The sequence below is a fragment of the Dyella caseinilytica genome, from assembly GCF_016865235.1.
Lineage (GTDB): Bacteria > Pseudomonadota > Gammaproteobacteria > Xanthomonadales > Rhodanobacteraceae > Dyella_B > Dyella_B caseinilytica.
In genome coordinates, this window is the sequence record NZ_CP064030.1 from 1,317,197 (window position 1) to 1,432,539 (window position 115,343).

Genomic DNA, 115,343 nt, shown 5'->3' on the forward strand with positions numbered 1-115,343 from the left:
TGACAAAGACGATCACTCATCTCCACAAGGAGTCATGGCGAACAGTGGGAATCACGCCGCCGCTGACATGGGTGAGGTAGATCGTAGGAAAGGACAGACAACGCCTTGCGCTTATGAAAGCAGCAGACCGTTTGTCCTGGCGTCAGGCGATGCGCGGTGGACCGCGAGGACGGGCACTCAGAATCGGCGATACATAGGCATCGTCGACCGGGGGAAGTGCCGGAGCGGCCTGACCGGGCGGTGCCGGTGGCAGATGGGATTGCGCTCCGGTGGGCAGTACCGGCAAATGGTGGAGCAGAACGCAGTAACCGCATTTGGCGGTGGGATCGGCCGGGCTATCGGGTGCACCCGGATGTTTGGCCCCCGCCATATGCTGCGTGCAGGCGGCATCCATGTCCGGCATCGCGCCAGCCATGGGCATCACTCTGGAGATAGCCGGCATCACGACAATAAGTGCCATGGCCAGCATCGCCAGCCAGGCAACATAGTGACGAGATATCTTTCGCCGAAGCACTGCTATCCCCATGCGTGAGCACATACTCGCCCCGATCAGTTCAGCATCATACCCGTTGAAACAAGCAAATGTTGCGACGTGACGGCCACGCCGCGATGTGTTTACCGCGCCGTAACAGAACCGCATGCAGCAGGCTGACGATGATGCGATGACGCGTACGGAGAGGCCGCACCGGCATTCAGGTTGAGTTTGCAGGGCGGCAACTTGCGCGTGTCATGACATGCCGATGGTCTTACTGTCCAGGTCGTTGGGTTATCACATCGAAGTAAACCGTTGGCGGCAATGTCGCATCTCATCCCTTGCGAACTGCCCATGTTGCCTGTGGGCGGATGGGTAGTTTTGTGCTTTTTTTGGGAGTGCATCATGCGAAAGATATGGATTGTTCTCGGGGTTTTGTTGGTATCGCATCTGGTGATCGCGGCGTCCATACGCCACGTCGATTTCATCAACAGCGCAGGGGATAGCGTGGTGGAGATCTCGCTGGCAACGCCAGGCAGTGGCGATTGGAAGCCGGTCAAGCTGAGTGGCGTGACGGATGGCGGCTATGTGAGTCTGGATGGTGGTTACATGGGCAAGGCGACCGCCGTCATTGATATCAACCACGGTTGCGTCTATGACATTTTGATCGAGTTCTCGAAACGAAAGGCGCTGTTGCTGAGTAACGCCGATGTCTGTCACACACATCGCTTCGATATCGACAAAATATGGTGGCAGGCGCAATCCGCATCGTGATCGGAAGTCTGTGTGGCGCAGGAGGCGCAGCTGCAACAGGTTGGCAAGGGACTATTTGGCGGATCACGAGTGCATTACTTGCGCTGCTGCTTGTATGGTTGGTCCAATAGGGGAAGGGGCGGCTGATGGCAAGTGCCGCGACGGCTCGATAAACAGCACCGGTTTGTGTCCATGGACAAAGAGCGAGGGGATATGAGGCATTTCGCAAGAAGGATCATGGTATGCGCGCCACTCCTGCTTTCCTGCACGTCATTGCTGGCCCGGGGAATACAGGCATCAAACACACCATCTGCTGATACCGCAAAACACATGGCGAGCATCGAATCCTGTTTGCCGTATGCGATCGCCGTCAAAAACAATCCCCAACCGTGCCGTACGCTCCAGCAGTGGATGCAGGACTTGCATGTGCCGGGCGTGAGCATTGCCGTTATCCATAACGGCACCATTGCATGGGCAAAGGGATATGGGGTGGCCAGGATCGGTGGCGAACCGGTGACGGCCGATACCATGTTCCAGGCGGGCTCCATCAGCAAGGCCGTGTCGGCCATGGGGACGCTTCATTTGGTGCAGCAAGGAAAACTTTCGCTGGACGAAGATATCAACCAGAAGCTGGTCAGCTGGAAGCTGCCCGCCAGTCCCATTGCGCCTGGCGCAGTCGTGACCTTGCGTGAATTGCTCACCCATACGTCCGGATTGAGCGTACACGGTTTTCCCGGCTATGCGGCTGGCGAGCCCGTGCCGACACTGGTTCAAGTATTGAATGGCGAGAAGCCCGCCAATACAAAAGCCGTGCGGCTGGAAAGCAAGCCCGACAGCCAGTGGAAGTACTCCGGTGGCGGGATAACGGTGATGCAGTTGCTGTTGCAGGACGTGACGCAGCAACCCTTCGCAAGCTTCATGCAAGATACGGTGCTCTCGCCGCTAGGCATGAGTCACAGTACCTTCGAGCAGCCGCTGCCAGCAGATCGTCGCTCGGTTGCTGCAACGCCTTATGACGAGGCAGGCCAAGCCGTTCCAGGCGGCGCACATACCTATCCCGAGCAAGCGGCAGCCGGACTTTGGACCACACCTTCGGACCTTGCGCGCTTCGTGCTGGAAATACAGCAATCTCTGCAAGGTAACGCCAATCACGCGCTAGACCAAGCCATGACCCGGGAGATGCTGACGCCGGGCAAAGGAAGCTGGGGGTTAGGGATCGAGATCGGTGGCAGCCGCACCGCCCCGTTTTTCGATCACGATGGCGATGACGCGGGTTTCGAGGCCGTCATGATCGGCTACGAGAAAGGGGGCGACGGCGTGGCGATCATGACGAATGGGCAGAATGGTGGCGTGCTCAACATGCAGATTCTCAGAAGCATCGCCGTGGCCTATGGGTGGCCCGATTTTCAACCGATCGTACACACGGCCGTGACGCTGGACCGCCGCGTGCTGTCGCGATATGCCGGCACTTATCAAATCGGGCCAAGCGAGAAGATGGTGATTACGCTGGAAGGGGATCAGCTCATGAGCCGGGTCGGGCATCAAACCAAGCTGGCCTTGTTTGCCCAGTCACCCACCCACTTCTTCACGTTGATGGGAGGGGAGTTTGATTTTCCGGTGCAGGCCGATGGCATCGTGGTGCATAACGACGATGGTGACTATCACGGCAAGCGGCTTTGATCCGGTTGTCGGTGCATGAGCGTGCCTCGTTGCGCCGCAGCTTGAGGCAGATGAGGGTGTGCGGGTAGGTCATTGCAAGCAAGACGAAAGCATGCCGATCATGCGATGTATCGGGAACACCGATTTTCCATGATGCGAAACGCAACATCGCGTATTCCACCTTGCCGATTCTTCACGGATCCGTCACAGTTGACGTTTACGGACACGACACAACGTGTCCGTTACAAATCAAATAACCAGCATCGACTACAGGGGGGCCTAATGATCGAGCTGGAAGTACAGGCCCTCTCGGCAACGAGAGATGGGCTGCTCATCGACGTCGGCAAGGCTGTCGTCGCAAGTGGATTTACCCTGCAACGGCAGCGGCTGGTGCAGGATCCGCATGGCGTGCTGATGACGCTTGTCGTGCGCGGCCCTGCACGTAAGCAGCGTGCGCTTGAGGTTGCGCTGGAAGCCAACGAGCGGATCATCAGTTTCGAAGTCACGCCGTTCGAAGACGGTCCGCCGAAGCCTCATTTCGCAGCGTCGCGGACTTTTGCGCGTGAACCAGCGCCGCTGATCAAGCCGGCGGCCGAACCTGTGGCAGCGCCGACTGTCGTCGAGCCACCCAAGGCGGTTGAGCCATCGGTGATTCCTGCGGTTCCAGCTCAGCCAGAACGCCAAGCTCCGACACCGCCGCCTCCGTTGCAACAGGTGCCGGAACCCGAGCCAGATCCTGATTTCATGTTCTTGCTTGAACCGAAATCGTCGCCCGCACCGGCACCCGCGTCGGTACCGGTCGAGCCATTTGTGGAAATGATGCCGCTGGAACCGGATGTCGAGGCTGTCGACAAAGCGCTGCCGCGTTTGCAGTTCGACTATCCGAGGGTCTTTCCGGCATTGCAGAAGCTGGAGGAGTCCGTCGTTGCGGCTGCGCGCGAGCCGTCGCTTTTACTTGCGGGTCAGCGCACTGGATCCTGGGTGTTCGCACGTGATCACGGCGCCGCCACGAAACTCGATCTGGAGGAAGCGATCAAGCGCATTGGCGTACCGGCGCTAAGTGCGGTGGTCGAAGTGGAGTACAAGGGCGAAGGGTTGCACATCCGCAACAGTCCGTTGTGCGCGCCGAATGGCCATTCCGGCTGCAAGTTTTTCAGCGGCTATCTGGAAGGGCTGCTGGGTCCTGCGCTTGCGTCAGGATCGTTGTCGATCTTCGAGGTTTGCTGCCGCAGCTACGGTGCGGATACCTGCATCCTGGCGATTTCGGAGTGATTGCCAGTCCTGCAGATGCCTGCTGTGAGACTCACATCAGGCGCTGCAAGCAAAGTTTGGGATGTTTCAGGCCGTCAAGTCAGGAAAGCGATGCATCATTCACCGTCGTGGCGATGAACTGCTCGCAAGATGAGCCAATGCTGTTGATCGCATCGAGCCGTGCTTGATCGAAGAATTCGCCCAAGGATGTCAGAAAGCGCGTTGCCAAGTCCCGTCCCATGGTTGTCAACGCCAGCAGGACTTGCCGCCGGTCGGAGGAGGAACGATGACGGCGCACAAGACCTCGCTCCGTAAGCTCATCCAGCAGCCGCGTCATGTAAGCCGGAGCGATTCCTGTGTCGTACTTCAGGTCGACTTGCTTGCACGTCGTTGTCTGCGAGAGATGCACCAGGATCAGGTAGTGTGCAATCGTCAGATCGGTAGTTCCCGCGGCCAGATGGACAAGTCTCTCTATTGCAGCCGCTGCGTTCTTGAGTGAGCGGCTGACTTCAGCAACATTGCGGATGGTCGTCTTGGCAGCTTGCAACGCCGGGCGCGTCCCTGCGCGCGGTGTCCGGGTGGAATGGGGCTGCTGCTTGCTCGACGGGTGCGAGAGATGCTGTCTCATGATCGCCACTCCTGCTCGTGGATTAGGCTTGCGATTCCTTGCCGCTTGTTACCGATGGACGTTGGGCGCGACTGGACGCTGTTGCCTTATCGTTGGTGTTTTCCGGATAGGTTGATTCCCAGCCGCCGCCCAACGCCTTGTAGAGCGACACCAGCGTGGTGGAGATTCCGGTGATGTTGTCGGTGAGATTCTGCTGTGCCGATAACAGTTGACGCTCTGCGTCGAGCACTTGCAGGAACGATCCCGTGCCGGCGGTGTACTGAGCTTGCGCCAATCGCAGCGCTTTCTGGTCATACATCACGGTGGCCTGAAGTTGATCGTGGCGGGCCTGTTGTGAGTTGTATTCAGTCAGCGCGTTGTCGATATCGTGCCAGGCAGACAGCACGGTTCGTTGGTAATTGATGGCTGCTTCCTGTTGTTGTTCCTTGCGCAGTTCGAGCGTTGCTTTCAGACGGCCTCCTTCGAAGATAGGCAGGCTGATCGATGGGCCGATCCCAAACTGACGCGATCCCCAGTTACCCAACTGACTGAATTGCAGCGACTGGAGACTGCCGCTGCCGGAAAGCGTAATGCTTGGGTAGAAATCCGCCTTTGCTACGCCGATTTCAGCGGTTGCCTGATGCAGCGTGGCTTCCGCTTGACGAATGTCCGGGCGACGGCGCGCCAGATCCGAAGGAATGCCCAATGGCACCACCGGCGGCGTCGGCGGTATGGGTTGGCTTTGTTCAAGCTCGGACTGCAGTGCACCGGGAGCTTCGCCCAGCAGGAAGCTGAGGCGGTTGATGGTTTCGTCTTCCTGCTGCGAGAGCTGGGGCAGTAGCGCACTTTCGGCCGTTACTTGCGAAGCGGCTTGTGCAACATCCAGTTCCGTCGCCAGGCCATGGGCATACCGTTCGCGCGTAACGCGCTCGGCACCCTTGGCGGCGTTGAGATTGTCGAGCGTAATGGCATAGTCGGTTTGTGTGCCGCGAAGCTGGATGTAGTCGCGTGCGACTTCGGCCATGGTGGACATCAGCAGGTCGCGACGCGCGTCGGCCTGAGCCTCCACCGACGCATCAGAAGCTTCCACTTCCCGGCGGACACGTCCCCACAGATCGAGTTCCCATGATGCGTCGAAGCCAGCCTGGAACACGTTGAAGGGCGCATCGCTCTTGCCCTTCGCCGGGATGTTGGCGACGCCGCTGCCCGTTCCATTGGCGGCAGTCGCCGCATTGGTTGCCGGATCCACCTCACCCGTCTCGCTCAAGACACCGTTTGCACTGGCGCGTTCGCGTACGGCACTCGCGTTGCCATCGATGGTTGGATATTGATCCGCTGCCGTGATCGAGCGTTCCGCGCGACTTTCAGCAAGCCTGAGCGATGCAACCTTCAGATCCAGATTGGCGCTGGCCACGCGATCTTCCAGCTTGACCAGTTCCGGATCGTGGAAAGATGTCCACCACGCCGTGTTCATGGTATCGGCCGTGGGGCGGCTTGGGCCCGTGCTGGCGGTCTGGCATGCCGCGGAACACCATGTTGTTGGCAGCTTCGCATTGGGCTTGGTGAAGTTCGGGCCTACCGTGCATCCAGCCAGCAGCAGGGTGGCCGCAACAATGTGATATTTGGATGTGTTCATGACCTGGATCCTCAATCAATCAAAAGGGTGTCAGTGCATTGGCGCGGACGCGTGGCCGCTGTCTTTCACTGGGGAAAGCAGCAAGGCCGTCGGAATCATCAGTGCCGCGAGTACCGCGAAATAGATGAAGGTGTCGGCGTAGGCGAGTACGGATGACTGATACGTGAGGGTTTGAAAGGCATAGGCGACGGCCTGGTCGTGCAAAGTGCTGGCAGCGCGGCCGAGTGAGCGGAGCGCGGCTTCGTTCTGTGCCACCAGCGCATTGAAGGGCTGATTGAACGGCGTCAGCCACGTGGAAAGATGTGCTTGGCTAGCCTGTGTACGTTCCGTCACGATGGCGGTGGCCGCTGAAATGCCGATTGAGCCGGACACGTTGCGGAACATCACGAATAACGCGGCCGCATCCCCGCCCAGCGACTTGGGTAGGCTGTAGTACGCCATGATGCTGATCGGTACGAACAGGAAGCCAAGCCCTGCGGTTTGCAGACTGCGCATCGTTGCAAGCGTGTGGAAGTCGACGTTAGGTACCAGTTTGTTCGAGTACCAGAGCGCGAACACCATGACGCTGAAGCCGATCGCGATGACGTAGCGCAACTGCATGACCTTGATCAGCCTACCCACTGGCGGGATGAGCAGGATGATCGCGACACCGCCCGGTGCCAGCACCAGGCCCGCCCATGTCGCGGTGTAGCCAATGGTCGTTTGCGCGAACTGCGGGATGAGCACTGCTGTCCCGTACAGGATGATGCTCATGCCGACGATCAGTATGGAACTGACCGCGAAATTGCGATCTTTGAACACGCGCAGGTCGACGATCGGCTTTTTGGCCAGCAGCAACCAGATCACTGCGCCCACCAGCCCGATCACGGTAAGGATGGCCAAGTGAACGATAAAGGGGGATGAAAGCCATCCATCGTCTTCGCCGCGGTCCATCATGACCTGCAAGCAACCCAGGCCGAGCGTAATCAAGGCTAGACCGATGTAATCGACCGAGCGCTTCTGCTTCTTGGCCCACGGCGGATCATCCACCAGCGCGGCGACGGCGAGACAGGCAAACACGCCAACCGGAATGTTGATGAAGAAGATCCAGCGCCAGGACGCGTGATCGGTGATGTAGCCGCCAAGTACGGGGCCGACAACCGGCGCGACGATCGTTGCAATGGCGGTGATGGCAAACGCCGCGGCGCGTTTTTGCGGTTCAAACGAGTCCAGCACGATCGCTTGCTGATTGGGCTGCAAGCCGCCACCGAAGAAACCTTGCAGCAAGCGGAACACGATCAGTTGCGGCAGGCTTTGCGCAAACCCACACAGCAGCGAGCACACCGTGAACATCGCAATGCAGATCAGGAAGTAGCGTTTGCGGCCGATCACCGTGCCCAGCCATCCGGAGATGGTAAGCACGATGCCGTTGGCGACCAGATAAGAGGTAAGCGTCCATGTCGCGTCGTCAGGACTGCTGGACAGGCTGCCCGCAATATGCGGAAGCGCGACATTGACGATGGTGGTGTCCAAAATTTCCATGAAAGCGGCCAGCGTCACCACCACCGCAATCAGCCACGGATTGCCACGGGGCTTCCAGGCCACGTCATGGGGTTCGGATGCGGCGCTCATTGGAGTTCGACCGTGGGTTCGACCGAGAGATTGAGCGGAAGCGGACGCTTGGGGTCGAGACCGGAGTCGATCAGGATCTTCACCGGCACGCGTTGAACGATCTTCACGAAGTTGCCGGTTGCGTTTTCCGCCGGGAATGCCGTGAACTTGCCGCCCGAACCGAGCTGGATGCTGTCCACGTGTCCTTTCAGCTTGAGGTCCGGATACGCATCCACCGCAATGGACACGTGCTGTCCTGCACGCATGCGGGTGAGTTCGGTTTCCTTGAAGTTGGCCGTTACCCACACTTCCGGACTGACGATCGAGAACAGTTGCTGGCCGACCTGAAGGTAATCGCCTTTTTCCACACCGCGCTTGGTGACCCATCCGTCCTGTGGTGCCGTCACATCACACCAGCCGACGTTGAGCTTGGCCTGATCCAAATCGGCTTGCGCGAGTTTGAGCTCGCCTTGCAACTGTTCGACGTTGGCTTTTGCCTGATCGATATTGAGTTCGATTGGCTCGGCGATACGCGCTTGGGCTTGGGCTTGGGCCAGATCGCCTTTTGCCGCGTTTCGGTCGGCGGTGGCGTAGTCGATATCGTGGGAAGTGGTGGCTTCCTTGGGAATATCGTGCTGGCGCAGGAATTCTGATTGCGCCTTGAACAGGTCGGCGCGTTCCGTGGCGAGTGTGGCCTGAGCCGCGGCGTACTTGGCGGGGTAGGTGATCTTGGCCAGTGCCAGATTGGATTGCGCTGCGGCCAGCTGCCCTTGCGTCGAGTCCAGTTCACCCTGTGCGTGATCACGCGCAGCCAGATAGTCCATGCATTGAATGCGTACGAGCACTTGTCCCTGGTGCACGAACTGGTTGTCTGTCACGTCAAGTGCCGAGACGTAACCCGCCACGTGTGGGGCAACAACGATCGCTCGGCCATCGGTGTAGGCATCGTCGGTGGACACGCTGCGACCGCTGACCACCGCATAGGCAATGCTGCTGGTAACCAGAAGCGCGCCGGCGGCGATGCCTACCGCGACACGGGTCTTGCGGGGCCATGGCTGCCGCGAGGGAAGGGGTTGGGCACCCCCCTGAACTTCTTCATTGGACATGTCTGACTCCTTACTGGGCCGGCGGGCTTGCGGCTATCGCAAGCCAACGTCTATTTGTATGGCGGCAGACAATAATGTTAGCCAACAAACAAGTCAATAGGTATATTGTAAGTTGGCGTACAAATTTCTATGTAATTGTTTTTGATGAACTAGTTGCTTTAGTGAAACTGTCAATTACCATACAATCCAGCGATGGAATCGTTCCGGCCAGAGAAAATTCTTTGAAAAACACCGACACCACCGACCATCCTGTCTTCCCCCCGCAATACCTGCGGGACGCTTATCTGAGCCGTTTTCCGCCGGCCGCGATGCAGCGGCTGGAGATGGTTTTTGCCCTCAAGTCGGCCAACCAGCAGATCGCCAATGTCTTGAACGAATGGCTGGCAGATACAGCCGGTTCGCCCGCGCGATTCCAGGCGCTCGCGTTGCTGTGGGCTGCAGGCGATCGTCCGTTGCCGCATCAGGAAATCATTGCGTTGTTGCAGGTCAAGCGCGCGACCGTGTCCGCGCTGATGTATTCGCTGGAGCAAGATGGCCTGGTGCAATCCGTGGGCGATCAGAAAGACCGGCGCCGATTGCTTGCCACGATTACGGAAAAGGGCAGGGAAGCAGTCACGAGTGCGATGGGGCGTAATGCGATCAGACTCCAGAACGCACTCGCTGATCTGTCACCGGAAGAACTGGCGCTGTTTCAGAGCCTGTTGAATCGCATCAAGGATGGTTTTTTGCAGGTCGCCAGCGAACGGGCGGATTCCTGATACGGTAAGTCGGAGATGACGCTGACTGCATCGCTCACCGGTTGTATGGATCAGTCGAGAATCAGGAAAAGATCCGCATCGCGTTCCCGTGCGGCAGCCAACATGGCACGTGCGTCGGCAAGACTTTCTGAAAACAGTGTGCGAGCGTCCCGTCCTTCGTATGCGATGGTGCCGGACAACGCATCCTGCACCTGAGCGGGAACGTCAGGCACACGATCCGGCACGGCGGCGAGCCGTGATTGCAATAGTGCCACGTGCGCTTTTGGAATCCAGCCTGCGTAGTAGGGGGCGGCTTCATATGGCAACTTTGTTGACTTGAGAAGCGCTTCTATCGGCTGTCCGTGCAGCAGCTCTTTCATGGAAGCTCTATCCCAACCGAATAATGGCAAGATGGCTTCAAGGACTGCAAATCCAGACCGTACACTGCGGCTCAGCGACGGAACCGGTTGCAGAAAATCGGTCAGCACGATCAACACGCGATAAGACGGATCCGGCGTTTCCACCTCATCGAGCCATTCCGGATCGAAGCGCAGCGATGCGAGCAAGGCCTTCTGCGTATGTCCCGCCTGCGCTACGGTGTTTCTCGCCAATGCTGAAAGAAGCGCCGGCTCAAACTCTCCGGCGCTGTGGCAACGCGTCGCAATCTCACCAAGATCAGCCGCAGCATGAAAGACAAAGGCGGAATGCAAGACTGTCATGTCCGAATTTCCTGTTTCTCAATGCTGCGGATATCGTTAGTCAGAATTGCATCATTTGCAATTATCCTGCGTGCCGTTAACGATATTGCCCTTGTTGGCCTTCGCATACTCAGCGACCGCCTTCGCTGCATCTTCTGTCGATACGCCTTCGGGAGCCTTGATGCTCCAGTGACCCTTCGGATCATCGTCGAAGGACGCACGATATCCGGCAAGGCCCTCTACGTCGCCTTCATCTTCCTTTTCGATTGGATCAGGCAGATTCGTCACCGTGAAGCGATAGTTGCATTTGGCGCCGGCAATCGGTTGATCGAACGTGGAAAGATCATCGTTGAATTTGAACGTGCCGGGATTCAATTTTGCGTTGCCCTTGCTATCTGCGCTCAGACCTCGATAAATGTATACGTCCGCCCACGCTGAGCCGGCAACCAATCCAATGGCCAGCGCGACGGCAAACAGACCCGCGAACCGGAACGCGTTGCTTTTCTGGTTTCTCATCCTGTCCTCTCCTGCAAGTTGATGTGCTGGATAGGACGAGCGCAATGAACATCTGTGAACAATGAGCGGCAAAAACGATTTGCTCCGGATGGAACTGCGTAGCCCGAACATCAATACGGAGTGTTTCCGCTTCGCCGCACTTCAGGCTTCTACAAGATCGTCATCTTCAGTATGGGCAATCACCCGGTTTCGCCCATGGCGCTTGGCCCGATACAACGCGGCATCGGCTTCTTTGCACAAGCGCTGCAGCGCATGGCCGCATGTTTCGGTGGAGGCGAGGCCGATACTGGCGGAGAACGATACGGCGCGTTCCTCGACATCGATCGACGTGGTTTCAATCGCCGTCCGGATGCGATCCGCGATCGCCATGCCCTGGCTGAGGGAACACTCTTGCAACAGGATGCCGAACTCTTCTCCTCCAAGCCGACCGAACAGATCGCCAGCGCGCAATTGCTGTTTGCATAAGGTGACGGTCCGCCTGAGCACGGCATCTCCCAGCGCGTGGCCGTGGTTGTCGTTGACTTGCTTGAAGTGGTCCAGATCAATGAAAACCAGGCAAGCGGAAGCAGGCTTTTTCTCCAGCAAGCGCAAGGTACGGTCGACGCCGCTCATGAAATGCTGGTGATTGAAAATGCCGGTAAGTCCGTCGAGGCTGGACAGTTGCTTGAAACGGAGTTGTGAGCGCTTGAGTCGGAACAACCAGAAGATGATGAATGCCAGGGTGACGAGCAGCAGGGCGATATAAAGCCGGCTGGTTTCGACTGCCTTGATGGACAGCGCCTGCTGCAACTGCAGGATATTATTTTGCTTGCTGAGTTTTTCTGTTTCGAGCTTTTGCGCGAGCACGTCCTGTTGAGCCATATCGTAGGCCAGTGTGCGGGCGCTGACGTCGTTGAGATAACCGATGTCCTGAGTCACGTAGTGCTCGTGATAGGCCAGAGCGGCGATGGCGTGACCGTGCTTTTTCTCAATGCGGTAGAGCACCTCGTACGCGTCTCTCAATGTTCCGCTGATGTCGGACGGATCACTGGCCGCCAGTGCGGCAAGCGCCGCTTTGCGCGCGTTGTCGTCATCGCCCAGTTTCCAGTACGCCTGGGCGAGTTCGACCTGTGATGCCAGGGTATTGGAATAGTACTGGGCTGCTTGAATGCTCGGCGTGATTTGCTGAAGTAGCGCGAGGGCCTTTTCCGGCTTGTTTTCGTCCAGGTACAAGCTGCCCTTTACGAGCCAGATCGTGTCGGCAAAAATCGGCTCCTTGGCGGCTTCGCAGGTATCGATTCCTCGCTGAAGCTCGGTGCTGGAGCTGGTCAGGCTGTGGCTTTCGTAAAGCACAGTCAGAAGCTTGGCCATGGGCTGGCAAGGTGCTTCCCCTGGCGGGAGTACTTGCGCCATTTCGCCAATGTAATGGGCCGCCAGATCGTATTGTCCGGCCGACCTGAGCATTTGCGACAGATACGCCAGGACCATGAAGCGTGCCAACTTGTCCTGGGTTTGCGGGAGATTGGCCGCTAATCGGTTGGCTAATTCAAAGGCTTCCTTGTAGTGCTTATTGCTGCGCAAATCGTCCATCAATACGGCGGATGCCTTGGCTGTCAGGGCAGCATTGGCAGAGTGATCGATAACGTCATGCAGTAGGGGATCGGCTTTGGCATAGTCGCCCTGGAAGGATGCTTGCCACGCATCGAGGTAGCGCAGATGCCAGCGCTCGTGAGGAGACATGCTAGGCGTCTGGTGGTGAAGTTTTTCAAGCAGAACCAAAAATTGCGAATGATCGATGGTACGCAGGCTTTCGGTCTGTTCAAGCAGCGACTCGATGCTAGATTCTTGCGCAAGCGTAAGCTGAGGTTGAATCAGGGCGCAGAAAGTCATGGCCACAAGTGCGGGCCATGACCAGGGGCGGCACTCCGTCCGCAACATACGAGTTCTACTTATCGGCCGTGTGATGGTTTGCCTTGATCGAGTTTATCGGGATGGATCAGATCGTCTTTGCCACCGTCATGATCCGGCTCTTCTTCTTCGTCATGTCCGGGGGAGTGGGTATCGTGGTCAACCCTCATGCGTTTGTCGCCGAGCTCGGCGGACAGCAGCGAACTGTCTCCGTTGATGACCGCGGCTTTCAGGGTATCTGAAGCATCGGTCAGGACCTGCGCAAGTTCTTCAGCAGGTGCGTGACGCAGGGATGCGTTCTTGCCAATGGTTTCCAACCACTCAATGGTGTCTGACATGTGTTCCCCTTAATGGTGATAATGCTCAGGCATCGAATCGATGCGATTTAATGACGAGTGTTGCTGTTCACCATGTGCGGTGTGTGGCGCATTCCCCGCACTGACTTTGCAACATGGCGTGTGAAAATTCTCTCGCAGCGGCCCTTGCTTCATGCCAAAGCGCTTGCGTTGTCCAGGGCATTCAGCCGATCACGCAGAGCGAGGTTCGGTCTCAAGGGCCCGGCGGGTGGCAGGACGACCGTCTCTTCGGTAGTCAAGGCTATATCGGGTAAATCACGCAATGCGATACGCCGGACGCGTGGCTTCTCGATCGGCAATGTTGCCCCTCGGTAGATGATGACCTCATGATCGAGCGGATAGTCCCGGCTCAACAGCTCCACCAACACTTGACGGTACATGGGACCCTTTTGAAAAGCTCCCACCGACCAGTTTCCGAGCGTTCCGACTTGCCAAAGCACTAGATAGCCCGCGGGGTCGATACGCCGTTCGCAAAGAAGCAGCTGGCTGGCTTCGAAATGCTGGCAGCCGAAGCGGCCGGGGTCGATGCCTAGATCAGCGTAGAGACAGTCTTCGGCGGAAATACCCGGCTCCATATATGCCTCGAAGCCTTCTGCACGGGCTGTCTGGATGGCCTTGTGTGGCGACCATGCAAAAATGCCGGGATGGCCATAGAACACGGCGCAGACACGTTCGCCGGCCCGCACCTCGGTCAGCATCAGATCGACCCATTCCCGGTACGTTTCTATCCGCGGCTTGCCTTCTTGATAGTAGGGCTGAAGGCTGCGCACATCCGGGTGCATGCGTTCCAACCACATTTCCACGGCGTGATGGGAGAGGGCTGCAAATACCACATCCGCCTGTTCAATATGGCTACGCGCCAACGGCGTCAGATGGGAACCCAGGGTCATGCCCATGCCGACGCAGGCCAGGCTGCCGCGGCGGGCATTATTCGGTGGAGATAAGGAGGAGGCTGTCATTAGGGCTGCTTAGGGCTCTTGGGCATGGACAGGTATCACGCGTGTTGTTCCTCAGGCGCATACGAATTTCGTGCCAACCGAGAGGGTCGCGATTTACATCCTTGCCGGGCGTAGCCTTCGCCGTGAACACCGTCAAATAAAACAGTTGCTTAGGTAAGCAGGTAGGACTGCTAGTGACGCTAAAATGGAGGGCGGCACATCATCGTCATGGCGTCGGTGGTTCAAAAAAACGGCACTACGCATTTCAGAAGAGGACTTGTTTTGTCGCACTATTCCGGCCCCCTGCTTACCCGCCCCATGGCAGAAACACTGTTGGCTGCACACGCTGCCAGTTCGGGCGAATGGAGTGGCTCGCTGGATCTGGGGCGTTCAAACGGTAGCGTGGCGCTGCAGGCAAATGGCTGGGACTGGAAAGGGCAGCACTACCCGTATCCCCATAAGCTCAAAGACCGCACCATCTATTACTGGGATGGCGATGAGTTCGCGCCCGTGTCGCGGTTCTCCGGTTCGCTGATCAAGCTGGTACCGACAGAGTGGGGCGCACCGACCTTTGAGATCGATGGCATCAAGATGCTGCCCACATCGAAGGAATCACCGTTTGAAGATGCGCGCCGCAAGGTGGCGTTGGTCGAACCGCGCGGCAAGGTGCTGCTCGACACCTGCGGCGGACTGGGCTACTTCGCCGCCTGTTGCCTGGAAGCTGGCGTGGGACGCATCCATTCGTTCGAAAAGAACGAGGATGTGCTGTGGTTGCGCACACTCAATCCCTGGTCGCCAGATCCGGATGAACCAAGCTATGGTGGTCGCCTGCAGCTTGCCCATGCCGACATATCGCAGGCGATCGTGCAGATCACAGATGCCTCCGTCGATGCATTGCTACACGACCCGCCGCGCTTCGGCATTGCCGGCGAACTTTACTCGCAGGCGTTCTACGACCAACTGGCGCGCGTGCTTCGGCGTGGGGGCCGTCTGTTCCATTACACCGGCAGCCCCAACAAACTCACCAGCGATCGCGACGTGCCGCGTGAAGTGGCAAAGCGTCTGGAGAAGGCGGGTTTTAAGGCACAGCTGGCGCTGGATGGTGTGTTGGCAATCCGGCGCTAACGGAACGCTCTGGTTGTGACGAGCGCGTGAAGAGTTTGAAGGGGCTTTCAGCACTGTTTGGGCATGTGTGATTGTGAGACTGTGCTGCCTCCATGGACGCAGAGGGTGTCACCGGTGGAGGCTAAGGCATGTGGTGCTGTCGTACGTGCGCAACGCTTTCTTGTAGCTTGCAGCGGCTTGATGAGCGCAGCAGTCTGTACCCTGATGCTCGGCACGCTGCCGGTTCTTGCAGCGGAGGCTGACGGGCCACCGCCGGCGCGCGCGGTCGATGTCACCGACCATCTATTCGGCACCACCGTGCATGATCCTTACCGCTGGATGGAAGGCGAACACAACGCGGAGTTCCAGCAGTGGCTTGCGGCCCAGGGCGACGACACACGTGCGAAGCTCGATGCACTGCCTACGCTGAAATCCTGGCAGCAAGCCCTGCAAAAAGTGAGCACCACCGCTGTGGTTCATCGCGCGCAGCGCTACGTCGATGGAAGGTTATTCTTCATTCGCGAGGCGGCGCAGGGGAATGGCACGCTGATGGTGCGCGAGGCGGATGGTTCCGAGCGTGTGCTGCTCGATCCGGCCACACTAAAGGATGATGGCGGTCATGCTTCGATCACCCTGTTCACGCCGTCTCCGGACGGCAGCAAGGTGGCGGTGAATATCGATCACGGCGGCAACGAGATCACCCGCATGGAAGTGCTCGACGTGAAGACCGGCAAACCCACCGGCGACGCAGTCGAGCCGGTGTGGGGCGAATTCGGCGCCGATTGGCTGCCCGATGGCAGCGGTTTTGCCTATACCCAGATGGCGCCACCCGATCAGCGTACCGGCGGCGATCCGTTGCAGGATATGCGCCTGCGCATGCATTGGCTTGGCAAGCCGTCGACGCAAGATCCGATCTTGCTTCGAGCAGGCACGGGAGAGGGTACGAACGCGTCGTTTGCGATTCCGTCCAACTACTTTCCCGACATCGAATTTCCCACTGGCTCGCGCTGGGCATTGGGCGTGGAGCAAGGCGCAGCGGTCGAACAGCGCTATTGCGTGACCACGCAGGCGGAGGCGGTAAAGCCTGATGCGAAGTGGCGCTGCATTGTCGACCTGAGTGACGAGGTCGTCGATGCCGCCATCCACGGCGATACGCTCTATCTGGTCTCCGCTCACGCACGTTCAAACGGCGAGTTACTCGCGTTGGACCTGTCGCGTCCGGACGCGTCGATCAAGGATGAGCGCCCCATTCTGCCGTTGCAGGGCGATGACATGATCGTCAACGTCAGTATCAGCGACACGCAGATGGTCGCGTCAGCTCGCGATGCTTTGTACGTGAAAGTGTCACGCAATGGTATCGACGGAATCCGTCGCATCGACTACCGTACCAACAAAGTCGAAACGGTGCCGATGCCGTTGGCTGGCGCAGCATCTTTGTTCCATGCCAACGATAACCAGGACGGATTCCTGCTTGAACTGCGTGGTTGGACCACCCCGCCGAAATCATGGCGTTATGATCCTACAGCGCGAACCATGCGCAGCCTCGGCCAGGACGAAGCGAGCCCTGCTGACTACAGCATGATCGAAGCGACCGAGACCGAACTGATCAGTCAGGATGGCACGCATGTGCCGCTTACGATTCTGCATCGCAAAGACGTCAAGTTAGATGGCAGCCATCGGGCCATCGTGTACGGTTATGGCGGTTATGGGATGTCGATCGTGCCTTCGTTCAAGCCGGTGCGGCTGGAATGGGTCAAGCAGGGCAACATTTTTGCCTATGCGCATGTTCGTGGTGGCGGTGAGAAGGGCGAGGCGTGGCATGAGGCCGGCAAGGGACCGAACAAACATAAAGGCGTGGAAGATTTCGTTGCCAGCGTGGCACGGCTAAGCGAACGGGGTTACAGCCGCCCGGAACGCACCGCGCTGATTTCTGGTAGCGCTGGCGGTCTGCTGATCGGCGGTGCAGTCGTGCACTATCCCGACAAGTTCGGTGCTGCCGTGTTCATGGTCGCCTTGCTCAATCCGATACGTCTGGCTGAGGAGCCCAACGGCGCCAATCAGTTCGGCGAAATGGGCGACCCACGCAAAGCTTCCGACTTTCCTTGGATGCTGGCGATGGATCCGTATCAGCAGATCCGTCCACACACCGCCTATCCGGCGATCATGCTGGACATAGGTCTCAACGATAGCCGTGTCGCGCCCTGGGAAACCGGCAAATTTGCCGCGCGCTTGCGTGCCGCCGACACCAGCGGGCGGCCAGTCTGGATCCGCACCGATGCCAATGGAGGACATGGCATCCAGCGCTCGCTCGGGGCCGAAGCTGCCGAATACGCCGATGTCTACGCTTTCCTGGATGCGCAGCTGCCGGTGCCTTGAATGCGCTTTTTTTTGCTCGCCGCTCACGCCTGATTTTTCGGAAAACATTTTGACATCTTTTATATTTAAATTTGTTGGATGCAAGCCAAGTAAAAGGAAAGGCTATGAGAAATCTATGGATGATCCTTGCCTTATTTATGATCGATCCGTGTGCGGCAAATGCATCGACACATTATTGGGTGCATTTGCAAGGTAGCAAGCAGCCCTACATTTGCGTGCAATGTGATCTAAGAACGCCTTATCCAGATCCCAAAACGCTCGCAACAGTGACTGCGTGGCAACAAGGGAAGCCACCCTTCGAAGGCGGTACGGGTCATAGCCAAGCCGCACATTCGCTAGAGGCTGGCGATGTCGTCAATATTTGCAATGGCTGCGGTTGCGCAACCTATACGCTTGATAACGATGGGATTTGGGGTATGGGAGATTTCCAGGCGAAGCAAGAACATCCTGCAAATATGTCCCCGGCAACCTCGAAAAAAGAGGCAGTCACTTCCAGCGTCAGTGGTTAAAAAAAGAACCGCCACTGCTTTGACGCATCCTTATCCCATCAACGTGCCATCAGCCGTGGATGGTGTCATTGGAATTCTGAAAACAGCTGGCGGATCGAGTCAATCAAGCATGATTTTCTCGATGCAGGCGATCGCGCTAGTCAAACCGTCTTCGGCCATCATTTTCTTGCCGAGCACCTGTGCGCATATACGCGTCTCATTCGTTCCGGCAAATGCGAGGCGGTCAGCAAGTAGGCCTGCGTCCAGATGCTTCACGCTGAGCCCCTCCGCGGCTACGCCAGCCTGCCGTAGCCGGTCAGCCCAGAAAAACTGATCACCGGCGAACGGCACAACGACGGAGGGAACGCCTGCGCGTGCTGCGGTATGCGTCGTGCCAGCGCCGCCGTGGTGAATCACTATCGATGTTCTGGGGAATAGCCAGCTATGCGGTGTTTCGCTAGTGACGAGAAAATTGGCGGGAAGCATGGTGGCATCGACGCCGCTCCACCCCGGGTAGAACAATGCCCGGCGGCCTGCAACGGCTTTGATGATTTCCTTTAGAAGCTTTGGTCGATCGAATCCCATCATGCTTCCGAATCCGATATAGATAGGTGGTTCGCCCGCGGCCAAGAAAGCATCGAGTGCGGGCGGCGGCGTCCAGTCTTGCTCTGGCTGCATCCATTGGCCGCACAGGTATGCATTCTCTGGCCAGTCACTTGGCGTGGGTAACAGGCTGGGCGACACACCGTAGAGCATGGGATGCTGCGTCCATACGCGCTTGCGAGTAGGCAATCCGCAGACGTTTGATCGCGCAGCGTTGGTTGCCTTTCGGAACGCGCGCCACAGCATCGCATTTACAAATCGATGGCTGGCATGATTCAGCCATCGCGGGACGATCCCAGGAGGCAGGAACGGGGAGGGATATGCGGCGGTGGGTGTGATGGGAATCATGCCGCAGCCGATAGCTTTTACACCCAAGTATTCCGCTGCCGAAAAGCCTGCAAATGCTGCCAATCCTCCCGTGATGACGGCATCACAGCCTTGTGCAACGCTCACAATCTGTCTCAGCCATGATTCCGTATTGGCGTTCGCAATGCGTGCCAGTGCGCTCACCGTGCTATCGACGCGGCCACCCTTTGCAACGACGCCGGAAATGGATCCACCCGGTTGCAGAGCTCCCCTGATATCTCCGGGCAATGCAGCCGATGGAACGCCAAGTGCTTCGGCGCTGCCAAGTGTGGATGTGTCGGCCAGCAAGCGCGTTTCGTGCCCGGCGTCCATAAGTGCGCGGCACAACGCTGCAAGCGGACGCGTATCGCCTTCCGTGCCGTAAGTGACGACAGCAAACTTCATGTTTTCTTCCCTGGCTTTTTTACTTTCACCGTGGACGAAGTAGCGCCTTCCATAAACAGTCGAACTACTTGGGCGAACGCCTCGCGTAATTTCAGCTTCGGTATGTCCAGCCAGCGCAGCAATGCACTGAGATAAAGGTGATGGAACATCATCGCCAGATGTTCGGCGCTTATATCGGTGCGCATCTGTCCAACTGCCTGGCTGTTGAGAATCAGCCCACTGAAAGCGCTGATCATGTCTTGCGAGCCTGCGCTTTCCGGCGCGGAGTCCGACGCTCCCATTTCGAGAAACCGAAAGCGCAAGTAAGGCGGTAGATAGGCGCGATGGCGTTCGCACCAGTCCGCGGAGGCTGTCAGGATCAGCGTGATTCCATCAACAAATGTCGTATGCGGCCCGATATCGCTAGCCAGATGCTTGAGGTCATTGGCCAGTTCGGTGTGAATCCAGTGCGCAAGCACGGCTTCCTTGGTGGAGAAGTGGTTGTAGAGCGTGCCCTTGGCGACATCGGCTTCGGTTGCAATCTGCTCCATGGTGACCGCATCAAATCCATAAGCGTCGAACAGGCGCTCGGCCGTTTTGGCCAGATGATCCTGTGTCTGCGAACGCTTTCTATCGCGGCGACCAGCGGGTGGGGTAGGGGCCATGGCTGACTAATATTGAACGACGTTCAATATTAGTCATAGTTCAATATTTGATGCAAGCGCGCCTGGGCGCCTTACAAAGAAAGCCGCCTATGGCCTGATGAGGTGACGTTCGCCTTACCGTCGATCTGAGGTGGCGTCATTTCGTCCATTCAATCGCCGCACCCATGCAAGCAGGTGGTTTCGAGATGAACGATGCTGTGGCTTGTCGCGCCGAGACGTATGGTTAGGCGCAGATCGGCGTTCGATGCCTATGGCGCGGGTCGCAATGCTTTTGTACAACGTGCGCAGACTTTAATGTCCTGCCTAGCATCTTAGGCAGGACACTGAAGCTGCCCCTTTTATAGGGAAGATCATCCCGGTTTGGATATCCCGGTCTTCACCAAGGGAGTGATGTGCATCATCGGTAATAGAGAAGCGGTTCTGTAGATATGCGGACACGAGGAGTTCCTATATCTCCTATGACGACGTCCAATAAAACTAGCGCCGGCCTTTCTTACCTTTGGATTCCGGGAGCGGAGGCGGATGTCCTGGATGCCCAGGCTCGCGTCCTGCAAACGAGGTCTTTGCATACGAAGCGGCGTCCGTTTCATTGGGCGCCTTCTCCGGTTTTTTGGGCGCGGGTGCGTAAACACTATGTATCTGCGCCAACGACAAGCGCGCAATGCGATGAGACATGATGGGTCAGCCTTTATGGATGAATGGCTATGCCATTCGGTAGTCGTCAAAGGGCCCTGCGTGAAGCAAGGTAAAAGTGGCTCAGTAGCGATGGTATGTCGTCGCGGGCCGAATATCAGATTTCGTGTCGTCAATCACCCAGGCCATCATGCACGTGAACATGTTAGATAAGGGTGAGTTGGGTTGGAATTGTTAATCTGAACGGAAAACGATATTTCGTTTGCCTTTTAGAACAATGCCCTATACGCTGCCAAGGCTGAGTTTCAAGGGTCACTGTGAATTGTGGCCCGATGCTGTAGATAAAAGTTCCACTACACCGTTGTACCCGCTTCCTCCTTGTTACCAGCTTTTTTGCCGCGATGCGGCTCACTCGTTCCAAGGAGAAATAGCAATGTCCCAGACTGAAACCGGTACTGTGAAGTGGTTCAACGATGCCAAAGGTTTTGGCTTCATCAATCGCGATAAGAGTGGTGACGACGTGTTCGTTCACTTCCGCGCGATTCAATCGTCGGGCTTCAAGAGTCTGCAAGAAGGTCAAAAGGTGTCTTTCACCGTGACCCAAGGTCCCAAGGGCCTGCAAGCTGACCAAGTACAGATTGTCTAAGCAGGCTTTGTCGTTCAAAAGAGCCCGGCCTTGAGCCGGGCTTTTTTATTTGCGCTTGAAACATGCTGTCAGCGATTCACCGATTTGATGGGTGGCGCGCACATGATCAGGACGCTCAGGGCCGGCTAGCAGGTGTGGCGTCTTCGGTGCCAGTGGGTTTGGTGTTTTCTCGCACCACTCTTTTTTTGGCTTGCTTTTCGTCCTGCTGTTTCTTCTTCGCGAGTTCGCGTTGGCGCTTTTCGTACGTGAATTTGGTCTTTGCCAAAGGGGTTACCTCGCAAGTAGTTATCCGTGACAGGGAATTTTGGAGATGGAAATATCGGTTGCTACGCTAATGTGGCATGTCCGCGTACTGATGTCTTCGCATCGTCTCGCCGCTTCTGATCAACGAGATAGAGTCTTGGCGGCCGGCGTCAGATTGCCTGCGCCTTGCTCGGCATACTCAGCGCGAATGGCCTTGCAGTATGGGCCATTCATGACGAATCGGCGGCATACGGCAGGGCGGTTTTCATAAATGCCGCAGTTCATGCGGCTTCCATCCACGGCCACACACCAGCCTTGTTCGTCTCGTGCCATGACGTGAAGTCCATTGGCAAGATGCGTGGTGAGATGAGGTGGAATTTTATCCTCGGGTTGCAGGACAACCGTCAGGCGGCAACAGACAGCATCACACTTATCGCAATGCGCAGCCCCCGTTGATCGGATGTTGACCGGTTTCATGTCAGTGCGTTTCCCCGGTACGAGTGTAGTGCAATAGGCGGCCACGGAAGGGTGGCGAGTCACTGTCATCCATCGGACAGCGTTTTTCTTCCAACGTGAAGCCCTGCATCTCCAGTAGCCGGCTAAAACGATTGCTATGACCGCGACCAGGATCAGTCACCAGCACTTCGGCTTTTGGATATGCATGCTGTTTGACGACTCCGGCCAGTAGTTCGGCGTGGTCGATTTCATAGAGCACGTCACTGGCAATGATGAGGTCGAAGTGCCCAAGCGTCGGCAATGGAACATTCCAACGCAGTTGACGGTAATGGAGTGCCGGCAATTCATTCAGCGCTGCGTTGTATGCCAAAAATGCTTCGGCCAATGGATGTACGTCCGAGGCGACGACGTCAGCACCTCGATGTTGCAGGACAAGGCTGGCCAATCCGATGCCGCATCCAAGCTCCAGCACACGCTTTTGGGAGATATCGAACCGATGCATGGCTTGTGCGAGCAGGCGCCCGGATGGCCATACTTGCCCGAACAAACTCCATTGAGCAGAAGAAATGCCAAGTCGATCGGCATGACCGTCAGGGTCGGAAAATTGCTGCTTATCCGTAAGGACCCGTAGACGATAAATGTGTCCACCAATGGACACTCGCTCATTGCGTGTGGAATAACCTGGCATCGGCACTCCCAAGAGGCCATCCCGCGAAGGAAATGGTAATCAAACATGAAGGGGAGCGAGGCAAGCGGCCGCTGGAAGACCGTGTGGAACGCGCGAATTGAGCGTGACGCCTAGTCGCGATGTTACACCATCAGGTTAGTGCAGGTGGTGGTACCAGAGCGCCTCCATGCCTGAACATGTCGTGCATACGCTCGTGCTCTTCACAGTCACGAAACCTTTCTCGACAAGGCGACGTAGATCGACGATGCGCTTTATGTGGCTAAGCGATAAGGGGCAGGTCCCTGCAACCTCTCGCAACAATGCCCATTGTCCACACGTTAAATGACTGGCTTGATGGGTATTCATAAGCACGAATAAGCCAAGGGCATCCATGCGATATGAACGGAGCGGGGACCAGATACACCAGCCACCATACGCCGTTTCGCGATATGAAATGTTATTTTGACGGGGTTACGCCAAAGATTTATTCATCGCTCCCAGTGAGGAGGCTAGCGTTAGCGAATGGTGTATCCGCCGTCCACGGCAAGCGCATGACCGACGACCAGGCTCGCAGCTGGGCTACAAAGCCAGAGAACTGCATCGGCGATCTCTTCGGCGCGTCCAAGCCGTCCAATAGGTACATCTTTCAGCATCGCGCTGAGGGCTTCCGTCTGACCGCCGGCTATCATCTGATCCATCATCGGTGTATGGATGATTCCTGGGCAGACGGCATTGATACGAATGCCTCGGGCGGCATATTCCAGAGCCGAGCTTTTGGTGAGGCCAAGCACGCCATGCTTGGCAGCGTGATAGGTTCCGCGACCGGGCGCGCCGACCAGCCCTCCGATGGATGAGCAATTGACGATCGCGCCGCCATGTTGTTTGAGCATTTGGCGCAGTTCGAACTTCATACAGCTCCATACGCCCCGAAGATTGATGGCCATGACGCGATCAAAGTCTTCACGCTCCGCTTCAGCGGTATCAGCGATAACATTCTGAATGCCTGCGTTGTTGTAGGCGGCGTCCAGCCGGCCAAAGGCTGCGACCGTCTGCGCGACCATGGCTTCAACTTGTGCATCATCCGAGACGTCGCAGTGGATAGCGATGACTCTGTGGCCTTGAGCCTTCAATTCATCCGCTGCTGAACGAGCAGCATCTTCGTTCCAATCGGCCAGCGCGACGGCTGCGCCTGATTCAGCAAAAGCCTTCGCCGCTGCAAGCCCCAATCCAGATGCCGCGCCTGTAATCAGCGCGACCTTCCCTCCGAACGAAATATTCATGGCAATGTATCCTGCAAAACGATGGTTGTTTATGACTTGAGGAAGTTGGTGGCTTTGGCGACGCCGCTCGCCTTTTACGTGATGACAGAGATCACGGCTCTAGGGCAAATGGCCAGGTCTTCTAGTGGCGCGCGAGATTTGCTTCCATCTTCGGGTATCGATCACCTTGCACCGTTATGCGCAAAGCAGCTTCATCGATGGTTCGCAATTCGTCCTGAGTAAGTGGGACGGTCGCTGCGGCGAGATTCTCTTCGAGTCGGTCGAGTTTGGTGGTGCCGGGAATGGGGACGATCCACGGCTTCTGCGACAGCAACCAGGCGAGTGCGACTTGTGCTGGCGTTGCATACTTCTGGACGCCAATCTTTTCCAGCAGATCGACCACGGGGCGGTTCGCCTTTCGTGCTCCCGGTGTAAAGCGTGGCAAGTCACTGCGATTATCGTTGCTACCGAAGGCGGTGGTTTCGCTGATCTTTCCGGTAAGGAAACCTCTGCCCAATGGGCTATAGGGAACGAAGCCGATACCTAGCTCCTCACAGGTGGGCAATACTTCCTCTTCAGGCTCACGCCACCAAAGGGAGTACTCGCTTTGGATGGCTGTCACCGGTTGCACCGCATGCGCGCGTCGAATGGTTTGTGCGCTAGCTTCGGATAAACCGAAATGTTTGACTTTCCCCTCGGTGATGAGATCTTTGACAGTGATGGCGACTTCCTCGATCGGAACATCCGGATCCACACGGTGTTGATAGAAAAGGTCGATGGCATCAACTCGCAAACGCTTGAGCGAGCTCTCGGCAGCTTGCCGAATGCGTTCGGGGTGGCTGTTGAGGCCGCCGGATCCGGCCGGGCCAAGATCGAAGCCGAATTTTGTGGCGACGACGATATCTTTCCGGAATGGCTCCAGCGCTCCACCCACAAGTTCTTCGTTGGTGAAAGGGCCGTAGACTTCGGCGGTGTCAAAGAAGGTGACGCCACGCTCTACCGCCGCGCGGATCAGCTTGATCATTTCTTTCCGGTCTGGAGCAGGGCCGCGATGATGGTTCATGCCCATGCAGCCCAAGCCGAGAGCGGAGACCATGAGGCCACTCTGTCCAAGTTTGCGGGTTTGCACTTTCAATCTCCTCGTATCGGCCTCAGCAACGACGCCATTAGCTGACCGAAGGGTTAGGTGTGATCTTGATAGTGGCGGAGCGTGCCTCGGCACTCGTCATCGGAGCCAGATAGGAACTGCTTCGGTATTTTGCGCGGTAAGCGTCGTCGATCCGATCGTTAATCGGACCTTCTACTTGCTCGAAAATAACTTCTATGGTCAGCTCGGCAGCAGTAATGCGACCGGCCTTTTGCTGACACGCAGCTTGATACCAGCGAGAACGCTTTCCATGGTAGGCGCGGACATAGAGTGCGTCGTCCACAGCGACGCACCAGATCCATGTCGGTGTGCCATAGGTCGTTCCGTCCTCGCGAAACGGGGCAATGTGGAGGTCATCTGCATCAATGATGTTGCGTAGCTTGTTCTTTAGCCAATGCATCATCGCTATGCCTCGGTAAGGATGTGTCAGTGTGCAAATGCAGATCGGTTACATCTGATAACCGGGTTTCTTATAAAGCTTGCCGGAAGAATGCTGGATATCGGCTGCATAGACCTTCGCGGCCCAATCGTTCGGATTGATTTCTTCGAAAGCCACCGATACCGACGCTTCGTCGTAGCCAAAAACGTCTACTACATCCTGGGTGATGTGATCGGCCAGGCGATGTTTCTGCGATTCACTCTTTCCTGGCCAGAGCTTCACGATGATGTGGGGCATGGTGATGCAACCTCTCGCTAAGGCGATTCGGCAAAAACGTTCCGTGCAATCGCGATGGCAGTGTTGGCTGTTGGCCATCCTGCATAGAACGCAAGGTGAGTGATGAGCTCCGTGAGCTCTTCTTTGGTCACACCGTTCTGAAGCGCGTACTTCATGTGAAAAGGCAGTTCGTTGATGCGGTAGAGCGATACGAGGGCAGCCACGGTAATCAGGCTGCGATCGCGCTTGGGAAGCTCGGTGCGCTCCCACACCTGTCCGAATAGAATTTGCCGGGTGTAATCGTTGAGGGCAGGGGCGATGTCGGCATAAGGGCCGGCGTTGGGTTTGGCTTCGTTGCTCATCGGATCAGCCTCTCCCTGCCAGGTATTGTTCGTCGGTAACGTGCTCCATCCATTCGACCGCCTTGCCATCCAGATACTCCTGGACGGCGATGTGCGTCAGCGAGGTGGTCGGCGTTGCGCCATGCCAATGGCGATGCCCCGGCGGACACCAGATCACATCGCCTGCGTGGATGACCTCGATCGGTTCGCCTTCACACTGCGTCCAGCCGCAACCGGCCGTCACGATGAGAATCTGGCCCAACGGGTGGGTATGCCAGGCGCTGCGTGCACCTGGCTCGAAGGTCACGCTGGCACATCCCACGCGCGCCGGCTCGGGTGCATTAAAGAACGGGTCGATGCGTACCGTGCCCGTGAAGTAGTCGGCAGGGCCTTTGGCCGAAGCCTGGGAGCCGTTGCGAATGATGTGCATGGAGGCTTTCCTCGCTTGTTGTCCTTGAACAACAAGTTTGGGTCGACAAGGGTCTATTGATAAGTCATAAATATATGATTGAACATATGAGCAAAATTTATAAATAGTTCGAGGTATGAACATGGCTCGGCCAAACCTCAACGATCTGCTCGCTTTTGTCGCGGTGGCTCGCACACGCAGCTTCACCAAGGCCGCTGCGCAACTCGGTGTCACGCAGCCGGCGTTAAGCCACACCATCCGTAGCCTTGAGAGCCGGATGGGGATCCGATTGCTGACCCGCACAACCCGGAGTGTGGCGGTGACGGATGCGGGCGAACGCCTGCTTCAATCCGTAGGAAGCCGCCTTGATGAGATCGAGGATGAATTGGACGCGCTGACCGCGCTTCGGGACAAACCCGCCGGTACGGTACGCATCACCACCGGTGAGCATGCACTGACATCCATCTTGTGGCCCAAGCTTCGACCTTTTCTACGCAACTATCCGGACATCCAGGTGGAGTTCGATGTCAGTTACGCATTGAAGGATATCGTCGCCGAACGATTTGACGCTGGCGTGCGCATGGGCGAGCAGATCGAAAAGGACATGATTGCAGTTCGGATCGGCTCACCCATGCGCATGGCAGCCGTGGGTGCTCCATCCTATTTCGCCGGAACGACCAAGCCCAAGAAACCTCAAGATCTCACCAAGCATCGCTGCATCAACCTGCGTTTGCCCACGTATGGCGGCATGTACGCTTGGGAGTTTGAGCGCAATCGACGCGACATCCATGTCCGAGTTCAAGGCCAACTTGCATTTGGCACAGCACCTCACGTTGTCGCTGCGGCGATCGATGGCTTCGGACTAGCCTACGTGCCGGAGGACATGGTGCTTTCTCACATCAAAGCAGGCCGCCTTATTCGTGTCCTTGAGGATTGGTGTCCAGCGTTTCCCGGCTATCATCTTTATTATCCGAGCCGACGGCAGCATTCGCCGGCATTCGCGCTGCTGGTGGAGGCGCTGCGTTATCGATAACGTAAAACGATCACCAGCAGGTGGCAGCGCCATTGCCTATTTTTCATTGACGTCGACGTTATCCTTCCTGGCGGGTCGGCCGGAACAGTATTTCGTTGACATCAACTTCCGGCGGCTGACTGATTGCGAAGGCAACTGCCCGCGCGAATGACTCGGCAGGAATCGCGTAGTGCTCGTAGAACTTCTGGATGTGGCTGGCGACATCCGGCTCGGTGACGCTGTTTGGCAGATCCGTGGCCACAGCACCGGGCGAGATCACCGTTGTGCGGATGTCATAAGGTTTCACTTCCTGACGCAGTCCTTCGGACAGCATCAGCACGGCGCTTTTGGTGGCAGCGTAGACAGCGCTTCCGGGTCGGACGGTGCGGCCGGCAACGGACGATACGTTGATGATGTGACCACTCTTCTGCTGTGTCATATAGGGCAGTGCGGCGGCGATGCCGTACAACACGCCCTTGATATTGACGTCGATCGTTTGGTTCCAGTCGTCGATTTTGAGTCGCTCAAGTGGCGAGTGTGGCATCAGGCCGGCATTGTTGATCATGACGTCAATGCGTCCGAAGGTTTGGACTGCAGCGTCGACCAGTGCCTTGACCTCTTCGTGACGCGTGACATCGGTCGCGACGGCGATGGCCTTGCCACCGCCACGAACCAGTTCATCGGCCAGCGACTGAATGCGATCGATGCGTCGTGCGCCTAGCGCGACGATGGCGCCCCGTGCGCTCAGATAGCGGGCGGTGGCTTCGCCCAAGCCACTGCTCGCGCCTGTGATGACGACGACTTTTCCTTCGATATGGGTATTCATGACTTTGTTGATCGTTCCTTAGTAGGAGACATTCGTAACCGCTGGTTATCGCCACAGGACAATCAGCGGTCGACACGCTGCTGAATGTGTGCCGGGTAGCGATCGCCCACGACTTTGATCTGCTGCAGCGCTGTTTCGATGCTCGATAGATCGTTGGCCGACAGGGCGACAGTTGCCGCGTTGATGTTTTCTTCCAATCGTTGCAGCTTGGTCGTTCCAGGAATCGGCGCGATCCATGGTTTCTGTGCGAGCAGCCACGCAAGTGCGATCTGCGCACGTGTGGCACCTTTGCCATTGGCGATCTGTCCAAGCACGTCGACGAGGTGTGCGTTGGCCTTGCGGTTCTCCTCGGAAAAACGCGGCACGATGCTGCGAAAGTCGCTCTCGTCGAAGGTGGTGTTCTCGTTGATGGCGCCGGTCAGAAAGCCCTTGCCCAGCGGGCTGAATGGCACGAAGCCAATGCCCAGTTCTTCGAGCGTCGGCAGCACCGATTCTTCTGGTTCACGCCACCACAGCGAATACTCGCTCTGTAGCGCAGTCACCGGCTGCACGGCGTGTGCGCGGCGGATCGACTTTGCGCCCGCTTCGGACAAGCCAAAGTGTTTGACCTTGCCCTCCTGGATCAAATCCCGAACGGTACCGGCCACATCCTCCATGGGCACGGCAGGATCGACACGATGTTGGTAGAACAGGTCGATACGATCGGTTTTCAGTCGCTTCAATGACGCCTCGGCGACGGCACGTATGCGTTCAGGCCGGCTGTCGAGCGGCTTTCTTGCGTCGCCATCCTGGAAGCCGAATTTCGTGGCGATCACCACGTGGTCGCGAATGGGAGCAAGCGCTTCGCCGACCAGTTCCTCGTTGATGAAAGGGCCGTAGCACTCGGCGGTATCAAAGAAGGTGGCGCCGCGCTCAAACGCCGTCCGAATCAGGGCGATGCCCACGGATTTTTCGGTCGCCGGGCCATAACCGAAACTCAGTCCCATGCAGCCAAGACCGATCATCGATACCTCGAGACCACTGTTTCCAAGTTTGCGCTTTTGCATGCTTATTCTCTCTTCGTCATGCCGCGGGCGCAGGGCCAGCGGCGTTTCATTGAGGCATGTTAGGCTGTTGTATTAAACTCAACAATATGGCTTTTATTGCACAGGCTATTGAGGAAATTTCATCTATGCTGCGTGCAGGCTTATCTGAACTGACGGCTTTCATCACCATTGCCGAGCAGCGAAGCTTTCGCGCCGCTGCAAGTCAGTTGGGCGTTTCGCCGTCAGCACTTAGCCATGCGATACGGAATCTCGAAGCGAGACTGGATGCGCGATTGTTCAACCGTACGACCCGATCGGTCGCGCTGACGGAAGTGGGCGAGCAACTCCTGCGGCGTGTACAGCCAGCCATTGCTGATCTTGATGACGCCGTCAATGAAGTGGGCTCGGCACGCGATCGTCCCTCCGGCTCGATACGAATCAGCGCTGCGGAATCAGGGGCCAGGCCGCTTATCCAGCACGTTCTTCCTGATTTCCTGGCCACGTATCCCGACATACATGTCGAAATAGTTGTGGATACGCGACTGGTGGATATCGTGGCTGATGGCTTCGATGCAGGCATACGACTCTTCGATGACGTGCCACGCGACATGATCGCCATTCGGTTTGGACCAGACATGCGGTTTGCTGCTGTGGCATCACCCGCCTATCTCTCACGTCACGAGCTGCCGAAGACACCGCAGGATCTAAAGAAGCATCGATGCATCCGCTTTCGATTCCTCAGTGGTGCGCTCTATCGCTGGAATCTTGAGCGTCGCGGCACAAGTGTGGATATCGATGTGGACGGACCGATGACGCTTGGCAATACCAATCTGATGGTGGATGCGGCACTGGCTGACATCGGCGTTGCCTGGCTCCCGGAGTACCACGTAGCAGAGCACCTCGCATCGGGTCGATTGGTTCGTCTGCTTCCGGAGTGGAGTCCCTCCTTGCCGGGTTTGTGTCTTTATTACCCGTCCAACCGACACCCGCCGGCTGCACTCAAATTGTTTACGCTGGCAGTACGTGAGTGGGCAAAGAGCCAGTCGGCGTAGGGCTGATCAGGCCACAAAATTCTGTATAACCCCATCACGGGATGACGTTGTTTGATGCCGCGCCAAACGTGCACATGTTTTGATGTCATGTACACGTTTGGAAGCCATTGTCTGCTTGGAACAGGCTTGTTATGTACGTACTTTGCCTGCCATGGGAAAGCAAAGTGCGTACACGGCTAGCCATGCTTTCCATCAGAAGGTGTATGTGGCGCCGACCTGGGCATAACGGCCGATGTACTCATACAACGACGAATCGTAATAGCCGCGATAGGTGTACATCCACACCGCATCCCACGGCGGCACGCGATTGAAGATATTGTCGATGCTTGCGTAAAGCTTCCAATGCTTGAAGCCGGTATAGGCGACCGACACATTGAACTGGCTGTAAGAAGCAGCATCCGAGCCGGGATCGATCCTTTGTTTATACGGACCGGTGTATTGCCAGGTCACTGTGCTGGTCCAGTTGCTATTGGCCCAGCTCAGGTTGGTGTTACCTTTCCAGCGCGGAATGGCGCCGCCGAATACCGTATCGTTCGCACCGTTGTTGCCCGCGAAATCCGCGACGACACTATCGGGTATCTCGAATTTCCACACGTAGGCCCAATCACCCGACAGGGTGAAGTTGCCGATGCTAGTCGGGAACGCTTGCTTGAATGTGGATTCAAAGCCCTGCGTTCTCAGGTATGAAATGTTCGCGTAGGGCAGTACGTAGAAGGGTTGCCCTGGATCGGCATTGACCTCGGTCACGATATTGAGCTGGCTGATCACATCGCTGACGTCGATCTTGTACCAGTCGAAGCCGATGTCTGTGTTGTTGGTCGGCGACCATTGAAACCCGATGTTGTAGTTCCGGGTCTTCTCTGGCTGCAGATTTGGATTACCTTCAAAATATTCGTTGACGTTTTGGGTGCCAACCGCCTGGTAGGTCACGCTCCCCGTCTCATAAAGCTCGATCAGTGTGGGTGCGCGGAAACCCACGTTATACGAGGCGTACGCAGTCAGAGATTCCACTGGCTGAAAGCGTAGTGCATAGCGTGGTGAAAATACGTCACCGAAGTCGCCGTAATGGTCATAACGGCCCGACTGGCTGAACGACAACGTGCTCAGGAGTGGGATGTCCACCTGGTAATACGCGGCGGCCACATTGCGCTGGCCATTCACCGCCTGGGTGTACGGGCTCACAAATTCAGTCGAGCCTGCACCGATATATTCGCTCTGATGCTGGAATTGGGTGCCGAATCCCAGGCCGACGTCCCCGGCGGGTAATGCGAACAGGTTCGATGTCGAGATCGTTGCATCGAACGTATCGAGCTTCGATGTGGCGTGGGTGGTGGATGTGCCAAACAGATTGGGAAGACTATTAAACGTCGTTGGGCTAAACGTGTTCATCGTGACGCCATCGAGATAATTTTGTATCACCGATGCGTTCATCTGATTGGTATAGCTGTTAGATACGTCGCTTTGCGAATGTCCGACGGATGCCTCCCAGTCCCAATCGCCGAGCTTGTCTGTGCCGAACGAACCTTTCACGCCGGCAGAAAGACGATAGAAGTTGGAGTCTGTGTTGACGGCCTGTCCTTTCGGGAAGTAATACGTCAACGCATTTCCGTCGACGCTAGGCGCAAAGGGCGCGTAACCAGCGCCTGGAACGTAGTAAAGCGACGGTACCAGCGCGCCGGCGCCAAAGCCGGCCAACCCGGACATAAGCGAGGTGGTATTGTGGCTGCCCCATACATCCACGAACGCTTGATCGTAATCGCTGAGTTTGAATTCGGCGTGCACTTTTAAATTGCTGCGTTTGACCTGCGCCGCGATCGATTGTGCGCTGGCACCGTTCTGGGAACAGACCGTGCCGGGACTCTTCGTCTGTAGATTATCTATCGCCGACGTGACCTGTGCCCCGGGCCCGCAGGGAGTCAGCGCCTGCGGACCATTCGGCGTCATCCAGAATGAACTGGGCTGAGAGAAGAAGCCGCCATTCAGTCCGGAATAGTTTTCAGTGCTGGTGATATCGCGTTCAGCGAGCGAAGCACCGCTTTGGCGAAGAAAGCTGAGTGCCGTCGTCACGTTGTAGCGATCCGAATTCAGATCCCCGAAACCGCCCAGCACACTGACGTTCGAGGTGCCTTGTCCGCCTTGCTGCGATCCACCTACATTTCCATCAACTTGAAGGCCCTGATAATCTTTCTTGGTGATGATGTTGACTACGCCCGCGATGGCATCCGAACCGTACTGCGATACCGCGCCGGTCTTTACGATCTCGATGTGGTCGATCATGTTCAGCGGCAGCGTATTGAGATCGACCAACGTATCGGTGCCGCCCGACGCAAAGCCATAGGGAGCGACACGCTGGCCGTCCACCAGCACAAGGCTGTATTTCACGCTCAAGCCGCGCAGCGCAATGCCCGCGGCGCCTGCTGACTGGTTGAGGACCGTACTCTCGTTATAGCTGCTTCCCGAGTTCGCGCTCGACTGGCGCAGGTAGTCCGCTACCGTGGCCGAACCGCTGTCCTTGATATCCTGCGCGGTCACGGTTTGAACCTGGGTGTAGCCGGTCTTGTCCGAGCTTCTAATCAAGGAGCCCGTCACTTCGACGCCCTTCAACTGGACGACTTTGTTGTCGGATGAGGGGGTCACGTCAGTGCCGGAAGCGGGCCCCGACACACCACTGGTGCTCGCTGCAGCAGGAGAGTTTTCGGAGGTGACTGGTTGGTTTTGCGCAAACGCCGACATGGCAAATGCGGCCGACAATGCCAGTTCCGCCCAGATGATTCTTTTGACGACTAGCGCCAATGCCCTTTGTTTCATTTTCCACCTGTGTATTGCTTGTTTTTTGAGATGTTGGGCGTAGTGCTCCCCGCAGCAGGCGCAAAGGCGCTTGCTGATCGGAGCGATACACGACCGCGGTAAACATGAGTTGGCGTGCAATATCCCGATGAAATCCTGCTTCGGGATTGCGCGATCAGCTGTTGCTGATCAGATGAGTACGGTGACTAAGATCGGGTGACGATTCACTCCATGGGTTTGAGGATCGCCAGCATCAACGTTGCCGCGAATCTGCATGTCTGCTGGCGGACGGCCTCGATGAATCCGGCTGTGGCTGGTGCTGAGGTTGGTCGTTGCGATCAGACGATTCGTCTAATCGGTTTCGACAAGAAAACAATCGGCTGTTGTCCTGCACGCGAGATGTGCGCCGAGCAGCCGATCTGGCACTTGGGCCGGATGGCGAAGGTGTTGCAGGAAAGATAAAAGTTGCATGGCTCGGTCCTTGGGGTTCGCCGCACGGGCGACACGGACGCGAGCCGGCATCAAGTCATGATGACTTGCGCAAGGCGCATCGCGTGCGCGTCCAGGCGGTCGGCGAGTTATGCCGATTGGGGTACGGGACGTTACGTGTAGATGGGGGAGGCCGCATATCGCTATCCGTTGGCGCATTTACGCGAAGGAGGACGCAAGCCAGCACGATGAACGTGTCGGTGCATGCGAGCCAGGAAGGGAGCGCGTATGACGCTCATGCGTGGATGCGATTCCGTCGGCGCCTCGGAAATCCAGCGACATTCCAGCTTGCCGGAAAGCGCGTTGCGGAACCATTGGGCGCGCAATGACAACGCCGTGTTGTTGAATGGAGCGCCGACGGGCAGGGCGCTGCCAGAGTGGCCCGATGCGCGGGGTGATGTTTTACGTTGATGGAATGTGTTGGCCGCACGGCGGCGAACTGCATGCAGATGCAGGTTGTTCATGACTCACCTCGTCAAGCACCAAGGGTGGCGCGGGAGGTGAGCCGGACTTTCCTAGTCGTGGAAAGCGCCGGCCAACCGCACGCGGTCGCCGCTGGGGCTTACGTTGGATATATGGCGCGCCAACACCGAATAACGACATTCGAAGTTGGCGCATCGACTAGGAGGGTTACTGTCCATTTCTCGCTGCTGGGTTATTTGACAAGTGCCCCGTGGGGCTGCAAGCCCGCGCAAGATATCCATGGGGGTATCGGCTTGTCAACCAAAAGGGTCGAAAAAAGCCGTAAAAATTAGTGGTGCTCATATTGTCAGGTCAGTGTCAGGTGAATGAGTGTTGCGTCTCTCGATTTTCCTGAAGGCAGTGAACAAACAAAGGGCGCGAATGACTCGCGCCCTTTGTTGTTTGTTTCGCTGCGGCAATGCGTTGCCGACATCGAGTAGCGAGTGAGACTAGAAGAACTTCTGCTCGTATTTGAGATAAATGACGCGCCCAATGTCGTATTGCGGATTGTAAGGATAGTCGCTGTAGCCGTCTGTGCCGGTTGGGCCAAGTGGGCCTGCCACGCTGTAAACGCCGGTGTATGAAAGCGGCGCTTTGCGATTGAAGACGTCAGTGGCGCCAATCGCGATGCGGCCTTTCCAGGGTGTCTGCCAATTGAGTTGCAAATCATTGAAGGCGAGACCACCTTGACGATTGATACCTGTCGGGGAAACGGACAGGTCCTTGTCCGGATTATTGCAAGGAAAGACCTCGCTCAAAGACGGGTTGGGTGCGATGCATGGCTCCGATAGCGATGAGTAGTAACGGATGGTCCAAGTCGCGCCGAATTGTTTGTAGCTCCAATTCAAGTTGACCGTTGAGCGGAAGCGCCACAATGGTCCGAGTACCGTGTCGTAAGCGCCCAGCGTGTTGGAGATGATCGGGCCACCGGGGGTGATCTGTTCCCTCACAGAATCGATATAGGTGCTCGTCGAATCAAACTTGAACTGGCCGACGGGTGTCTGCGGGAACAGGTAGGTGAGGTTCAGATCTTCGCCGCGCTCTTCCACAAAGCCCTGGTTGACCAGCGCTTGCAACATGTTGATCACTTGCCCGTTGAAGGGGCCGCCTGCCGTCGAACGCTGGAATTGCGCGCATTGCTCTGCAACGCCAAGCTCGTAGCAGTTGTCGAGAATGCTGGTGGCGGTCGGCAACGTGATGACGTTGTCGATGTGGATGCGGTACCAGTCCACGGTGGCATTGAAGCCGGTGAGGTAATGCGGGCTATACACGAAACCGGCGGTATAGCTCTTGGAGGTTTCCGGCTTCAGGTTGGGATTGGCGCCTGTGAAAAACGGCGTCGTACTCGTTGAGTTAGGTTGGGAAATCGGCTGAGCATTGACGTTCAGCTGCGTGAAGCCAGGGCCGACCGCAGGCAATCCGGCGAACCCATCCAGGCAGCGCTGTTTGACGGTTGGGATGCCGGTCAAGCCGAAGTTGACGTCGCAAGGGTCGGTGTAGGTCGTGAAACTCTGCAACGTACCGCCATACAGATTGGCGATGGCTGGCGCACGAAAACCTGTGCCATAGCTGGCACGAACCAACAAGTCGTTGATCGGCTGCCACGACACTTTGAACTGGTTGTTATTGGTGTTGCCGAAGTTGGTGTAGTGCGAAAAACGATGGGCCAGATCGAAATCCAGCAATTGCGCACCTGGCATATCCTTCAGAACCGGAAGGTTCACCTCGGCATAAGCTTCGTTGAGGCCATAGGAGCCAGCGCCGACGTTTTGCTGCAGATTGGTGTTGAGTCCAAGCTGTGTGTATTCATCCGGTGTGGCGCCCCCGGAGATGTCGCGGTGATCGGCACCCACGGCAAATGTTACGTCACCTTGTCCCATCGATTGAGGGAGCGTGAAGACGTCACCGCTCAAGTTGGCGGATACCGTTCTCATTTCGCTGTAAGACTGCGTGCCCGCGATGATGTTCAGATAGTTGATTTCAGCGGGCGTGATGCCACCTGCGCCGGAGAACGGATTGAGCGGTACGCAGCCGGCGATCACATTGCCCGGCGTGCCGCATTCCACGACACCGTTGGGTCCCATGAAAGAAGGACCGACGGCCTGCGCCACATGAACCATGTTGAGATTGCCTGGGCCAAACGTGGACTGATCGTAGCGAAAATCGCTATAGCCGGCGTCCCAGTTGAACTCGTTTTCGCCGAGCGTGAAATCGCCTTCCAATCCCGCGCGCCAACCGTATTGCTTGATCTTGTTGTAATTGATGCGATTGGGATATTGCAGCGGCAATTCGAACTCCAGATTGTTGCCCGGCAGCGGGTTGTAATAGCTCTGCGAGGACAACGTCGGGAAATAGACGGCCGGGAAGGTCCCCGCAGGGAGACCGAGCGCTTGCGCCAGGTGCGCACCGTTGGCGGGTGTCAGCGAACTAAGCTCGTAACCGCTGGTGCTCACATCGGAGTTGGTCGTGTTGTACGTGCCGGTGAATGTCGCCGTGATGTGATCGGTCAGCTTGTAATCGCCCTTCAACGTGTAAGAACGCAGCCGATCGTCCGGGATCAGCGTTTCGAGAAACGATGAGTTTTGGTAATCGTTGTTGAAATAAGGCGACGGATATTGAGAGCTGAACGTGTCGACGTGATAGTTGGCGATATCAAGTCCGTTCTGCCCCATGTTGACGGTAATCGGGCCATTGGCCAGTTGCGGCACGCTGACTGGCAAGCCTGTCGCCGGATTGAGCGCACCCGTGATCGTGCCGTAAGGGGAGGGCACTTGCTGGCTTTGCGGGTAATTCGGCCCAAGGCTGAAAAAGCCGTATTTGCTGTAATCGCGTTCGTTCGCCGTCAGCCCGTCGGTATTTTGTGCTGTGATGTTGAACAGGATGGAGCCACGGGAAAACTTCTTGCCGCCGGTGAGGCTGAATTGACCGGTCTTGCCGTCGTTTTCCGGGGAATACATGCTGTTGTAGGTGTCGACTTGCAGGCCGTCAAAATCCTTTTTGGTGATGATGTTGACCACGCCGGCAATGGCATCGGAACCATAAATCGCCGACGCGCCGTCCTGCAGGATCTCGACGTGGTCGATGATCGAGCTTGGGATCGTGCTCAGGTCAGTTTCGCCAAAGATATCCGTGGTCCAACGTTGACCGTCGACAAGCACCAGGGTGCGTGGCGCACCTAGGCCGCGCAGGCTTACGTACTGGCCTACGATATTGCCCAGCGCGCTTTGGCTGCTGGTGCCCGAAGAGCCCACAGACGAGACGTTCTGCAGAATCTGGCCGACACTGATAAAGCCCTGTTGTTGAAGCGCTTCATGCGACAACTCGGTCACAGGTTGTGCCGTTTCCACATCGACACTGCGAATCAGCGAACCGGTAACCGTTATGCCCTGCAATGTCACGGTTTTCTGTGGGGGTGATGGATTGGTGGTCGTTTGCGCTTGGGCGGGTGGCGACTGCGTGCCTGAGGGCGAAGATGCGTTCGCTGGAGGCGTCGTCTGGGTGGTTGCCGCGGGGGATTGTTGTCCGGGAGTTGCGGCTTGTGCCACCGCGACCGTCGTCAGTACACAACTGCCAAGAGCTAATGCCATGCGTATGGCATTTGCCATCTTCTGATGTGTGTTCATGGTAGATACTCCCTTTTCACTTTGAATGTGATGACTTGTCTGCTAACTCCCTTGGTTGTTGTTTTTCACATCGTTGTGGCGGCATTTTTTTGTGTTTTGAGCGCTGCTTGGATGTCCCTTTTGATGTCCTCTCTGGATGGCTCGGGTACCGCCAAGGTTTTTCCCTGGCATGCTCGGCATCAGATAGTGGGAATGTGGCGCTCTGTTTGGATGGCCAGGCACGGTCGTTTCGCCGAAGCAGCTACGCTGATAATCAGCGACGTTGGCGCGGGATGCCTGGCTAGGCATTTGAAAATATCGACTTTTTTCTTCACTTTCCGCTCCCTTGTCTCATGCCTGGGTAAGGCGCTTGAGGCGCGCAAGGGCTGTCGGGCGAGACTCAACGTCTGGCCCAACAAAAGGGCTTGCATCTAAACGACGAACGGGAGGTTGGCAAATCGACATCAATGCCATTTGTCGAATTAGTTTCATGCCAAGAGCGACTGCGTGATGGCATCGATGCACAGCAATCACAGGCAAACCATAATCCTTCACAAGGGGACATCAACCGGTGAGTACGTCACAGTCGTCATCTGGAGTGGAACGGATCGACGGAGCATCCGTCCGGATCGGCGCGCTCGTTCCATTGAGCCGGCCCGGCTGGGTCGAAGCGGGCCAGCACTTGCTTGCCGGCCTCGAGCTGGCCGTTCGCGACGTGAACGGCGCCGGCGGAATTTTGGGGAGACCACTCGAACTCATGGTCCGAGACACCGCGGCTGATCCACAGAAAGCCATAGCGGTGGTGGATGAATGGGCTCGCCAGGGTGTGGTGGCGTTGGCGGGGGAGTATCACAGCGTTGTCGCTCGCGCTGCCGCTGCCCGGGCCGATGCCCTTGGTTTGCCATTCCTTTGCTCGTCAGCGGTTCTCGACGCACTCACCGAACAACCAACGGACTGGGTTGCGCGCCTTGCGCCGGCGCAGTCCCACGGTTGGCAGGTCTATGCAGATTTCCTTCTCAGCGAGGGGCACCGTCGAATTGCGGTGGCCATCGAGCCGAGTGTCTATTGGGCATCGGGGACCCGCATTTTGCAGGACTACCTCGCACCACGCGGCGGCACCGTGATCGAACTCGACATGCGCACGCTTGCACCCGATGCCGTGTGCGATGCACTGGTCGACCATCGCGCGACAGCCCTCCTTCTTCTGGTCGGCTATCCAGAGCCGGCGGTGTCGATCGTCAGTTCTGTCCGCCGCGACCCGCGTCTGGCGGAAATACTGATTGGCGCTCCGGCAGGGCAGCCGGAGTTTGCCGAGTGGGCGAGGTTGTTGGGGCATGAAGGCACCTCGATCCCGTTCTTGCGCTACCTGCCGGAGCACTTCAGCCCACTCGGTGTACGAGTCGAAGCGGCGCTCCGCGAGCGACTGGCCGAGGCGCCGTCGTTCGTTGCCTTCGAGGGCTACGACACGATCACTGTCCTCGCTGATGTGCTGCGGTCTGGCCGTGTGGACTGGTCGCGCGTTGTCGTCGAAGGGACCCGGGGGAAGATCCGGTTCTCTCGTGTTGCAGGCATCAGCGTGTGGCAATGGGCTTGGCCGCTGGTTCAGGTCGTTGATCGCGATCCGAATGAACCCGATCGCTTTCGGATCCTTCACGCCGGCTGATAGCGCAAAGGTCCCGTCACACCGGATCCCACATTTGTTTGTACGTGCCTCTAACACTAGGCGTCGCCCGGCCTTACGTGCATGTAACCATTCGCGCTCCTGGGCGAACTTAAGGAAGAGTAAGTCCCCCGCCAGGCTGTAGTACGATCCGCCCCATGACGCACCTGTCCATCCCGAAGCTGGGTCCAACCCGTTGGCGCTTGCGCGATATCCGTCGCGCGCGCTTGACGCGCTGGCTGCTGCTCGGGGGGCTGCTGTTCATGATCGGATTGCAGTCGGCACTTGCCGCTTATGTCTGCACCATGCCGGACGACGCGATGGGTCCGACGATGGCCATGGGCATATTGGCGGCTGACGGGGCCATGGCCTCAACGTGCCCACAGATGAAACATGTAGCCTCGGACCGGGCGTTATGCGCCAGGCACTGTGCGTCCGATGCATCTGCCCCGACTGCGGTTCATCCTCTGTCCGTGCCGCCCAGTGCGCTGGTGGCCTTACCTCCCTTGTTGCCCGCTGCTGTCGCGCTGTCATCGCCGATGACAGCCAACCAAAGACAACGCGATCGTCTTCGAGCGCCACCACCACCGGCAAGCCTCCTGTTCTGCTCCCTGCTGATTTAGCGAGCTGCGCTTCTCATTGAAGCGTCGTCGTGCCCGCCTGGGCGCGATACCTGTCAGCTCCTGGGAGTACCCATCATGTTGTTCTCTCTGTTCACCCGACGCGCGGTGGCGTCGGCATGGGCTGTCGTCCTGGTTTGGGCGACGGTCCCCACTACCTATGCGGCAGATCCGCCGTTGACCCTGCAGGCAGCCGTTCAAGAAGGCATGGACGAAGCGCCCGCACTCATGGCGCATCACGCACACGTTGCGTCGATGCACGAGGAAGCGGTTCGCGCCGGTCGTTTGCCCGATCCCACGCTGAATTTTGGCGTCCAGAATTTTCCCGTCACTGCGCCGGGTGCCTTCAGCGTTCGCTCCGACCCTATGACGATGCGCATGATCGGCGTCACGCAGGCGCTTCCCTCGCGTGCGGCGCGTTCTGCCGATCGCGAAGTGGCGGATGCCGAGATCAAAGCGGCCGATGCGGAAGGCGCCGACACGATTCAGTCGATCCAGCAACATATCGCGGATGCCTGGATTGACCTGTGGGCCGCCCAGCAAAAGCGCGCGCTACTTTCCGAGCTTCATGCCGAAAATGTGTTGGCCGTGCAAATGGCGCAGGCACGATTGAAAGGTGGTGACGGCAGCGCGACCGATGCACTGGCAGCTCGCGCCGAGGCGGCAGGGCTCGACAATCGCCTGGAAGCCGCCGATGCGGATATAGCTGTGGCTCAGGCAGGTTTACAGCGATGGCTGGGACACACCGCTACGGATGTTGGCGACGCACCCGACTTCGGACAGTTGCCGGTCACACCTGAGCATCTGGAGCAAGCCGTCGACCAGCAAGCCCCCATGCAAGTCTGGGAGGCGCGCGAGCAGGTTGCGCAGGCCGCATTGGATCGGGCGCGTGCGACCAAACATCCCGACTGGAGCGTGAGCTTTCTTTACGGTCAACGCGCGGGCCCTCTCTCGGACATGGTGATGGTGGAATTTGGCGTGACATTGCCACTGTTCACGCGCAATCGACAGGATCGGGCCATCAGTGCGAAAGAAGAGCAATGGGAAGCAGCGCAAGACAACCATGAAGACGCGCGTCGCGAACAACGCGCCGTCGTAGCGAGCACTGTCGCGAGTTGGCAGGGCTGGGCCGGTCAGATCCAGCGATATCAGGACACCATGCTCCCCCTTGATCGTGATCGCACGAAAACGGCACTGGCTGCCTACCGCGGTGGTGGTGCATTGCAACCCTGGCTGGATGCCCGTCGTGACGAAATCCAGCTGCGCCTGACCTACGTCGATGCGCTTACGGCACGCGCACGGTTGTGGGCATCGCTGGCCTATCTGTTACCTACGTCGGAGGCCATGCCATGAAGCGTGTGCTGATTACTTCTGCTGCTGCCTTCCTGGCGGCGCTATTGCTTGTTATCGGCTATCTCAGTGGTCGACACACGTCATCGTCTTCCATGCCATCGGTTGCCGCGACATCCAAAATGCAGGACAAAAAAGTTCTGTATTGGTACGACACCATGGTGCCGGATCAGCATTTCAATCATCCTGGGCTGTCGCCCATGGGCATGAAAATGGTGCCCAGGTACGCCGATGAAGGCGCTGACCCGAATGTTATCCGGATTGATCCGGCTACGGTGCAAAACCTTGGCATACGAACGGCTCCTGTGGAGCATCGGGTTTTGGCGTCGGTAAGCCAGGTTCCCGGCACGGTGACCTGGGATCTGCGGCAAGCCTCGACGGTAAGTGCGCGTGTCGATGGCGTTATAAGCCAGCTCTATGTACGCGCTCCGTACACCACCATTACGGCGGGTGAGCCGTTAGCGACCATGTTGGCGCCCGAATGGAATAGCGCGCTCGCTGAGTACAGCGCACTTCAACAAGCACAATCTTCCGATGCCAAAGCATTGCGTGCGGCTGCGCGTCAACGGCTTGATGTCTTGGGGCTGGCCGACGCCGATATCCGAAGTGCTCACGGTGGGTCGAACGGCGGCATAACGCTGCATGCGCTCGCGAGCGGTGTGGTGACCACTTTGGATGTGCGAGAAGGGCAGCGTGTTACTGCAGGTCAGACCTTGATGACCGTCAATGGGCTGTCCACCGTGTGGGTCGAAGCCGCACTTCCCCAAGCCATTGCCGGAACAGTGTGGCACGGCACACCCGTGACCGTGACGGTGGATGCGCTGCCAGGGCATGAATTTCACGGCACCGTGGAAACGTTGCTGCCCGATATCGACGCCATGACACGGACGCAGCGCGCGCGCATTGTGCTGAGCAATGAAGATGGCGCTCTGAGTCCAGGCATGTTTGCTTCGGTGCGCGTTGCACCGGCAAACGGCGAGGCTGTGCCGGTCGTGCCGAGCGATGCGCTCATCACCTCAGGTTCTGAGGCACGCGTGATCGTTGTCGAGGGCAATGGACATTTTCACCCTGTCTCCGTACGAACGGGTCGTTCCTCTGAGGGATACACCGAAATTCTTGCCGGTCTGCAGGGCAACGAAAAGGTCGTGGTGTCCGGTCAATTCCTGATTGATTCGGAAGCAAGTTTGTCCGGTGCGCTCGATCGGCTTGATACGCATCCATCTCGGCCCGCCTCGGCAGCGAGCACATCGATGCCAGCTATGCGCATGGGAGATCAACCATGATTGCCGCGCTGATTCGCGCGGCCATCGCGCACCGTGTGTTTGTGTTGTTGGCCGCTATAGCACTGGCTGCCGTTGGGGTGTATGCCACCACTCACACGCCGATTGATGCGTTACCCGACCTTTCCGATACGCAGGTGATCATCCGTACAACTTGGCCAGGCCAGTCGCCGCAAGTCGTGGAGGATCAAGTCACCTATTCCCTCGCGACGACCATGCTCTCCGTACCCGGCGCCAAGGTGGTGCGCGGTTATTCGTTCTTCGGAGATTCCTATGTCTACGTATTGTTTGACGACAACACGGACCTTTATTGGGCGCGATCACGTGTATTGGAATACCTGAGCCAAGTCCGCAGCAGCCTTCCCAATGGTGTAAATCCCGCCTTGGGTCCCGATGCAACGGGGCTGGGCTGGATCTATGAGTACGCCCTGGTTGATCGCACGGGTAAACACGACCTCGGTCAGTTGCGAGCAATCCAGGACTGGTTTCTCCGCTACCCGTTGAAGACGGTGCCTGACGTTGCCGAAGTGGCCAGTATCGGCGGCATGGAACGCGCCTGGCAGATCGTGCCTGATCCTCAGGCACTGGCCGCGCGCGGCATCACCGTCACCCAACTGGTTGACGCGGTCCGCGCTGCCAACGGCGCGAATGGCGGCTCGGTGATTGAGCAAGGCGAGGCCGAATTGATGGTGCGCAGCGAGGGCTATTTGAAAACGCGCGCCGATTTCGAAAGTGTTCCTATTGTGACCAACAGTGCCGGTACACCCGTGCTGTTACGTGACGTCGCAACGGTACGGCGTGGCCCTACGTTTCGCCGTGGTATTGCGGAGCTGGATGGTCAGGGCGAAGTGGCTGGCGGTGTGATCGTGCTGCGCTCGGGGAAGAATGCGCGAGCCGCCATTGCTGCCGTGAAGGCAAAGCTGGCCGAACTTCAGCGTAGTCTGCCCGCGGGTGTAGAGATTGTGCCGACTTACGACCGGTCGCAGCTGATCGATGCAGCGGTAGAGAATGTGTGGGGCAAGTTGCTCGAAGAGTTTCTAGTCGTCGCGCTGGTTTGCGCATTGTTCCTGGGCCACCTGCGATCGGCTTTCGTTGCCGTTATCACGCTCCCGTTAGGCGTGCTGGCCGCGTTCATCGTGATGAACCTGCAAGGTGTATCGGCCAACTTGATGTCGCTGGGCGGCATTGCGATCGCCATCGGTGCGATGGTGGATGCGGCCATCGTGATGATCGAGAACACACACAAGCATCTGGAACATTGGCGTGACGTGCACGAAGGGCAGGAGCCGCAAGGGGCAACACGCTGGGAACTTGTAGCGGAATCGGCGGCTGAAGTGGGGCCGGCACTGTTCATCAGCCTTCTGATCATTGCGCTGTCGTTTGTGCCGGTGTTTGCGCTGCAGGGACAGGAAGGCAAGCTATTCAAACCGCTCGCGTTCACAAAGACCTACGCGATGGCGGCGGCAGCGGGATTAGCCATTACCTTGGTACCGGTATTGATGGGCTATCTCGTGCGAGGCCGTATTCGCCATGAGAACGAAAACCCGCTTAACCGCGCACTGATGGCACTGTATCGGCCAATTCTAGATACGGTGCTGCGCTATCCAAAGACCACGCTTGCGCTGGCCGGTGTGCTACTGCTCAGTGCAGCGATACCCATGAGCCAGTTAGGCAGCGAGTTCATGCCTCCCATGGATGAAGGTACCTTGTTGTACATGCCGACGGCACTGACGGGGCTGTCTGCGGACAAGGCCTCGCAGCTGTTGCAGCTCACCGACCGCATGATCAAGACAGTTCCGGAAGTCGATCATGTTTTCGGCAAGGCCGGACGCGCGGAAAGCGCAACCGATCCGGCACCCCTGGAGATGTTCGAAACCACGATCACCTTCAAGCCCAAGGATCAATGGCGTCCGGGGATGACCATGGCCAAGATCGAGGCCGAGTTGGATAAGGCAGTGCGCGTCCCCGGCCTGACCAATCTCTTCGTGCCGCCGATTCGCAACCGCATCGACATGCTATCCACAGGCATCAAAAGCCCGATCGGCATCAAGGTGCTAGGTACGGATTTGATGACCCTTCAAACCGTGGCAGATCGCATCGAAACCGTGGCCAAGACCGTGCCGGGTGTGAGTTCTGCGATTGCGGAGCGTCCAACCAGTGGCCGTTACATCGATGTGCATATCCGGCGGGATGCCGCTGCACGCTATGGGTTGACGCAGGACCAGATACAGCAGCTCATCGCCACGGTGGTTGGTGGTGATCCCATTGGGCAAACGGTCGAAGGTCGGGAACGTTATCCCATCGTCGTCCGCTACCCGCGCCTTGAGCGTGATTCGGTCGAAGCGTTGCGAGAGTTGCTCATTCTCGCCAACGGAACACAGCTCACTCTGGCTCAGGTTGCCGATGTCACTCTGGATGCGGGGCCGTCTATGCTGAAAAGCGAGAATGGTCAGCTGGCGACGTACGTCTATGTGGATACATCTGGCAGCGACCTAGGGACGGTGGTGAGCCGGCTGGAACACACTGTGGCTCAACAAGTTTCGTTGCCGCCCGGTGTGACCATCGCCTGGTCGGGACAGTTCGAGTATTTGGCCAGCGCGATGGAGCGTTTAAAGCTGGTTGTGCCTGCGGCTCTGGCGATCATCTTCGTGCTGATCTATGTGGTGTTTCGTCGCGCCAGCGAAGCGGCCATGATCATGGCCAGTGTGCCGCTTGCGCTGGTAGGCGGCCTTTGGCTGATCTGGTGGCTGGGTCACGCGGTATCGGTAGCGACAATGATCGGCTTTATCGCACTCAGCGGTGTGGCTGCCGAATTCGGCGTGGTGATGTTGCTGTATCTTCGCCAAGCTTGGGATCGACAGCTTGAACACAATCCTCAGGCGGGATTCGCCGAGCTCGACGCGGCGATCCGCGAAGGTGCGGTGCAGCGCGTACGACCTAAGGCGATGACGGTGGCGGTAATCCTGGCAGGCTTGTTTCCAATTCTGTTTGGTCATGGCGCCGGATCGGAGGTGATGCAACGCATTGCAGCGCCCATGATCGGCGGCATGCTTACTGCGCCCTTGCTATCCATGGTGGTACTGCCGGCGGCGTTCCGCCTTTTGATTCTCTATCGAATGAAGAAGATACATCGAGCGAACGCTTTGCTCCAGCCTCACCGACAGGAAAGATGACACCCACTTAATCGCAGCAGGGCCGTTCCTGCTGCTTTGGTGGACATGGCACGGTGCCATAGGAGCAGAACACACAACAGTCCCCAGGCTTTGGTCGGATGACTTCGCCGCATCCTCGACAGTCATACAGAAACCAGCATGCATCGGTGGGCATCGTTTCCGTCGATCGATGCCCACAGAGCGGGCATGTCACGCTGCTTTGCAGGATAGGTTCGAACACGGGTGTTTTCTCCTCGCCGCTAACGGAAAACCGGGACAAAATAGCAGGTCAGCGCCTTGGAATGGCAAAGCAACTGCATCAACCATCCGTCGAACGCGTGACTGTTTCCCAAGCGTTGATGTCTTTCGCGAGCGCTGACAGCTTGGTGCGTACCAGGTGTAGCGCATCGCTGCCCAGCAGCAGATGTGCAGGAGGCGTTTCGCTCGTCATCAAGGCGAGCATGGCGCGTGCAGCCTTTGTTGGATCGCCAAGTTGCTTGCCGCTGTTCTCTTCACGAGCCTTCCGGATGGGATCGAACAGTGCATCGTAATCAGGTATGGAGCGGGGCGTACGAACCATCGAGCGGCCCGCCCAATCGGTGCGAAATGAGCCCGGTGCCACCGCCGTCACTGCAATACCAAACGGTTTAACCTCCTTGCTAAGCACCTCAGATATCCCTTCCAGTGCGAACTTGCTACCGCAGTAGTAGGCGATGCCAGGCATGGTGATAAACCCGCCCATCGAAGTGATATTGAGGATGTGCCCCCGTCGACGCTTGCGCATGTAAGGCAATACGGCTTTCATCATCGCGACGGCGCCGAACACGTTCACGTCGAACTGTTTGCGCATCTCGGCCAGTGGGGATTCTTCCAACACGCCTTCGTGGCCGTATCCGGCATTGTTAACGAGCACGTCCACCGGCCCGACATTTGCTTCGATTTCGGCGACAACGCCATCAATGGCTTCGAAGTCGGTGACATCCAATACACGACCTACGGACCTGGCCGGGGCAAGTGCTTCGAAATCTCGTCTTGTCTGTTCGCTTCGCACCGTTCCGACCACGCAATGACCGGCCGCGAGTGCTTCATGCGCCAGTGTGCGGCCGAAACCGCTGCTGACGCCGGTAATGAGCAGAATCTTGGTGGATGACACGGGAGCACCCCACTGGAGAAGTAAGAGAAGGTTGCACAGTACTCTTTTACACTTGGATCATTACGACCATATATTCTATTTTTATTGCCTATTCCTATGACCTAGATGAAGCCTCATGAAAACGTCTGGCCGCGACCGGAGTCTCCCAGGGGACGATCAGCAACAGATGGTGGCGTTGCTTCGGGCCCTGGCTCCCGAGCAGGGATACAACCTGACCGTGTTGCCGGATGTGCGCATCCTGCGTTCGGATCGCGCCTTGTCCCGCACCCCCGTTCTCTACGATCCAGGCATCGTGATCGTCTGCCAGGGACGCAAGCGGGGTTACTTCGGCGATCAGGTTTATCTGTATGACGAGCAGCACTACTTGGCCGTCGCCGTGCCGGTGCCTTTCACCATGGAAACCGACGCGACGCCGGAACACCCGTTGCTGGCCATTTACATGCACCTGGATTTTCGGGTCGCCGCAGAACTGATGATTCAGATCGATCGCGAACGCATGCCGGCGCAAAGCGGTGCACCACAAAGCATGATGTCCAGCCTAATGGATACCGCGCTGCGGACCTCAGTGCTGCGTTTTCTGGAGGCGATGAACAAGCCGCTTGATGCTGCAATCCTCGGTCCTTCGCTAGTGCGCGAATTGTATTTTCGCGTGCTCACCGGTGCGCAGGGCAATGCAATGCGCGCGGCTTTAGCTATGCAAGGGCAATTTGGCAAGATCGGAAAGGCGCTGCGTCGCATCCATGCCACCTATGCGCAACCACTCGACCTCTCGCAGCTAGCCAACGAGGCCGGTATGAGTGTGCCCACGTTTCACAGTCACTTTAAGGCCATTACACGCACCTCGCCCATGCAGTACGTGAAATCCACGCGCTTGCATCAGGCGAGGTTGCTGATGGTGCGCCAAGGCATGACAGCGGAAGCGGCCAGTCATGCCGTGGGTTATGCAAGCCCGTCGCAGTTCAATCGTGAATTCAAGCGACTTTTCGGGCTGACGCCTGCAGCAGAAACAAAACGCATGCTGGAAAGCTTTGCCATGCCGCCTGCGCATGCAGCATCGGATTACGTCTCATCGCACTGAAGAAGCCATGCCAATTAGGGTTTCCTAAGTCAGCTCATTGATAAGCTTAGGGGTGAGTGATGGGCCGTATATGGGCGTCGTTCTCAAACTGTGCGCTGCAAAAACTTTTTGCTAAGCCAGCGTCGTACTGGCTCGTCGTAAAGTTTTAAGCTGGCATAAGCCATGGCGATGGCGGCTACTGCAACGAGAAGCGCGGGGACAACACCTTGGGCGCCAGTAGGGTTGCTTCGTGCGATCCATCCGGTATAGATGTAGATCAAGGGATAGTGGGTGATATAGAGCGGAAAGGAGAGGTCGCCGAAGAACCGAGCGACACGTATTGAGAAACCGTCGACCCGCTTTTCGCCTGCTCCCACCGCCACAATGATGGGAAACACAAAGATGACGCACAGTGATTCATAGACGCCATTCATCCAGTGGTGCTCAGTGCCACCAAATCGTGGCAGTGAAAGCGCAATAATCAATAGCAGGCTCGCGACGCCGAACGCGTTCTTCACCTGAATGCGTGCTCCCAATCGACAGAGGAGGATGCCGGCGAAGAACGGAAAAAGAAGCCGGGCGAAGCCGATGTGCAATTGGGTTGTATCAAGGGACCATCCGCCGATGAGGTCTCCGCGATCGCCAAATACCGCTAACTGCACGAGCAGTAGTGCAGCGAGGAAGACGAAAACGCTCAAAGCGGTCTTCGAGAGCTTGCGCAAGCCCACCGCATACAGAATGTTAGCGATGTATTCGAAAAACAACGACCATGCCGGGCCATCCAGCGGATGCATTTCCTGCCAGCCGCGAATGTCCATGGAGATAGGAAGGGGAAGCAGCGTGCATCCCACCACCATGACCAACAGCATCTTCCAGACTGGGGTTTCAGCGATCAGGGGAAATGCTGGGCCCGCTTGAAAGTAGAACAGCGCCGCGCCAATGAGACTTCCCATGATGACCATCGGCTGCAATCGGATGAGTCGTCGCTTGTAGAAGTCCCACTGCGTTATGCGGGTCCAACGTTCGTCGTATGCATAAGCGATGACGAACCCCGAGAGCATGAAGAAAAAGTCGACGGCGAGATACCCGTGATTGATGATTTGCTTCGTAGCATCATCGTGCGAGAACGGCTCGAAAAGGTGGAAAGCCAACACCATAAGCGAAGCGATGCCGCGTAAGCCATCCAGGACGACATAGTGATTCTTTGCGGGCGTGATGATCGTGGTTGGCGTGGCAATTGAGGCAGTATCCATTGTTTCCGTTCATCGCTCGTTGAATTCAAAGGTTCGCTGGGCAAAGTATGCGCAATACAGGTGTCATATATACGTACTTTGTTGACTAATGAATAGCAGCGTATGTGCGCGTCCAATTAAAACAGATGCTTAGTGAGTTGTGCTTACTGGGTGCGCCTTGTGATGGGGTTTTAGGGACGATTTTAAGTGGCCCTAGTGAGCAGACCTTCGTCTGAAAAAAGCGAAAGCCACTGCGGCGTCTTATTCGATCGACAAAAGCAGGCCCGTACAGGACGTTGAGCAGTGACAAGTGCAGTGTTTATGCGGTCGTTAACTTTACATTTGGGCCAGTCGCTGCGGGCATGCAGGATTGTCTAGGCGACATCCTTCTGTGTGGGCAAGTTGCCAATCCGCTTCATGTGTTTTGCTCCCCATTCGCACAGAGGCTGCAGTACTTCCCGAAGCTCCGTACCGAAGGGCGTTAAGGAATATTCGACGCGCGGCGGGACCTCATGGAAATCCTTCCGCTTCACGATACCGTCCAGTTCCATTTCCTTAAGTTCCTGTATCAGCATTTTTTCGCTGATACCGACGACGACTCTCTTCAATTCACCAAAACGCCGGGCATCTTGGCCAATCCCCCACAGGATAAGGCACTTCCACTTGCCGCCGATGATGGCGAGGGAAGCCTCTAAACCACAACTATAAATTTTCTTTTTCATGGCGTTTTGTCTCTCTCACTTACCAAAAAGTAGGTATCACTTACTAAAAGGTAGGTACTTGTCAATACTATACCTTTGGTCTGAAATGTGCCGGCACAAACCAAACGTCTAGTACTAGACATTAATGCGGCGAGAACAATCATGTCACAAGAACTTGCAGGAAAAGTAGCTGTTATCAGCGGCGGGACGACCGGCATCGGCCTGGCGACTGCCCGGCGATTCGCTGCCGAGGGCGCGCACGTCTTTATCTTTGGCCGTCGGAAAGCGCAGCTCGATGAAGCTGCCCAACTGATTGCACACAACGTTACCGCTATTCAGGCTGATGCGGCGGATCTCAATGACCTCGACCACGTCGCTGCAACGGTGAAGGCAGAAAAGGGTGTCGTGGACATCATCGTGTCGAACGCGGGATATACGGAACAGGCTTCCATCGACACCATCACACCCGAGCATTTCGACAAGGCATTCAACCTGATGGCTCGCGGTCCCGTCTTCCTGGTGCAGAAGTTGTTACCGATGATGACGGGTGCTGGCTCGATCATCCTGATCTCGTCGGCCATGCACCTCATGGGCATTCCTGGTCATACCGCCTACGCCGCGACGAAGGCAGCGTTGCGTTCTTATGCCCGCACATGGGCTGCAGAATTCAAGGATCGCGGCATTCGCGTCAACATGCTTAGCCCTGGCGTCACCGACACGCCGATTCTCGATGCTCAGTCGGCGTCTCGTGAGGATCTGGTGACGATGTATCAAAGCATGGTTCCCATGGGACGACTCGCTCGGGCCGAGGAAATTGCCAACGCGGCACTCTTCCTGGCGTCGGACCAGAGTTCGTATGTGACGGGGGCAGATCTGATGGCTGATGGTGGTGTCGGCCAAGTCTGAGTTTCTTCACTCAACCGAAGAGAGAAGGCCGTTTGTGACCGGCATGGTGGTTGACGGAGGCCACGCGCAGGTCTGAGACCGGCGGTGGCCCACCTGAATCGACGCGCCCTAATCAACGACCTCTCGCAACGCGGAGATATCCTATGTCCCATCTCAACGCTCTGTTCAAACCCTACCGGTTGAACGCTCTCAACCTACCGAACCGCGTCGTCATGGCGCCGATGACTCGCTCCATGTCTCCGGGTGGCGTGCCGACCGTCGAGGTTGCCAGCTACTATCGTCGCCGCGCGGAACATGGCGTCGGTCTCATCATCACGGAGGGAACCGGGATCGGCCGCGCGGCCGCACTCAACGAACCTGACATGCCTCACTTCCATGGTGAGGTGGCGCTCGCTGGATGGAAGAGAGTGGTTGACGAAGTTCATGCGGTGGGTGGACGCATCGTGCCTCAGTTGGTTCATGTGGGGCATAAGCGATCGGCCTCGGTACCGGACTGGACACCACCGGCGCCCTATGAAAGTCCCTCGGGGCTCTCAGTGACAGGCGATCCTGTGGGTCGGTCAATGAGCGAAGCGGATGTGGCCGACACTATCGATGCCTTCGCGCGTGCAGCGTCGGATGCCGAGCGGCTCGGGTTCGACGGAATAGAGCTGATGGGTGCGCACGGCTATCTCCTCAATCAGTTCTTCTATGACCATCTCAACTTGCGCAATGATCGCTACGGTGGCGCGACGCTCGTCGAGCGCTCACGCTTCGTGGTCGAGATTCTGAAGGCAGTTCGGTCGGTGGTTAGTTCCGGTTTCCCGGTGATTCTCCGCCTGTCGCAGTGGAAACCAAAAGACTTCAGTGCGCGGCTCGCAGAGACGCCGAAAGCGCTGGAAAAGTGGCTTGGCTTACTCGTCGAAGCGGGTGTGGACGCTTTCCATCTCTCGCAGCAAAAATTCTGGTTGCCTGCCTTCCCTGAGATCGATGGGGAGCTGAACTTTGCCGGTTGGGCGAAGAAGCTCACAGGTGTGACTGCGATTACCGTCGGCGCCGTCGGCCTGTCCGGCGACGTCTATGAATCCCTCGGGGGCAAGAGCGCCCAATCCACGCCGCTGGATGGACTGCTCGCGCGGCTGGAGCGCGGCGAGTTCGATCTGGTAGCAGTCGGACGCGCGTTGCTCCAGGACCCTGCCTGGCTTGAGAAGGTGCGCAACGGTCGTGTCGACGAGATTGCCGACTTCACGCCAGCCGCTTTTGCCACCCTGAGCTAATCATAGTGGGCGCTCGGTCTGGTGTTGAAGCTGAAGCACCGTACGCCCGAAGATCCTCCACCCGGAATCGTATCGATTGGCCTCAATCGGATTTGCGCGTTTCTCCGTCAGCCACGGGCTCGCTGTTCGGCACCACCGTAATGGTGATCTTGGACGGATGCTGGCTGTCGTGATAGATGGCGTTGTGGGCGATCACACCTCTGTCTTCGTCGTAGTTGTTGCCACCGGTGTTGAGGTTGCGGTCGAAGCGCGGGAAGTTGCTGCTGGAGACATCGACCCGCAGCTTGTGGCCGGGACGGAAGTAGTAGCTGGTATCAATCGGCTGGAAAGTGACCTTGTAGACCTGCCCCGGCGACATCCACGCCAGTGGCTTGTCATAGCCATTGCGGTAGCGCATGCGCTGGATGTTCTCGGTGATGTTGAAGGCGCGGCCGTCGGGATACACGTCGCTCACCTTAAAGGTGAAATCGGTGTCCTTTGCGCTGGAGGAAACATATAAGGTCACGGTGATCGGTCCGCTCACCTCGGTGTCCTGCTTGAAGGGTTCGGAATCGTAGACCAGGATGTCGTTGCGCGTTTCCTGCGGGCGTTGGTCGTAGGAGCCGAATTTTACCGCGGTGCCCTGGCAGCAACCGCCGCCGCCGAAGGTGGGGACGGGGTTGGCGGGATCATAGACGAACTGGTCGGGATGATCCGTGTCAGGCGCGGTGGCAACAAGCTTGCCGTTACCGTAAAGCGTGTTGGCCTGCCCGCCGCTGGTGAAGTAGAGATCTTGCGTGATGGCGCCCGCCGGCGGCCAGGTGTCGGTTTTCTCCCAGCGATTCGCACCCATCACGTAGTACATGACTTTGGGCTGCTTATCGAGCACGGGGCTGTCTTCGCCCTTGAGAAAATGATCGAACCAGCCGTAGACGAGATCGTTGTAGTCGAAGCGTGCATCGCCCACATCGAGGTCGCCGATCATGGTGTTCTCGGTGGCGCGCGTGTACGCGCAATGCAGTACCGGTGCAATCACTGCGTATTGCTGATCCGCGATGGCTTTTGGCGCTGTATGGCGGACTTCGTTATAAGCGGCTAGGTTGGGTGATACCGATACGTCAAACCAGCTCATGAACCACAGCCCGGGCTTGCTGATCTTCATGTTCTCGTGCCAGAGACCGCCCTTGTACCAGGCAGGATCGTTGGGTGCGCGAGCAATCATGTTGCCGCCGGTAGCAACCGGCATGTGCGTCTCGAAGATACCTGGGGGACCACCTACAGCCTTGATCATGTCCTTCTCAGGCAGGTACCAGAACGCCTTGTCCCAATCGACCGGCGGCATCTGCGGATTCAAGTCGAAGTAGTGCGAGGCATTGATCAGCTCTGCCTGCGAGGTATCGGACGGGAACATGGGCCGTACCTGGTTCTGAATACCGTAATCGTAGATCCAGGAAATAAACAGCATCTGCACCGCGCCGCCGCGGTACCAGTTGCCTTGCTCATAATACGGACCGACATGGCCGACACCGGCACCGAAACCCTGCACGTTGAAAGTGGCCAGCGAAGGATTATTCTGCGCCACCACCGCCAGCTGCCATTCCGCCGTCGACGAACATCCGGTGGTGCCGACCTTGCCGTTGGACCAAGGCTGCGAGGACATCCACTTGAGTTCGTCACTGCCGTCGCTCAACGGCATACCGAGAATGTCGTAATTGCCTTGCGAGAAGAAGTGTCCGCGCTCCTGCATCTCGACATAGGCGTACCCACGTTTGACCGCCTCGAGTTCGCGACTCATATCACGCGGCGCACCAAGCTTCACATCCCAGAAATTAAAGTTGTAGGGCGTCCGCGAAAAAATCACCGGCACCTTGCCCGCACCTTTGGGGCGATAGACGTCGGCCGCCATCAGCTTGCCGTCGCGCATCTTCACCATCACCTTGCGGTCGATCACCGCCACCCATTCCAGCTCCTTTTCGATGGTATTACGCTTGGCGATCAGTTCTGCCTGAGGGTCCGGTTTCTGTTGCGCGGCGGCCGGGTTGGCCACCAGCAGCGACAGTCCGAACGAAGCCAACGCACCGGCGAAGGCAGAAGCCAGCTGGGTGAGGCGCATGGATGTATCCCCTGGAAGTTGTTTTCCGAGTGTCAGGTAGCTGGCCGCCAGAGGAAACCATGACTAAGGGCATATAGGTCGTTTGCATTCGCGGGGTCTCAGCGCTCGCGACGTCGGCAGATACCAAAATATGTGCCCCTCCGACACCATAGTTTGTACACGCGCACAGACTTTGATGTCGTGCCCACGCGCTTTCTTGTACCCACCCATGACTTCAGGCCCATGAGCTAGTGTGAACTTCACACTACAGTTCACTCCAACATAAGTGGAAGAGCGGGTCAGCTATGGACGATAGCGCGGGCCAACTCAAGAAATTTCAGAAAGAGCTGTCCAGCGGCACGGTTTCGCTGGTGCTGCTGGCCGTGCTGGGGCAGTCGCGGCAGGCACTTTATGGCTACCAGATTGCCAAGCGGCTGGAAGAATTGGGGGAGGCCGGGGTGCTGGCAGGCAAGCAGAGCGCGCTGTATCCGGTGCTGCGCAACCTGGAGGGCAACGGCTTGCTGGATAGCGAGGTGGAGCCGTCGGTGAGCGGGCCGCCGCGACGTTATTACCGCATTACGAAACTGGGGCGCGAAGTGTTGCGCGAATGGGTTGCGGCGTGGGAGGCCACGCGTGATTCGGTCGACAAGGTTCTGCAGGGAGAATGGCGATGACGACAGACTCAACGGGAACGCCGCGTACGATTGCGGAGTACCTGGATCAATTGCGCGCAGCATTGCGCGGCGCAGATCCTGCTTTGATCCAGGATGCACTGTATGACGCCGAAGAGCATCTGCGCGCCGAACTGGCTGAGCAGCCGGGGCGCAGCGAGGCGGATATGCTGGCCAGGGTGGTGGGCAGTTACGGTGCGCCGGAGGAAGTGGCGGAGATCTACCGCGACCAGGAAGTAAAGATTCAGCGCGCCATGCGGCCGCCATTGCCGCCGAAACGCCGCTCCACGGTTGGTCGGTTCTTCGGCGTGGCAGCGGATCCGCGCACTTATTCGGCGCTGTTTTACATGCTGTTGTCGCTCGCTACCGGTGTTTTCTATTTCGCCTGGGCGACAACCGGTATTTCGTTGTCGTTTGGGTTGGCTGTGCTGATTATCGGCATTCCATTTATCGTGTTGTTCTTCGGCTCGGTGCGCGTGCTCTCACTGGTCGAGGGGCGCATGGTGGAGTCGATGCTTGGCGTACGTATGCCGCGGCGCCCGTCGTTTTCCACGCGCGGCATGTCGCTTTGGAAGCGTATTGGCACCATGTTCAGCGATCCGCGCAGCTGGAGCACGTTGTTCTACATGCTGATGATGCTGCCGTTGGGCATCGTCTACTTCACCTTTACGGTGACGCTGATCGCCGTTTCATTGGCCTTTACGTTGGCGCCGCTGATCAAACTGGTCGCAGTAGCATCCGGCATTCACGATACCTGTGATGATGGGCCGGCCTGGGTCTGCAACGGCGTGCTGTGGCTGGATGGCTGGCCGGGTTCGTTCGTCCTGTGCATCCTGGGCGTGCTGTTGTTGTTCACGACGCTGCATATCGTGCGTGGCCTGGGGCATATGCACGGTTTGATGGCCAAGCATCTGCTGGTTACCGGAACGGCAAAGGAGTGATCCGTCATGATGTTGTTGCAAGGTAATGATGTGCTCGCAGCATTGGCCGGCGAGTGGACGGGTGACGAATCGATTGCCACGACGCGCTGGGGGCAGGGTGGTCCCGCCTTGGGATACGTGAATGCGCGGTTTGATCTGGGCGGGAAGGTGCTGCTGCAGGATTATCGCGAGGAGCGGGATGGCAAGCCCGCGCTGCAGGCACATGTAGTGTTGGTTGCGGGGCAGGAGCCTGGCGAATACGCACTGTATTGGTTCGACAGCTATGGGTTTGCGCCGTCACAGCCGGCTGCAGGACATTGGGATGGAAAGCGGCTGGTTTTTCTGCGCACGTCGTCGCGTGGGCAGACGCGTCATAGCTATGAAATGGTGGTGGATGGACTTTATCGGCTCACGCTGGAAAGCTCGTTTGATGGCGGCGTGAATTGGGAGCTGGTGATGCAGGGCGAGTATCGGCGTACAGGTGATGCTGAGTAATCCGGTTATCTGAATTACGCGCGGAGATGCAGTGATACGTTGTCGTCATTCCGGCTTTCGCCGGAATGACGGTGAGGCATTTTAGACGTCTCGAAAAATGTGAAGCGGAAGTTGGGGGATGCAGTTCTTCACCGGTAATTGAGATCTGGCGATGAAAGCAGGAAGGTGTTCCATTCCTGCTGTGACGTCGCTTTGGCCAGTGCACCACGCGTTGCCTGTGACAGATTCGGTTCGATCGCGTCGTAATACAGGCGTGTGGTCAGCATCGGGAATCCTGCACCGCGCGCGTCACTCCCCACGGGCGTGAAGAGCTGATTGTTGCCGGTGCCAATGGCGCGGGCGATATCGAAGCGCTTGGCCATTTGGCCGGAGCTGGACCAGCTCTCGTTGTCCAACGGCCAGCCATCGGGCGTGATGCGTCCAAACAAAGGCTGATCGAGTTGATTGAGCCAGCCCACCAGCGGTTGCGCGTTGACGATGGGCGTGCCGTCATAGGCCAGGCGCACCGAGGACACGACGAATTGGGTTGGGTCTTTGAATTTCTTGCCAGCGTTGGCCAACAGATCCTTCGATTCGAACATCACGCGTACTACCTGCGCGATATCGCCGTCCGTGCGATGGAAGGTATGGGCCATTTTTGCGATCAGTGCGGGCGAAGGGTTGTCGGAGACGAAATATTCGGCCAGCTTGCGCGAAACGAATTGCGCACAAGCCGGCTGTTGCACGATCAGATCAACGGCCTGCTCTACTTCGTCGAAGCCGCTGCCTTTGATCGTTTTGCCCAGCAGCACCTTGTTGCTGAAATCATGCCGCTGCGGATTGAATTCGAACAGGCCATTCTTGACGACTTGCGGCGCGATTTTCGGATTGAATTTTTCCGGCTTGCCGTTGGTCGGGGCAATGCCGACGCCAGTAAGAATCAGCGCAAGCTGCTGTACGTCCTGTTGCGTGTAGCCCGAATTGACGCCCAGCGTATGCAACTCCATCAGCTCGCGCGCGTAGTTTTCGTTGACGTGCCCCTTGGCGTTCTGGGCGTTGTCGAGAAACTCCAGCATGGCCGGGCTTTCCAGCGTGGCCATCACCAGGTCGCGGAATTTGCCTAACGCGTGCGGGCGAATGGCGTTCTGTTCGTAATCCGCCAACTCCCAGCGAATGCGCCCCTTGCCGGCGTAGATGCTGAAGTGATTGAGCCAGAACCACACCAACTGCTCTTTGAGCTGATTAGGGCCGTAGATGGCATGCAGCATTTCCGCCTGCTGCGATTCCTGGCCGAGTTGATTGGCGTGTGTTTGCAGGGCCTTGTTCGCGGCGTCTTTCTCGGGGCCGTTCGGCATGGCCTTGATGAGTTCCTGCTCCTGCTGGATGGAAGTGAGCAGTTGTTGCAGCGGGGTGTGGAACGATTCGTAGGATGCGATCTGTGCTTCGACCGGCGCTGGCAGCGTATCGGCGATGCGATTGTCCAGCTGCTTTTCGAGCAGCGCCTTGCGTCCGAGTGCGCGGTATTGCGCGACGGCGGCTGTATCCAGGCCGAAGCCATCGCGCTTGAGCCAGGCAACGTCGTCCTGGCCAAGCGTGGTTGGCGTGGCTGCAATGGCGAAAGGAGCGGCGATCAGTAAGCTTATCGACAGCGACAGGGCGGTGAGGGCAGTCGGACGCATGCAGCGGGTTCCATTGGCGCGGGAGACGTTCGAGCTATGACTAGCGAGATGTGCTGTGAATAGTAGCCGGAATCACTTTGGCTCCCTCTCCCCTCCGGGGAGAGGGTTGGGGTGGGGGGATGAGCTTGCGACGAACTTCACGATTGCATGGAGTGTCGCAGAATGAATGGTCTGCGCAATGAGCCGTCTTGTCGCAAGATTGGCCCCTCACCCCGGCCCTCTCCCCAAAGGGGAGAGGGGGAGGTGCGGCAAATCAAACCAATTGCAAATCGCGCGGCTTCGCCTGTGGGAAGATCGTCTGCAACTGGCTGTTGTTGAGACCCCAGATGCGACCCAGCAAGCCGCTATACACATCACGGTAATTGTTGAGAACTTTGTAATCACGGTTCTGCAGCAGGTTTTGCTGGTTGACTGCCACTTGCTCGCCAGCGATGCGGCCACCGTTGACCTTGCCGCCGAGCACCCAGTGCACCGTGCCGTGGCCATGGTCGGTGCCGTGGTCACCGTTCTCGCGGAAGGTGCGGCCGAATTCGGAAACGACCACGACCGTGGTGTTGTTCCATTCGTTGCCGAGCGCAGCGGCGTACGCGGCGAGGCCCTGGCCGAGGTTGCGCAGGTTGTTGGCCAGTCCGCCGGTGACATTGCCCTGATTGACGTGGGTATCCCAGCCGCCGACATCGACGAAGCCGATGCGGTATTGATCGCGCATCAGCGTGGCGATGCGTTGCGTTTCCTGGGCGAAGCCCGAAGCATTCGGCGCGCCACGGCTGGCGGCGACCATTTCGTTCTGCAGATCCATCGATACCGTGGTGCGCAGGCTAAGGCCATCCGCGGCGGCAGAGGCCAGCGAGGTGTTCTTGTACATGCCGGCCAGGATCGACGACTGACGTTCGTCGAAATGCGCCTTGGTGTCACCCTTGAGCGAGATGTTCGGAATGTCCTTGCCGGCGCCTTGGAAGCTCAGCGGCAGACTGTTGGTGAAAGCGATCGCCGGCACGCTGGTAAGCGTGCTCGACAAGCGGGCCATGAAGCCGGAACGGAAGTTGCTGCCCTGGCTGAGCGGTTCGCCGCGCTCGATGCTGTCCTGCGTTTCGAAGTGACTACGCGACAGATCGTCGGTGCCTGCGAAGGGAATGAACGCCACCTGCTTTTTCTGCCACAGTGGGTAGATCGAATCGCGCAGTACCGGATTGATGCCCCAGTTGGCGTCCAGCGGGATCGTCGTGTTCGGATTGTTGTTATCCGGCTTGGCGATGGCGATGGTTGGGCGCGATTCGTAATAGAAGTCGCTGCTGTACGGCACCAGGAAGTTGTTGCAGTCATAGCCGCCGCGCAGGAACACGAACAGGAAGCGCGGTGAATTGGGCGGCGCGGCGAACAGGCGGCCGGAGAACGAAAGCGCGGGAAGTGCAGCGGCCCCGGCGGCGGCAAGCAGGAATTCACGACGTTTCATGGTGATACCTCGGCGGCGATTAGCGGTAATTGAAATCAGGAGAGGACAGCAGGAAGGTATTCCATTCCACCGCCGAGCTGGCCTTGGCCAGTGCATCGCGCGTAGCGGCGGATAATGTCGGCTGCAGTGTTTGCTGGAACAGCGTGGAGTTGAGCATCGGCGGATCGGCTTGCGTTACCTGGCCATCCGCGCGCGCAAACAGCCTATTGTGGCCGCTGCCAATGGCCCGCGCGACGTCGAAGCGCTTGGCCATCTGGCCGGAACTGGACCAGCTTGCGTTGTCGGTGGGCCAGCCATCCGGTGTGATATGGCCGTACGGGAGTTCGGCCATCTGGTTCATCCAGTTCACTAGCGGATCGGCATTGGTGATGGGCTTGCCGTCATAACTCAGGCGCATCGCGGAAACCAGGAACTGGGTGGGATCCTTGAATTTCTTGCCATAGCTGGCGGTGATGTATTTGGACAGGAACATCGTACGCAACACCGCGGCGATATCACCATCGGTACGCTGGAACGTTTCTGCCATCGCATCGACCAGTGGCTGGGGCGGATCGTCGGCAACGAAATACTGCGCGAGCTGGCGCGAGATGAATTTGGCGCAAGCCGGTTGCTGCACGATCAGGTCGACGGCCTGCTCGACTTCGTCGAAACCGTTGCCTTTGATGGTGTGGCCGAGGAACGTCTTGTCGGAGAAGTCATGCTTGCCCGGCAAGAATACGAATAGCCCGTTGTGTACCACGCCGGGCCGCTGACGGAAGAAGGTATCGTCGACGCCATTGATGACGCCGGGGCCAGTACGTTGCGGCACGATGCCCGAGCCGGTCAGGATCAGCGAGAGCTGCTGCACGTCCTGCTGCGTGTAGCCGGAATTGACGCCCAGCGTGTGCAACTCCATCAACTCGCGGGCATAGTTCTCGTTGGTCTTTCCGCGCACATTTTTGGAGTTGTCCAGGTAGATCTGCATGGCCGGACTTTCCAGCGTGGCCATCACCAGATCCTTGAACTTGCCCAGCGCATGCGGGCGGATCACATTTTCTTCGTAGTCCGTGGTGAACAGGCCGACGCCGCCCTTGGGCGCGTAGATGCTGAAGTGATTCAGCCAGAACCACACCATCTGTTCCTTCAACTGATTGCCGCCGTAGATGGCGCGCAGCAATTCCACTTCCATGCTTTGCTTGTAAAGATCGCGCCGGTACATCTGGAAATCTTTCTTGGCCATATCCTTGGCGCTGATGTCGGCGGCATCGACGTCCTTGACCTTCTTTTGTTCGTCCCGGTATTCGGCCACCAATTGCGCTGGCGCGGTATTGAATACTTCGTAGCTGTTGATCAACGGCGCGACGTCCGGGGGCAGGGGATCGTCCCCACCGGCTAGCTGTTCATCCAGGAAGCGCGTGCGGCCCAGTTCGCGGTAGCGATCGATGGTGGCACTGTCCAGGCCGAAGGTATCGCGGTGCAGCCAGGCGACGTCGTCGGCGCTCAGTGGCGCGGAGCCCGACGCTTGCACGGAGCTTGCGAGGGCGATGATGAGCAGCGGGGTCAGCAGCATCGAGCTTCGCAAGCGTGGTTTTGGGCGACTCTTGGTAGGCATTGCGGGTTCCCCTGTTGAGTGTCTTGCCTGCCTCAACGTCTGGCCGTGTCGTGCGCTGACCAAACTGTTGCGAAAAGTGAACCATATTGGGTTGTGATTCACGTAATGAGGCAGCGTTGTTAACACGGAGTTACCATGTAAGAGCCTGTTCATGGTCTCAGCGTGGTTCGCCAAGCTCCCGCATAGCGGTCAGGTGGTTGCGTGCGATGCAGCGCCAGACTGGCTGTCTGGTCCAGTCGCGCGCGGCCGCATGGCGGCTATGCGGGAGCTTGGCGGACTGCGTTGAGATCGTGAACAGGCTCTAAGGCTCGAGGAAACCCAACCATGCGCAAAACTTACGACAAAGCTTACTTCGACAAGTGGTACCGCGATCCCAAGCATGCGGTGACATCCGCGGCGGCTCTGAAGCGCAAGGTGGCGATGGTGGTGGCGCAGGCGGAGTACTACCTCGGCCGGCCCGTCCGCAATGTGCTGGATATCGGCTGCGGCGAGGGGGTATGGCGCGCGCCGCTGCGCGCGCTGCGGCCGGATATCCACTACCGCGGCCTGGATTCCAGCGAATACGCCGTGCGCCGTTACGGTAGCAGCCGCAATATCGGTTTGGCGCGCTTCGGTCAGTTGGCGGAGCTGCGCTTCGATACGCGCTTTGATGTGATCGTATGCACGGACGTGCTGCATTACCTCAAGCCTGCCGAAATCCGCGCCGGGCTGATCGGCATTGGCGAGATGCTCGAAGGCATCGCTTTTCTTGAAGTGTTCACCAATCGCGATGACCCTGATGGCGATCACCAGGATCTCTATCTGCGCTCGCCGTCATGGTATTTGCGTGCGTTCCATGAAGTGGGCTTGTTGCCGTGTGGATCGCAGTGTTATCTGGGGCCGCGGCTGGAACGGCATTTTGCGGCGCTGGAGCGCGCGCAATTGGTGTGACGGTTGCGTGCTCTGCTCCCTCTCCTCGAAGGGAAGAGGGCGCACGGACTGGCTTAGACGAGTGTCACCTTGACACCGGCATTGCGCAGCGCATCGACCATGTCGGGTGCAGCGCTGTTATCCGTGATGACGGTGTGCAGCGTCTGCACCGGTGTGATCACTGACAGGCTGCGTTGACCGAGTTTGCTGGCATCGAACACAGCAATGATCTCGCGCGATACGCGAATCATCAATGCGTTGAGTGAGGCCTCCAGGGGATCGGGCGTCGTTACGCCAACGACCGGATCAAGCCCGTCAACGCCGAGGAAAAGGCGATCGGCGGAGATGCGCGACAGCGCCTGTTCCGCATCGGGCCCGACCAGCGAATAAGAGGTTTGCCGCAGCAGGCCGCCCAGCATCATCACGCGGATATTCTGTAGACCAGAAAGCTCCATCGCGATGTTCAGCGCGTTGGTCACCACCGTCAGCGATTCGAATTTCATCTGGCGGATCTGACGGGCGATTTCCACCGTCGTGGAACCGGAGTCGAGGATGATGGTTTCACCATCCTGGATGAGCTTTGCCGCAGCCTGGCCGATGCGCAGTTTCTCCGGATGCGAACGCCGCTCTTTGATGGTGAGCGGAATATCGTTGGTGGTGGTTTGCGTGATCGGCAGCGCGCCGCCATGCGAACGCGCAATGACCGCATTACGCGCCAGCGTTTCCAGATCGTTGCGGATGGTGACGCTGGATGTCTTGAAACGGCTGGCCAACTCTTCGACCGTGGCGCGGCCATTGCTTTCGACGTACTCGACGATCAGGCGTCGGCGTTCCTCGACGAGCAGGCGTTGCGAGGGGACGGAGGCGCGAACTTCATTCATGAGCGAGCTTCAAGATCCTGGCGGCATTGTCATGGTATATCTTGCGCAGCACCGTGTCTGTGAGGCCCACGCCGTAGATAGACCAGCGGCCTTGCGGGGGTATCTCGGCGGGGGCGTAGTCGAAGTATTCGTCCTCGGTTTCCAGGAACCGGTAATAGATTTCGTAGAGCTCGTCGCCGAACAGTTGCTGCGGCACATCGTCGCCGTAAGGGGAGGGCACGGCATCCGTGCCAAACAGGATGCGATCCTGGTAGCGGTCGAAGAAGCGCTGCGCCGTGCGCGGCTGGCGTCCCAGCTCACCGATACGTGCGCTGATATCCACCAGGGTATTGGGAAAGCGATCCAGGCAGTCCGCCACCGCGCCCAGGTTTTCGGCCCAGTTGCCCACGTGCATCAGCACGAAGGTGGTCTTCGGATGGCGGCCGATCACCCGGTCACGTGCGGCCAGGATTTCTTCATTGCTGGGGAACTCGGGACCATAGAACGACCAGTCCGGGTGATTGGCGAGTTCTTCGTAGCGTTCGTTGTGTTCGTCGGTCGGCAGGAAGAATGCCTCCGGATCGGAAACGTGCATGAACACCGGCATGTCATGTGTGGCACAGGCCTCCCACATCGCATCGAAGCGGCGATCATCCACCGGCACCAACGGGCCTGAGTCGACCTGCTCGCGCAAGTAGAGGCCCAACGTTTTAAGCAGTTTCAGGCCACGGGCGCCAACACGATGTGCGTGGGCGATGGCGTCGCCCTGCAACTGCGCATAGTTCGGCTCGGGAAAGTGTTCATAAGAAGGTTCGGTGAGGGTAGCAAAACGCCCCGGCGCGGCCTGGTCGAACATCTGGATGCTCTGCTCCAGCCCCTTGCCGACCCCGCCCGTGAGATTGACGAGGGTGCGGACGCCCTTGCGGTCCATCACCGGCAGCAGATCTTCGGGTTTGGCAAACACGGTGATGTCTTCACCTACCGATACGCCGTTGCGGACCTTGCGTGACCAGGTCAGGTGCGTGTGCGCATCAATGACTGGAAAGCGCGGGCGTTCGATGCGGTTTTTGGGCACGCGCAGCATGCTGTGCGGCTTGAAATCCTTCAGGCGCAATTCGCTCTTGCTGGTATCCGGCGCGGTTTGCAGCGGGTTCTTGCCGCTGGCCTTGATCGTGCCTGCGCCGTTGGGTGGCGCGCAGCAGAAGCAGCCGGCGCGGGTGTGGGTGCGGAAGGACCAGCCTTGGGGGGACGGTTTGCGTTTTGAGTGTGACATCGCTTCCGCGCTGCATCGAGGTGGTGTGAATGAAAGAGGCTGTTGCGCCGCGCCGTCATTGACCGGCCTCGCCGTTATGAAACGCCTCGGCGCAGGCCGGGATGACGAGCGAAACGCTGCTCGCCTTATCCAAAGGTCGAGCTTATCGCCTCAACCCCCTCCCCGGTGGGAGTGAGGGGGATGCACGGGGCATCCCACCGGGGAGGGAGCGCGGCGCCGCGGGCTAGGGGGAAGAGGGGTGGGTTCCCACAGCCACGCGGATACCTTGGTTATCACCGCGGATACTTGGCCATGATCTGGTGCACCTGCCGCACCAACCCGATCGCTTGCTCGAGCGGGCGCAGCCACATGTTGCGGCCGAACATCACGCCGTTTGCGCCGGAGGCCATGTAGAACTCCACCTTGCGCAGCACGGCAGCATCGTCGTCGTTCTTTTCACCACCGGAGAACAGCACCATCGTGCGTCCGGCTGAGCGCACCACGCGCTGCGTGCGTGCCGAGGCGTCTTCCTGCAGCGTGTTGTAGGGGGCCGGGACGTTGGCAGTGTTGTCGTCAGGCTCATGCAGCTTGACGATGTCAGCGCCCAGTTCCAGCGCTACGCGGGCGGCGTAATCCTGTGCGTACAGGCTGCCCTTGCCGCCTTTCGCATCGATGGCCGCGCCGCGCGGATAAGACCACAGCACCAGCGGCATGCCGAAACGCTCGCAATCCTGGCGCACCTTTTCGAACTGGCGGAATTCATCATGCTGACGCGGCGAACCGACATACATGGTGTAGCCCACTGCATCGGCGCCCAGTCGCACGGCGTCTTCCACCGAGGCAAACAATGGCGACGTGGCGTCCGCGTCGCTAGGGATGTTGGTCTTGCCGTTGAGTTTGAGGATCAGCGGAATTTGCCCGCACCATTCCCCCATGTATTTCTCGGCCAAGCCGACGCCGAGCGCGATGGCGGAAAAATTCCCTTCCACCGCGAGCCGGAACTGATATTCCGGATCGACGGCGGGAGGGTGGGGGAAAAAGTCGGTGGGACCATGCTCCAGACCCTGGTCCAACGGAAGGACGAGCAGACTGCCGTTGCGCGGTCCGTGCCCGTACATCAGACGCCACAGGCGAGTCCGCTTGCCGTGTGATAGGGACAAATTCGAAAACTTTTCGGAAGATTTCGAAAGGTGTTGTAAAGGATCTTTCATTTCGAATACTCTGGGAGCGTCATCGGATGGTTTCACATTCGAGCGAATTGAGCAAAATGTCAATACTTCATAAGAAAACGAAAGAAGAAAACATGTTGAGATTGCTCCAAGGGGCGACGCCGGAAGCGCAGCAGACCGCGGGTTACGCCGATACCCTGCGCGAAATTTTGCAGCAGCCGGCTACCTGGCAGGACACTTTCGATTTGTTGCGCAACCAGGCGGCACAGGCGCAGCTGGCGAAAGCGCTCGATCCGCACCCCGCCCACATCGTGCTGACCGGCTCGGGCAGTTCCATCTACATCGGTGAGTGCCTTGCCCCTGTTTTGCAGGCCGGCCTGGGCGTGCCGGTGCAGGCGATCGCGGCCGGCACCTTGCTGACCCATGGCCGCAGCGTACTGCCGCCGGGACCGGGTTTGTTGATCTCGCTGGCGCGTTCGGGCGATAGCCCGGAGAGTGGCGGCGTGGTCAACATGCTGCTGGAGCACGCGCCGGCCTGGCGTCATCTGGTCATCACTTGCAACGCGAACGGCAAGCTCGCCACGCATTACCGTGACGAGCCGCGCGTCACCGTGCTGGTGCTCGACGAGCGCACCAATGACCGCAGCCTGGTCATGACGAGCAGCTTCACTAACTTGTTGCTGGGTGGCACGGCCTTGTTGCAGGGCACGCGCGATGCGTTGGCGGCCAGCGCCGTGGAAACGGCCGGTGCGAACGCTCAGCGCATTTTCGATGCGCACGCCGATGACATTGCCATGCTGGCGCAGCGCGATTTCAGGTCGGCGGTGTACCTGGGCAGCGGCGGCATGTTTGGTGCTGCACGCGAAGGCGCGCTGAAGATGCTGGAGATGACCGGTGGCCAGGTTGTCACCATGGCAGAGACCTTCCTCGGCCTGCGCCATGGCCCGATGTCTTTCGTGCATCCGCATACGGTGATCGTGGCGCTGCTTTCACCCGATCCCGCCGTGCGCAATTACGAGTGCGATGTGCTGCGCGAGCTATCGCGCAAGCGGCTGGGCATGGGCAAGCTGGTGATCGGTGATGACGTGCCGGCGGACGTGCTGGGGCTGCAGGATGTCGCCATCACGACGTCGGCTGCGATCAGCGGCGGTGATGTGGCGTCGATGCTCACTGGCGTCGTGACTGGCCAATTGCTTGCCTTCTTCCGTTGCCTGCAACTGGGTTGCAAGCCGGACACGCCGTCCGAAGGTGTGTTGACGCGCGTGGTGGAGGATTTCGCGATCCATGGAGCGAAGCCGTGACATCACTCGATCGTCCCGCGCGCATTCTGGTGATTGGCGAAATCAACGTCGATTTCGTGTTCAAGGGTTGCCACGCCGCGCCGACGCTCGGCAAGGAAGTGCTGGCTGACGATTTCGTGATGACGCCTGGCAGCTCCGCGATGATCTGCGCCATGGGCTTGGCGCGTCTGGGCAATCCGGTGACTTTTCACGGCAAGCTCGGTACGGACGCCTCCGGCAAATTCTGCCTGCACGCCTTGCGCGATGCGGGTATTGATGTGACGTCGCTGCAGCCGGATAGCGTATTGCGCACCGGCGTGACAGCATCACTGTCGACAACGCAGGATCGCGCGCTGGTCACGTTCCCCGGTGCGATGGCGGAACTGCGCGCGGATGAGATCGAAGATAGCTGGCTGGAGAAAGCCGACCATCTGCACGTGTCTTCGTATTACTTGCAACGAGGCTTGCGTCCGGGCTGCCGACAGCTGTTCGCGCGGGCTGCGGAAGCGGGGCTTACTACTTCGCTCGATCCCGGCTTCGATCCCGAACAGCGCTGGGAAAACGATCTGCTCGATACCTTGAACGAAGTCGATATCTTCCTGCCGAACGAGGAAGAGTTGTTGGCGATCACCGGCTGCAGTGCCATCAAGGAAGCATTGACCGTCGTGCAGAACGGCCGTACGCAAACCATCGTTAAGCGCGGCCGGCGCGGTTGCACCAGCTTGCGTGAAGATCAATGGATCAACGTACCGGCCTATGCCGTCGATGCGATCGACAGCACTGGCGCGGGCGACTCCTTCGATGCCGGCTTCCTGCACGCGTGGCTGCGCGAGATGTCATGGATGGATTGCATGCGCTGGGGCAGTGCGTGTGGCAGCCTGTCCACACGCGGTATCGGTGGTACGACGCGTCAGGCGACCGTTGACGAAGCTTTGGCGTTGTTGGCAGTCGAACCATGATTACCGTCGCCGGCTTCAATACCGCGATCGATCGCTTGATCCAGCTCGATGCGCTGGAGCCCGGTGAAGTTCACCGCGCGCGTTCCGAACAGGTCTATCCCGGCGGCAAAGGCGTGCATGTGGCGCAGACCATCGCGGCACTGGGCGAACGTGTGCAATTGATTGGCCTGGTCGATGCGCCGCATCGCAATCTGATCTGTCGTCGCATGAGCGAGCGTGGCGTGTTGTTCCACGGTGTGGAAGTCGCTGGCGAATTGCGTCACTGCATGGCGTTGCGTGATGCCAGCGGAAAAATCACCGAAATACTGGGGCAGGGGCCACAGCTCAGCCAGGCCGAGTGCGACGGACTGTTGCGGGATTTCCGGCGCAGCGTCGATGAAAGCGATCTGGTGATTCTTTCCGGCAGCCTGCCGCGCGGATTCGACGCGACAACCTATGCGGAATTGGCGAGCTATGTGAAAAGCGTCGGCTTGCGCTGTCTGATCGATGCAAGTGGTGCAGCGATGCGGCATGCCGTCGAGGCGCGCCCGTTCCTGATCAAGCCCAATCGTGACGAGATCAGCGAACTGCATGCAAAACCTGTGTGCGATCTGGATACCGCCGTCGAATCGGTGCGCAGCTTGCTGGCACACGGCGTAAGCATGCCGGTGGTGACGTTGGGTGCATTGGGTGCGATGGCTGGCGATGCAAACGGGATCTGGCATGCCGAGCTGCCGCTGGATCAGGTTCGCAACACAGTGGGATCGGGCGACTGCCTGCTGGCCGGTTTGGCGGTGGGTGTGGCGCGCGACATGAGTTTGGAGGACACGCTGCGTTTGGGCACTGCATGCGGTGCGGCCAATGCGCAGGGTGAGGAGACCGGCTTCGTCGAACGGCGGGCGGTCGAGGCGTTGCTGCCGCAAGTGCGGATACAGCGCCTGGCATGACAAATGGCGAGGGCTTCAACCGGACGCTAGTCGTCCGGACGGGAGAGCTTGCGCCTGAATTTTCTAACAGAGGTGAAAAAGGGGAAACGAACGTTTCCGCGGACATTCACAAGCCGCCGGTAGCAGAGGGGAGGAGTGCAAATCTGCGCACGGCGGCAAAACATGGGAGGGCAGTCATGCGTATTACGAAGGCTGGTTGTCTCGCCGTCAATGGCGAGAGCAGGAGGTTGTCGGCGTTATCCATCCATAGGTCACTCATCACGATGCAGGTGGTTTGTGTCACGGGAGGCTTGGCGTTAGTGGGAAATGCATGGGCGCAAACCAGCGCCACCATCACAGATCAAAGCCAGAATTCGACATCGAACACGCAAAGCACCACACCTGATTTCAACTCGTCCACTTCGTCGAAAAAGCCGGTGAAGCAGCTTGAAGAGGTCTCCGTTACGGGTACAAACATCCGTGGCGTGGATATGGAAACGGCGCTGCCAACCATCACCATCACGCGGCAGGATATCCAGCGGCAGGGTTTCGCGACCGTCGGCCAATTGCTGCAAAACCTTCCCTCCGCGGCGACACCGGATCTCAGTCGCGGTGACGCGGCCTCGCTGGGTCCGAATCAGGGAGGCACCTTCATCGATCTGCGCGGGCTTGGGGCACAGCGCACGCTCGTGTTGGTGGATGGCGAACGCATCGGTGCGGTACACGGCGGCTATACCGATATCAGCGTGATTCCCGCCTCGATCGTCGACCATATCGACATCCTTGGCAGCGGCGCATCCGCCATCTATGGCTCGGATGCGATTGCCGGCGTGATCAACATTGTCACTATCAAGAACTTTCAGGGCGTGCAGGTCGACACCTATGCTGGCGAATACGCGCCGCATGAAGATGGCACGCAGGCGCAGTACAGCGTAACGGGTGGATCAACCACCGAGCGCAATTCATTGGTGGGTAGTGTCTCTTACCAATATCAGGGGGCGGTATGGGGTGGTGCGCGACCTTACTCGGCATATCCCTATACGGCCAATTACCCATATTTTGGACTCACCAATCAGCCGCCAAATAGCGGCATCATCACCAATTCGCCGCTGAACAACCCGAACATCGCGGGCGACCACACCCTGATGCTCAATCCGGGTGGCAACTCGACGAACCTTGCCGATTATTCGTTCATGCAGCCGCGCACCTTTAGCGCGAACGGCAATGTCACCAGCCTCGCCAATGCGGGTTCATACATCTACAACTACAACAATCTCAGCACCATTCTGAGCCCCAACAAGACCAAGAACCTTTATCTGGCCGATCGTTACAAGATCACCAACCACATCACGGCGCATTTCGAGTTCGGCTACAACCAAAGCTGGAACGGCGGGGCCGGTGGGCCCAGTTATCTCTATAGCGGGCAATCCAGCAATCCGCCCAACTTGCCTCAGTTCCCGATCGTTCTTTCGGCACAAAGTTACTACAACCCGTACAACGCGCCGGGCCAGACGCCGCAGGCTGTGAATTTCGTGCGCGCGTTCCCGCAAATTCTTTACACCAACGACAGCACCTCGAAAAACTATCGCTACAGCGGTGGTTTGGAAGGTGACTTCAATATCGGCGATCACGTCTTCAACTGGGACGCGTATTACTACAACAGCAAGATTCGCGACGACGATATCCGTCCTGGTCAATACAACCTGATCAATGTCACCGAGGCTTTGGGGCCATCGTTCATGCAGAATGGCCAAGTGGTGTGCGGCACGCCAGGCCATGTCATCGCAGGCTGCGTACCACTCAATCCGCTTGGTAACGTTACCCAGCAGATGCTCAACTACATCGCCATCGATAATAACGAGCACACTGGCTATGACGAGAGCGCGTTTGTGGCCGACATCAGCGGTGATGTCTACGAACTACCGGGTGGCGACCTGACGGTGGCGGGAGGTATCCAGCACCGCGAAGAATCCGGTTTCGACGATACCGATCCCTTTGCCACCGCGGGTTATTCCAGCGATTACTCGGTTCAACCCAATAGCGGCAGCTTCAACCTCAACGAAGGCTACTTAGAGGTTTATGCGCCCTTGCTGAAAGATCTGCCGGGCGTGCAAAGCTTGTCCCTGGATGTGGCGCAGCGCTGGTCTTACTACAGCAACTTTGGCAGTACGCGAAACTATTCGGTGAAACTTGCCTGGAAGCCGATCGACGATGTGATGGTGCGTGCGAGCTACAGCACCAACTTCCGCGCGCCGACCATCAACGATCTGTACCAAGGCCTTTATTTGGCTGGCGGCTTCACCGATCCGTGCGATTCGGTCTACGGTCCAGCGCAATACGGCTATAGCCCGGTGGTGGCGCAGCGCTGTCTTAGCGGTTTCGGCGGCCTTCCTGGGGTTTCGTCGACCTTCCGTCAGACCGGTATCACCGGTGTTCCGGTGACGGCGCCGAATTCTTACGGGGTCACCAATAGCTATAACGGCGGCAACCCCAACTTGAAACCGGAAACGGCTTACAACGGCGACGTGGGCATGGTCTACAGCCCGTCATGGCTACCGGGCTTCAATGCCAGTGTCGATTGGTGGAGCTACAACATACGTAACCTGATCACCAGCATCAGCAATGATCAGGTGTTGGCCGATTGCTACGAGTTCGGCATCACATCGGCGTGTTCGCAATTTCAGCGTGAGAGTGGCAATGGACCGTTGGCCGGCCAGATCATCAATCTGATGAATCTGGAAACCAATGCCGGCTGGTTGAAGGAGCGTGGCTGGGATTTCGGTGCGAGTTATGCGTTGCCAGAATACAGCTTCGGCAAGTTCAAGCTGTCGCTAAAAGGCACCTACATCGCGACCATGAATGATTTGCCGACGATTGGCTCGGCGGTGCAGTACACGGCGGGCACCGCCTACGGCAATCTGGATGGCGCGGTATGGCGAGTGCGTGGCACGTTCACGGTGAGCTGGGATTGGCATAACTTCGGTGCCGACTGGACGGTGCGTTACTTCTCACCGATCAAGGGTTACTGCGCTTACCCGCCACCGACCACGACCACGGTCTTTCCGTGCACGCTGCCGGATTACTACGAGCCCGGTGTTGGCATTTCACCGCTGACGCAGTTCCCATCGGTCACTTTCAACGACTTACAGGTGCATTGGAATACGCCATGGAAGGGCACGGTTTCATTGGGTGTGAACAACATCTTCAACCGCGTCGGTCCGTATATCTATGGCGGTGGCTTCAATGCGGGTACGGATGCGTATTACGACTACAACGCGTCGTATGACATCGGCCGTTTCGTGTACCTGCGTTATCAGCAGAAGTTCTGACGGCTGGCATGAGCGTGGTGCCGCGCGAAAGCCAATCGGCGGCACTCGTTCATTCCAGCCGGATGAAAGTTTGATCACTTTAATGATCATCATGAGGTGTTTCGAAAAAAACTTTGAGTTGGATGAGAGGAATGGCCGGGCACGCGGGAGAGTTCCGGCCAGTGATGAAGTTGATCGCATTTTATGTGCATGCACGGTGGGTTACGTGCGATCCGCTCGGCGGGGAGCTGGCGCTAACAACATCACGATCGGGGTGACCACTACGGTCATCTCACGTCGCAAGGGTTTGCGAGACATCAGCGACGGCTGCTTTAGCCGGCTTTTTCTAAAAAAGTGATTCAGAGAGGGGTTGGGCCATGAAATGCGCAGTTTTGTTGAAACGTAAGAGCCTGGGAATCGCGATCGGTTCCTTGTTGATATCCGCTGGCGCATACGGCCAGTCGACGACTAGCAACATCTACGGCCAGGTACCTCCTGAGAAGGGGACCAGTGTTGTTATCCGTAGCGATACCGGCCTGAAGCGCGAGATTCAGATCGACAGTAGTGGCCGCTACAACGCCGCGCAGCTGCCGGTCGGTAACTACAGCGTCACGCTGATGCGCAACGGCACTGCCGAGCAGACGCACGAGCATGTGGTGTTGAACGTTGGCGTCGGTGTGAACGTGTCGTTCACCGAACAGCCAGTGCAAGCCAAGCAGCTGTCAGGCGTATCTGTGTCTGCTAACAGTTCGCCACCGATCGACGTCAGTTCGGTGGACTCGCGCACGGTGATTACGGCGCAGCAGTTGGCCGCACTCCCGCTGGGGCATACGGCGGAAGCGGCTGCGCTGCTTGCCCCGGGTGCCGTACTCGATGGCGGTGGCTTTTCCAGTACAACGGGCGCTGCACTGCCAAGTTTCGGCGGCTCGTCGGTCGAAACGAACGCGTATTACATCAACGGATTCAACACGACCGATCCGTGGCTCGGGCAAGGTGGTATCACGCTGCCCTACGGTTCGATTTCGCAGGAAGAAGTCTATACGGGCGGCTATAGCGCCCAGTACGGCCGTTCCGATGGTGGTGTGCTCAACCTGATCGGCAAGAGCGGTACGGACGAATGGCACTTCGGCGGTCAAATCGAGTACATGCCGGCCAGCGTTGTTGGCACGCAGGCCAATACTTACTACGCGAACGGCTTGCCTCCCTCGCCAGTGGCAGGAAACCTGTTCGATCCCAACAGCAAGGACAGTCAATGGACGTCTGTCTACGACGCGTATATTGGCGGTCCGATCATCAAGGACAAGCTGTTCTTCTTCCTTTCCGCTGAAATGAGCAATGTCGGCGGCCAGACGGTCGGTCCGGTGGCCTCCAGCGAGGGCAGTCCGATCAACTCGGGCGGCATCGCGTCGGCACCAGGTACCTCCGAGAATTACCAGAAGCACCTGCCGAAGTGGTACGCCAAGATCAATTGGAATATCACGGACAAGAACCTGCTCGAATTGACCGCCGCTTCCAGTAAGCAAGAGACGTCCGGCACGGTCTACGACTACAACTACAAAACCATGCAGGCAACCTCGTTCGCGGGATATGCCGACAACACCAAGAGCGGCGGCGATTTTTGGTCAGCCAAGTTCACCAGCTACATCACGGACGATCTGACTTTCACGGCCTTGTACGGCCAGATGAAGACCTTCAATTACAGCATTCCGGTGGGCTACAACCCCGACGCGACCTACATTTCGGGTGCCACGTACCAAAATCCCGCGCTTAACAACGGGGTGCCGAACAATGGCGATCAGATCGTCAGCTCGCTGACCAACCCGTACTACACCACCAATAACCTGCGACTGAGTCTGAGTTATGTGCTCGGCGATCACACGATCACGGCCGGTATCGATAACTTGCAAACCCGTGCCCTGGATCAGCTGACGGAGGTTTCCGGTCCCGGTTATTACTGGGGCTACGGTTACACACCCAATCCAACGCAGGCGCTGGTGCCGGCTCTGGGAGTGGGGCCGATTGCCAATTATCCGAATGGAGCCTCGGGTTACTACGTCAGCAAGGACATCTCCACTCAGGGCGGCAATCTGACCGCGGTGCAGCACGCCGAGTACATCGAAGATCAGTGGCAGGTGTCTGATCGTTGGCTGTTGTCGTTGGGCTTGCGCGACGACGGTTTCACCAACTACAACGCAGCGTCCCAGCCTTACATGCGGCAGACCAAGCCGCAATGGTCGCCGCGCATAGGCTTCAGTTGGGACGTCAACGGCGATGGCAGCTTCAAGGTGTATGGCAACGCCGGTCGCTATTATCTCGGCGGATTGCTGGTCACCGGCCTGGAGGCCAATCCGGTACTGATCACGCAGCAGTACTACACCTACAGCGGCATCGCCGCGAATGGCACGCCGACAGGACTGACGCAGGTGTCCGGACCCGTGTCGGCCAACAATTTCTATGGCCAGACGCCCAATCCGAATACGGTCACGGCGCAGAATCTGAAGTCCGAGGATCAGGACGAATTCATTCTGGGCTTTACCAAAACGCTCGGCTCATCCTGGATCTATGGTGCCAAGGCCATGCAGCGCAGCTTGCAGCATGACGTCGAGCAATACTGCAACAATCAGGTCATTATCAACAAAGCGGCCTCGATGGGCATTGACGACGTCAGCAATGCCACCTGCTACTACTTCAACCCGGGCCAGGCCAACACCTTTGCCGTGCAGGACCCCAGCGGCGCCTTCCATAACGTGACGCTGACCAATGCCGAGTTGGGTTTGCCGACACTGTCACTGAAGTACTACAGCCTCGAAACGTTCCTGGAGCATCCGTTCGACGGGCACTGGTACGGCAAGATCGACTACCTGTTCTCGCGTAGCTACGGCAACACGGAGAGTCTTGGCCAGACGGATATCCAGGCGCTCGCAGCCAACCTGGATACCTACTGGAATTTCCCTCAGCTGATGGAATATGCCGGTGGCCCGCTTGGTCAGGATCACACTCATCAGATCAAGGCCTACGGCTACTATCAGCTGACGCCTGAGTGGCAGGTTTCGGCCAACCTCACGCTGGTCTCGGGTGGTCCCAAGAACTGTCTGGGTTTGTATGGCCCAAACCAGACGGATCCTGACGGCTACGGTTCGCTCTATAACTGGTGTAACGGCCAGCCATCACCGCCAGGTGCTGCCGGCCGTCTGCCGTGGATGAAGCAGGTCGACATCGGTGTCCGCTACAACCCGGCGTTCGCGGACCACAAACTGGGCTTCAGCCTGGACGTGGTCAATCTGTTCAACGGTCAGGCGCCGCTCAACGAATATTCGGAATACAACACGGGTACCGTGCCGGCTGCGCCCAATCCGCTGTATGGAACACCCATGCTGTTGCAGACACCGCGCTACGTGCGGCTTGGCGTGACGTACGACTACTGACCCAGCCCGTGAACCAACGCCCGATGGTTGCGGCAACCTGCATCGCCTAGTTTAGGGATATGCAGCTTGCCGTCGCCTTCGGGTCTCGGATCAACCCCTAGAGATTGAGTGAAATGCCCCATTCATTGACGTTGCATCGTTCCGAAAGCGCGGTACTGCGACACAAGCTGTTGGCAGTTGGGTTGTTTGCGGTGGTTGCCGGCATCGCGGCAGGTACATCGCCTTCGTTCGCCGACACCGCCCCTGAATCCAGCACATTTGGCAATGCGGCGATATCGGTGCGCTGGGAGCGCAATGGCGCGCACCTTGGCAGCATGGTGCTGACCGATCATGTCAATCAGCGTGATATCGCCGTGGACTCGCCTTTCGCGCTGACCTTTCGCGATGGCGGCAAGCTCGATGCCGCGCAGTTGTCCTTGCTCGGTCCGATCAAGGACGTGACGCTCAAAGCTGATCCCAACGCATCGCGTGAAGCGGAACGGTTATCGGGACACGCTATCGAAGCGAGCTTCGGCGATGCGGACGGTCGCATTCGCGTGGATTGGCAATGGGTACAGCGCGAAGGCAGCGATTATTTGCGCGAAATCGTTACCGTCACCGCACTGAAGAAGAACGAGGACATTTCGCGCATCGATCTGCTGCAGGTCAAGGCGGATCAGGCCGAAGTGATTGGCACGGTGCAGGGCTCGCCGGTGGTGGCGGGGAAGGACTATTTCGGCTTCGAACAACCTTTGTCGAGCAGTGAAGTCCGAGGCAAGCAGGTTCACTTGTGGATGGACGAGGGCTTGCCTTTGCCCAAGGGGCAATCGATCACCTATTCGGCCGTGGCCGGCGTCACCCACGACGATCAATTGCGGCGCGATTTTGCGGCCTATGTCGAACGTGAGCGGGCGCATCCTTACCGGCCATTCCTGCACTACAACTCGTGGTATGACATCGGCTACTTCACGCCCTATACGGAGGCCGAAGCGCTGGACCGTATTAATACCTTCGGGCAGGAATTGAGCGTCAAGCGTGGTGTGAAACTCGATTCATTCCTGTTCGATGACGGTTGGGACGATCGCAGCGGCAGCTGGCATTTCAGCAAGGATTTTCCGCACGGCTTTGTGCCCTTGCGTGAGGCGGCTGCGAAATATGGTGCGGCACCCGGCGTGTGGCTGTCACCGTGGGGCGGCTACAGCAAGCCGAAGGATGAGCGCATCAAGAACGGCAAGGCGGCCGGTTACGAGATCATCGATGGCGGTTTCGCGCTGTCCGGCCCCAAGTACTACCAGCGGTTCCATGACGCGGTGATGGCATTGTTGGACAAGGATGGCATCAACCAATTCAAGTTCGACGGTACCGGCAATGTCAGCAGTGTGTTTCCTGGCAGTTTATTTACCAGCGATTTCGCCGCGGCGATTCAGCTGATCGACGATATCCGCAAGGACAAACCCGATACCTACATCAACCTCACCACGGGCACGTGGGCTTCACCGTTCTGGCTGCGTTACGCCGATTCAATCTGGCGTGGCGGTGAGGATGACTGGCATGCTGGCGTGGGTACCGAGCGCGAACAGTGGATCACCTATCGCGACCAGCAAACCTACGAAAACATCGTGATCCAGGGGCCATTGTTTCCGATCAATTCGTTGATGCTTCACGGCATCATCTATGCGCAGAAAAACACGCGCCTGAATACCGATCCGGGGCACGACTTCCCCAACGAAGTGCATTCCTACTTTGCTACCGGTACGCAGCTGCAGGAGATGTACATCACGCCGTCTCTGTTGAGCAAGGAAGACTGGGATACGTTGGCCGAGGCGGCGAAATGGTCGCGGGCCAATGCGGATGTGCTGCGCGATACGCATTGGGTCGGCGGTGATCCGGGGCGGCTCAATGTGTACGGTTGGGCATCGTGGTCACCGGCCAAATCGATCATCACCTTGCGCAATCCGGATTCGCATCCGCAGATGGCCGTGGTCGACCTGCAACGTCAGCTGGAATTGCCGAAAACGGCGGCTCGCCGATTCAGTGTGCGTGATGTCTGGAAGAGCGGCGGCAGCCAAGTGCCGACGCAGTTGGATGCCGATCATCCCGAAGTGGTGCAGCTTGCGCCGTTCGAGGTGTTGACGCTGGAGCTGACACCGCAGTCGCCATGAACAGACCGGGCGTCTCGCGCGCCCGGCACTTTCCCTTGTCGTGCAAGTTCAGGAGAAGGCCGCATGTTCGACCCCTCACGGCGCAAACTGATCAAGGCAGCCGCGCTGCTGCCGCTGGCGTCATCGTTCGCGCGACTTGCCGCAGCAGCGCAGTCGTTGCCGGGTACACCGGCACAGGCCACGTTCGCGTTGCAGCCCGAGCAGCCTGGACGACTTGTCAGTGACACGCTGACCGGATTCAGTTACGAAACCTTGCAACTGGCGAACCCCGCGTTCTTCTCGGCCGATAATCACGCATTGATACAACTGTTTCGTCAGTTGAGTCCGCATGGTGTGCTGCGCATCGGCGGCAACACCAGCGACTACACGGTGTGGAGCGAGTACCGTGGCACGCTTCCGGTACAACAAGCCGGCAAGATCGGCCCAAAGAGCACATTCGTGCTGCACCCGCAGTCGCTGCATGCGTTGGCGGGCTTTCTACGTGCCACGGGTTGGAAACTTGTCTTCGGCGTCAATCTCAAAATCGGCGTGCCGGCGATGGCGGTAGAACTGTCACGCGCGGTGCAGCAAATCGTTGGTGATTCATTGCTGGCGGTTCAGATTGGCAACGAGGCCAACAACTATGAGAAAGACTACGCGGCATTTGACGCCGCGTGGGTGCCCTATGCTGCAGCAATTCGCGCGGCGGGCGTGCCGATCGCTGGTCCCGATACCGGTGCGAATACCGATTGGGTGATCGACTACGCGAAGCGGCATGGTACGGAGAACGTGTTTCTGAGCCGCCATTATTATCGCGACGCGGCATCCAACGGTTCGATTCCGAATTTGCTCGCTGCTGACACCGACTTCTATGCAGAAGTCGATCAGATCATGAGCGTAGCGGACGGGACACATCTGCCATTCCGGCTCAGCGAAGCCAATTCTTATTACTTCGGTGGCCGTGACGGCGTCAGCAATGTCTTTGCGTCGGCATTGTGGGGTGCGGATTTCATGCTTGCGCTCGCACAGCGTGGTGTGGCCGGCATCAACTTCCATGGTGGCACCTTGGAGTCGGTGGAAGCGTCGTTGGGACATGGTGTGGATGCTGCAACCACGGCTGCCGACACGTCCGCCCGCCGTGATGCGGTCACGTCACGCTATTCGGCGATTGCGGGCAACGCGGAGCTAGGCTTCCAACCTCGGCCGTTGTACTACGGGATGTTGTTGGCACAGCAATTCGCGGGTGCACAGATGCTGCCAGGACGCCTTGATGCCGCGGGTGTAAACCTGACGGCTTACGCTGCACTACGCGATGGCGCAGTGCAGGTCGCCTTGATCAACAAGGACCCCACGCGTGACGCTTCGGTTGCGATAAGTGGTCTGAAGGGTTTCGATGCGGGCAAGTTGATGCGTCTGTCCGCGCCGTCCCTGGACAGCCGGCATGGCATCGTCCTTGAGGGCATTGATGGTACTGCAGCTGGCCATTCTATCAACGCCGACGCACACGGCATCTGTCACGTTGTATTGCCGCGCAGCAGCGCTGCATGGGTTCGATGGAATCATTCTGTTTAATGAGGTTTGCATCGGCCATGAGATGGCTGGCATGACCGAAGTCGGCGGTTGGGAGATGGCATGCGCGATGGCAGTTTGGGACTGATTCGGCGGTATGCCCGTCGGATTAGCATTGTTATGGTGAGTCGCGGTTTTGGCTTGCTGCTTCTTCTGGCATTTCCGCATTCAGTGTTTGCCGAGACACTCTACGCATCGCCCTTGGGTGCTACACAGGGACCCTGCACGGCATCCACTCCTTGCACATTGGCTGCCGCGCAATCACGTGCGCGTGCACTGCGGCGCAACGGCGATATGGACGTTGATGTCGCATTGCGCGAGGGCACCTATCGATTGCTGCAACCGCTGCAATTCTCCGCGATGGACAGTGGATCGCCAGAACATCCAGTGCGCTGGCATGCTGCGCCGGGTGCTCATCCGGTCTTGATCGGTAGCCGAGCGATAGCGGGCCAACAGCGCGGCGCGTTGTGGGTGTTTCCGATTCAGTCGGCGGATGACTTATCGAGTGTCTATCTGGATGGTCAACGTCGGGAACCCTCACGGACGTCATCGTGTTCCGCTTGCAAGGTGGACGCGAAGGGTCTGTCGGGTATTCCACCGGCGACGATGCGCATGTTGCAAGTCGGCTCGATGGTGGTGCTCCACGTGCGCTGGCGAGATTTTCGCTGCGCGGTGACCGCGCTGGGCGAAGATCGCGTGACGCTTGCGCAACCCTGCTGGCACAACACGACGCTCGATTCTCAAAGTGACTGGCGCGTGGCCAGCCCGGTGGGTAAGTACTACAGCGGTGTGGATGGGTTCGAAAATCTGGTCGGCGTGCCCGTCGAGCCAGGTAGCTTTACGGTGGATACGCAGCAGCATCTGTTGCTTTACCGGCCACGTACGGATGAATCTTTACTGCACGCCGTTATCGAGATACCCGTGGCGGAGCAACTGCTTCGACTGGGTGGCACATCCGATGCGCCGGTGCATGATCTGACGTTCTCCGGCATCACGTTTTCCTACACCGGCTGGCGCAAGCCTTTGTCTGACGATGGCTATGTAGGCTTGCAAGCGGGTTACGTTGTCGATGGAGAGGGGAGAACAGCGCTACCCGACAATGGCGAGGGTATGAACCGGATCGGCGCGGCAGTGCAGGTCGATACCGGTCGAAATATCGTCTTTGACCGGGATACCTTTGCTCATACGGCAGCCGCCGGGATTGCGTTCTCTCGCGGCACACATGGCGCTGCCGTGCTGAACTCCCACTTTTTCGACCTTGGCGGTGGTGCGATCTTCGTGGGTGATACCGAGGCACATCCTGCGCATCCTGACGACAAGTCGTCCGACTTCGTGATCGATAACAACAGGATTGACCACGTTGCGCAGATCTATCGGGATAATGTCGCGATCATGGCCGGTTTCGTGAACGGTATCGAGATCGCCCACAACACGATCAGCGACCTGCCTTACACCGGCATCTCCGTAGGCTGGGGATGGGACTATGAGGGCGAGGCGCCGGTGCAGTCATCGATCCATATTGTGGCAAACCGCATCGAACGCGTAATGCTGCAACTGGCCGACGGTGGCGCCATCTATACCCAGGGCACCTCCACGCCCGACACGTCGTGCATCGTGCGCAACGCCATCGACATGCGCCACAGCGGCGAAGGCAATGGCATCTACCTGGACGAACACAGCGTTAATTTCGATGTGGAACATAACGTGGTGCTGGGCTCCTGGATCAGTGCCTGGGCACCGTGGAGCGGCCATCTGCGCATGGTGTTCAACTGGACCGATATGACGCTTGGCAAGCCGGACAAGCTTGGGGTCACGAAGGTGTGGGCGCCGAACTTCACCGGGTTGCGCGTGTTGCCCGCGCAGGCGCAGGCGGTGCAACGCGAGGCTGGTGCGCGCAGCGGGGTCGTCGCCCAGGTCGCCGTGCCGGTCAAGGTGCGAGCGGGCTGTCTGTCGGGACGTATTGACCCTTGAACGGATGTCTTGAGGTACGCTCGGGCGCTCTTGCATTTGCCTGATCGTTGCGGGAACGCCGGTATGGCGATCATGCAAGCGCAACCCCTCACCCCAACCCTCTCTCTGGCAGGGAGAGGGAGCGACTCAGCACCAAGGTAACGGATCGATGCAACGACGCGACTTCCTCCGATTTGCAGTCCTCACCCCTATTGCAGCTTCGATACCGGCCGTCTATGCGGCAACTTCCCAGCAGACTCCGGTGACTGAGCCGATTCCAGACGGCAAGCATCACCGCTTCGAACTCAGTCATCAGCATTTCCTGCTCGATGGCACACCGTTCCAGATCCGCAGCGGCGAAATGCATCCTGCACGCATTCCGCACGAATACTGGCTGCATCGCATCCGTATGGCCAAAGCGATGGGGTTGAATACCATCGCGATCTACCTGATGTGGAATTTCCTGGAGAGCGAGCCGGGCATCTTCGACCTGACCACCGGGCGCCGCGATTTTGCGCGCTTTATCCAGCTATGCCAGCAGGAAGGCATGTGGGTCTACCTGCGTCCTGGTCCGTATGTGTGCGGCGAGTGGGATATGGGCGGGCTGCCGCCGTATTTGCTGCGCGATCCCACCATCCGCGTGCGCACCAAGGACGACAAGCGCTACATGGACGCGGTGGCGCGTTACATGGATGCCGTGGCGCCACGGCTTGCGCCGTTGATGGTCAGCCGCGGCGGTCCGATTCTGATGGTGCAGATCGAAAACGAGTATGCGTCATTCGGCCACGATCTCGATTATCTGCTACGCCTGCGCGCGATGTGGCAGCAGCGCGGCATCGAAGGGCCGTTCTCGATCGCCGATGGCCTGGCGGAAATCCAGAAAACACACACCTATGTGCCAGGGGCTGCGTTGGGTCTGGACGGTGATACGGATTTCGCAGCGGCCCAGCTGATCGCCGGTGAGGCGCCGGTGTGGCAGGGCGAGGGCTATCCAGGTTGGATCACGCATTGGGGCGATCTGGATTTCGCGCGCGGCAACTTTACGGGCACGTTGCGCAAGCTGCTGGCTGAAGGACGTTCGTTCAACATGTATGTGGTGCATGGCGGCACCAATTTTGGTTTCACCGCTGGCGGCAATGCGCATAACGATTATTCCGGCTTCGAGCCGGTGATCACCAGTTATGACTATGGCGCGCCCATCAACGAGCGTGGCGAAGCCACGGCCGATTACCACGCCTTCCGCAAACTGATGGCTGCGCATGTGCCGCATGCCCTCCCGGCGCCTCCGGCCGCACCACCCACGGTTCATTTCGATGAGGTATACGCCAAGCCCTTCGCCTGCATCTGGGACAACCTGCCGATGCCGGCAAGACAGGTGGAAAAGCCCAATCCCAACGAGATGCTGTTCGCGCAGGATCACGGCATGGTGATCTACCGCAAGACCCTTTCCACGGGCGGCATGCTGCATATCGAAGGCTTGCGTGACTACGGCACGGTGTTCAGTGAGGGCAAGTATCTGGATTATCTGTCGCGCGTTGAGAAGCCTGGCTTGCATGCGATGCAGCATGTGGACGTTCCGCCTCCGGCCAATGGCGCGGGCGCGATACTGGATATCCTGGTCGACAGCTTTGGCCATGTGAATTTTGGCCAAGCCATGTACGACTTCAAGGGCATCGTCGGCGCCGTTACGCTGGATGGCGAGGAATTGAAGGACTGGCAGGCGTTTCCCTTCCCGCTGGATGAAGCCTATGTCACCGGTTTGCCGCCGATGACGGCAACGTCATCGATCCGTCCCGGCATGTTTTTCAAGGCGATCATCGAGCTGGATAAGCTTGGCGATTGCTATATCGACATGAGTGCCTGGGATAAAGGCTATCTGTGGGTGAATGGCCAGTTGCTCGGCCGCTATTGGCGTATCGGTCCGCAGCAGCGGCTGTATTGCCCGGCCTCGTGGCTGGCGCACGGGCGTAACGAATTGCTGGTGTTCGACATGCACCGCGTGAGCGCAACGCCGATTAGCTGCAGTGATCGCTTGCAAGGCTGACCCGGAAATGGATGGGCATTCATTGAATGCCCATGGTTTCAGGCTTTCGACGCTGCGCGATGCCCTCGATCAGAACTCGACATGCGCACGCAACCCCGCAAAGCGCGCGGGGCCGCGATCGCGGTTGTAGCCAGGATTGCGGATGAACTGCAGATCCGGGCTGATGGTGAGGTGATGGATCACTGCGATGTTGTAGTACACCTCGGCAATCTGCTCCGGTCCGTAGCGCAACGTGCCGTCGCCGAGCAGGAAGCCATCGCCACCCATCTGCAGATAGTCGGCATGGATGCGTGAAAGGCCGTCGATCGCGATACCTACGCCCAGGCGATCGTCCGGACGGTCCCAGTGCACGCCGGACAGTTGAAAACCGCCGCTCAGCAAGCGGTCGACTTCGGTAAAGATGAAGGATTCGGTGTGGCCGTCGTTCCAGCCGGTACGCATGAAAAAGCCGGTATCACCATTATCGGCCACCGGCAGTTCGCCATTGATGCCAAAACCGAACTTGTGCCGGCCGGGTGCGTCGTCGGCGTGGATATCCGGTGCCTGGCCGGTAGCTTCAGCGATATCGATGGCTTGCTGGTAAATGCCCATGTTGCCCTTGTTGTCAAAACCAAGGAAACGCAGCGCCCAGCCATCGGGATTTGGTTGCAGCGTCAATTCGATCTGCTGGCCATTCGATTCGCTTAGCGAGGAGATCAGACGCTGGCCATTGGCTTCATAGGGCATGCGATAGATGCCGTAGCGCAAACTCCAGCCGTTCATGATCCAGCCCAGCATCACGCCATAGGTATAACCGCGCGTGTCCGCGGCGAAGTCCCACGTAGTGTTGTTCCACAGCGACCAGTTCATGAACTGCGTGCGTGTGGAATTGGCGTAGCGATTCTTGTCGAAATCGTCGTTGACCGCCATCAGGCCAACCTTGACTTCGATATGTTTGGTGGCTTCGTTGCCTGGCAGTTGATCCTGACCGCGTTCGACGGCCTGGGTTTCGTCGCCCAGTGGCACGGTCCAGCGCAGATAGCTGCGCGCGATGTACGGTCCCTTGCCGAGATTGGCGACGCCGGAGCGGATGATGTCGCCGTTGGTCAGGCCGGCCAGGCCGGTGGCATTGCTGACACCTTCGCCCTTGAACATTTCCACATCGAGATAGAACTGCAAATGCGCTGGCAGCTGTACGCCGAAATACCCGCCGAAGGTATGCGAGCGCGCCGTCGATCCATTCGGACTCAGGCTCAACGGGCCACTGTAAGGCGAATGCACACGCGACTGATTCTGATCTACAAACGTGTATTGCGCGCCCAGCCATTGCGGTACGAACAGCGGCGCATCGTCGGCGTGCGATGCCAGCGGCAACGCGGCAAGTAGCAGGCACGATAAAATCTTACGACGGTTTAGACGTTTAAACGGACTGATCATGAGTGGAAAGAGCGGACGTCCCCATCGCAAATGCGTTCGTGATGCTGAGGGGTAGGCGAATAGCTGTCAACGCTTGCGCTGTTGTTCCCTCTCCCCTCTGGGGAGAGGGCTAGGGTGAGGGGTCAATCTTGCGAAGTTGTTGCATGGGAGCTGTTTCACAAACAAGCGCTATGGCAAGACTCGCCCCTCATCCCGGCCTTCTCCCCATAGGGGAGAAGGAGAAAAGCGAAAGGCCACCTTGCGGTGGCCTTTCGTTCCGTCACATGAAAGTGATCACGCGCTGCGCGACGCCTTCTTGCGATCGTTCTCCGTCAGATGCTTCTTGCGCAGACGGATTTCCTTCGGTGTGACTTCAACCAACTCATCGTCGTCGATGAAGTCCAGAGCCTGCTCCAGCGAGAACTTGGTGGCAGGGGTGAGCTGGATCGCATCGTCCTTGCCCGAGGCACGCATGTTGGTCAGCGGCTTGGGCTTGATGGCGTTGACGGTAAGGTCGTTGTCCTTCGCGTGGATGCCCACCAGCTGGCCTTCATAGACCGAGTCGCCTTCGGCGGCGAACAGCTTGCCGCGTTCCTGCAGCGGCCCCAGCGAGTAAGCGGGCGTGGTGCCGGCGGCGTTGGCGATCATCACACCGTTGAGGCGCTTGGCGATCTGGCCTTCTTCCTTCGGGCCGTAATGGTCGAAGACGTGGAACAGCAGGCCCGAACCCTGGGTGAGGGTCTTGAACTGGTTTTGGAAACCGATCAGGCCACGTGCCGGGATCATGTACTCCAGGCGCACGCGACCCTTGCCGTCCGGTTCCATGTTCTTCAGCTGGCCCTTGCGGATGCCGAGGCGCTCCATCACCGGACCTTGGTGAATTTCTTCGACGTCGACCACCAGCTGTTCGATCGGCTCCATCTTCTGGCCATCGATATCCTTGATGATCACTTCCGGACGCGACACGGCCAATTCATAGCCTTCGCGACGCATGTTCTCGATCAGCACCGACAAATGCAGTTCGCCGCGGCCCGACACCAGGAACTTGTCGGCGTCGGAACCTTGCTCGACGCGCAGCGCCACGTTGTGCACCTGCTCGCGGTCCAGGCGATCCTTCAGCTGGCGGCTGGTGAGGAACTTGCCGCCCGAGAGATCCTTGTTACCGGCGAACGGCGAGTTGTTCACCTGGAAGGTCATGCTGATCGTCGGCTCGTCGACCGTGAGCGCCGGCAGCGCTTCCGGGGTGTCCAGCGCGCAGACGGTGTCGGAGATGGTCAGCTCCTGGATGCCGGAGATGGCGACGATGTCGCCCGCTTCGGCCGAATCCTGCTCGATGCGCTCCAGGCCAAGGAAGCCGAGTACCTGCAGCACCTTACCCTGGCGCTTTTTGCCATGGCGGTCGATCACCGACACCGGCATGTTCTTCTTCAGCGTGCCACGCTGGATGCGGCCGATACCGATCACGCCCACAAAGTTGTTGTAGTCCAGCTGGCTGATGCGCATCTGGAACGGACCGTTGGGGTCGACCTCCGGCTTCGGCGCGTGATCCATGATGGCCTGGTACAGCGGGGTCATGTCGCCTTCACGGGCATTTTCGTCGAGCGAGGCGTAACCGTTCAGCGCCGAGGCGTAGACGATCGGGAAATCCATCTGTTCCGGCGTGGCGCCGAGGCGATCGAACAGATCCCACACCTGTTCCACCACCCATTCCGGACGGGAGCCAGGACGGTCGATCTTGTTGATCACCACGATCGGCTTGAAGCCCATCGCGAAGGCCTTCTGCGTCACGAAGCGGGTCTGCGGCATCGGGCCGTCCATCGCATCGACGAGAATCAGCACGGTATCGACCATCGACAACACACGCTCCACCTCACCACCGAAGTCGGCGTGGCCTGGGGTATCGACGATGTTGATGCGGTTGCCCTGCCAGGTGATGGCGGTGTTCTTGGCCAGGATGGTGATGCCGCGTTCCTTTTCCTGGTCATTGCTGTCCATCACGCGTTCGGCCAGCACGGTGCGCTCGGACAGGGTGCCCGACTGCTTCAGGAGCTGGTCGACGAGGGTGGTTTTGCCATGGTCGACGTGGGCGACGATGGCGATATTGCGCAGGTTTTCGATGGACATGGGTAGGGGGCTTGGGCCAGCCGTGAGGCCGCCGCGCAGGTTTCGGTAAGGGTTAACCTTTGGATTATACGGGGTTATGTGACAGCTTGCTTGAAGTTTGGGGTGGTTCAGAGGTTGAGGCCGTTATTGCTGCATTTTGTGGATTGAACATTGCCTGCGGCGCTTTCGAGCGCCGTAGGCACCCGAGTCACTTTTCTTTGCGTGCCCAAAGAAAAGTAACCAAAAGAAAAGGGCACCCCGAGGGAGCGCTTGGCTGGCGCCAGGTGCATGAAGGGTGGCAGGGGCTTTTCGACAGGGCTCCTGCCCTGGCGAAAAGGCATGGGCATCCATGCCCATGCCCCTGACGGGGCCTGATCCTCCCACCCTTCATCGCTCCCCAGGGGACCCACCAAAAGCAGCGCTAGCGCACACGCCTCGCCAGCGCGAAGCGCAGGAAAAGCTTGCACGCTGTAACGCCCCACGAAGAAGATCTGCGCGGAGAACCACACGCCTTTACCGGTGCTCTGCACCGGCACCGAGTGCGCGTAGCGCATTGCTTTTCCGGGTCCCCTGGGGAGCGGTGAAGGGGCGGTGGATCAGCCCGAAGGGAAGCCGGCAGGACGCCGGCTTGTTTTTCGTCAGCACATGGACGTGCTGTCGAAAAACCCCATCGCCCCTTCACGTACTTGGCAGGCACTGCCAAGCGCTCCCTCGGGGTGCCCTTCTCTTTGGTTACTTTCTCTTGGGCACGCAAGAGAAAGTGACTCGGTCCTTCAGGACCGAAAGCGCCGCAGGCAATGCGTCAATTCACGACATGTACCAATTTTGCGATGGGGGATTGCACAGCGCTAACCCAGCCTACGAGATCACCTGGCGACACACAGACCTCAAACCAACCCAGTCAAATAAAACACCCCGATCACCACAAACACCGCCACCGTCTTAATCACCGTCACCGCAAAAATATCCCGATAAGACTGCCGGTGCGTCAGCCCCGTCACCGCCAGCAACGTAATCACCGCCCCGTTATGCGGCAACGTATCCATCCCCCCGGAAGCCATCGCCGCAACACGATGCAATACCTCCATCGGAATGCCAGCCGCCTTGGCGTTATGGATGAACGTATCCGCCATCGCTCCCAGGGCAATGCTCATGCCGCCTGATGCGGAGCCTGTAATGCCCGCTAATGACGTCACCGAGACTGCTTCGTTGATCAAGGGATTGGGCACGGCGTGCAAGGCATCGGCAACGGTGCGAAAACCGGGCAGGGCGGCGATCACCGCGCCGAAGCCGTATTCGGATGCCGTGTTCATCGACGCTAGCAAGGCTCCGGAGACGGCTGCTTTGCTGCCTTCCGCGAAATGCCGGGACACCGGCCGCCACGCGAATATCAGTACACAAACAATACCCAGCAGCAATGCACCTTCCACCGCCCAGATGGCAGCGATCTTGGAGACCTCCTGTACCACCGGAGGCTGATTGCCGACCACGGCGGGAATGAAAGACTGCGTGCTGCCGTAGAGATGTGGAATCCAGTGAGTGAACAACAGATTGGTCAAGCCGACGAGCACCAGCGGAAGCACGGCGATGAGGGGATGTGCCAGCTTGCCGCCCTCGAACGGCGCGGGCTCGTTGACGAGGCTGTCGCCGTAACCCTCTCCGTTGGCGAGGGCTTTGCGTCGGCGCGATTCCAGGTAAAGCAAGCCGACGATCAGAATGAATAGCGCACCGAGCGTGCCCAGCCAGGGCGCGGCCCACGCGGTGGTGCCGAAAAACGATGTAGGAATGATGTTCTGGATTTGCGGTGTGCCGGGCAGCGAATCCATCGTGAACGTGAATGCGCCAAGTGCAATGGTGCCGGGTATCAGTCGTTTGGGAATATTCGATTCGCGGAACAGTTCCACTGCGAAGGGATATACCGCGAACACCACCACAAACAGCGATACACCACCATAAGTCAGCAGCGCACAGACCAGCACGATGGACAGCATCGCGCGGCTGCGCCCGACCAGGCCAATGGTGGAGGCGACGATCGCCTTGGAAAAACCTGAGAGCTCGATCAGCTTGCCGAATACCGCGCCAAGCATGAACACCGGAAAGTACAGCTTGAGGAAGCCGACCATCTTGTCCATGAACAGGCCAGTGAACATCGGGGCGACGAGCATCGGGTCGGTAAGCAGCACGGCGGCGAGTGCGGCGATGGGCGCGAATAGAATCACGCTGTAGCCGCGGTACGCCGCCAGCATCAAAAAGCACAATGCTGCCAGCACGATCAGAAAGGCCATTGCCTCAATCCTTTTAAGTAACTGTGCGACACAGAGAGACAGCGCGCGCTTCCTGTCTTGAACAGAGCTCAGATATCGACATATTCGTGTAGACGTTTCGTCACCCTCACCGTCATTCCGGCGCAGGCCGGAATGACGGTGAGGCAGGGCCGATCATCGTCGGAATGTGCAGATACTCGCGCCTTCAAGAAAAGGTCACGCGACGCGTCATGAGTATCCTTGCAGCCCCGTGCATCACGGCACTGTACGAAAGTACAAGTGTCGGCTTGTAGTGCGATGCCTATCCTGCACAGCATGGGCATCCGTGGGTGGGTGCACGCACTGTGAGGGGAAACATGAAGCGTAGCCATTTAAGTCTGGCGATAGGCTTGGCCGTGGGGTTGGCCGGTGCCGTACCGCTGTATGCGCAGCAAACCAGCGGCAGCAATTCGGCAGGAACCACCGGCGATGCACCCCAGACCACCCAGGGCACAGCCAGCCCGACGCAAGCCAAGAAACTCGATCAGGTCACTGTGACGGCGCGTAAGCGCGAAGAGACCCTTCAGGACGTACCGATTGCAGTCAGCGCCTTCACCAATCAGTCGCTGTACAACCAGAACGTGCAGAACCTTGCCGATCTGCAGGGCAAGGTGCCGGATCTGCAGATCTATGCCGCGCGCGGCTCCAACACCACCCTGACTGCGTATATCCGCGGCATGGGACAGGCTGACCCGACCTGGGGTTTCGACCCGGCTGTTGGCATCTATCTGGATGATGTGTACTTGGCGCGCCCGCAAGGCACGCTGCTTGATGTGTTCGATGTCGATCGCATCGAGGTGTTGCGTGGACCGCAAGGCTCGCTGTACGGCAAGAACACCATTGGTGGTGCCATTAAATATGTCTCCAAACCGTTGCCGACCAAGACAGAAGGTTCGGTGGATGTCACCACGGGCACGCACGGCGAGAAGGACGTCAAGGCTGCACTTGGCGGCGCATCAGCGGATGGCGTGTGGCGTGGGCGTATCGCGGTAGCCAGCGAGCATAACAACGGCTTTGGCACCGATCTGCTCAACGGCAGTCGCAATGGCAACAAGAACACCAATGCAGCGCGCGGTACGCTGGGATTCTTTCCGACCAGTAACTTCAATGCGCAGTTGGAAATTGACGGCATGCACGACAATTCCAACCCGCGCGGCGCGAAGATGCTGGTCGCCAACAGCTTCTATCCACAATACCAGCCACTATCCAGCGACTACGACACGCGCAGCGACATGCCCCAGCTCAACTGGACGCGCATGAAGGGCGCAGCGCTGACTCTGAACTGGATCGTCAGCCAGGACTGGACACTGAAATCGGTCAGTGCCTATCGCAGCTCTAACACGGACAGCAATATCGACTTCGATACCTTGCCCGTCGCGGTGGCCGACGTCGGTGCGGTTTACAAGGATCATCAATTCACCGAGGAAATCCAGGCCAACTACGATGCAGGCGGTGTGGTGCACGGCGTAATGGGGGTGTACTACTTCAATGGCTCGGCCTCAGGTGAAATCCAGAATGTGTTCCTGGGCTCGCCACCGTACAGTCTGCTGGGCCTGTCCGAGTACGGCACCACCGGTGGCAGCATGGGTACGCGCAGCTATGCCGGATACGGTGATTTCACCTGGGACATCAGCCCCGACTGGAGCCTGGATGTCGGCGCGCGCTACACCGATGAGACCAAGACCGCAGTCATCCAGAATTACGAATATTCCAATGCCACGTTTACCGTGCCGATTGGTGTGCTGGCGGATTTCACCGGATCGCACGCTTCGCACAATGTATCGCCCAAGGCATCCCTGGATTACAGTCTTAGCGATGATATAAAGCTGTATGCGAGCTATAGCGAAGGCTTCCACTCCGGCGGCTACAACATTCGCGCCAACTGTGCGGTCATTCCTTCCTCATGCAAGCCCATCGAGGACGAGAACGTGAAGTCGTACGAGCTCGGCAGCAAGATGAGCTTTTTCGACAACAGCCTGATGTTAAATACGGCGCTGTTCCACAACATCTACTCGAACATCCAACTGTCGGTATTTACCTCCTACACCGAGCCGAATGGCAGCCAGGGATTTTTCGGTGACTTCACCAATGCGGGCAAGGGCCATATCGATGGGCTGGAAGAAGAATTCGCCTGGTATCCCTCGCAGAACTGGACCTTCAGCGGCAACTTCGCCTACTTGCACGCCAAGTACACGGAGTTCTACAGCGAAGGCGTCAATATCGCCAATACGCAGTATTTCACCAATGCGCCAAAATGGGCGGGTGGCTTGACCTTGCAGCGTACCTTCCCATTGGCGGCTTACGGTGACTTGAGCGCGCGCCTGAATTATCAGTATCAGACGTCGGTGTGGCCGGAAACGACGTTGTCACCGTTGATCAAGCAGGGATCGTATGGATTGATCAATGCTGGCCTGATCTGGCAGATCGATCAACCGTGGTCGATCAGTCTCCAAGGTACCAACCTGGGTAACAAGTCGTATCGCACGACTGGGTACAACATTGCGGCGCTGGGCATCGTTACCGGCTTCTATGGGCCGCCGCGGATGGTGACGCTGTCGGCCAAGTACACGTTCTGATTCGTGAGATTTATGCTCTTATGCCCGTTGAAAAGGAATGCGACCATGCGTTGGATAAATACGTTATGCATGGGCTTACTGCTGATAAGTGCCGCGTCGAGCGCGGACGATGCCGTGCAACCGTTGCCTCATCTAAAACTCGACCCTGCACGTGTCGCTGTTGCCGGTCTCTCATCGGGTGCCTACATGGCGACCCAGATGCAGATCGCCTACCCCGACATCTTCCCCAACGCTGCACTTGTGGCGGGCGGTCCTTACGGCTGCGCGGAAAACAAATTGCAGGTGGCGTTGAGTACTTGCATGAAGGGTGAGCCCGCTCCCGATGCGGCGGCACTGCTGAATGTGGCAAAGCAGCGTGCATCGTCGGGGGAGAACGGATCATTGAAGGATCTGGCGCATGGCCGCGTCTATCTGCTGCATGGCAGTGCCGATACGGTAGTAGCCCCGGTGGTTGCCGAAGCTGCCGCGCATTTCTATCAAGCGTTGCGCAGCGAGCCGGGCTTATCGGACTTGCAAGTCACCGACGATGGTCAGCGTGCCTTTGGCCACAACCTGCCGTTGGCGGCGCATGGCGACGATTGCGGCAAGTCCGTTTCACCTTACCTGGGACATTGCGGTTTCGACGCGGCAGGGGCGATCTTCGCCCAACTGTTTGGGCCACCAGCCCATGCCGCGGCAGCGGACGCGCAGGGCGAATTACGGCGTTTCGATCAGGACGCTTTGCGTCAGGGCGGCAAGGACGCGTTGCTTGCCTCGACCGGTTACCTCTACGTGCCACCCGATTGCGCAGCTGGCAAGCGGTGCGGACTGATGGTGGCCTTCCACGGCTGCAAGCAGAACGCGGACGCGGTGGGACAGGCGTTTGTGAAGGACGCCGGATTCAATCGCTGGGCGGACGTCTACGACGTCGCCATCCTGTATCCTCAGACGCGAGCGAGCTTCGCGCCTTTGAATCCGCAGGCATGTTGGGATTGGTGGGGATATTCGGGCAGCAACTACGACACGCGGCAAGGCGTGCAGCCGGCGTGGGTGGTTGGTGCGGTGAAAGCATTGGGCTTACCCATACGCCATTGACCTGTCCTGAAACCACCAGGCCGTCATCCCAGCGAACGCTGGGATCCGGTGCCCTATGGTGGCTCGCACGTGACATGTGGCGGATCACACCGTGCTAAGCACCGGCCTCATCGCAACCGCCGCACTTATCTGGCTCGGCTTGCTCTTCGGCGTAGCACTGACTGGCGAACGCCACCCACACCTGTTCGAAAAGCGCTGGGCCATCATCTACGCGCTGTCGCTGGCGATCCACTGCACGTCGTGGACGTTCTACGGTACGGTCACGCAGGCCAGCCGTTCCGGATGGTGGCTGCCACCGACGTTTGTCGGGGCGATCCTGATGTACGTATTCGCGGTGTCTGTATTGCGCCGCTTGGTGCAACTTGCACGGGAATACAACGCAGGCTCGATTGCCGACTTGATCGTGGTGCGTTTGGGTCGGCATGCAGGACTGGCCGCACTGGTAACGGCGGTGGTGCTGGTGGGCATCGTGCCGTATATCGCCTTGCAGCTGAAAGCGGTAGCGATGAGCTACACCTTGCTACGCCGTGGCGAACTGGCGGAATCTGCGCCCTGGCACGATAGCGCTTTGTACGTGGCCTTGTTGATGGCTCTGTTCGCCATGCTGTTCGGCACACGCCGTGCTTCAGCGATGGCGCACAACCGTGGCCTGGTGCTGGCGATGGCGTTCGAGTCGTTGTTCAAGCTGGGCGCGATGCTCGCACTGGGCACACTGCTGTTTACGCCATTGCCGGTCGGCGCTGCGATTGGTTCACCGCCGCCACATGACAGCAGTGGCTTTCCCGCATTGATTCTGCTCGGCGCCCTGGCGATGTTTACCTTGCCGCACCAGTTTCATGCAGGCGTAGTGGAATGCCGGGACAGCTCGCATGTGCGTACGGCGCGTTGGCTGTTTCCGTTGTACATGCTGCTCATCGCGCTGCCGATCCTGCCGCTGGCGAAGATGGGCGACGCGTGGCTGGCGCCCAGTGGCGTACCTTCGGATCTTTATGTGTTGGCGTTGCCCTTGGCACGCAATCAGCACGGACTCGCGCTGGTAGCGTTCCTCGGCGGCTTGAGTGCGGCGACCAGCATGGTGGTGGTGGCGACGCTCGCGTTAAGCCTGATGGTGGTCAATCACTTCATTGCACCCTTGCGCGTGCGTGCCGGCTGGGGGCGCGACGAGCGCGGTGATCTGCGTGGCGAAGTGTTGAACCAGCGCCGCGCAGCGATTCTGGCGGTGATTCTGTTGGCCTGGGCGTACAGCCGCTTGCTGGCGCGTAACGATGCGCTGGCCGACATCGGTGCGATTTCGTTCTCAGCGCTGGCTGGACTTGCGCCTGCGCTGTTGGCGGCTGTGTATCGGCCGCAACTGGGGCCGCGTGCTGTGGTGTGGGGTTTAGCGGTTGGCAGCGTGGTCTGGCTCTACGTGTTGTTGCCCGCAGGTGTGTCGCCGTTGCCGTCGTGGTTGCAACACGGGCCGTTTGGCTGGCGCTGGCTGACGCCCGATGGCTTTATGGGGCTGGACGACTGGAGCCGCCTCGGGCGCGCGGTGATCATGAGCCTGGTCGTGAATGTGCTGACTATGTTGGCCGTAGCGAATACGCGTTACGGTCGCCGACGTTGGACGGCGGGCGTCGGCAACGTGAGCGTGGCGGAACTGCGTGCCTTGGCGGAACGCTTTCTACCGCAGGAGCGTGTCGAGCGTCTTTTCGCCGGAGCCGATGCGCAACGTCCCGCTGGCAACGCGCGCACTGCCGAAGTGGAGCACGAATTGGCCGCGGTGATCGGCGCGGCCTCCGCACGCTTGCTGTTGGAAGTGGTGCATCGGCAAGGGCGTGCGGAGTTCGATACTGTGGCTGCCATTGTCGGCGAGGCTGCGCAGGATCTGCACTTCAGCCAACGCGTGCTCGAAGCGGCTCTGGAAAACATGAGCCAAGGCATTTGCGTCGTCGATAGCGAATTGCGGCTGGTGGCGTGGAACCGCCGTTACGCCACGCTGTTCGGTTACCCCGCGGAGCTGTTGCAGGTCGGCAGACCGGTGGCGGATCTGATTCGACGCAATATCGCCGCGGGCATCATTGGTCCGGGTGAGGTCGAAGCACGCGTACGCCGGCGGCTTGCACACATGCGTGCTGGCAGCGAGTTGTGGTCCGAACGGCGCTTTCCGGACGGCACCGTGGTGGAGATCCGTGGCCATCCCATGCCGGGCGGCGGTTTTGTGGCGACGTTTACCGACGTGACAGCCTTCCGCGAAACCGAAAACGAACTGACCCTGGCCAATGAAACGCTCGAAGTTCGCGTGGCCGAGCGCACGCGAGAACTGGCAGAGGCGAGCGCGCAAGCGCATCGCGCCAACCAGGCAAAGAGCCACTTCCTGGCCGCGGTCAGCCATGACTTGATGCAGCCGTTGCATGCGGCGCAGCTGTTTGCGTACGCGCTGGCCGAGCGTGGCTATGACGCGGCTCATGTGCGCCATCTCAACGATTCACTGGCCGCGACGGAAGGATTGCTTGCAGGCTTGCTGGATATTGCACGCCTGGAAGGCGGCCGCTTGCATCCGCAGCCGCGCGATTTTCCGCTGGCGGAAGTGTTCGAGCCGTTGGCCGCGGAGTTTCGCGCATTGGCCAGCGATATGGGTGTCCGGCTCAGCGTGGTCGACAGCCGTGCCTGGGTGCATTCCGATCCATTGTTGTTGCGTCGCGTGCTGCAGAACTTTCTGTCCAATGCCTTGCGCTACAGCGAGCGTGGACGCGTGTTGCTGGGTGTGCGGCGTCTTGCAACGGGATTACGTCTGGAAGTGTGGGATTCCGGTCCCGGCATTCCGGAAGACGAACGCGATCTGATCTTCGAGGAGTTTCGACGAGGCAGTGCGGCAGGCGGGCAGGGGCTTGGTCTGGGGTTATCGATTGCCCAGCGTGTTGCAGCTCTACTGGAACATCCGCTTGGTTTGCGTTCATGGATCGGACGCGGAAGCGTTTTTTACATCGACATACCGCGTGCCACGTCGGCCTATCACACGGCGGCTCCGACCGCGGCCGATGTGCGCCCCATCCCGTCGGGACGTGCGCTGATTCTGGATAACGAGCCCGCAGCGCTTGCTGCACTGGGTGCCTTGCTCGATAGCTGGGGATGGGAGGTGCATGCCGCTTCTCACGCCGATCATGCATTAGCGGCGCCATGGCGTCCGGATCTATGCGTGCTTGATTACCATCTCGATCGCGGACAGACAGGGCTGGAAGTACTCGATGCATTGCGCCATGAACATCCCGACATTCAAGCGGTTGTGCTGACCGCCGATCGTGATGGCGAATTACGTCAGCGTCTGTTCGATGCAGGAGCCGTAGTGTTGTACAAGCCGCTCAAGCCATTGGCGATGCGGCAGGTGATGCAGCGGGTGATGGCAACGCGCATGTTGTGACGAGTTAATATCCACTATCGCGATTTCAATTAAAGAAGATGTGACGTCGAGTGGAAAGCATTTATCATCCTGCAATATATACGTAAGTTTTGCGACAGCATTAATATGCAATATATATTGACAATGGCCTGCTCGTCGGAATAGCGTTTACAGGCGATGTACCTTCGGTCGTAATGATTTTGTGATGGCACCAAATCGGCCGTCGATCTTTAAGCGGCAAATGCACCAGGAATGTGCGATGCGGCCTCATGGAAACAGTAGGTTTGCTGCAAGTTTTCTGCGGGTCAAAGTGGATAATAAGCGGACGCATGATCGCATGCGGAATATTCCGCGTTATGATTTCACTCATTCGATGATTTGCTACGCTCGGCAGCGACAGTGCGTTACCAAAAAAATGCCGGCTTCCTTGGCACCGAAGTGATGTTTGGCAAATGAAGCTGTTGTTGATGTCTAAGGTAAAGGACATCATGCATGCTGACGTGGACATGCGTCGAAGTTGGTCTGTGTGGCACCTTATATCTGAAGTCATGGATGTGCTCAAAGGCGTGGCCTTCTTTTGCGCCAGTGGGCGGTAATTCGTTTGCCTGAAGGTTCACCGCTGTTTATTAACGATGATGTGCGCGTGCGCTCGAAGGTTGCTTTGCAGGGGAGGATATCTATGGACAGGGCAGAGTAATAGTTGTCGTTTCGGAGAGTTTGTCTCTCCTGTTGCTTATAAGACGCCAACGCATTGGGCTGTCCAAATTCGAATGGCTGGAATTACCCTTAGGGAAGCATACGATGGCACGTACTGCGAGAGGGAAAACGGATTTGACCTGGGCACGTGAGCAAGTGGCCAGCGCGAGGACCGCCGATGAATTACGACAAGCTCAGGCTAGCCTGCTGTCGCTTGAGCTTGGGCTAAGTTTGGAGCAGACCGCAATGGCGATCGGCCGCTCGGTGAGTCTTACCTACAAGTTGCGAAATCAGTGCCCACAGAGAAGTGCGGGCAGGGCACCATTGCGAAAGCGAAAAGCTGAATTACGCAATCGTGCAATTATATCTTTGGAGCGAGAGGCTCGACTCCTTGATGAGGTGCTGGGCAACGCCGCCTGCGACGGGGTCATCGTTATTTCGAGGGTTAAGGCTACCTACGAAAAGGCACTTGGGCGACCAATCGCGTTATCGACATTCTACCGAGCGCTCGCGCGACACGGCTGGCGAAAACTGGCCCCCGATCCCAATCACGAGTCATCAATCACCACGCCGCAACGGGACGCATCTAAAAGAAGTCGCAAATCCTTCTGGCAGAAGCGCTGAGTACACTATTCGCTGAATGCCTGCTCCACGGAGTGCAATAAGAACTTCATAGGGACTTACGAGTTAATTTGGACGACAAATGGCGCGGTGCCCACTGCCACTATGAGCATTGCTCTTTCGGTCTGTGTGGTCTGGCTAAACGTGGTGTCTACTTATGGAGTCGCACTGAGTCGGCATTGATGACTCGTTGTGACAGGTCAAGTAGCGCGCCTCGCCGTACGAGTTGCATCATGTCGACAGATCGGTCGGGATATAGGTATCTCAGGCAATCTTGTTGTTCAAAAGCCATTTTGAAGTTGCATCTAGTCCATTAGACGTGTTGCTGCAATAGGCGGCACGGCGGCGGCGCGAAGTGCGGGGCCCAACACCGCCAGTTGACCCAAAAGCCACAAAATAACCGCTCCAAGCGGAAGGTAGTAAAGAGGTAGCCGCGATAGCTCGTAATGCCGCATTAAAAGAGTGTTCAACGCATAGGCAAGCAACATGCCGGGAATGACTCCAAATGTCACCACCAGGAAATTTTCAGTCTGAAAATAGCAAAGTATGTCTCCCCGTGTTGCCCCGATGGCCCGACGGATGCCTATGTGCCGTTTGCGCTGCTGTACCCAGAAATTTGCTAAACCGGCAATGCCAAGTGCGGTGACAAAAAGTAAAGCAAAGCCGCAGGTGAGTAACAGGCTGATCATGGTCATATCATGCTGGAAATATTGGCTGCGCATCTGAGCAAATGTACGGATACCGGTAGACGGAATAATACGATTGGGATTGATCCTCATCAGCGCACCAACTGCTGCTTTGAGCACGCGTTCGCGATCTTGCGCTTGGCTGCGAAGGAGATAAGTTACTCCATCATTCCCTGGCCACTGCGGCCATAGCATGGCGAACTGATCGACCTTGGGTTCGCGCAATCGCGGTCGAAGCAGCGTGTCGACGATGCCGACGACGCGTATCGGGTTGCCGGCTCCTGTATATACGATGCGCCCCAACGCGTTTTGTCTCGGATACAAGCGCTCGGCGAGGCTGCGACTCATGATCAGTGTGGGAGCGTTGCCGTCGGTGAAGTATTCTTCGGATGAAAAATCACGGCCGGCGATAAGCTGCAAGCCAAGTGCTTTAATTTCATCGGGAGAGCCGTCATATTCTGAGGGCTGTACACAGCCCGGAATGTGCTCGAACGATCTGGCTGCCATTACACGGGCTAAATCCTCCTTACTTGAACAAATGCCATAGGTCGATTCATCACCGCCTAACGGCAGCGAATCAACCGCAGCCGCGGCAATTACACCTGGAATGGTTCGAAGTGCCGTCAGGTCAGCAACTTGTTGTGCATGATTGTTCTGGTCTGAGCCAATGTCTCTACTATCAATCAGCGACAATTCGTCCTCGGCCACGCCGCTGATCCGCGTGATTCTATCGACGGAATTGACCATGATGAATCCAATATTGCACTCAATGGCGCAGGTCAGTGCAACTTGCAATATCAACAGAGCAACAGTGACTTTATGGTGTTGCAAGCTGGATAGTATCGGACGCAGTTGCATGGCTTATATCCTTGCTTATTGTATTTTTAATTGGAGCGCCGGCTGAATGTTGCAGGCTCGCCATGCAGGTAAAAGACCCGCAAGCATGCTGGCGAGCACTGCCAGGCCCAACGTATACAGCAACATGCTTGTGTCCATTTGCGCCAGCTTCGCATAGTCATCGGGACGATGGCGTACTCCCCACAAGCCGATTTGAGCGATGCCTAAACCCAGCATGCCGCCGGCCAGGCCGATCACTGCGGATTCAATACCCAGCTGTAGAAAGATGTCGCGCCGCTTTGCTCCTAGGGCGCGCCGGATGCTCATTTCGCCGCTACGACGAAGGAACTTGGCAAGCAGTAGAGCAATGATGTTCGTAATGCATACTATGAGAAAGCCAAATGCAAGCAATAATTGTAGGCGAACTTCACTGGGTACGAGGTGCATGTGTGCCAGCCATTCCATCATGGAATAGAGCTTTGCATTGCTGGGTGGTCGCGTGAAACGACCAAGTGCCCTCTGCTGTGCAGAATAGTCGTTTAGAAACTCTTTATATGCGGTAGTCTGCTTGTCGCCGTTCAATTGCACCCAGAACTGCAGCCAGCTGGTGTTTGCGTCGGTCTTGGTGTGAGATGCATCACTCCCCCAGTTGGCAAAGTTGCCATTGATTGTAAGATTGAGGTCAACAGCCGTGGTCAGGGGTAGAAAGAAGAGATCGGTATCGCCATAGATTTTCGCGTCACTATCTACGTAGAACATCGGTCTTGGATTCCAATGAGCAGTCACGCCAACTACTCGAAAATCATGCCCTGCCAAGTTCACTGTTTGACCTATGCTCGGCTCCGTTCCAAATAGCATCCGATTGAGCGTTTCACTAAGTATCACCACTCGCGATCGCGCGTCGTCATCTGCTGGCGACCAAGCCTGCCCTTGCAAGAGTGTCAAACCAAACATCGAAAAAAGATCTGAAGTGCAATAGCGACCACTGACATAAAATGGGCCTATGCTCGATTGATCCGGGCGCACCAGCAATTCGCCGCCGGCCATGGCGGCCTGCTTTTCTGCACGCTTGGCGTGAAGAAGAGCCATTGCGTCTGGCCAGGTGAGGTTGTTGCTCGGATCGGGACCGTCCGTGCTTTGTTTGAAATCGATCGGTAGTGGATCGATGTGTGGCCGGTACAACTGTGCACTCCGTCCAGGCAATGGATCACCTGACATCACGTGTACTACCGTCAGCATGGTCATGCTGGCGCCGACTCCAAGGCCGATCGCCAGCACCATCAGTACGGTGAGCACCTTGCTATGTCTGAGACTACGTAGCGCTAGATCAAAATAGTAATTAAGCACACTCATCTCCTCCCCGTACTAAAAATCCCTTTCAAAGCAGACTTGATGGCAAATGTTGTCAAGAACCGAGTTGACTAAATCAGATGCAAGCTTCGTCTCCTTGCTTGCATGACTTCAAACAACCAGCCGCATCAACAACATGCGCCTTCGACGTCGCCAGGTGAAATGTTCTGCGGTCGTGAAGTCTGCTCACAGAGTGGCGTCGATACTATGTCATAGCGCTTGAAAATAAAATTATCAAAGGTAATGGTCTATTTATAATTTCTATTGCAAATTTTTATAGAAGTTAAGGTTATGTCGATGAATGGTGTTGTGAATATTCATCTGTAATTTCTATTGATAATCGAAAGTGTGTTCAATGCTTTGGAATAAAATGTATGTCATTCAATAAATTAAGCTTGCGAACATTGAAGAAAATAAGTAGAAAATGCGATGTACACCGCCTAGAGGCTGGTGCACGGTCGAGGGCCGATGTACAAGTGCCGTATCTAATGCGGCTCATAACTGCGTAGTAGATACGGAAATCAACAGTGATGAGATGCGAGGAAATTTCACATGAAGAATAGTGCCAAGAATGCCGGTTTATCCGGCGTTGCAGCCCTTACTCTCGTTCTGGTTGGCGCTGCATCATCGGCAAACGCCAGTGCGGCGCCTACTAATAATTTGCAATTTAATGATCTTCAAGCGTCAACTTCTCTCAGTGCCGCCATGAACTCGATAAATAAGTCGGCATCGAAAATATCGCCAAACACCTGTGATGAAGATCACAATTGGCTGGGGGGAGATCATCGGCATGGCTGTGAGCCGCCTGCACTGGCTTCCGCAGGAAAGATTGCCAAATCTGATCAATTTGATGTTTAAAGGGGTCAGATGTAGGACGTTATGCGAGACTCAGAATCACGCTTTACTTGCATAGCGCCTACGAAATATTCCGCTGTCCTTCGTGGCTTCTGAGTAAGGGCAGCGGATTTTGGTTTGGACACATCGGACTATCGTCCGAACCAATGGGCAATGTGCCTCTTTGACCATACAAGGCTGAAGCGCAAGAGCCTTGCCTTACGTTGTGGACGCACATTCGCCATCGGAAGGTTACCGAGCAAAACTTGATGCTGTTGCCACTTTATGGCCGGCAAACCAACTTTCATCAAGCAATTCAATAATTCTGATGAGGTGTAAAAATGTCAACGGCTCAAGCAATGGATATTGATGAATCATCGATTCTCGATATATCCGATCCAAGTTGTTTGCTGCCCGTGATCGATTGTGAGGATACAGCAGTCGCGATCATGGACAGGATTGCTTGGGAAAGATTGGTGAAGATGCGCGACAAATTTGCTGAAGCTTTGTCTTATGCCGAAGATCATTCCTTGGTTAGTTCAATAAAAAATATCTATCAGAAGTTGCCTCCGCCATTTCAAGCAAGATTATTGATGAGTATGGAATTTGGGGAGTGGACGTCTCGGTTCGACTACTGGCGGGATACCAAAAAGACGAGCGAATACGATACAGAAAGTGATAAGGCGAGTTATTTTTTGAGTGCCCTGTTTGAAATTGTCACGCGGGAACTCTCGTTATACCGTCTAGAGGTTCTGGGGGAAGTTGACGACCATTTACTATTTTGCCGGGCCGGAAGCCTATGGAGCGCGCTTGGTGATATCAATGCGAAACGAAATTCGAGCGGCAGCTGGGAAATTTTGAAGACGAGTTGCATTGGAGGGGGCATTAGTGTCGATTTCGACAGTCCATTTGCCCAGTTCTTCGAGGCTCGAAGCGGAGTTCTCAGCCAGAAAATGATGGCGCACAGCGATGATGAAAAGCAGCTAGTGGTCGAGAAGCTGGAAAGGGCTTTGACTATGATCGACAAGGTTGAGCCGATTTATGGGGTTTTTATTAGAAATTTCGTGCGTCGCGTAATAGTTAGGAAATCGGTGCAGAGTCTGGATCCATTGAACCCCATCCCCTCTGAATACGCTTCCGAACATGTGCCGAGACAACCTGGTGGTATTCGCCTATTGAATTTCCATTTGCCTGAAGTTGGGCTATCCACATGCATGGAGACTTTGCTCCATGAGGCTACCCATAACTTCCTCGCTGCATGGGAATGTATTTTTGAATCATTCACGTCGAAAAATCAGGATTATCGACCGATATCATTTTGGTCGGGCAGGGCTATTCCAAATTCGTCATTCATGCACGCGATATTCGTATATTTCGGATGTCACCGTCTATTTACTTTGCACCGGGAAAGTCTGGTTGCCGATGGTTTTCATTCGGGTGATCCTGAATTCGATAACGTTGAGCGAAGGCTGAAAACTTTTGCGGCTGGTTTTTTGCTTGATCAAAATTTGGGAGACCAATTTCTTCAGTCTGGAAAGTCGATATCTAAGCAATTAATAGATGTCGTCACGGGCATGCAGCTTTGCATGAAAGAATTTTATGGTCTTCAAACAGCTGACGCTCGAGGGTATTGATATGAAAAATGATGTGATTGTCGTTTATTCGAACAATGACGACGTGATGACGCGTGCTTTCGACGAAATGCGCGATGATCGTCGCGGGTGCAATCTAACGTTTATCCACATAGATGAGCTGGCGGATTGTATTAAGCTGTCTCCGTGGCCTAAGGTCCTCGAAGCGCAATGGGGAGATCTGCCCGATCTATTCAACGGTGCTTTTGTTTTTAATCGTGTATTTTCGCTGGATGGGACTGAGATACGTCATACTCTTAACGATTGGAGGTGTGATGAGCGCTGGTTTCATGTGCGGCTTAATCAACTCTTGGCAAAAGCTGGCACGCTGGCACACGACACCGGCGTGCAAGGAGCTTCGAGAACGCTATTGCCACTCAATACGCAATGGTTCTATGTGGGAAACGCGCAAAGCACCTTCAAGGTTCCGGATTTTTCGTATGGATTTGCCCGTGAGCAACCCGATCTTTCTCGTTTGACGAGTCCTTTTCAGAAATCTATTTGGTCAATTAGTGATTGGAAGGTGGAGCGCAATCTCTCGCCTGCCGAAGAGAATTGGCACCGTTTTTATGTTGAAAGGCCTAGGGGAACTCCTGTGGTGGGCTACTACCTCGAGGATGAAGTCAATATTATTTTCCCTTCGAAAGAGATTCATGTGGATATCGCTTCGTTGAAGCTGTTGACGCAGACTGTTCGAGACAAGTTTCATAGTCTCTTAGGTGAGATTTTGTTTTACGTCGAGGATGATGGGTCATATCGCTATTATGCGTTCTCCCCTTTTTTGGCGTCGGCGGCTAATGATCCGTTGTTTGCGAAAAAATTCTGCTCTTGGATTCAAAAAAGGTTTGAGGCTAATGGTTAGTTGATGAATTCGTCGAAACGGCAATCAGGGATGCCTTCTCTTATGTCAAATGACCGTCTGCCATGGTTTTTATATTGAGTTGATTTGAAGTGGTCGGCTCGATCGCTAGTTAAACGTCAAAGTATCAAGCGTTTTCATGAGGGATTTCATGGAATGGTCATTGGCACAAAACATTGATTACCTTCTTGCCCTGAGAGACCAAATGGGTCCGGTATATGGAAGCGATGATCTTTGTATGTTGATGTATAGTTTCGTTAAACGTGAAAAACCCAAGGTTGTCGTAGAGCTCGGGACGGGTTTGGGCGTCACGGCAGCTTGGATCGCGGCCGCGATGCGGGAAAATGGTTTTGGTCGCTTGTATACGTATGATAATGGAGGCGACTTTCGTTTCCGCGACGTAAAGACGTTCTTATCTGGGCTCCGTGACCCACTGAATAATCTTGCTGAGCTGGGAAGTGATGCTGGCTATGTTGATTTCTTGAATGCTTTATTTCAGGGCGCAGATCTTGCCGGCTGCATTTCATTGGGTTTTGGGGAGATTGATCTTAATGATGTTTCTTACGTCGAGAAAATGTTGGATGGAAGCAGCGTAGATATGCTTTTTTCCGATTTCTCCCATTCACCCGAAGTAATATGCGGGGTTATGGGATCTTTCTTACCTTTGATGTCAAAGACTTCATCTATCTTTATAGATAGTGCTTCAACATATGTTCCGTCTTTCCTGGCGATTGAGAGGTTGGTAGATTTTATGAATTGCCAGAAATTGCCGGAGGTTATTTTGTCGAAGTTGGATTTGGATAAGTTGAATATTGTTAGGAACTTGATTTCTAATTCTTTTTTTAGACTTATTCATCTTGTCGAAAATCGCGACCGTGCTCAAAACAGCACCGCGCTTATTCGCATTGAGCCATATAACATGTTTCCTTCCGGAGCTTCGGTCCGTGGATTCTGATATACAGGTTCCGTTCGTAGACGCCGCATGTTAAAAGGTTTGGCGCAATGGAATGCGCCAAACCTCGAATCTATTCCACCCTAAAGCGGCAAGTTTTTGTAATTTGAGTCATGGCGACGAACTTTGTGCTCGTTCTTGAGCATTATATTTTTCAAGACTTAAGCGCAAAAAATGCCGGATTGGCGATACGCATAGTGAACGCATTTGAAGCATCTCCATCATCATGCCAACAGTGGCCGGCATGATGATGGAGCAGACTAGGTCGTCGCGTTTGCTTCACGCTCCTGTTTTGCCGCCGAAGCGCCAATCGGCCTGCAACATGAATTCCCTTCCGTAAGGGTTGTAATTGGCGCCGTTGTAGTACGGGAAGTTGGTGTAGAACCCGCCGTCTTTCGGTGGCCGCTTGTTCATGAGGTTGTTGATCATCAAAGACAGTTCCAGTCCCTTGATTCGCGGCGGTGAGTAATTCAGGCTCCAGTTCCACACGATCCACGGGGAAACTGAGCCGGCGCCTGGTGCGCTGGGGCCGCTGTTGAAGGCAACGTAGTTGGGGGTGGCACCGTAGCGGTGCCAGTAGGCTGTGCTGCTCCATGCACTGTCTGGTGACATCCAGGTCGCGGCGCCGCTGGCTACGCTCTTGAATTCCGTACTGTACAGGGGATCAGTCAACATGTTGATCGGCGTGGTGCCAGGGTAGATCTGGTACTCGTGCTTGAGCATGTCGTTGTAGTCGAGCTGCAGGGTGAACTGGCCCACCGGTGTCGGATCGAAAGCATATTTAGCTTCCGCAGTGACTGAATCAGTTACCTCGCTTGAGATGTTGACGTAATACAACGTGAGCGCGGTGACTTGTTGGGTATACGGATTGCGAACGACCTGGCCGCCTTGCCCGTTCACGCCGATGATCTTGTTGCAAAGCAGTGATCCGGCAGGTAGCGAGCCGTCCAGGCATTGCGCGTCCTGGATCATCAGCTGGTTGGTATCTTGCTGAGCTACTTCGTTATTGATGGCGATGTGCAGATAGTCGACGCTGAGGCTGGCACCAGCGCGGGGCGCCCACACAAAACCGCCGGTCCAGCTCTTTGCTGTCACGGGTTGCAGATCGACGCCGGGAAGGCTGGTGGTGGTGATCTGGTTATAGGCATAGTTCTCGCTGCAGTTTTGACCATGGGCCAGTTGCTGGCACAGGTAATAATCGACCACGTTTTGCGAGAAGAAGGTTTGTGGGCCGGAGAAGATCGAAGCCATGTCCGGTGACAGGAATGCCGTCGCATAGTTGGCACGCAGCAGTAGCGTATCGAAGGGGCGATATTCAAGCCCAATGCGGTAGGTCACACTGTTGTTGCTGGAATTAGGAACGGTGAGGTAGTCGTAGCGGGCCGAAGCGTCCAGCGTCAGCTGCTTGAACAGTGGCAGGTTAAGCTCAAACGCGGAATCATAGTGATCGCGCTGGCCGCCGCCGGGAACGGCCGATGCGCCGAGCACCTGACCGCTGTTTAGGATAGGGTTCACGGGTGCGTACCAGGCCTGATTACCGCCTTCGACGAGCCACGCAAGACTGGCCGAGCCGCCCGGTAGCGGAAACAGGTTGCTATTGCTGATCGTGGCACGTGTGTCGTTGACCCAGGTGTTGGTCTTGCCGCTGATGTATTGCAATAGCCCGGCATATTGTTGCTGCGAAATGGGGCTGTAGAACTTGCTCCAGTTCGGGTTGTAGATGTTGTAGCCGGAGTTGGGGTCGGTACCCAGCACGGGACCCAGCACGCTGCTCCAGTAGGCGTTGACGGGCGCCGTCATGTACATCGGAGTGTCGGTAAGCGTGCGATCGCCGGAGCGCAGGTAATAGACATCCCAGTCCCAGTCGCTGTCGCCGAAGGTGCCGTTGGCGCCGATATCGGCCTGATACATCAGGTCGCTTTGCGAGAACATCCAGTTGTTGTAGCCGCCCGTTTCTTCCGGCGAAAAGTTGCGCAGCGGCGCGAGGATGTTACCGTTCGTATCCTCGATGTTGTTCCCTGGAAAATACTGCAGTGCTTCTACGCCGTCGAAGCTCGGGCCGGGATTGAAACGCTGGACCTGATAGCCGGCCAGGATGTCGCTGTAGAGGCGCACGTGGTCGTTGACGTCATAACGCACTTTCAGCATGCCGCTGTATGTGCGACTGGCATTTTGCAGCGTACTGGATTCGCTGTAGGCATAGGGCGATCCGCAGAACGTGCCGAACTGTCCAGCAGGCGGTGGCGCAGGTCCGGTTGTACCGCCGAACAGGCCATGCAATGCGGCGCAGCCATCTGGCGCGCTGAGTATGCCAATCGGTGCGCCGGATGGGTTGGTGGCTGGCGTTCCGTAGTCCACGACTTGTGCGACTGGCGCTTGAGTGGGATTGCGGCGAATCAATGGTATTTGCGACGCCCACATCGGCGAGTTGTTATCGAATTCCAGTGAACCGAGTACGTTCAATTTGCCATAGTCATGTCCGAACGACATCGTGATCCGCTGATTGGCGCCGCCATCGTTCTGGTAGTTACCGGTACGGACGAGAATCTCGGCCCCATCCATGTGCTGCTTGGTGACGATGTTGACCACGCCGGCGATGGCGTTCGATCCGTAGATGGACGAGCCGCCGCCTGGGATGATGTCGATGTGGTCGATCATTGAGATCGGAATGTTGGACAGATTGTCGAAATTGCTCTGTCCGTTGTAGAGCTGGCCGAACTGCGTGATGGGTTTGCCGTCGATCAGCGTGAGTGTGTATTCGGGATTGAGGCCGTAAAGGCTGATGGTTTGCGCGCCTTGCGCAAATTGTCCGCTACCTTGTGGGCCACCCGCGATCGCCCCGGTGGAGAAGACTGAGTTTTGCAGCACTTCAGCCACGCTGTTGAATCCGCGAGCCTGAATTTGCTGCGAAGTAATCGTGTAAGTGGGAGAGGCCGTTTCGATCTGTGCGTCGTTAATCAGCGAGCCACTGACCACGACGGTATCGAGGCGCTTCGCTTTTGGCGGGGGCGTGGTGTTGCTATTTTGCGTGCTACTGCTTTGCGTGTTGTTGTTCTGCGCTGAGTCGCTGGTGGAAGCTGGGACGTCTTGTGCAAGAGCCGTGAACGATTGCGTTGCAAACGCAAGAAGCACTGCCGCCGCGATTGGGCGATAACTGTTCATTACTTTTTTCCCCTTCTGGTTGACGCTGACTCTTCGTTCCGTAGGCCACGCTGCTTTTGGCAATGTGGCGACCCGACAGTGTGGGGATGTCTGGCCGGAACGCTCCCTAGCTTGTCACGTTAAACCGTGATGGTTTTAACGCGCATAGGCATAAAGTCATGACGAAGGGGAGTTTGACGTTTGGACGGCTAATTCTTGATACCAATTCTTCATTAAAATGCTTAATGAAGCTTGCTTTTGACTGACGTTGACGCAGCTTTCACGCTGGACGCACGCCCATATCGGGTTCGCCAAGATCGAGCGAACGCAGCAGTACTCCGGCTTGTGTGCGATTGCGCACGCCAAGCTTTTCAAAGATTGCCGTGGCGTGTGCCTTTACGGTGCGTTCCTGGATACCGAGTCGGTCGGCAATCTGCTTGTTGAGCAAACCCTCGGCCAGCAGATTCAACACGCGGTATTGTTGTTCGGTCAGCCGCGCGAGACGTGCGGCGAGGTCGGCATCAGCAGGATTGCTTGGCAGTGCCGCTACAGCACGTGCCAAGTCTGGCGGCAACCAATTACCGCAATTGAGCACGGTGGCGACCGCTTCGCTGATCTGCCCAGGGTCGGCGCTTTTGGGAATGAAGCCTGCGGCGCCGTGATCCAACACGCGCCGCACTACCAGCGGTTCGTCATGCGCGGAGACCACCAACACGGCAACGGCCGGATATTGGCCGCGCATGGCGGCGAGTCCAGACAGACCCTGGCTTCCCGGCATGTGCAGGTCCAGCAGTACGAGGTCGACATCGGGGTCGTTGGACAGTGCATCGAGCACACCAGGCAGGTCGCTTGCTTCCAGCACGCTGCAGTCATCCAGATGCTCGCTCGCGGCCTGTCTCAGTGCGGCGCGGAAGAGGGGATGGTCGTCGGCGATCAGCAGGCGTGGCATGACGCGAACCTTAGCCTGGGGCGGCCGTGACGTCGAGGTGAAATGCGGACAGCGTCGTGATACTCATGTTGTACTTTCGTACGATAGCCGCACGCACCGGACTTGCTATGGTGGCCTGATGAATATCCGCACAAGTCTGGTTGGTATCGCCATGCTGGCGCTGGTCGCCGGCGTAGTGCAGGCGTCTTCGACGGAGCCTTCGATGCAAGGGATCGAATTTGTGCAGGGTGAGGTCAGTGTTACCACGCACCGTGATCATGATGACCTGCTCAGCGCCGGGCTTGGCCTGGCCGGGCTGAAAGGCGCGCTATCGCCGTTTGCCGACCCGCAGCATCCCACCGTGGATGAATTGCGCAGGCGCGCGATCCAGACCAGCTGGAAAGGTATTGCCGATCTTGGTCCATTGGGTGGTTACGGCACGGTCTACGGCGCGGTGCCGGATGTGCCCGGGCGCGAGTATCAGGCTTTCGCGCACATTCCTGGCGCGCACGCGCCGCACCGTGTGCTGGTGCAAGTACCGGACAACTTCGACAAGGCACATCGCTGTCTGGTGGTGACAGCTTCATCCGGTTCGCGTGGCATTTATGGTGCTATCGCGCTGGCTGGTGCCTGGGGACTGCCGCGTGGCTGTGCGGTGGCCTACACCGATAAAGGCACTGGTTCCGGTTACTTTGATTTCTCCGACAACAGCGGTGTGGCGCTCGACGGTGAGCGTGCAAAGCGCGGTACGGCAATGCTGGAATTCGAGCCGTCCGCGACGACGGGTGAGGGCATTGCGATCAAGCACGCGCATTCGGGGGACAACCCGGAAGCCGACTGGGGCCGGCATGTATTGCAGGCGGCACAGTTCGGTCTGGCTATGCTGGATCGTGCTTTCCCCGACCAGGCCCCGTTCACGCCGCAGAACACGAAGATCATTGCGACCGGCCTGTCGAACGGTGGTGGTGCTGTCTTGCAGGCTGCCGGATTGGATGACCAGCACATGCTTGCTGGTGTGATCGCGCTGGAGCCGAACATCCACACACCTGGCCACGGACGCGCGCTGTACGACTACATGAGCGAAGCAGCCATATGGCTGCCTTGTGCGCTGGTCGACGAGCGCTTTGCAACGACACCTTTTGCACGTGACGCACACAGTGCGCAACACGCGGCATGGGTGACTCGCTGTGCGAGCCTGCATGCGCAAGGTTTGCTCAAGACGACATCGCTCGATGCACAGGCCAAGGAAGCCTACGAACATCTGCGCGGCACCGGGTGGACTGATCAGGCGATGGCCACCGCGGCATCGTCGACGGCACTCGATCTTTGGCGCGTGATCGGTGCGGCCTATGCATCGGCCTATCTGCGACGCGGCGCCGACAACATGCCTTGCGGCTATCGCTACGGAGCGCTTGTGGACGGAAAGCCCGGTGTGGCTGATGACGCGACACGTGCCAGTTGGTGGGCCGACGCATCGGGTATTCCGCCCGGCAACGGTGTGGGATTGTTCGGCGGTACCGATGACAGTGCCGATCCGCAGCTTGCGGGTATCACGTGTCTGCGCCGTCTCTGGACGGGCGACGACGCCGATGCACGCGCCTTGCATGCTTCGGTGCAGGCACTGGCTGCGCATCTTCCGCGCCAGGATTTGCCATTGTGGGTACTGCAGGGGGCCGATGACGGCCTGCTGCCGACGGCATTCACTTCGGAGCCGTATGTCACGTGGCTGCTCGCCGAAGGCCGTCAGCCGCTGTACTGGAAAGTGCCGCATGCGCAGCACTTCGATGCCTTCCTCGCCTTACCTGGTTTCGGTGACAAACATCTGCCGCTGTTGCCTTACGGCTATGCGGCATTGAATCGACTTTGGGCGCACCTCTACCAGGGACAGCCCTGGCCAAATCGGTTGCCGACTCCCGCGGGCACCCCTCGCGGGGCCGGCGCTTTGCAGCCAGCGATGCTGGGTCTGTAGCTCATGCGGATGGGGCGTTGGCGCTTGCCCCGATCTAGAAAAGCATCCCAACCGGAACATTCTGGCGGTATTCTTGTCGGTTAGACGCCCGGCTCCCCCGGGTGCCCCGTTCAGTACAGATAAGGAATACCGATGGCCATCAACGTTACGATCACCACCAACCGCGGTCCCATCCATCTGCGCCTGCACGATGACAAGACGCCGGTAACGGTGGCCAGCTTCGTCAATCTGGCGCGTCGCGGTTATTACGATGGCCTGTCGTTTCATCGCGTGATCGCGGACTTCATGGTCCAGGGCGGCTGCCCCGAAGGTAGCGGCCGCGGTGGCCCGGGCTACCGTTTCGAAGACGAGTTCGACGCCTCGCTGCGCCATGACAAGCCGGGCATTCTGTCGATGGCCAATGCCGGTCCGCGCACCAACGGCAGCCAGTTCTTCATCACCCATGGTCCGACCCCGTGGCTGGACGGCAAGCACAGCGTGTTCGGCGAAGTGCTCAGCGCCGATGACCAGAAAGTCGTCGACGCCATCGCGCAGGGCGACAAGATCGAAAAGGTCACGGTGGAAGGCGACGTGGACGCGCTGCTGGCTGCCCAGAGCGAGCGCGTGCAGGAATGGAACACGGTGCTTGACCAGCGCGGCTGATTGCTTCGACAACGTCTGAAAGACAAAGGCCGCCAGGGCTTGCTCTGGCGGCCTTTTTCACGTCTTTGTTACCACTCTGTCGTAGAGGTGGACATAGAATCAAAGGGTTGGACCCCTATCTTCAAAGGAGTGCTGTGATGTCCATTCTCGACAGTTTGAGCGGTCTGTTAGGTGGCGGTCAGGGAGGTGCAGGTGGTGCATCGTCGCTGGTCAGCGTGGCAGGGCAGTTGATTCAGCAGGCCGGTGGTATCCAGGGACTGTCCAGCACGCTGCAGCAGCACGGTCTGGGTGATGCGGTGCAGTCCTGGATCGGCAACGGCGCGAACCAGGCCATTTCCGGTGATCAGCTCAACCAGGTGTTGCAGAAAGCGGGGCTGGATTCGGTGGTCAACAACGCAGCCAGCAAGTTCGGCGTGGATCCCGGACAGCTCATGAACCAGGTAGCCCAGGTGCTGCCGCATGCCGTCGACCACGCTACGCCGGATGGCCAGGTGCCGTCGGGCGGTGGTTTCGATCTTTCGTCGCTGGGTGGGCTGGCCGAGAAGCTGCTCGGCGGCGCAAAGTCAGCCTGAATTGGCAAGGCATTCGCGAAAAAGCACGGCGTGGGCAATCCCGCCGTGCTTTTTTGCATCCGAAAGATGCCGGATCAGTGCTCGATGAACTTCAGCAGGAATAACAAGATGACGGCGCCGACGATCGACATGATGAAGCCGGCCGTATGGAATTTCTGGCCTGGCGCCGGCTTGTTGAACAACGTACCGATGAATCCGCCGATGACCGATCCAACGATGCCGACGATCGTGGTCATGATGAAGCCGTAATGCGCGGCGCCCGGCACGATCCAGCGGGCGATGAGGCCGACGAAAAAACCAACGATGATGGACCAGATGAGGCTGAACATAGGCATCTTCTCCTTGAGTCTATTTCGAGGCTGGTGATCAGATGACGTTCCTCCGCCCGGGTCTGCAGCGGCTTGGCGCCCGGTAACAGGAAGCAGGGGGCCGCGGACATCATGCCAGCGGAAGATGCTGCTGCAATAGGAGTTTTTCGTTTGCCGGAGGGGGTTGGCGGTTGACGCACCGCCGCATGCTAAAATCGCCGGGTTTGCTGCCTCTGTCCCCCAATCCGAGGAAACCATGCCCCAGCTCGCCCAGCGTGTCGGCCGCGCCAAACCCAGCGCGATCATGGTCATCGCCGAAAAGGCGAAGCAGCTCAAGGCTGCCGGCCACGACATCATCAGTTTTTCGATCGGTGTACCGAACTTTCTTCCCGGCGAACACGTCTACGCGGCAGCCCGCGAGGCGCTCTCGCACGATAGCGGCCAGTACGGCAGCAATCGTGGCGCGGATGCGCTGCTGGATGCCTTCCTCAAGCACATCGGGGCACTGGGCTTTACCGGCTACACGCGTGCGAATCTGTCGGTGGGCATCGGCGCCAAGCAGATCCTGTACAACCTGGCCGAAGCGTTGCTCAACGAAGGCGAGGAAATCTGCTTCGCCGCGCCGTACTGGACCACCTATCACGACATTGCCGATATCGTCGGCGCCAAGGCCAATGTGCTGCACTGCGGTCCTGCGCAGAACTACAAGCTCACGCCGCAGCAATTGGATGTCGCGCTGGCGCGCAAACCCAAGGTGTTCCTGTTCAACAATCCGTCCAATCCCACCGGCATGGTCTACACGCGCGAGGAAATCGCCGCGCTGGCCGATGTGCTGGCGAAGTATCCGGATACGTGGATCGTCACCGACGACATCTATAACTCGATGGTGTTCGATGGCATCGGCTATCACAACTTCGTGTTTGCGCGCCCGGAATTGCGTGATCGGTTGATCTTTGTGGATTCGGTGTCCAAGACCTACGGCATGCCGGGTTGGCGCGTGGGTTTGATCGCCGGTCCCGAATCGGTGGCCAAAGCCATCACTACGCTGAATTCGAACCACATCACCAGTGTGCCGGAAGTGATCACCGCCGCCGCGGTTGCCGCATTCAGCGGTTCGCAGGACATTCCGCAGGCCAAGTGCAAGGAGTTCTCCGAGAAGCGCGATATCGTGCTTGCAGCGCTGGCGAAGATTCCCGGTGTGGTGTGCCCACGTCCGCAAGGCGCGTTCTATGCGTTCCCGGATATCTCGGTGGCGTTCGGCAAGAGCCACAACGGCAAGCGCATCGAGAACGATGTCGATTTCTGCGCTGCCCTGCTCGAAGGCAAGGGCGTGGCCTGCGTGCCGGGCTCGGCGTTCGGCGAGCCGCGGGCGATGCGCATTTCCTATACCTGTCCTACAGCTCAGCTCGAGCCCGGTCTTGCGCGCATCGTCGAGTTCTTTGCCGAGTTGAATTGAACCCTTTACCGGCCCGCATCATCTACGATGCGGGCCTTGTTTTATGCACCTGAAGGAGTTGCCACGATGAAAGCCCCCGTTCGTGTTGCCGTGACCGGCGCTGCCGGCCAGATCGGTTATGCCTTGCTGTTCCGTATCGCCGCCGGCGACATGCTCGGTCCGGACCAGCCGGTGATCTTGCACCTGCTCGAAATCACCCCGGCGCTGCCCGCACTGCAGGGCGTGGTGATGGAACTCAACGATTGCGCCTTCCCGACGCTGGCTGGCGTGGTCGCGACCGACGACGTCAATGTTGCTTTCAAGGATGTCGATTACGCGCTGCTGGTCGGTGCGCGTCCGCGCGGCCCGGGCATGGAACGTAAGGATCTGCTGGAAGCCAACGGCGCGATCTTCTCGCCGCAGGGCAAGGCGCTGAACGATCACGCCAAGCGCGACGTGAAGGTGCTGGTGGTCGGCAATCCGGCCAACACCAATGCGCTGATCGCCCAACAGAACGCACCGGACCTGGATCCGAAGTGCTTCACCGCGATGGTGCGCCTGGACCACAACCGCGCGCTGTCGCAGCTGGCCGAGAAGACCGGCAAGCACACCACCGGCATCAAGAAGGTCACCATCTGGGGCAACCACAGCTCCACTCAGTATCCGGACCTGCATCACGCCACCGTCGACGGCAAGGCTGCACTCAGCCTGGTCGATCAGAATTGGTACGAGAAGGATTTCATCCCGACCGTGCAGCAGCGCGGCGCCGCCATCATCAAGGCACGTGGCGCCTCGTCGGCCGCGTCGGCCGCTTCCGCAGCGATCGATCACATGCGCACCTGGGCGCTGGGCACGACGGAAGGTGACTGGGTCTCGATGGGCATTCCGTCCGATGGCTCCTACGGCATCGCGCCGGGCGTGATCTACGGTTACCCGGTGACTGTGAAGAACAGCAAATACGAAATCGTGCAGGGCCTGGACATCAACGACTTCTCGCGCGCTCGCATGGACGCCACCGAGAAGGAATTGCGTGAAGAGCGCGCCGGTGTCGAGCATCTGTTCGCCAAGAAGTAAGTTTCGGTTTTTGCCACCGTGAAAACGAACGGCCATCCTTCACTGGATGGCCGTTTTTTTTATGGGCTGAATGACCGCCGGCTTGATCCGGGCGGCAGCTTGGTAGGTTGGGGTAACCCCGGACTTGATCCAGGGGCACTCCAACATAGCCATACACCGTATTACGCGGATGTTGGGGTGCGCTGGCGCTTACCCCAACCTACGCAAGCGGGATACCTGTCGTGCACAAGGCATCAGTGCAACTGATAGCTGAAAGAAAAATCGACACGCGGCTCTCGATGCGGCGCACCGATCGGCACATCGCCAACCGGTTCGGCCAGCGTCAAATCGAATGAGTAGTAATGCTCGCTCTGGGCTATAGCCTCATCGTCGGCCTTCGTCCTCGCAAATTACGCGACAGGAGGCTGAAGAACGTGGCTAATCAGGATTCGAATTGCGCGTTCTAGGATCGCGAAATCTAAGCTCATTAACCCAATCTTGCCACTCCTGATCCACCATATATGTCACGGTTTCGCCCCGCTTCTTTTCCAGAAACGCGGCTTGCTCGGAAAGGCTTAACGACTCCCAATACCTTCCCCATACGTAGTGATACCAGTACTCAGCGTTACCCTGTAGCGAGCCAATAAAAGGGCCAAGTTCATAGAATGCGACCCACGGACACGGCGGGTTAAAATCCGCTTTGGCTAATTGTCGAATCAATGCAACATCGTTAGTCAAGAGCCTCATGTTGATTCCAGAAAGCTCTTGATCGTGCTTGACAAGCGTATGCAAATTCCCGTTCTCGTAGTGCTGCCAGCTTGTTTCCTCGCGACCTTCGCGGATCATTTTGATGCAAGGTGGCACTTGTCCGACTTCGATAGTTTGTCGAACGAGATAGGCACTAATGCCAATCTCGCCAAGATTGCGTACTTCAATATACGCCGGCAAGTCTTCGGGTACCGTAGCAGTATAGGCGGGGCCGAAAATCTCTTTCAACTCGGCGACGCTAACACCGTAAACGTGTTCGATTGCCTCTTTTAGTTTGCCTGCAGATCGCGAAAGAAAGCGCCGCTCCTGCCGTTTTCGGCCCATATCATCAATCATCCTCTGCAATGAGAACACTTTGACTCCTGTTATTGCG

General features: G+C 57.7%; 90 protein-coding genes (1 of these 90 cut by a window edge). 43 read left to right on the forward strand and 47 right to left on the reverse strand.

Going from position 1 to position 115,343, the window contains the following annotated elements; genetic code table 11:
• Window positions 1-142 precede the first annotated feature (142 nt).
• Window positions 143-640 carry a DUF2946 domain-containing protein gene (locus tag ISN74_RS05620; protein WP_308420747.1) on the reverse strand — a complete coding sequence of 166 codons (498 nt, stop codon included), beginning with the start codon at window positions 638-640 and terminating at the stop codon, window positions 143-145.
• Between the two features lie 237 nt (window positions 641-877).
• On the opposite strand from ISN74_RS05620, the gene ISN74_RS05625 reads away from it, so the two are divergent.
• The 3 genes from ISN74_RS05625 (at window position 878) to ISN74_RS05635 (ending at window position 4,156) form a co-directional block, all read left to right on the forward strand.
• Window positions 878-1,246: a hypothetical protein gene (locus ISN74_RS05625; protein ID WP_188798189.1), complete on the forward strand. Its 369-nt coding sequence runs from the start codon at window positions 878-880 to the stop codon at window positions 1,244-1,246.
• A gap of 309 nt (window positions 1,247-1,555) precedes the next feature.
• Entirely contained in the window at window positions 1,556-2,905 is a 1,350-nt protein-coding gene (locus ISN74_RS05630; RefSeq protein ID WP_188798193.1) for a serine hydrolase, read from the forward strand.
• Window positions 2,906-3,166: 261 nt separating this feature from the next.
• Window positions 3,167-4,156: an adhesin family cell surface protein gene (locus ISN74_RS05635; protein WP_188798200.1), complete on the forward strand. Its 990-nt coding sequence runs from the start codon at window positions 3,167-3,169 to the stop codon at window positions 4,154-4,156.
• Window positions 4,157-4,235: 79 nt separating this feature from the next.
• On the opposite strand, the gene ISN74_RS05640 is transcribed toward ISN74_RS05635, so the two are convergent.
• The 4 genes from ISN74_RS05640 to ISN74_RS05655 are packed head-to-tail and all read right to left on the reverse strand — an operon-like array spanning window position 4,236 to window position 9,074.
• On the reverse strand, window positions 4,236-4,763 hold the full coding sequence (locus ISN74_RS05640) for a MarR family winged helix-turn-helix transcriptional regulator (protein ID WP_188798202.1): 528 nt from the start codon (window positions 4,761-4,763) through the stop codon (window positions 4,236-4,238).
• A 22-nt stretch (window positions 4,764-4,785) separates the two neighbouring features.
• Window positions 4,786-6,378 (reverse strand): efflux transporter outer membrane subunit, encoded by a 1,593-nt coding sequence (locus tag ISN74_RS05645; protein ID WP_188798204.1) that lies wholly within the window; start codon window positions 6,376-6,378, stop codon window positions 4,786-4,788.
• 30 nt (window positions 6,379-6,408) lie between these two features.
• Complete coding sequence (locus ISN74_RS05650; RefSeq protein ID WP_188798205.1) at window positions 6,409-7,989, reverse strand: DHA2 family efflux MFS transporter permease subunit; 1,581 nt, start codon at window positions 7,987-7,989, stop codon at window positions 6,409-6,411.
• The gene (locus tag ISN74_RS05655; RefSeq protein WP_188798208.1) at window positions 7,986-9,074 is read right to left on the reverse strand and encodes an HlyD family secretion protein; all 1,089 of its coding nucleotides are present in this window, start codon (window positions 9,072-9,074) and stop codon (window positions 7,986-7,988) included. Before ISN74_RS05655 ends, ISN74_RS05650 begins: the two co-directional genes overlap by 4 nt.
• 74 nt (window positions 9,075-9,148) lie before the next feature.
• Here ISN74_RS05655 and ISN74_RS05660 point away from each other — a divergent pair, with 74 nt between their 5' ends.
• The gene (locus ISN74_RS05660) at window positions 9,149-9,832 is read left to right on the forward strand and encodes a MarR family winged helix-turn-helix transcriptional regulator (protein ID WP_188798210.1); all 684 of its coding nucleotides are present in this window, start codon (window positions 9,149-9,151) and stop codon (window positions 9,830-9,832) included.
• A gap of 50 nt (window positions 9,833-9,882) precedes the next feature.
• Here ISN74_RS05660 and ISN74_RS05665 read toward each other — a convergent pair whose 3' ends face one another.
• From ISN74_RS05665 to ISN74_RS05685, 5 genes are all read right to left on the reverse strand, one after another.
• Window positions 9,883-10,530, reverse strand: a complete 648-nt coding sequence (locus ISN74_RS05665) for a hypothetical protein (RefSeq protein ID WP_188798212.1) — start codon at window positions 10,528-10,530, stop codon at window positions 9,883-9,885.
• 51 nt (window positions 10,531-10,581) lie between these two features.
• Window positions 10,582-11,025: a hypothetical protein gene (locus ISN74_RS05670; protein ID WP_188798213.1), complete on the reverse strand. Its 444-nt coding sequence runs from the start codon at window positions 11,023-11,025 to the stop codon at window positions 10,582-10,584.
• Window positions 11,026-11,166: 141 nt separating this feature from the next.
• Entirely contained in the window at window positions 11,167-12,894 is a 1,728-nt protein-coding gene (locus tag ISN74_RS05675; RefSeq protein WP_229679211.1) for a tetratricopeptide repeat-containing diguanylate cyclase, read from the reverse strand.
• Window positions 12,895-12,953: 59 nt separating this feature from the next.
• Window positions 12,954-13,250 (reverse strand): hypothetical protein, encoded by a 297-nt coding sequence (locus tag ISN74_RS05680; RefSeq protein WP_188798215.1) that lies wholly within the window; start codon window positions 13,248-13,250, stop codon window positions 12,954-12,956.
• Window positions 13,251-13,399: 149 nt separating this feature from the next.
• Complete coding sequence (locus ISN74_RS05685; protein ID WP_188798217.1) at window positions 13,400-14,227, reverse strand: SAM-dependent methyltransferase; 828 nt, start codon at window positions 14,225-14,227, stop codon at window positions 13,400-13,402.
• A 261-nt stretch (window positions 14,228-14,488) separates the two neighbouring features.
• On the opposite strand from ISN74_RS05685, the gene ISN74_RS05690 reads away from it, so the two are divergent.
• From ISN74_RS05690 to ISN74_RS05700, 3 genes are all read left to right on the forward strand, one after another.
• Window positions 14,489-15,331, forward strand: coding sequence for a class I SAM-dependent methyltransferase (locus ISN74_RS05690; protein ID WP_188798219.1), 843 nt, complete (start codon window positions 14,489-14,491; stop codon window positions 15,329-15,331).
• A gap of 180 nt (window positions 15,332-15,511) precedes the next feature.
• Window positions 15,512-17,686, forward strand: coding sequence for a prolyl oligopeptidase family serine peptidase (locus ISN74_RS05695; protein WP_188798221.1), 2,175 nt, complete (start codon window positions 15,512-15,514; stop codon window positions 17,684-17,686).
• Window positions 17,687-17,790: 104 nt separating this feature from the next.
• Entirely contained in the window at window positions 17,791-18,195 is a 405-nt protein-coding gene (locus ISN74_RS05700; protein WP_188798223.1) for a hypothetical protein, read from the forward strand.
• Between the two features lie 99 nt (window positions 18,196-18,294).
• Here the strand turns inward: ISN74_RS05700 and ISN74_RS05705 are convergent, their stop codons facing one another.
• Entirely contained in the window at window positions 18,295-19,527 is a 1,233-nt protein-coding gene (locus ISN74_RS05705; protein WP_188798225.1) for a glycosyltransferase, read from the reverse strand.
• Window positions 19,524-20,171 carry a TetR/AcrR family transcriptional regulator gene (locus ISN74_RS05710; protein WP_188798227.1) on the reverse strand — a complete coding sequence of 216 codons (648 nt, stop codon included), beginning with the start codon at window positions 20,169-20,171 and terminating at the stop codon, window positions 19,524-19,526. Before ISN74_RS05710 ends, ISN74_RS05705 begins: the two co-directional genes overlap by 4 nt.
• Window positions 20,172-21,237: 1,066 nt before the next feature.
• Here ISN74_RS05710 and ISN74_RS05715 point away from each other — a divergent pair.
• Window positions 21,238-21,450 (forward strand): cold-shock protein, encoded by a 213-nt coding sequence (locus ISN74_RS05715; RefSeq protein WP_188798229.1) that lies wholly within the window; start codon window positions 21,238-21,240, stop codon window positions 21,448-21,450.
• Between the two features lie 384 nt (window positions 21,451-21,834).
• Here ISN74_RS05715 and ISN74_RS05720 read toward each other — a convergent pair whose 3' ends face one another.
• From ISN74_RS05720 to ISN74_RS05755, 8 genes are all read right to left on the reverse strand, one after another.
• On the reverse strand, window positions 21,835-22,170 hold the full coding sequence (locus ISN74_RS05720; RefSeq protein WP_229679028.1) for a YkgJ family cysteine cluster protein: 336 nt from the start codon (window positions 22,168-22,170) through the stop codon (window positions 21,835-21,837).
• A 1-nt stretch (window position 22,171) separates the two neighbouring features.
• Window positions 22,172-22,837, reverse strand: a complete 666-nt coding sequence (locus ISN74_RS05725; protein WP_188798232.1) for a class I SAM-dependent methyltransferase — start codon at window positions 22,835-22,837, stop codon at window positions 22,172-22,174.
• A 494-nt stretch (window positions 22,838-23,331) separates the two neighbouring features.
• Window positions 23,332-24,096, reverse strand: a complete 765-nt coding sequence (locus tag ISN74_RS05730; RefSeq protein ID WP_188798234.1) for a glucose 1-dehydrogenase — start codon at window positions 24,094-24,096, stop codon at window positions 23,332-23,334.
• A gap of 121 nt (window positions 24,097-24,217) precedes the next feature.
• Window positions 24,218-25,204 carry an aldo/keto reductase gene (locus tag ISN74_RS05735; protein ID WP_188798236.1) on the reverse strand — a complete coding sequence of 329 codons (987 nt, stop codon included), beginning with the start codon at window positions 25,202-25,204 and terminating at the stop codon, window positions 24,218-24,220.
• 37 nt (window positions 25,205-25,241) lie between these two features.
• The gene (locus ISN74_RS05740) at window positions 25,242-25,625 is read right to left on the reverse strand and encodes a DUF2255 family protein (RefSeq protein ID WP_203546709.1); all 384 of its coding nucleotides are present in this window, start codon (window positions 25,623-25,625) and stop codon (window positions 25,242-25,244) included.
• 45 nt (window positions 25,626-25,670) lie between these two features.
• Entirely contained in the window at window positions 25,671-25,898 is a 228-nt protein-coding gene (locus ISN74_RS05745; RefSeq protein ID WP_188798238.1) for a tautomerase family protein, read from the reverse strand.
• Between the two features lie 17 nt (window positions 25,899-25,915).
• A complete protein-coding gene (locus ISN74_RS05750) occupies window positions 25,916-26,239 on the reverse strand; it encodes a carboxymuconolactone decarboxylase family protein (protein WP_188798241.1) in 324 nt (107 codons plus the stop codon).
• Window positions 26,240-26,243: 4 nt separating this feature from the next.
• On the reverse strand, window positions 26,244-26,648 hold the full coding sequence (locus tag ISN74_RS05755; RefSeq protein WP_188798243.1) for a (R)-mandelonitrile lyase: 405 nt from the start codon (window positions 26,646-26,648) through the stop codon (window positions 26,244-26,246).
• Between the two features lie 121 nt (window positions 26,649-26,769).
• On the opposite strand from ISN74_RS05755, the gene ISN74_RS05760 reads away from it, so the two are divergent.
• Window positions 26,770-27,660: a LysR family transcriptional regulator gene (locus ISN74_RS05760; protein ID WP_188798244.1), complete on the forward strand. Its 891-nt coding sequence runs from the start codon at window positions 26,770-26,772 to the stop codon at window positions 27,658-27,660.
• A gap of 58 nt (window positions 27,661-27,718) precedes the next feature.
• Here the strand turns inward: ISN74_RS05760 and ISN74_RS05765 are convergent, their stop codons facing one another.
• Entirely contained in the window at window positions 27,719-28,465 is a 747-nt protein-coding gene (locus tag ISN74_RS05765; RefSeq protein ID WP_188798246.1) for an SDR family oxidoreductase, read from the reverse strand.
• A 62-nt stretch (window positions 28,466-28,527) separates the two neighbouring features.
• The gene (locus tag ISN74_RS05770; protein ID WP_188798248.1) at window positions 28,528-29,511 is read right to left on the reverse strand and encodes an aldo/keto reductase; all 984 of its coding nucleotides are present in this window, start codon (window positions 29,509-29,511) and stop codon (window positions 28,528-28,530) included.
• A 125-nt stretch (window positions 29,512-29,636) separates the two neighbouring features.
• Here ISN74_RS05770 and ISN74_RS05775 point away from each other — a divergent pair, with 125 nt between their 5' ends.
• Entirely contained in the window at window positions 29,637-30,542 is a 906-nt protein-coding gene (locus tag ISN74_RS05775) for a LysR family transcriptional regulator (protein ID WP_188798250.1), read from the forward strand.
• A 192-nt stretch (window positions 30,543-30,734) separates the two neighbouring features.
• On the opposite strand, the gene ISN74_RS05780 is transcribed toward ISN74_RS05775, so the two are convergent.
• Window positions 30,735-33,350: a TonB-dependent receptor gene (locus ISN74_RS05780; RefSeq protein ID WP_188798252.1), complete on the reverse strand. Its 2,616-nt coding sequence runs from the start codon at window positions 33,348-33,350 to the stop codon at window positions 30,735-30,737.
• A gap of 210 nt (window positions 33,351-33,560) precedes the next feature.
• Here ISN74_RS05780 and ISN74_RS05785 point away from each other — a divergent pair, with 210 nt between their 5' ends.
• Window positions 33,561-33,791: a hypothetical protein gene (locus ISN74_RS05785; RefSeq protein ID WP_188798255.1), complete on the forward strand. Its 231-nt coding sequence runs from the start codon at window positions 33,561-33,563 to the stop codon at window positions 33,789-33,791.
• A gap of 170 nt (window positions 33,792-33,961) precedes the next feature.
• Here ISN74_RS05785 and ISN74_RS05790 read toward each other — a convergent pair whose 3' ends face one another.
• Window positions 33,962-34,282, reverse strand: a complete 321-nt coding sequence (locus ISN74_RS05790) for a hypothetical protein (RefSeq protein ID WP_188798257.1) — start codon at window positions 34,280-34,282, stop codon at window positions 33,962-33,964.
• 447 nt (window positions 34,283-34,729) lie between these two features.
• Window positions 34,730-37,903 carry a TonB-dependent receptor plug domain-containing protein gene (locus tag ISN74_RS05795; protein ID WP_188798259.1) on the reverse strand — a complete coding sequence of 1,058 codons (3,174 nt, stop codon included), beginning with the start codon at window positions 37,901-37,903 and terminating at the stop codon, window positions 34,730-34,732.
• Window positions 37,904-38,480: 577 nt separating this feature from the next.
• Between ISN74_RS05795 and ISN74_RS05800 the strand changes: the two genes are divergently transcribed.
• The 4 genes from ISN74_RS05800 (at window position 38,481) to ISN74_RS05815 (ending at window position 45,965) form a co-directional block, all read left to right on the forward strand.
• Window positions 38,481-39,545, forward strand: a complete 1,065-nt coding sequence (locus tag ISN74_RS05800) for an ABC transporter substrate-binding protein (RefSeq protein WP_203546710.1) — start codon at window positions 38,481-38,483, stop codon at window positions 39,543-39,545.
• A gap of 695 nt (window positions 39,546-40,240) precedes the next feature.
• Window positions 40,241-41,515, forward strand: a complete 1,275-nt coding sequence (locus tag ISN74_RS05805; RefSeq protein WP_188798264.1) for a TolC family protein — start codon at window positions 40,241-40,243, stop codon at window positions 41,513-41,515.
• Window positions 41,512-42,795 carry an efflux RND transporter periplasmic adaptor subunit gene (locus ISN74_RS05810; RefSeq protein ID WP_188798266.1) on the forward strand — a complete coding sequence of 428 codons (1,284 nt, stop codon included), beginning with the start codon at window positions 41,512-41,514 and terminating at the stop codon, window positions 42,793-42,795. Before ISN74_RS05805 ends, ISN74_RS05810 begins: the two co-directional genes overlap by 4 nt.
• Window positions 42,792-45,965, forward strand: a complete 3,174-nt coding sequence (locus ISN74_RS05815; protein ID WP_188798267.1) for an efflux RND transporter permease subunit — start codon at window positions 42,792-42,794, stop codon at window positions 45,963-45,965. Before ISN74_RS05810 ends, ISN74_RS05815 begins: the two co-directional genes overlap by 4 nt.
• 7 nt (window positions 45,966-45,972) lie before the next feature.
• Here ISN74_RS05815 and ISN74_RS21100 read toward each other — a convergent pair whose 3' ends face one another.
• Window positions 45,973-46,185, reverse strand: coding sequence for a GDCCVxC domain-containing (seleno)protein (locus ISN74_RS21100; RefSeq protein ID WP_229679029.1), 213 nt, complete (start codon window positions 46,183-46,185; stop codon window positions 45,973-45,975).
• Window positions 46,186-46,263: 78 nt separating this feature from the next.
• On the reverse strand, window positions 46,264-47,097 hold the full coding sequence (locus tag ISN74_RS05820) for an oxidoreductase (protein WP_188798269.1): 834 nt from the start codon (window positions 47,095-47,097) through the stop codon (window positions 46,264-46,266).
• Window positions 47,098-47,212: 115 nt separating this feature from the next.
• On the opposite strand from ISN74_RS05820, the gene ISN74_RS05825 reads away from it, so the two are divergent.
• The gene (locus ISN74_RS05825; protein WP_203546711.1) at window positions 47,213-48,175 is read left to right on the forward strand and encodes an AraC family transcriptional regulator; all 963 of its coding nucleotides are present in this window, start codon (window positions 47,213-47,215) and stop codon (window positions 48,173-48,175) included.
• A gap of 83 nt (window positions 48,176-48,258) precedes the next feature.
• On the opposite strand, the gene ISN74_RS05830 is transcribed toward ISN74_RS05825, so the two are convergent.
• Both ISN74_RS05830 and ISN74_RS05835 read right to left on the reverse strand, forming a co-directional pair.
• A complete protein-coding gene (locus tag ISN74_RS05830) occupies window positions 48,259-49,407 on the reverse strand; it encodes an acyltransferase family protein (protein WP_188798271.1) in 1,149 nt (382 codons plus the stop codon).
• 353 nt (window positions 49,408-49,760) lie between these two features.
• Window positions 49,761-50,108, reverse strand: a complete 348-nt coding sequence (locus tag ISN74_RS05835) for a winged helix-turn-helix transcriptional regulator (RefSeq protein WP_188798272.1) — start codon at window positions 50,106-50,108, stop codon at window positions 49,761-49,763.
• A gap of 87 nt (window positions 50,109-50,195) precedes the next feature.
• On the opposite strand from ISN74_RS05835, the gene ISN74_RS05840 reads away from it, so the two are divergent.
• Window positions 50,196-50,993, forward strand: coding sequence for an SDR family NAD(P)-dependent oxidoreductase (locus ISN74_RS05840; protein WP_229679030.1), 798 nt, complete (start codon window positions 50,196-50,198; stop codon window positions 50,991-50,993).
• Between the two features lie 143 nt (window positions 50,994-51,136).
• Window positions 51,137-52,249, forward strand: coding sequence for an NADH:flavin oxidoreductase (locus ISN74_RS05845; protein WP_188798275.1), 1,113 nt, complete (start codon window positions 51,137-51,139; stop codon window positions 52,247-52,249).
• 82 nt (window positions 52,250-52,331) lie between these two features.
• Here the strand turns inward: ISN74_RS05845 and ISN74_RS05850 are convergent, their stop codons facing one another.
• Window positions 52,332-54,341 carry a CocE/NonD family hydrolase gene (locus ISN74_RS05850; RefSeq protein ID WP_188798277.1) on the reverse strand — a complete coding sequence of 670 codons (2,010 nt, stop codon included), beginning with the start codon at window positions 54,339-54,341 and terminating at the stop codon, window positions 52,332-52,334.
• A gap of 284 nt (window positions 54,342-54,625) precedes the next feature.
• Between ISN74_RS05850 and ISN74_RS05855 the strand changes: the two genes are divergently transcribed.
• Genes ISN74_RS05855 through ISN74_RS05865 form a run of 3 tightly spaced genes read left to right on the forward strand, consistent with a single transcriptional unit; the run spans window position 54,626 to window position 56,406 of the window.
• On the forward strand, window positions 54,626-54,994 hold the full coding sequence (locus ISN74_RS05855) for a PadR family transcriptional regulator (protein WP_188798279.1): 369 nt from the start codon (window positions 54,626-54,628) through the stop codon (window positions 54,992-54,994).
• Window positions 54,991-55,932: a sensor domain-containing protein gene (locus tag ISN74_RS05860; RefSeq protein WP_188798281.1), complete on the forward strand. Its 942-nt coding sequence runs from the start codon at window positions 54,991-54,993 to the stop codon at window positions 55,930-55,932. The genes ISN74_RS05855 and ISN74_RS05860 overlap by 4 nt, the downstream gene beginning before the upstream one ends.
• A 6-nt stretch (window positions 55,933-55,938) precedes the next feature.
• Window positions 55,939-56,406 carry a DUF1579 family protein gene (locus ISN74_RS05865; protein WP_229679031.1) on the forward strand — a complete coding sequence of 156 codons (468 nt, stop codon included), beginning with the start codon at window positions 55,939-55,941 and terminating at the stop codon, window positions 56,404-56,406.
• Between the two features lie 128 nt (window positions 56,407-56,534).
• Here ISN74_RS05865 and ISN74_RS05870 read toward each other — a convergent pair whose 3' ends face one another.
• The 3 genes from ISN74_RS05870 to ISN74_RS05880 form a co-directional block, all read right to left on the reverse strand.
• Window positions 56,535-58,064, reverse strand: a complete 1,530-nt coding sequence (locus tag ISN74_RS05870) for a DUF1800 domain-containing protein (protein WP_188798283.1) — start codon at window positions 58,062-58,064, stop codon at window positions 56,535-56,537.
• A 253-nt stretch (window positions 58,065-58,317) separates the two neighbouring features.
• Window positions 58,318-59,517 (reverse strand): DUF1501 domain-containing protein, encoded by a 1,200-nt coding sequence (locus ISN74_RS05875; protein WP_188798285.1) that lies wholly within the window; start codon window positions 59,515-59,517, stop codon window positions 58,318-58,320.
• A 19-nt stretch (window positions 59,518-59,536) separates the two neighbouring features.
• Window positions 59,537-61,108, reverse strand: coding sequence for a DUF1800 domain-containing protein (locus ISN74_RS05880; RefSeq protein ID WP_188798287.1), 1,572 nt, complete (start codon window positions 61,106-61,108; stop codon window positions 59,537-59,539).
• Between the two features lie 324 nt (window positions 61,109-61,432).
• Between ISN74_RS05880 and ISN74_RS05885 the strand changes: the two genes are divergently transcribed.
• Window positions 61,433-62,038, forward strand: a complete 606-nt coding sequence (locus tag ISN74_RS05885; protein ID WP_188798290.1) for a class I SAM-dependent DNA methyltransferase — start codon at window positions 61,433-61,435, stop codon at window positions 62,036-62,038.
• Window positions 62,039-62,091: 53 nt separating this feature from the next.
• On the opposite strand, the gene agaR is transcribed toward ISN74_RS05885, so the two are convergent.
• The 3 genes from agaR to ISN74_RS05900 form a co-directional block, all read right to left on the reverse strand.
• On the reverse strand, window positions 62,092-62,898 hold the full coding sequence (gene agaR, locus ISN74_RS05890; RefSeq protein WP_188798292.1) for a transcriptional repressor AgaR: 807 nt from the start codon (window positions 62,896-62,898) through the stop codon (window positions 62,092-62,094).
• The gene (locus tag ISN74_RS05895) at window positions 62,891-64,150 is read right to left on the reverse strand and encodes an amidohydrolase family protein (RefSeq protein ID WP_188798294.1); all 1,260 of its coding nucleotides are present in this window, start codon (window positions 64,148-64,150) and stop codon (window positions 62,891-62,893) included. The genes agaR and ISN74_RS05895 overlap by 8 nt, the downstream gene beginning before the upstream one ends.
• A gap of 272 nt (window positions 64,151-64,422) precedes the next feature.
• Window positions 64,423-65,247: a class I fructose-bisphosphate aldolase gene (locus tag ISN74_RS05900; RefSeq protein ID WP_239004486.1), complete on the reverse strand. Its 825-nt coding sequence runs from the start codon at window positions 65,245-65,247 to the stop codon at window positions 64,423-64,425.
• Between the two features lie 185 nt (window positions 65,248-65,432).
• Here ISN74_RS05900 and ISN74_RS05905 point away from each other — a divergent pair, with 185 nt between their 5' ends.
• From ISN74_RS05905 to ISN74_RS05945, 9 genes are all read left to right on the forward strand, one after another.
• On the forward strand, window positions 65,433-66,599 hold the full coding sequence (locus tag ISN74_RS05905) for an SIS domain-containing protein (RefSeq protein WP_188798298.1): 1,167 nt from the start codon (window positions 65,433-65,435) through the stop codon (window positions 66,597-66,599).
• Window positions 66,596-67,537 (forward strand): carbohydrate kinase family protein, encoded by a 942-nt coding sequence (locus ISN74_RS05910; RefSeq protein WP_188798300.1) that lies wholly within the window; start codon window positions 66,596-66,598, stop codon window positions 67,535-67,537. The genes ISN74_RS05905 and ISN74_RS05910 overlap by 4 nt, the downstream gene beginning before the upstream one ends.
• The gene (locus ISN74_RS05915) at window positions 67,534-68,463 is read left to right on the forward strand and encodes a 1-phosphofructokinase family hexose kinase (protein ID WP_188798302.1); all 930 of its coding nucleotides are present in this window, start codon (window positions 67,534-67,536) and stop codon (window positions 68,461-68,463) included. Before ISN74_RS05910 ends, ISN74_RS05915 begins: the two co-directional genes overlap by 4 nt.
• A 176-nt stretch (window positions 68,464-68,639) precedes the next feature.
• A complete protein-coding gene (locus ISN74_RS05920) occupies window positions 68,640-71,771 on the forward strand; it encodes a TonB-dependent receptor domain-containing protein (protein WP_188798304.1) in 3,132 nt (1,043 codons plus the stop codon).
• A gap of 356 nt (window positions 71,772-72,127) precedes the next feature.
• On the forward strand, window positions 72,128-75,175 hold the full coding sequence (locus tag ISN74_RS05925) for a TonB-dependent receptor (RefSeq protein WP_188798306.1): 3,048 nt from the start codon (window positions 72,128-72,130) through the stop codon (window positions 75,173-75,175).
• 113 nt (window positions 75,176-75,288) lie between these two features.
• Window positions 75,289-77,316 carry an enterotoxin gene (locus ISN74_RS05930; protein ID WP_229679033.1) on the forward strand — a complete coding sequence of 676 codons (2,028 nt, stop codon included), beginning with the start codon at window positions 75,289-75,291 and terminating at the stop codon, window positions 77,314-77,316.
• Window positions 77,317-77,379: 63 nt separating this feature from the next.
• Complete coding sequence (locus tag ISN74_RS05935; protein WP_188798308.1) at window positions 77,380-78,867, forward strand: glycosyl hydrolase family 79 C-terminal domain-containing protein; 1,488 nt, start codon at window positions 77,380-77,382, stop codon at window positions 78,865-78,867.
• 117 nt (window positions 78,868-78,984) lie between these two features.
• Entirely contained in the window at window positions 78,985-80,835 is a 1,851-nt protein-coding gene (locus tag ISN74_RS05940; protein WP_203546712.1) for a right-handed parallel beta-helix repeat-containing protein, read from the forward strand.
• A 241-nt stretch (window positions 80,836-81,076) separates the two neighbouring features.
• On the forward strand, window positions 81,077-82,858 hold the full coding sequence (locus tag ISN74_RS05945) for a beta-galactosidase (protein WP_229679034.1): 1,782 nt from the start codon (window positions 81,077-81,079) through the stop codon (window positions 82,856-82,858).
• Between the two features lie 69 nt (window positions 82,859-82,927).
• On the opposite strand, the gene ISN74_RS05950 is transcribed toward ISN74_RS05945, so the two are convergent.
• From ISN74_RS05950 to ISN74_RS05965, 4 genes are all read right to left on the reverse strand, one after another.
• Window positions 82,928-84,274, reverse strand: coding sequence for a carbohydrate porin (locus ISN74_RS05950; protein WP_188798314.1), 1,347 nt, complete (start codon window positions 84,272-84,274; stop codon window positions 82,928-82,930).
• Between the two features lie 273 nt (window positions 84,275-84,547).
• The gene (gene typA, locus ISN74_RS05955) at window positions 84,548-86,377 is read right to left on the reverse strand and encodes a translational GTPase TypA (RefSeq protein ID WP_188798316.1); all 1,830 of its coding nucleotides are present in this window, start codon (window positions 86,375-86,377) and stop codon (window positions 84,548-84,550) included.
• A 107-nt stretch (window positions 86,378-86,484) separates the two neighbouring features.
• On the reverse strand, window positions 86,485-86,910 hold the full coding sequence (locus ISN74_RS05960) for a hypothetical protein (protein WP_188798318.1): 426 nt from the start codon (window positions 86,908-86,910) through the stop codon (window positions 86,485-86,487).
• Between the two features lie 333 nt (window positions 86,911-87,243).
• Window positions 87,244-88,641 carry a GntP family permease gene (locus ISN74_RS05965; protein WP_188798320.1) on the reverse strand — a complete coding sequence of 466 codons (1,398 nt, stop codon included), beginning with the start codon at window positions 88,639-88,641 and terminating at the stop codon, window positions 87,244-87,246.
• Window positions 88,642-88,976: 335 nt separating this feature from the next.
• Here ISN74_RS05965 and ISN74_RS05970 point away from each other — a divergent pair, with 335 nt between their 5' ends.
• The 3 genes from ISN74_RS05970 to ISN74_RS05980 all read left to right on the forward strand — a co-directional run bounded on the left by ISN74_RS05970 (window position 88,977) and on the right by ISN74_RS05980 (window position 95,709).
• A complete protein-coding gene (locus ISN74_RS05970) occupies window positions 88,977-91,235 on the forward strand; it encodes a TonB-dependent receptor (protein ID WP_188798322.1) in 2,259 nt (752 codons plus the stop codon).
• Window positions 91,236-91,280: 45 nt separating this feature from the next.
• The gene (locus ISN74_RS05975) at window positions 91,281-92,309 is read left to right on the forward strand and encodes an extracellular catalytic domain type 2 short-chain-length polyhydroxyalkanoate depolymerase (protein WP_188798324.1); all 1,029 of its coding nucleotides are present in this window, start codon (window positions 91,281-91,283) and stop codon (window positions 92,307-92,309) included.
• 91 nt (window positions 92,310-92,400) lie between these two features.
• Window positions 92,401-95,709 (forward strand): hybrid sensor histidine kinase/response regulator, encoded by a 3,309-nt coding sequence (locus ISN74_RS05980; protein WP_188798326.1) that lies wholly within the window; start codon window positions 92,401-92,403, stop codon window positions 95,707-95,709.
• A gap of 1,601 nt (window positions 95,710-97,310) precedes the next feature.
• Here ISN74_RS05980 and ISN74_RS05985 read toward each other — a convergent pair.
• A complete protein-coding gene (locus ISN74_RS05985; RefSeq protein ID WP_188798330.1) occupies window positions 97,311-98,549 on the reverse strand; it encodes an ABC transporter permease in 1,239 nt (412 codons plus the stop codon).
• Window positions 98,550-98,564: 15 nt separating this feature from the next.
• Entirely contained in the window at window positions 98,565-99,875 is a 1,311-nt protein-coding gene (locus ISN74_RS05990; RefSeq protein ID WP_188799536.1) for an ABC transporter permease, read from the reverse strand.
• Between the two features lie 555 nt (window positions 99,876-100,430).
• Here ISN74_RS05990 and ISN74_RS05995 point away from each other — a divergent pair.
• The 4 genes from ISN74_RS05995 to ISN74_RS06010 all read left to right on the forward strand — a co-directional run bounded on the left by ISN74_RS05995 (window position 100,431) and on the right by ISN74_RS06010 (window position 104,157).
• A complete protein-coding gene (locus tag ISN74_RS05995; RefSeq protein WP_188798332.1) occupies window positions 100,431-100,736 on the forward strand; it encodes a hypothetical protein in 306 nt (101 codons plus the stop codon).
• Between the two features lie 317 nt (window positions 100,737-101,053).
• Window positions 101,054-102,346, forward strand: coding sequence for a hypothetical protein (locus tag ISN74_RS06000; RefSeq protein ID WP_188798334.1), 1,293 nt, complete (start codon window positions 101,054-101,056; stop codon window positions 102,344-102,346).
• Window positions 102,312-103,205: a hypothetical protein gene (locus ISN74_RS06005; protein WP_188798335.1), complete on the forward strand. Its 894-nt coding sequence runs from the start codon at window positions 102,312-102,314 to the stop codon at window positions 103,203-103,205. Before ISN74_RS06000 ends, ISN74_RS06005 begins: the two co-directional genes overlap by 35 nt.
• Window positions 103,206-103,353: 148 nt before the next feature.
• Window positions 103,354-104,157, forward strand: a complete 804-nt coding sequence (locus ISN74_RS06010) for a class I SAM-dependent methyltransferase (protein WP_188798337.1) — start codon at window positions 103,354-103,356, stop codon at window positions 104,155-104,157.
• A 276-nt stretch (window positions 104,158-104,433) separates the two neighbouring features.
• Here ISN74_RS06010 and ISN74_RS06015 read toward each other — a convergent pair whose 3' ends face one another.
• Both ISN74_RS06015 and ISN74_RS06020 read right to left on the reverse strand, forming a co-directional pair.
• A complete protein-coding gene (locus tag ISN74_RS06015) occupies window positions 104,434-107,316 on the reverse strand; it encodes a TonB-dependent receptor domain-containing protein (RefSeq protein WP_188798341.1) in 2,883 nt (960 codons plus the stop codon).
• 259 nt (window positions 107,317-107,575) lie between these two features.
• Complete coding sequence (locus tag ISN74_RS06020) at window positions 107,576-108,244, reverse strand: response regulator transcription factor (protein ID WP_188798343.1); 669 nt, start codon at window positions 108,242-108,244, stop codon at window positions 107,576-107,578.
• Between the two features lie 118 nt (window positions 108,245-108,362).
• Between ISN74_RS06020 and ISN74_RS06025 the strand changes: the two genes are divergently transcribed.
• The 3 genes from ISN74_RS06025 to ISN74_RS06035 all read left to right on the forward strand — a co-directional run bounded on the left by ISN74_RS06025 (window position 108,363) and on the right by ISN74_RS06035 (window position 111,406).
• Window positions 108,363-110,192 (forward strand): D-(-)-3-hydroxybutyrate oligomer hydrolase, encoded by a 1,830-nt coding sequence (locus ISN74_RS06025; RefSeq protein ID WP_229679038.1) that lies wholly within the window; start codon window positions 108,363-108,365, stop codon window positions 110,190-110,192.
• Between the two features lie 132 nt (window positions 110,193-110,324).
• Window positions 110,325-110,834: a peptidylprolyl isomerase gene (locus ISN74_RS06030; protein WP_188798344.1), complete on the forward strand. Its 510-nt coding sequence runs from the start codon at window positions 110,325-110,327 to the stop codon at window positions 110,832-110,834.
• A gap of 137 nt (window positions 110,835-110,971) precedes the next feature.
• Window positions 110,972-111,406 carry a YidB family protein gene (locus ISN74_RS06035; RefSeq protein WP_188798346.1) on the forward strand — a complete coding sequence of 145 codons (435 nt, stop codon included), beginning with the start codon at window positions 110,972-110,974 and terminating at the stop codon, window positions 111,404-111,406.
• A gap of 74 nt (window positions 111,407-111,480) precedes the next feature.
• Here ISN74_RS06035 and ISN74_RS21295 read toward each other — a convergent pair whose 3' ends face one another.
• A complete protein-coding gene (locus ISN74_RS21295; RefSeq protein WP_239004487.1) occupies window positions 111,481-112,020 on the reverse strand; it encodes a GlsB/YeaQ/YmgE family stress response membrane protein in 540 nt (179 codons plus the stop codon).
• Between ISN74_RS21295 and ISN74_RS06045 the strand changes: the two genes are divergently transcribed.
• The gene (locus ISN74_RS06045; protein ID WP_188798348.1) at window positions 111,971-113,170 is read left to right on the forward strand and encodes an aminotransferase class I/II-fold pyridoxal phosphate-dependent enzyme; all 1,200 of its coding nucleotides are present in this window, start codon (window positions 111,971-111,973) and stop codon (window positions 113,168-113,170) included. The genes ISN74_RS21295 and ISN74_RS06045 overlap by 50 nt on opposite strands.
• Before the next feature lie 66 nt (window positions 113,171-113,236).
• Window positions 113,237-114,223: a malate dehydrogenase gene (locus ISN74_RS06050; RefSeq protein WP_188798350.1), complete on the forward strand. Its 987-nt coding sequence runs from the start codon at window positions 113,237-113,239 to the stop codon at window positions 114,221-114,223.
• Window positions 114,224-114,640: 417 nt separating this feature from the next.
• Here ISN74_RS06050 and ISN74_RS06055 read toward each other — a convergent pair whose 3' ends face one another.
• Together ISN74_RS06055 and ISN74_RS06060 are read right to left on the reverse strand one after the other, a co-directional pair.
• Window positions 114,641-115,324: a hypothetical protein gene (locus ISN74_RS06055; protein WP_188798353.1), complete on the reverse strand. Its 684-nt coding sequence runs from the start codon at window positions 115,322-115,324 to the stop codon at window positions 114,641-114,643.
• 11 nt (window positions 115,325-115,335) lie between these two features.
• A protein-coding gene (locus tag ISN74_RS06060) for a glycine zipper family protein (protein ID WP_188798355.1) crosses the window boundary here: on the reverse strand, window positions 115,336-115,343 show its end. It continues 889 nt past the right edge of the window; only the last 8 of its 897 coding nucleotides appear in the window; its start codon lies off the right edge, out of view; the stop codon is at window positions 115,336-115,338.

Bases quoted from the DNA above. Each gene is read 5' to 3' on its own strand.
- ISN74_RS05830 (WP_188798271.1), bottom strand. From the start codon at position 49,407: ATGGATACTGCCTCAATTGCCACGCCAACCACGATCATCACGCCCGCA.
- ISN74_RS05620 (WP_308420747.1), bottom strand. From the start codon at position 640: ATGCGGTTCTGTTACGGCGCGGTAAACACATCGCGGCGTGGCCGTCAC.
- ISN74_RS05700 (WP_188798223.1), top strand. From the start codon at position 17,791: ATGAGAAATCTATGGATGATCCTTGCCTTATTTATGATCGATCCGTGT.
- ISN74_RS05635 (WP_188798200.1), top strand. From the start codon at position 3,167: ATGATCGAGCTGGAAGTACAGGCCCTCTCGGCAACGAGAGATGGGCTG.
- ISN74_RS06005 (WP_188798335.1), top strand. From the start codon at position 102,312: ATGGTCTTCAAACAGCTGACGCTCGAGGGTATTGATATGAAAAATGAT.
- ISN74_RS05835 (WP_188798272.1), bottom strand. From the start codon at position 50,108: ATGAAAAAGAAAATTTATAGTTGTGGTTTAGAGGCTTCCCTCGCCATC.
- ISN74_RS05975 (WP_188798324.1), top strand. From the start codon at position 91,281: ATGCGTTGGATAAATACGTTATGCATGGGCTTACTGCTGATAAGTGCC.
- ISN74_RS05785 (WP_188798255.1), top strand. From the start codon at position 33,561: ATGGGTTTGAGGATCGCCAGCATCAACGTTGCCGCGAATCTGCATGTC.
- ISN74_RS05730 (WP_188798234.1), bottom strand. From the start codon at position 24,096: ATGAATATTTCGTTCGGAGGGAAGGTCGCGCTGATTACAGGCGCGGCA.
- ISN74_RS05875 (WP_188798285.1), bottom strand. From the start codon at position 59,517: ATGAAACGTCGTGAATTCCTGCTTGCCGCCGCCGGGGCCGCTGCACTT.
- ISN74_RS05750 (WP_188798241.1), bottom strand. From the start codon at position 26,239: ATGAGCAACGAAGCCAAACCCAACGCCGGCCCTTATGCCGACATCGCC.
- ISN74_RS05680 (WP_188798215.1), bottom strand. From the start codon at position 13,250: ATGTCAGACACCATTGAGTGGTTGGAAACCATTGGCAAGAACGCATCC.
- ISN74_RS06035 (WP_188798346.1), top strand. From the start codon at position 110,972: ATGTCCATTCTCGACAGTTTGAGCGGTCTGTTAGGTGGCGGTCAGGGA.
- ISN74_RS05970 (WP_188798322.1), top strand. From the start codon at position 88,977: ATGAAGCGTAGCCATTTAAGTCTGGCGATAGGCTTGGCCGTGGGGTTG.
- ISN74_RS05710 (WP_188798227.1), bottom strand. From the start codon at position 20,171: ATGGCCCCTACCCCACCCGCTGGTCGCCGCGATAGAAAGCGTTCGCAG.
- agaR (WP_188798292.1), bottom strand. From the start codon at position 62,898: ATGAATGAAGTTCGCGCCTCCGTCCCCTCGCAACGCCTGCTCGTCGAG.
- ISN74_RS05675 (WP_229679211.1), bottom strand. From the start codon at position 12,894: ATGACTTTCTGCGCCCTGATTCAACCTCAGCTTACGCTTGCGCAAGAA.
- ISN74_RS05985 (WP_188798330.1), bottom strand. From the start codon at position 98,549: ATGCAACTGCGTCCGATACTATCCAGCTTGCAACACCATAAAGTCACT.
- ISN74_RS06025 (WP_229679038.1), top strand. From the start codon at position 108,363: ATGAATATCCGCACAAGTCTGGTTGGTATCGCCATGCTGGCGCTGGTC.
- ISN74_RS05850 (WP_188798277.1), bottom strand. From the start codon at position 54,341: ATGCGCCTCACCCAGCTGGCTTCTGCCTTCGCCGGTGCGTTGGCTTCG.
- ISN74_RS05790 (WP_188798257.1), bottom strand. From the start codon at position 34,282: ATGAACAACCTGCATCTGCATGCAGTTCGCCGCCGTGCGGCCAACACA.
- ISN74_RS05645 (WP_188798204.1), bottom strand. From the start codon at position 6,378: ATGAACACATCCAAATATCACATTGTTGCGGCCACCCTGCTGCTGGCT.
- ISN74_RS05960 (WP_188798318.1), bottom strand. From the start codon at position 86,910: ATGCGCTACGCGCACTCGGTGCCGGTGCAGAGCACCGGTAAAGGCGTG.
- ISN74_RS05935 (WP_188798308.1), top strand. From the start codon at position 77,380: ATGTTCGACCCCTCACGGCGCAAACTGATCAAGGCAGCCGCGCTGCTG.
- ISN74_RS05655 (WP_188798208.1), bottom strand. From the start codon at position 9,074: ATGTCCAATGAAGAAGTTCAGGGGGGTGCCCAACCCCTTCCCTCGCGG.
- ISN74_RS05705 (WP_188798225.1), bottom strand. From the start codon at position 19,527: ATGAAGTTTGCTGTCGTCACTTACGGCACGGAAGGCGATACGCGTCCG.
- ISN74_RS05685 (WP_188798217.1), bottom strand. From the start codon at position 14,227: ATGACAGCCTCCTCCTTATCTCCACCGAATAATGCCCGCCGCGGCAGC.
- ISN74_RS05940 (WP_203546712.1), top strand. From the start codon at position 78,985: ATGGTGAGTCGCGGTTTTGGCTTGCTGCTTCTTCTGGCATTTCCGCAT.
- ISN74_RS05885 (WP_188798290.1), top strand. From the start codon at position 61,433: ATGCGCAAAACTTACGACAAAGCTTACTTCGACAAGTGGTACCGCGAT.
- ISN74_RS06030 (WP_188798344.1), top strand. From the start codon at position 110,325: ATGGCCATCAACGTTACGATCACCACCAACCGCGGTCCCATCCATCTG.
- ISN74_RS05880 (WP_188798287.1), bottom strand. From the start codon at position 61,108: ATGCCTACCAAGAGTCGCCCAAAACCACGCTTGCGAAGCTCGATGCTG.
- ISN74_RS21295 (WP_239004487.1), bottom strand. From the start codon at position 112,020: ATGATCGCGCTGGGTTTGGCGCGGCCGACACGCTGGGCGAGCTGGGGC.
- ISN74_RS05760 (WP_188798244.1), top strand. From the start codon at position 26,770: ATGGCTCGGCCAAACCTCAACGATCTGCTCGCTTTTGTCGCGGTGGCT.
- ISN74_RS05720 (WP_229679028.1), bottom strand. From the start codon at position 22,170: ATGAAACCGGTCAACATCCGATCAACGGGGGCTGCGCATTGCGATAAG.
- ISN74_RS05900 (WP_239004486.1), bottom strand. From the start codon at position 65,247: ATGTACGGGCACGGACCGCGCAACGGCAGTCTGCTCGTCCTTCCGTTG.
- ISN74_RS05715 (WP_188798229.1), top strand. From the start codon at position 21,238: ATGTCCCAGACTGAAACCGGTACTGTGAAGTGGTTCAACGATGCCAAA.
- ISN74_RS05895 (WP_188798294.1), bottom strand. From the start codon at position 64,150: ATGTCACACTCAAAACGCAAACCGTCCCCCCAAGGCTGGTCCTTCCGC.
- ISN74_RS05860 (WP_188798281.1), top strand. From the start codon at position 54,991: ATGACGACAGACTCAACGGGAACGCCGCGTACGATTGCGGAGTACCTG.
- ISN74_RS05925 (WP_188798306.1), top strand. From the start codon at position 72,128: ATGAAATGCGCAGTTTTGTTGAAACGTAAGAGCCTGGGAATCGCGATC.
- ISN74_RS05670 (WP_188798213.1), bottom strand. From the start codon at position 11,025: ATGAGAAACCAGAAAAGCAACGCGTTCCGGTTCGCGGGTCTGTTTGCC.
- ISN74_RS05630 (WP_188798193.1), top strand. From the start codon at position 1,556: ATGGCGAGCATCGAATCCTGTTTGCCGTATGCGATCGCCGTCAAAAAC.
- ISN74_RS05650 (WP_188798205.1), bottom strand. From the start codon at position 7,989: ATGAGCGCCGCATCCGAACCCCATGACGTGGCCTGGAAGCCCCGTGGC.
- ISN74_RS05805 (WP_188798264.1), top strand. From the start codon at position 40,241: ATGTTGTTCTCTCTGTTCACCCGACGCGCGGTGGCGTCGGCATGGGCT.
- ISN74_RS05870 (WP_188798283.1), bottom strand. From the start codon at position 58,064: ATGCGTCCGACTGCCCTCACCGCCCTGTCGCTGTCGATAAGCTTACTG.
- ISN74_RS05640 (WP_188798202.1), bottom strand. From the start codon at position 4,763: ATGAGACAGCATCTCTCGCACCCGTCGAGCAAGCAGCAGCCCCATTCC.
- ISN74_RS06010 (WP_188798337.1), top strand. From the start codon at position 103,354: ATGGAATGGTCATTGGCACAAAACATTGATTACCTTCTTGCCCTGAGA.
- ISN74_RS05825 (WP_203546711.1), top strand. From the start codon at position 47,213: ATGAAAACGTCTGGCCGCGACCGGAGTCTCCCAGGGGACGATCAGCAA.
- ISN74_RS05810 (WP_188798266.1), top strand. From the start codon at position 41,512: ATGAAGCGTGTGCTGATTACTTCTGCTGCTGCCTTCCTGGCGGCGCTA.
- ISN74_RS05770 (WP_188798248.1), bottom strand. From the start codon at position 29,511: ATGCAAAAGCGCAAACTTGGAAACAGTGGTCTCGAGGTATCGATGATC.
- ISN74_RS05665 (WP_188798212.1), bottom strand. From the start codon at position 10,530: ATGACAGTCTTGCATTCCGCCTTTGTCTTTCATGCTGCGGCTGATCTT.
- ISN74_RS06050 (WP_188798350.1), top strand. From the start codon at position 113,237: ATGAAAGCCCCCGTTCGTGTTGCCGTGACCGGCGCTGCCGGCCAGATC.
- ISN74_RS05660 (WP_188798210.1), top strand. From the start codon at position 9,149: ATGTTAGCCAACAAACAAGTCAATAGGTATATTGTAAGTTGGCGTACA.
- ISN74_RS05775 (WP_188798250.1), top strand. From the start codon at position 29,637: ATGCTGCGTGCAGGCTTATCTGAACTGACGGCTTTCATCACCATTGCC.
- ISN74_RS05815 (WP_188798267.1), top strand. From the start codon at position 42,792: ATGATTGCCGCGCTGATTCGCGCGGCCATCGCGCACCGTGTGTTTGTG.
- ISN74_RS05725 (WP_188798232.1), bottom strand. From the start codon at position 22,837: ATGCCAGGTTATTCCACACGCAATGAGCGAGTGTCCATTGGTGGACAC.
- ISN74_RS05845 (WP_188798275.1), top strand. From the start codon at position 51,137: ATGTCCCATCTCAACGCTCTGTTCAAACCCTACCGGTTGAACGCTCTC.
- ISN74_RS05765 (WP_188798246.1), bottom strand. From the start codon at position 28,465: ATGAATACCCATATCGAAGGAAAAGTCGTCGTCATCACAGGCGCGAGC.
- ISN74_RS05915 (WP_188798302.1), top strand. From the start codon at position 67,534: ATGATTACCGTCGCCGGCTTCAATACCGCGATCGATCGCTTGATCCAG.
- ISN74_RS05855 (WP_188798279.1), top strand. From the start codon at position 54,626: ATGGACGATAGCGCGGGCCAACTCAAGAAATTTCAGAAAGAGCTGTCC.
- ISN74_RS05950 (WP_188798314.1), bottom strand. From the start codon at position 84,274: ATGATCAGTCCGTTTAAACGTCTAAACCGTCGTAAGATTTTATCGTGC.
- ISN74_RS06000 (WP_188798334.1), top strand. From the start codon at position 101,054: ATGTCAACGGCTCAAGCAATGGATATTGATGAATCATCGATTCTCGAT.
- ISN74_RS05865 (WP_229679031.1), top strand. From the start codon at position 55,939: ATGATGTTGTTGCAAGGTAATGATGTGCTCGCAGCATTGGCCGGCGAG.
- ISN74_RS05780 (WP_188798252.1), bottom strand. From the start codon at position 33,350: ATGAAACAAAGGGCATTGGCGCTAGTCGTCAAAAGAATCATCTGGGCG.
- ISN74_RS05740 (WP_203546709.1), bottom strand. From the start codon at position 25,625: ATGATGCATTGGCTAAAGAACAAGCTACGCAACATCATTGATGCAGAT.
- ISN74_RS05755 (WP_188798243.1), bottom strand. From the start codon at position 26,648: ATGCACATCATTCGCAACGGCTCCCAGGCTTCGGCCAAAGGCCCTGCC.
- ISN74_RS05995 (WP_188798332.1), top strand. From the start codon at position 100,431: ATGAAGAATAGTGCCAAGAATGCCGGTTTATCCGGCGTTGCAGCCCTT.
- ISN74_RS05745 (WP_188798238.1), bottom strand. From the start codon at position 25,898: ATGCCCCACATCATCGTGAAGCTCTGGCCAGGAAAGAGTGAATCGCAG.
- ISN74_RS05625 (WP_188798189.1), top strand. From the start codon at position 878: ATGCGAAAGATATGGATTGTTCTCGGGGTTTTGTTGGTATCGCATCTG.
- typA (WP_188798316.1), bottom strand. From the start codon at position 86,377: ATGTCCATCGAAAACCTGCGCAATATCGCCATCGTCGCCCACGTCGAC.
- ISN74_RS06045 (WP_188798348.1), top strand. From the start codon at position 111,971: ATGCCCCAGCTCGCCCAGCGTGTCGGCCGCGCCAAACCCAGCGCGATC.
- ISN74_RS05965 (WP_188798320.1), bottom strand. From the start codon at position 88,641: ATGGCCTTTCTGATCGTGCTGGCAGCATTGTGCTTTTTGATGCTGGCG.
- ISN74_RS05905 (WP_188798298.1), top strand. From the start codon at position 65,433: ATGTTGAGATTGCTCCAAGGGGCGACGCCGGAAGCGCAGCAGACCGCG.
- ISN74_RS06020 (WP_188798343.1), bottom strand. From the start codon at position 108,244: ATGCCACGCCTGCTGATCGCCGACGACCATCCCCTCTTCCGCGCCGCA.
- ISN74_RS05920 (WP_188798304.1), top strand. From the start codon at position 68,640: ATGCGTATTACGAAGGCTGGTTGTCTCGCCGTCAATGGCGAGAGCAGG.
- ISN74_RS05695 (WP_188798221.1), top strand. From the start codon at position 15,512: ATGAGCGCAGCAGTCTGTACCCTGATGCTCGGCACGCTGCCGGTTCTT.
- ISN74_RS05795 (WP_188798259.1), bottom strand. From the start codon at position 37,903: ATGAACACACATCAGAAGATGGCAAATGCCATACGCATGGCATTAGCT.
- ISN74_RS06015 (WP_188798341.1), bottom strand. From the start codon at position 107,316: ATGAACAGTTATCGCCCAATCGCGGCGGCAGTGCTTCTTGCGTTTGCA.
- ISN74_RS05930 (WP_229679033.1), top strand. From the start codon at position 75,289: ATGCCCCATTCATTGACGTTGCATCGTTCCGAAAGCGCGGTACTGCGA.